The 115,343-nt window shown below is 72.9% G+C and carries 71 protein-coding genes, 99 pseudogenes and 2 riboswitches (1 of these 172 running past the window's edge); of the genes and pseudogenes, 85 read left to right on the top strand and 85 right to left on the bottom strand.

What is annotated here, in order from left to right; all coding sequences use genetic code 11:
• The 24 genes and pseudogenes from UK94_RS16130 to UK94_RS16070 all read right to left on the bottom strand — a co-directional run.
• Positions 1-609: the 5' portion of an SDR family NAD(P)-dependent oxidoreductase gene (locus UK94_RS16130; protein ID WP_041939495.1), read on the bottom strand. It extends 129 nt beyond the left edge of the window; 609 of the gene's 738 nt are visible here — the first part of the coding sequence; it begins with the start codon at positions 607-609; the stop codon falls past the left edge of the window.
• Positions 610-806: 197 nt separating this feature from the next.
• Positions 807-1,180, bottom strand: a pseudogene (locus UK94_RS54275) (ketosynthase chain-length factor); the annotation flags it as partial.
• Between the two features lies 1 nt (position 1,181).
• A partial coding sequence (locus UK94_RS16125; protein WP_235488261.1) for a beta-ketoacyl synthase N-terminal-like domain-containing protein occupies positions 1,182-2,093 on the bottom strand: 912 nt, incomplete at its 3' end.
• A gap of 77 nt (positions 2,094-2,170) precedes the next feature.
• Positions 2,171-2,276, bottom strand: a pseudogene (locus UK94_RS74070) (hypothetical protein); the annotation flags it as partial.
• Between the two features lie 14 nt (positions 2,277-2,290).
• Positions 2,291-2,475: pseudogene (locus UK94_RS54270) on the bottom strand (beta-ACP synthase); the annotation flags it as partial.
• A 1-nt stretch (position 2,476) separates the two neighbouring features.
• Positions 2,477-2,890, bottom strand: a pseudogene (locus tag UK94_RS54265) (beta-ketoacyl synthase N-terminal-like domain-containing protein); the annotation flags it as partial.
• Between the two features lies 1 nt (position 2,891).
• On the bottom strand, positions 2,892-3,397 hold a 506-nt coding region (locus UK94_RS54260; RefSeq protein ID WP_268761397.1), incomplete at its 3' end, for a beta-ketoacyl synthase N-terminal-like domain-containing protein.
• Positions 3,394-3,793: pseudogene (locus UK94_RS16115) on the bottom strand (cupin domain-containing protein); the annotation flags it as partial. The gene UK94_RS54260 and the pseudogene UK94_RS16115, both read right to left, overlap by 4 nt.
• Position 3,794: 1 nt before the next feature.
• Positions 3,795-3,863 (bottom strand): annotated as a pseudogene (locus tag UK94_RS54255) (cupin domain-containing protein); the annotation flags it as partial.
• Between the two features lie 75 nt (positions 3,864-3,938).
• A pseudogene (locus tag UK94_RS54250) lies at positions 3,939-4,141 on the bottom strand (polyketide cyclase); the annotation flags it as partial.
• Position 4,142: 1 nt separating this feature from the next.
• The coding region (locus UK94_RS54245; RefSeq protein ID WP_235488223.1) for an SRPBCC family protein at positions 4,143-4,433 on the bottom strand (291 nt) is incomplete at its 3' end.
• 79 nt (positions 4,434-4,512) lie between these two features.
• Positions 4,513-4,770 carry an acyl carrier protein gene (locus UK94_RS16105; protein ID WP_011605513.1) on the bottom strand — a complete coding sequence of 86 codons (258 nt, stop codon included), beginning with the start codon at positions 4,768-4,770 and terminating at the stop codon, positions 4,513-4,515.
• A gap of 486 nt (positions 4,771-5,256) precedes the next feature.
• The gene (locus UK94_RS16100; RefSeq protein ID WP_041939498.1) at positions 5,257-5,631 is read right to left on the bottom strand and encodes a TcmI family type II polyketide cyclase; all 375 of its coding nucleotides are present in this window, start codon (positions 5,629-5,631) and stop codon (positions 5,257-5,259) included.
• A gap of 577 nt (positions 5,632-6,208) precedes the next feature.
• Positions 6,209-6,420, bottom strand: a pseudogene (locus UK94_RS54240) (LuxR C-terminal-related transcriptional regulator); the annotation flags it as partial.
• Between the two features lie 921 nt (positions 6,421-7,341).
• Positions 7,342-7,644: pseudogene (locus UK94_RS54235) on the bottom strand (ATP/GTP-binding protein); the annotation flags it as partial.
• A gap of 1 nt (position 7,645) precedes the next feature.
• Positions 7,646-8,052 (bottom strand): ATP/GTP-binding protein (locus tag UK94_RS54230; protein ID WP_235488221.1); only part of this gene is annotated, 407 nt, incomplete at its 3' end.
• Positions 8,033-8,186: pseudogene (locus tag UK94_RS54225) on the bottom strand (DUF742 domain-containing protein); the annotation flags it as partial. The gene UK94_RS54230 and the pseudogene UK94_RS54225, both read right to left, overlap by 20 nt.
• A 1-nt stretch (position 8,187) precedes the next feature.
• On the bottom strand, positions 8,188-8,404 hold a 217-nt coding region (locus UK94_RS54220; RefSeq protein ID WP_235488220.1), incomplete at its 3' end, for a DUF742 domain-containing protein.
• A 127-nt stretch (positions 8,405-8,531) separates the two neighbouring features.
• Positions 8,532-8,951, bottom strand: coding sequence for a roadblock/LC7 domain-containing protein (locus tag UK94_RS16080; RefSeq protein ID WP_041939499.1), 420 nt, complete (start codon positions 8,949-8,951; stop codon positions 8,532-8,534).
• A 172-nt stretch (positions 8,952-9,123) separates the two neighbouring features.
• Positions 9,124-10,017: pseudogene (locus UK94_RS54215) on the bottom strand (histidine kinase); the annotation flags it as partial.
• 1 nt (position 10,018) lies between these two features.
• A pseudogene (locus UK94_RS54210) lies at positions 10,019-11,024 on the bottom strand (histidine kinase); the annotation flags it as partial.
• A 28-nt stretch (positions 11,025-11,052) separates the two neighbouring features.
• Positions 11,053-11,239: pseudogene (locus UK94_RS54200) on the bottom strand (nitrate- and nitrite sensing domain-containing protein); the annotation flags it as partial.
• Between the two features lies 1 nt (position 11,240).
• Positions 11,241-11,802 (bottom strand): nitrate- and nitrite sensing domain-containing protein (locus UK94_RS54195; protein WP_235488219.1); only part of this gene is annotated, 562 nt, incomplete at its 3' end.
• A 716-nt stretch (positions 11,803-12,518) separates the two neighbouring features.
• Positions 12,519-13,526: a thioesterase family protein gene (locus UK94_RS16070; protein WP_063822651.1), complete on the bottom strand. Its 1,008-nt coding sequence runs from the start codon at positions 13,524-13,526 to the stop codon at positions 12,519-12,521.
• A 95-nt stretch (positions 13,527-13,621) separates the two neighbouring features.
• Between UK94_RS16070 and UK94_RS76120 the strand changes: the two are divergent.
• The 26 genes and pseudogenes from UK94_RS76120 to UK94_RS54070 all read left to right on the top strand — a co-directional run.
• A pseudogene (locus tag UK94_RS76120) lies at positions 13,622-13,961 on the top strand (enoyl-CoA hydratase-related protein); the annotation flags it as partial.
• A 6-nt stretch (positions 13,962-13,967) separates the two neighbouring features.
• Positions 13,968-14,104 (top strand): annotated as a pseudogene (locus tag UK94_RS54185) (enoyl-CoA hydratase); the annotation flags it as partial.
• Position 14,105: 1 nt separating this feature from the next.
• Positions 14,106-14,168 (top strand): annotated as a pseudogene (locus UK94_RS54180) (hypothetical protein); the annotation flags it as partial.
• Between the two features lies 1 nt (position 14,169).
• A pseudogene (locus UK94_RS54175) lies at positions 14,170-14,227 on the top strand (hypothetical protein); the annotation flags it as partial.
• A 1-nt stretch (position 14,228) separates the two neighbouring features.
• Positions 14,229-14,503 (top strand): annotated as a pseudogene (locus UK94_RS54170) (enoyl-CoA hydratase); the annotation flags it as partial.
• 80 nt (positions 14,504-14,583) lie between these two features.
• Positions 14,584-14,895 carry a DUF6343 family protein gene (locus UK94_RS74065; protein WP_011605523.1) on the top strand — a complete coding sequence of 104 codons (312 nt, stop codon included), beginning with the start codon at positions 14,584-14,586 and terminating at the stop codon, positions 14,893-14,895.
• A gap of 322 nt (positions 14,896-15,217) precedes the next feature.
• Positions 15,218-16,379 (top strand): annotated as a pseudogene (locus UK94_RS16055) (DUF445 domain-containing protein); the annotation flags it as partial.
• Between the two features lies 1 nt (position 16,380).
• Positions 16,381-16,482, top strand: a pseudogene (locus tag UK94_RS54160) (DUF445 family protein); the annotation flags it as partial.
• A gap of 1,635 nt (positions 16,483-18,117) precedes the next feature.
• Positions 18,118-18,740, top strand: a pseudogene (locus UK94_RS54155) (DEAD/DEAH box helicase); the annotation flags it as partial.
• Position 18,741: 1 nt separating this feature from the next.
• Positions 18,742-19,473, top strand: a 732-nt coding sequence (locus tag UK94_RS54150; RefSeq protein ID WP_235488217.1) for a C-terminal helicase domain-containing protein, incomplete at its 5' end; no start/stop codon positions are given.
• Between the two features lie 513 nt (positions 19,474-19,986).
• A complete protein-coding gene (locus UK94_RS34685; RefSeq protein WP_011605528.1) occupies positions 19,987-20,163 on the top strand; it encodes a hypothetical protein in 177 nt (58 codons plus the stop codon).
• 896 nt (positions 20,164-21,059) lie between these two features.
• A pseudogene (locus UK94_RS54145) lies at positions 21,060-21,353 on the top strand (alpha/beta hydrolase); the annotation flags it as partial.
• Positions 21,354-21,373: 20 nt separating this feature from the next.
• Positions 21,374-22,568 (top strand): annotated as a pseudogene (locus tag UK94_RS54140) (pyridoxal-dependent decarboxylase); the annotation flags it as partial.
• Between the two features lies 1 nt (position 22,569).
• Positions 22,570-23,002, top strand: a pseudogene (locus tag UK94_RS54135) (aspartate aminotransferase family protein); the annotation flags it as partial.
• Positions 23,003-23,189: 187 nt separating this feature from the next.
• A pseudogene (locus tag UK94_RS54130) lies at positions 23,190-23,658 on the top strand (PHP domain-containing protein); the annotation flags it as partial.
• 1 nt (position 23,659) lies between these two features.
• Positions 23,660-24,428, top strand: a pseudogene (locus tag UK94_RS54125) (DNA polymerase III subunit alpha); the annotation flags it as partial.
• A gap of 1 nt (position 24,429) precedes the next feature.
• Positions 24,430-24,502: pseudogene (locus UK94_RS54120) on the top strand (hypothetical protein); the annotation flags it as partial.
• A gap of 1 nt (position 24,503) precedes the next feature.
• Positions 24,504-24,763: pseudogene (locus UK94_RS54115) on the top strand (hypothetical protein); the annotation flags it as partial.
• Between the two features lies 1 nt (position 24,764).
• Positions 24,765-25,377, top strand: a pseudogene (locus tag UK94_RS54110) (DNA polymerase III subunit alpha); the annotation flags it as partial.
• 1 nt (position 25,378) lies between these two features.
• Positions 25,379-25,647, top strand: a pseudogene (locus UK94_RS54105) (hypothetical protein); the annotation flags it as partial.
• A gap of 1 nt (position 25,648) precedes the next feature.
• Positions 25,649-25,752: pseudogene (locus UK94_RS54100) on the top strand (hypothetical protein); the annotation flags it as partial.
• Between the two features lies 1 nt (position 25,753).
• Positions 25,754-26,571, top strand: a pseudogene (locus tag UK94_RS54095) (OB-fold nucleic acid binding domain-containing protein); the annotation flags it as partial.
• A gap of 1 nt (position 26,572) precedes the next feature.
• Positions 26,573-26,636 (top strand): annotated as a pseudogene (locus tag UK94_RS54090) (hypothetical protein); the annotation flags it as partial.
• Between the two features lies 1 nt (position 26,637).
• Positions 26,638-26,723, top strand: an 86-nt coding sequence (locus tag UK94_RS54085) for a hypothetical protein (protein WP_235488255.1), incomplete at its 5' end; no start/stop codon positions are given.
• Positions 26,724-27,373: 650 nt separating this feature from the next.
• A pseudogene (locus UK94_RS54075) lies at positions 27,374-28,177 on the top strand (cyclopropane-fatty-acyl-phospholipid synthase family protein); the annotation flags it as partial.
• A 1-nt stretch (position 28,178) separates the two neighbouring features.
• Positions 28,179-28,433 (top strand): class I SAM-dependent methyltransferase (locus UK94_RS54070; RefSeq protein ID WP_235488216.1); only part of this gene is annotated, 255 nt, incomplete at its 5' end.
• Positions 28,434-28,727: 294 nt separating this feature from the next.
• Here the strand turns inward: UK94_RS54070 and UK94_RS16025 are convergent.
• From UK94_RS16025 to lat, 7 genes and pseudogenes are all read right to left on the bottom strand, one after another.
• Positions 28,728-29,618, bottom strand: coding sequence for a pyridoxal-phosphate dependent enzyme (locus tag UK94_RS16025; protein ID WP_235488252.1), 891 nt, complete (start codon positions 29,616-29,618; stop codon positions 28,728-28,730).
• Positions 29,619-29,699: 81 nt separating this feature from the next.
• Positions 29,700-29,833, bottom strand: a pseudogene (locus UK94_RS74060) (polyphosphate kinase 2); the annotation flags it as partial.
• Between the two features lies 1 nt (position 29,834).
• On the bottom strand, positions 29,835-30,915 hold a 1,081-nt coding region (ppk2, locus tag UK94_RS74055; protein ID WP_268761396.1), incomplete at its 3' end, for a polyphosphate kinase 2.
• Positions 30,916-31,058: 143 nt separating this feature from the next.
• Positions 31,059-31,285 (bottom strand): annotated as a pseudogene (locus tag UK94_RS54055) (aldehyde dehydrogenase family protein); the annotation flags it as partial.
• A 1-nt stretch (position 31,286) separates the two neighbouring features.
• A pseudogene (locus tag UK94_RS54050) lies at positions 31,287-31,330 on the bottom strand (hypothetical protein); the annotation flags it as partial.
• Position 31,331: 1 nt separating this feature from the next.
• The coding region (locus tag UK94_RS16015) for an aldehyde dehydrogenase family protein (protein ID WP_235488203.1) at positions 31,332-32,720 on the bottom strand (1,389 nt) is incomplete at its 3' end.
• A complete protein-coding gene (gene lat, locus UK94_RS16010; protein WP_011605537.1) occupies positions 32,717-34,141 on the bottom strand; it encodes an L-lysine 6-transaminase in 1,425 nt (474 codons plus the stop codon). The genes lat and UK94_RS16015, both read right to left, overlap by 4 nt.
• A 457-nt stretch (positions 34,142-34,598) precedes the next feature.
• Between lat and UK94_RS16005 the strand changes: the two genes are divergently transcribed.
• From UK94_RS16005 to UK94_RS16000, 5 genes and pseudogenes are all read left to right on the top strand, one after another.
• Positions 34,599-36,519: LppP/LprE family lipoprotein (locus tag UK94_RS16005; protein WP_235488201.1), on the top strand; the 1,921-nt coding region annotated here is incomplete at its 5' end.
• Between the two features lie 380 nt (positions 36,520-36,899).
• Positions 36,900-37,108, top strand: a pseudogene (locus UK94_RS54045) (serine/threonine protein kinase); the annotation flags it as partial.
• 1 nt (position 37,109) lies between these two features.
• Positions 37,110-37,396: pseudogene (locus UK94_RS54040) on the top strand (protein kinase); the annotation flags it as partial.
• A gap of 1 nt (position 37,397) precedes the next feature.
• Positions 37,398-37,469 (top strand): annotated as a pseudogene (locus UK94_RS54035) (hypothetical protein); the annotation flags it as partial.
• Position 37,470: 1 nt separating this feature from the next.
• A partial coding sequence (locus UK94_RS16000; protein ID WP_235488199.1) for a serine/threonine protein kinase occupies positions 37,471-38,771 on the top strand: 1,301 nt, incomplete at its 5' end.
• Between the two features lie 303 nt (positions 38,772-39,074).
• On the opposite strand, the pseudogene UK94_RS54030 reads toward UK94_RS16000, so the two are convergent.
• The 4 genes and pseudogenes from UK94_RS54030 to UK94_RS15980 all read right to left on the bottom strand — a co-directional run.
• A pseudogene (locus tag UK94_RS54030) lies at positions 39,075-41,184 on the bottom strand (protein kinase); the annotation flags it as partial.
• Position 41,185: 1 nt separating this feature from the next.
• A partial coding sequence (locus tag UK94_RS54025) for a protein kinase (RefSeq protein ID WP_268761395.1) occupies positions 41,186-41,561 on the bottom strand: 376 nt, incomplete at its 3' end.
• A 900-nt stretch (positions 41,562-42,461) separates the two neighbouring features.
• A complete protein-coding gene (locus UK94_RS15985; RefSeq protein ID WP_041940758.1) occupies positions 42,462-43,367 on the bottom strand; it encodes an LLM class F420-dependent oxidoreductase in 906 nt (301 codons plus the stop codon).
• A gap of 264 nt (positions 43,368-43,631) precedes the next feature.
• Complete coding sequence (locus UK94_RS15980; protein WP_041939502.1) at positions 43,632-44,537, bottom strand: TIGR03564 family F420-dependent LLM class oxidoreductase; 906 nt, start codon at positions 44,535-44,537, stop codon at positions 43,632-43,634.
• A gap of 205 nt (positions 44,538-44,742) precedes the next feature.
• Between UK94_RS15980 and UK94_RS15975 the strand changes: the two genes are divergently transcribed.
• Positions 44,743-45,270 (top strand): TetR/AcrR family transcriptional regulator, encoded by a 528-nt coding sequence (locus tag UK94_RS15975; RefSeq protein WP_011605545.1) that lies wholly within the window; start codon positions 44,743-44,745, stop codon positions 45,268-45,270.
• Between the two features lie 28 nt (positions 45,271-45,298).
• Here the strand turns inward: UK94_RS15975 and bluB are convergent, their stop codons facing one another.
• The 4 genes and pseudogenes from bluB to UK94_RS54015 form a co-directional block, all read right to left on the bottom strand.
• Positions 45,299-45,976 carry a 5,6-dimethylbenzimidazole synthase gene (gene bluB / locus UK94_RS15970; protein ID WP_011605546.1) on the bottom strand — a complete coding sequence of 226 codons (678 nt, stop codon included), beginning with the start codon at positions 45,974-45,976 and terminating at the stop codon, positions 45,299-45,301.
• 91 nt (positions 45,977-46,067) lie between these two features.
• Positions 46,068-46,266, bottom strand: a riboswitch (cobalamin riboswitch).
• A 219-nt stretch (positions 46,267-46,485) separates the two neighbouring features.
• Complete coding sequence (locus tag UK94_RS15965; protein WP_055750539.1) at positions 46,486-47,658, bottom strand: MFS transporter; 1,173 nt, start codon at positions 47,656-47,658, stop codon at positions 46,486-46,488.
• Position 47,659: 1 nt separating this feature from the next.
• A pseudogene (locus UK94_RS54020) lies at positions 47,660-48,286 on the bottom strand (LysR family substrate-binding domain-containing protein); the annotation flags it as partial.
• Between the two features lies 1 nt (position 48,287).
• Positions 48,288-48,605, bottom strand: a pseudogene (locus UK94_RS54015) (LysR family transcriptional regulator); the annotation flags it as partial.
• Between the two features lie 167 nt (positions 48,606-48,772).
• Here UK94_RS54015 and UK94_RS54010 point away from each other — a divergent pair.
• From UK94_RS54010 to UK94_RS53990, 5 pseudogenes are all read left to right on the top strand, one after another.
• Positions 48,773-49,044, top strand: a pseudogene (locus UK94_RS54010) (SDR family NAD(P)-dependent oxidoreductase); the annotation flags it as partial.
• A gap of 1 nt (position 49,045) precedes the next feature.
• Positions 49,046-49,102, top strand: a pseudogene (locus tag UK94_RS54005) (hypothetical protein); the annotation flags it as partial.
• 1 nt (position 49,103) lies between these two features.
• Positions 49,104-49,175, top strand: a pseudogene (locus UK94_RS54000) (hypothetical protein); the annotation flags it as partial.
• Position 49,176: 1 nt separating this feature from the next.
• A pseudogene (locus UK94_RS53995) lies at positions 49,177-49,424 on the top strand (short-chain dehydrogenase/reductase); the annotation flags it as partial.
• A gap of 1 nt (position 49,425) precedes the next feature.
• Positions 49,426-49,555, top strand: a pseudogene (locus UK94_RS53990) (short-chain dehydrogenase/reductase); the annotation flags it as partial.
• 152 nt (positions 49,556-49,707) lie between these two features.
• Here the strand turns inward: UK94_RS53990 and UK94_RS15950 are convergent.
• Positions 49,708-51,039, bottom strand: a 1,332-nt coding sequence (locus UK94_RS15950; RefSeq protein ID WP_235488195.1) for an acyltransferase, incomplete at its 3' end; no start/stop codon positions are given.
• Between the two features lie 833 nt (positions 51,040-51,872).
• Here UK94_RS15950 and UK94_RS15945 point away from each other — a divergent pair.
• Positions 51,873-52,379 (top strand): annotated as a pseudogene (locus tag UK94_RS15945) (transposase); the annotation flags it as partial.
• A gap of 476 nt (positions 52,380-52,855) precedes the next feature.
• On the opposite strand, the gene UK94_RS15940 reads toward UK94_RS15945, so the two are convergent.
• The 16 genes and pseudogenes from UK94_RS15940 to UK94_RS53930 form a co-directional block, all read right to left on the bottom strand.
• The gene (locus UK94_RS15940) at positions 52,856-53,209 is read right to left on the bottom strand and encodes a hypothetical protein (RefSeq protein WP_011605552.1); all 354 of its coding nucleotides are present in this window, start codon (positions 53,207-53,209) and stop codon (positions 52,856-52,858) included.
• A gap of 375 nt (positions 53,210-53,584) precedes the next feature.
• Positions 53,585-54,205, bottom strand: a pseudogene (locus UK94_RS15935) (Clp protease N-terminal domain-containing protein); the annotation flags it as partial.
• Between the two features lies 1 nt (position 54,206).
• Positions 54,207-54,277: pseudogene (locus UK94_RS74050) on the bottom strand (Clp protease); the annotation flags it as partial.
• A gap of 239 nt (positions 54,278-54,516) precedes the next feature.
• Positions 54,517-55,590, bottom strand: coding sequence for an LLM class flavin-dependent oxidoreductase (locus UK94_RS15930; RefSeq protein ID WP_011605554.1), 1,074 nt, complete (start codon positions 55,588-55,590; stop codon positions 54,517-54,519).
• A complete protein-coding gene (locus UK94_RS15925) occupies positions 55,587-56,225 on the bottom strand; it encodes an OsmC family protein (RefSeq protein ID WP_235488193.1) in 639 nt (212 codons plus the stop codon). Before UK94_RS15925 ends, UK94_RS15930 begins: the two co-directional genes overlap by 4 nt.
• Before the next feature lie 365 nt (positions 56,226-56,590).
• Positions 56,591-56,850 (bottom strand): annotated as a pseudogene (locus UK94_RS74045) (hypothetical protein); the annotation flags it as partial.
• A 1-nt stretch (position 56,851) separates the two neighbouring features.
• Positions 56,852-56,972: pseudogene (locus UK94_RS53985) on the bottom strand (TMEM175 family protein); the annotation flags it as partial.
• A 14-nt stretch (positions 56,973-56,986) separates the two neighbouring features.
• On the bottom strand, positions 56,987-57,092 hold a 106-nt coding region (locus UK94_RS74040; protein WP_268761398.1), incomplete at its 3' end, for a TMEM175 family protein.
• Between the two features lie 153 nt (positions 57,093-57,245).
• Positions 57,246-57,557 (bottom strand): annotated as a pseudogene (locus UK94_RS53970) (metal-dependent hydrolase); the annotation flags it as partial.
• Positions 57,558-57,595: 38 nt separating this feature from the next.
• A partial coding sequence (locus UK94_RS53965; protein ID WP_235488192.1) for a metal-dependent hydrolase occupies positions 57,596-57,953 on the bottom strand: 358 nt, incomplete at its 3' end.
• A gap of 803 nt (positions 57,954-58,756) precedes the next feature.
• Positions 58,757-58,965, bottom strand: a pseudogene (locus UK94_RS53960) (aldo/keto reductase); the annotation flags it as partial.
• A 1-nt stretch (position 58,966) separates the two neighbouring features.
• A pseudogene (locus tag UK94_RS53955) lies at positions 58,967-59,092 on the bottom strand (aldo/keto reductase); the annotation flags it as partial.
• Position 59,093: 1 nt separating this feature from the next.
• Positions 59,094-59,752: aldo/keto reductase (locus tag UK94_RS53950; protein WP_268761394.1), on the bottom strand; the 659-nt coding region annotated here is incomplete at its 3' end.
• 1,093 nt (positions 59,753-60,845) lie between these two features.
• A pseudogene (locus tag UK94_RS53940) lies at positions 60,846-60,995 on the bottom strand (dehydrogenase); the annotation flags it as partial.
• A gap of 1 nt (position 60,996) precedes the next feature.
• Positions 60,997-61,369: pseudogene (locus UK94_RS53935) on the bottom strand (SDR family NAD(P)-dependent oxidoreductase); the annotation flags it as partial.
• Position 61,370: 1 nt separating this feature from the next.
• Positions 61,371-61,577: SDR family NAD(P)-dependent oxidoreductase (locus UK94_RS53930; RefSeq protein ID WP_235488190.1), on the bottom strand; the 207-nt coding region annotated here is incomplete at its 3' end.
• A gap of 95 nt (positions 61,578-61,672) precedes the next feature.
• Between UK94_RS53930 and UK94_RS74035 the strand changes: the two are divergent.
• The 3 genes and pseudogenes from UK94_RS74035 to UK94_RS15885 form a co-directional block, all read left to right on the top strand.
• Positions 61,673-61,716, top strand: a pseudogene (locus tag UK94_RS74035) (hypothetical protein); the annotation flags it as partial.
• Between the two features lies 1 nt (position 61,717).
• A partial coding sequence (locus UK94_RS15890) for a LysR family transcriptional regulator (protein ID WP_235488187.1) occupies positions 61,718-62,521 on the top strand: 804 nt, incomplete at its 5' end.
• 178 nt (positions 62,522-62,699) lie between these two features.
• A complete protein-coding gene (locus UK94_RS15885; RefSeq protein WP_041939508.1) occupies positions 62,700-63,149 on the top strand; it encodes a peroxiredoxin in 450 nt (149 codons plus the stop codon).
• Between the two features lie 19 nt (positions 63,150-63,168).
• Here the strand turns inward: UK94_RS15885 and UK94_RS15880 are convergent, their stop codons facing one another.
• A complete protein-coding gene (locus UK94_RS15880) occupies positions 63,169-63,933 on the bottom strand; it encodes a class I SAM-dependent methyltransferase (protein ID WP_055750477.1) in 765 nt (254 codons plus the stop codon).
• 1,311 nt (positions 63,934-65,244) lie between these two features.
• Here UK94_RS15880 and UK94_RS53920 point away from each other — a divergent pair.
• The 3 genes and pseudogenes from UK94_RS53920 to UK94_RS53910 form a co-directional block, all read left to right on the top strand.
• On the top strand, positions 65,245-65,682 hold a 438-nt coding region (locus tag UK94_RS53920), incomplete at its 5' end, for a hypothetical protein (protein WP_235488185.1).
• Between the two features lie 432 nt (positions 65,683-66,114).
• A pseudogene (locus UK94_RS53915) lies at positions 66,115-66,172 on the top strand (SRPBCC family protein); the annotation flags it as partial.
• 1 nt (position 66,173) lies between these two features.
• A pseudogene (locus UK94_RS53910) lies at positions 66,174-66,418 on the top strand (SRPBCC family protein); the annotation flags it as partial.
• 833 nt (positions 66,419-67,251) lie between these two features.
• Here the strand turns inward: UK94_RS53910 and UK94_RS15860 are convergent.
• The coding region (locus tag UK94_RS15860; RefSeq protein ID WP_235488243.1) for an NAD(P)H-dependent oxidoreductase at positions 67,252-67,692 on the bottom strand (441 nt) is incomplete at its 3' end.
• Between the two features lie 131 nt (positions 67,693-67,823).
• A riboswitch (SAM riboswitch) is annotated at positions 67,824-67,936 on the top strand.
• Positions 67,937-68,535: 599 nt separating this feature from the next.
• Here UK94_RS15860 and UK94_RS53900 point away from each other — a divergent pair.
• The 17 genes and pseudogenes from UK94_RS53900 to UK94_RS15820 form a co-directional block, all read left to right on the top strand.
• A pseudogene (locus tag UK94_RS53900) lies at positions 68,536-69,155 on the top strand (ABC transporter substrate-binding protein); the annotation flags it as partial.
• Between the two features lies 1 nt (position 69,156).
• Positions 69,157-69,405, top strand: a pseudogene (locus UK94_RS53895) (ABC transporter substrate-binding protein); the annotation flags it as partial.
• A 1-nt stretch (position 69,406) separates the two neighbouring features.
• A partial coding sequence (locus UK94_RS53890) for an ABC transporter substrate-binding protein (RefSeq protein WP_235488183.1) occupies positions 69,407-70,200 on the top strand: 794 nt, incomplete at its 5' end.
• Complete coding sequence (locus tag UK94_RS15850; protein WP_011605568.1) at positions 70,197-71,285, top strand: ABC transporter permease; 1,089 nt, start codon at positions 70,197-70,199, stop codon at positions 71,283-71,285. The genes UK94_RS53890 and UK94_RS15850, both read left to right, overlap by 4 nt.
• Positions 71,286-71,626: 341 nt before the next feature.
• Positions 71,627-72,208: ABC transporter permease (locus UK94_RS15845; protein ID WP_235488181.1), on the top strand; the 582-nt coding region annotated here is incomplete at its 5' end.
• Between the two features lie 161 nt (positions 72,209-72,369).
• Positions 72,370-72,553, top strand: a pseudogene (locus UK94_RS53885) (ABC transporter ATP-binding protein); the annotation flags it as partial.
• 1 nt (position 72,554) lies between these two features.
• A pseudogene (locus UK94_RS53880) lies at positions 72,555-73,308 on the top strand (ABC transporter ATP-binding protein); the annotation flags it as partial.
• A 13-nt stretch (positions 73,309-73,321) separates the two neighbouring features.
• A pseudogene (locus UK94_RS53875) lies at positions 73,322-73,587 on the top strand (ATP-binding cassette domain-containing protein); the annotation flags it as partial.
• Position 73,588: 1 nt separating this feature from the next.
• Positions 73,589-73,826 (top strand): annotated as a pseudogene (locus UK94_RS53870) (ABC transporter ATP-binding protein); the annotation flags it as partial.
• Position 73,827: 1 nt separating this feature from the next.
• Positions 73,828-74,103: pseudogene (locus tag UK94_RS53865) on the top strand (ABC transporter ATP-binding protein); the annotation flags it as partial.
• Between the two features lie 51 nt (positions 74,104-74,154).
• Positions 74,155-75,230, top strand: a 1,076-nt coding sequence (locus UK94_RS15835; RefSeq protein WP_235488179.1) for an FAD-dependent oxidoreductase, incomplete at its 5' end; no start/stop codon positions are given.
• A gap of 23 nt (positions 75,231-75,253) precedes the next feature.
• Entirely contained in the window at positions 75,254-76,486 is a 1,233-nt protein-coding gene (locus tag UK94_RS15830; RefSeq protein ID WP_055750473.1) for an LLM class flavin-dependent oxidoreductase, read from the top strand.
• Positions 76,483-76,843 (top strand): annotated as a pseudogene (locus UK94_RS53860) (LLM class flavin-dependent oxidoreductase); the annotation flags it as partial. The gene UK94_RS15830 and the pseudogene UK94_RS53860, both read left to right, overlap by 4 nt.
• 6 nt (positions 76,844-76,849) lie before the next feature.
• Positions 76,850-77,004: pseudogene (locus tag UK94_RS53855) on the top strand (F420-dependent methylene-tetrahydromethanopterin reductase); the annotation flags it as partial.
• Between the two features lies 1 nt (position 77,005).
• Positions 77,006-77,859, top strand: an 854-nt coding sequence (locus UK94_RS53850; RefSeq protein ID WP_235488177.1) for an LLM class flavin-dependent oxidoreductase, incomplete at its 5' end; no start/stop codon positions are given.
• Positions 77,856-78,015: pseudogene (locus tag UK94_RS53845) on the top strand (GNAT family N-acetyltransferase); the annotation flags it as partial. The gene UK94_RS53850 and the pseudogene UK94_RS53845, both read left to right, overlap by 4 nt.
• A 1-nt stretch (position 78,016) precedes the next feature.
• On the top strand, positions 78,017-78,707 hold a 691-nt coding region (locus UK94_RS15820; protein ID WP_235488175.1), incomplete at its 5' end, for a GNAT family N-acetyltransferase.
• 648 nt (positions 78,708-79,355) lie between these two features.
• Here the strand turns inward: UK94_RS15820 and UK94_RS53840 are convergent.
• Positions 79,356-79,449, bottom strand: a pseudogene (locus UK94_RS53840) (flavodoxin); the annotation flags it as partial.
• Positions 79,450-79,508: 59 nt separating this feature from the next.
• A pseudogene (locus UK94_RS53835) lies at positions 79,509-79,589 on the bottom strand (flavodoxin); the annotation flags it as partial.
• Between the two features lie 206 nt (positions 79,590-79,795).
• Between UK94_RS53835 and UK94_RS53830 the strand changes: the two are divergent.
• Positions 79,796-81,079: pseudogene (locus UK94_RS53830) on the top strand (BTAD domain-containing putative transcriptional regulator); the annotation flags it as partial.
• Positions 81,080-82,876: 1,797 nt separating this feature from the next.
• Here UK94_RS53830 and UK94_RS53825 read toward each other — a convergent pair.
• The 5 genes and pseudogenes from UK94_RS53825 to UK94_RS15800 form a co-directional block, all read right to left on the bottom strand.
• Positions 82,877-83,096, bottom strand: a pseudogene (locus UK94_RS53825) (ABC transporter permease); the annotation flags it as partial.
• Between the two features lies 1 nt (position 83,097).
• Positions 83,098-83,449, bottom strand: a pseudogene (locus UK94_RS53820) (ABC transporter permease); the annotation flags it as partial.
• 1 nt (position 83,450) lies between these two features.
• Positions 83,451-83,734 (bottom strand): annotated as a pseudogene (locus UK94_RS53815) (ABC transporter permease); the annotation flags it as partial.
• Entirely contained in the window at positions 83,731-84,780 is a 1,050-nt protein-coding gene (locus UK94_RS15805) for an ATP-binding cassette domain-containing protein (protein WP_055750468.1), read from the bottom strand. The pseudogene UK94_RS53815 and the gene UK94_RS15805, both read right to left, overlap by 4 nt.
• Positions 84,781-84,966: 186 nt before the next feature.
• Positions 84,967-85,962, bottom strand: a complete 996-nt coding sequence (locus UK94_RS15800; RefSeq protein ID WP_055750467.1) for a helix-turn-helix domain-containing protein — start codon at positions 85,960-85,962, stop codon at positions 84,967-84,969.
• Between the two features lie 204 nt (positions 85,963-86,166).
• On the opposite strand from UK94_RS15800, the pseudogene UK94_RS53810 reads away from it, so the two are divergent.
• The 7 genes and pseudogenes from UK94_RS53810 to UK94_RS53795 all read left to right on the top strand — a co-directional run.
• Positions 86,167-86,426 (top strand): annotated as a pseudogene (locus UK94_RS53810) (isochorismatase family protein); the annotation flags it as partial.
• Between the two features lies 1 nt (position 86,427).
• Positions 86,428-86,479 (top strand): annotated as a pseudogene (locus UK94_RS53805) (hypothetical protein); the annotation flags it as partial.
• A 1-nt stretch (position 86,480) separates the two neighbouring features.
• Positions 86,481-86,718, top strand: a pseudogene (locus UK94_RS53800) (isochorismatase family protein); the annotation flags it as partial.
• A 160-nt stretch (positions 86,719-86,878) separates the two neighbouring features.
• Positions 86,879-87,364, top strand: coding sequence for a hypothetical protein (locus tag UK94_RS15790; protein ID WP_041939512.1), 486 nt, complete (start codon positions 86,879-86,881; stop codon positions 87,362-87,364).
• The gene (locus UK94_RS15785; RefSeq protein WP_231861110.1) at positions 87,361-87,798 is read left to right on the top strand and encodes a nuclear transport factor 2 family protein; all 438 of its coding nucleotides are present in this window, start codon (positions 87,361-87,363) and stop codon (positions 87,796-87,798) included. Before UK94_RS15790 ends, UK94_RS15785 begins: the two co-directional genes overlap by 4 nt.
• Positions 87,795-88,004 carry an ovoperoxidase gene (locus tag UK94_RS15780; protein WP_011605589.1) on the top strand — a complete coding sequence of 70 codons (210 nt, stop codon included), beginning with the start codon at positions 87,795-87,797 and terminating at the stop codon, positions 88,002-88,004. Before UK94_RS15785 ends, UK94_RS15780 begins: the two co-directional genes overlap by 4 nt.
• A 759-nt stretch (positions 88,005-88,763) precedes the next feature.
• A partial coding sequence (locus UK94_RS53795; RefSeq protein ID WP_235488173.1) for a hypothetical protein occupies positions 88,764-89,069 on the top strand: 306 nt, incomplete at its 5' end.
• Positions 89,070-90,166: 1,097 nt separating this feature from the next.
• Here the strand turns inward: UK94_RS53795 and UK94_RS15765 are convergent.
• On the bottom strand, positions 90,167-90,790 hold a 624-nt coding region (locus UK94_RS15765; RefSeq protein WP_235488171.1), incomplete at its 3' end, for a cyclase family protein.
• 72 nt (positions 90,791-90,862) lie between these two features.
• Between UK94_RS15765 and UK94_RS53790 the strand changes: the two genes are divergently transcribed.
• From UK94_RS53790 to UK94_RS53775, 4 genes and pseudogenes are all read left to right on the top strand, one after another.
• On the top strand, positions 90,863-91,597 hold the full coding sequence (locus UK94_RS53790; RefSeq protein ID WP_055750462.1) for a hypothetical protein: 735 nt from the start codon (positions 90,863-90,865) through the stop codon (positions 91,595-91,597).
• Between the two features lie 672 nt (positions 91,598-92,269).
• A pseudogene (locus tag UK94_RS53785) lies at positions 92,270-92,591 on the top strand (hypothetical protein); the annotation flags it as partial.
• 1 nt (position 92,592) lies between these two features.
• Positions 92,593-92,974: pseudogene (locus UK94_RS53780) on the top strand (hypothetical protein); the annotation flags it as partial.
• A gap of 1 nt (position 92,975) precedes the next feature.
• Positions 92,976-93,160 (top strand): annotated as a pseudogene (locus UK94_RS53775) (hypothetical protein); the annotation flags it as partial.
• A gap of 37 nt (positions 93,161-93,197) precedes the next feature.
• Here UK94_RS53775 and UK94_RS15750 read toward each other — a convergent pair.
• From UK94_RS15750 to UK94_RS15740, 7 genes and pseudogenes are all read right to left on the bottom strand, one after another.
• Positions 93,198-94,248: pseudogene (locus tag UK94_RS15750) on the bottom strand (AIM24 family protein); the annotation flags it as partial.
• Between the two features lie 181 nt (positions 94,249-94,429).
• A pseudogene (locus tag UK94_RS53770) lies at positions 94,430-94,818 on the bottom strand (AIM24 family protein); the annotation flags it as partial.
• A gap of 2 nt (positions 94,819-94,820) precedes the next feature.
• The coding region (locus UK94_RS53765) for an AIM24 family protein (protein ID WP_235488169.1) at positions 94,821-95,107 on the bottom strand (287 nt) is incomplete at its 3' end.
• Between the two features lie 61 nt (positions 95,108-95,168).
• Positions 95,169-95,222: pseudogene (locus UK94_RS74030) on the bottom strand (hypothetical protein); the annotation flags it as partial.
• Between the two features lie 17 nt (positions 95,223-95,239).
• Positions 95,240-95,402: pseudogene (locus UK94_RS53760) on the bottom strand (hypothetical protein); the annotation flags it as partial.
• Between the two features lies 1 nt (position 95,403).
• Positions 95,404-95,617, bottom strand: a pseudogene (locus UK94_RS53755) (hypothetical protein); the annotation flags it as partial.
• 1 nt (position 95,618) lies between these two features.
• The coding region (locus tag UK94_RS15740; protein ID WP_235488168.1) for a TerD family protein at positions 95,619-96,560 on the bottom strand (942 nt) is incomplete at its 3' end.
• 250 nt (positions 96,561-96,810) lie between these two features.
• Here UK94_RS15740 and UK94_RS53750 point away from each other — a divergent pair.
• From UK94_RS53750 to UK94_RS53730, 6 genes and pseudogenes are all read left to right on the top strand, one after another.
• A pseudogene (locus UK94_RS53750) lies at positions 96,811-96,982 on the top strand (aldo/keto reductase); the annotation flags it as partial.
• A gap of 1 nt (position 96,983) precedes the next feature.
• A pseudogene (locus UK94_RS53745) lies at positions 96,984-97,349 on the top strand (aldo/keto reductase); the annotation flags it as partial.
• A gap of 1 nt (position 97,350) precedes the next feature.
• Positions 97,351-97,800 (top strand): aldo/keto reductase (locus tag UK94_RS53740; RefSeq protein WP_235488166.1); only part of this gene is annotated, 450 nt, incomplete at its 5' end.
• 575 nt (positions 97,801-98,375) lie between these two features.
• Positions 98,376-98,711 (top strand): hypothetical protein, encoded by a 336-nt coding sequence (locus UK94_RS15730; RefSeq protein WP_235488165.1) that lies wholly within the window; start codon positions 98,376-98,378, stop codon positions 98,709-98,711.
• 272 nt (positions 98,712-98,983) lie between these two features.
• Positions 98,984-99,920 (top strand): annotated as a pseudogene (locus UK94_RS53735) (DUF222 domain-containing protein); the annotation flags it as partial.
• A 1-nt stretch (position 99,921) separates the two neighbouring features.
• The coding region (locus UK94_RS53730) for an HNH endonuclease signature motif containing protein (protein WP_235488163.1) at positions 99,922-100,480 on the top strand (559 nt) is incomplete at its 5' end.
• 29 nt (positions 100,481-100,509) lie between these two features.
• On the opposite strand, the pseudogene UK94_RS53725 reads toward UK94_RS53730, so the two are convergent.
• Positions 100,510-100,814: pseudogene (locus tag UK94_RS53725) on the bottom strand (hypothetical protein); the annotation flags it as partial.
• A gap of 1 nt (position 100,815) precedes the next feature.
• Positions 100,816-101,079: pseudogene (locus UK94_RS53720) on the bottom strand (hypothetical protein); the annotation flags it as partial.
• Positions 101,080-101,286: 207 nt separating this feature from the next.
• On the opposite strand from UK94_RS53720, the gene UK94_RS15715 reads away from it, so the two are divergent.
• On the top strand, positions 101,287-102,063 hold a 777-nt coding region (locus UK94_RS15715), incomplete at its 5' end, for a sporulation protein (protein WP_235488161.1).
• Between the two features lie 1,201 nt (positions 102,064-103,264).
• On the opposite strand, the gene UK94_RS53715 is transcribed toward UK94_RS15715, so the two are convergent.
• From UK94_RS53715 to UK94_RS53710, 3 genes and pseudogenes are all read right to left on the bottom strand, one after another.
• Positions 103,265-103,465, bottom strand: a 201-nt coding sequence (locus UK94_RS53715) for an RHS repeat domain-containing protein (protein WP_235488240.1), incomplete at its 3' end; no start/stop codon positions are given.
• A 188-nt stretch (positions 103,466-103,653) separates the two neighbouring features.
• A pseudogene (locus tag UK94_RS15705) lies at positions 103,654-103,967 on the bottom strand (GNAT family N-acetyltransferase); the annotation flags it as partial.
• A gap of 1 nt (position 103,968) precedes the next feature.
• A pseudogene (locus UK94_RS53710) lies at positions 103,969-104,139 on the bottom strand (GCN5 family acetyltransferase); the annotation flags it as partial.
• Positions 104,140-104,427: 288 nt separating this feature from the next.
• Here UK94_RS53710 and UK94_RS53705 point away from each other — a divergent pair.
• Entirely contained in the window at positions 104,428-105,015 is a 588-nt protein-coding gene (locus tag UK94_RS53705) for a GNAT family N-acetyltransferase (RefSeq protein WP_162137480.1), read from the top strand.
• 99 nt (positions 105,016-105,114) lie between these two features.
• On the opposite strand, the pseudogene UK94_RS53700 reads toward UK94_RS53705, so the two are convergent.
• The 7 genes and pseudogenes from UK94_RS53700 to UK94_RS53685 all read right to left on the bottom strand — a co-directional run.
• Positions 105,115-105,275, bottom strand: a pseudogene (locus UK94_RS53700) (prolyl oligopeptidase family serine peptidase); the annotation flags it as partial.
• 1 nt (position 105,276) lies between these two features.
• The coding region (locus tag UK94_RS15695; RefSeq protein ID WP_313949518.1) for a prolyl oligopeptidase family serine peptidase at positions 105,277-107,046 on the bottom strand (1,770 nt) is incomplete at its 3' end.
• Positions 107,047-107,132: 86 nt separating this feature from the next.
• Positions 107,133-107,450, bottom strand: a pseudogene (locus UK94_RS53695) (asparagine synthase-related protein); the annotation flags it as partial.
• 1 nt (position 107,451) lies between these two features.
• The coding region (locus UK94_RS15690) for an N-acetylglutaminylglutamine amidotransferase (RefSeq protein ID WP_235488157.1) at positions 107,452-108,917 on the bottom strand (1,466 nt) is incomplete at its 3' end.
• A 280-nt stretch (positions 108,918-109,197) separates the two neighbouring features.
• On the bottom strand, positions 109,198-111,774 hold the full coding sequence (locus tag UK94_RS15685; RefSeq protein ID WP_055750449.1) for a carboxylate--amine ligase/circularly permuted type 2 ATP-grasp protein: 2,577 nt from the start codon (positions 111,772-111,774) through the stop codon (positions 109,198-109,200).
• A 358-nt stretch (positions 111,775-112,132) separates the two neighbouring features.
• Positions 112,133-112,707: pseudogene (locus tag UK94_RS53690) on the bottom strand (LysR substrate-binding domain-containing protein); the annotation flags it as partial.
• Between the two features lies 1 nt (position 112,708).
• Positions 112,709-113,098 (bottom strand): LysR family transcriptional regulator (locus UK94_RS53685; RefSeq protein ID WP_235488154.1); only part of this gene is annotated, 390 nt, incomplete at its 3' end.
• Positions 113,099-113,221: 123 nt separating this feature from the next.
• Here UK94_RS53685 and UK94_RS53680 point away from each other — a divergent pair.
• From UK94_RS53680 to UK94_RS15665, 4 genes and pseudogenes are all read left to right on the top strand, one after another.
• A pseudogene (locus UK94_RS53680) lies at positions 113,222-113,481 on the top strand (redoxin domain-containing protein); the annotation flags it as partial.
• Position 113,482: 1 nt separating this feature from the next.
• Positions 113,483-113,785, top strand: a 303-nt coding sequence (locus UK94_RS53675) for a redoxin domain-containing protein (protein ID WP_235488152.1), incomplete at its 5' end; no start/stop codon positions are given.
• Positions 113,785-114,342 carry a carboxymuconolactone decarboxylase family protein gene (locus UK94_RS15670; RefSeq protein WP_011605614.1) on the top strand — a complete coding sequence of 186 codons (558 nt, stop codon included), beginning with the start codon at positions 113,785-113,787 and terminating at the stop codon, positions 114,340-114,342. The genes UK94_RS53675 and UK94_RS15670, both read left to right, overlap by 1 nt.
• Positions 114,343-114,814: 472 nt before the next feature.
• On the top strand, positions 114,815-115,343 hold a 529-nt coding region (locus tag UK94_RS15665; RefSeq protein ID WP_157734295.1), incomplete at its 3' end, for a GntR family transcriptional regulator.

Here is a 115,343-nt window from a genome sequence, read left to right as displayed (position 1 = left end):
GGCCGTTCGGGCGGCCTCGGGCATGCCGGCGGCCTGGTCGGTCTCGATGACGCCCGGCGAGACCAGGTTGACCCGGATGCCGCGGGAGCCGAGCTCCTTGGACAGCGAGCGGGTCAGCCCGATCAGGCCGGTCTTCGCCGCGGTGTAGTGCGCCCGCAGCGGCACGCCGACGACGCCGGCGCCCGACCCGATGTTGACCACCGAACCGGACTCGCCGAGCAGCGGCAGCGCGCCCTGGGTGACCAGGTGGGTGGCGGTGAGGTTGGTGGCGAGCACCTGCGTCCAGGCGTCCAGCGGCAGGTCCGCGTAGGGGATGTGGCTGATCGTCCCGACGCTGTTGACCACGATGTCGAGGCCGCCGAGGTGCGTGCCGGTGGCCTCGATGAGCTCGGTGATCTGGGCCGGGTCGGCCACGTCCGCCTGGACGAGCAGGTGGTCGCCGCCGGTGTCCTTCAGCTCGCGGCGCAGGCTCTCGGCCTCCTCCGTCTGGCGCTGGTGGCCGACGACGACCGTCGCTCCGGCCCGGGCCAGGCCGAGCACGACGGCCCGGCCGATGCCGCGGGTGCCACCGGTGACCAGGGCGCGTCGCCCGGCCAGGTCTGGGAACATCGCTGACTGTCTCCTAGGTCGAGGAATCGAGCAGGTCAAACGGATCGAGNGGCTCCAGTGGGTCGAGCAGCTCAGACGGTTCCCGCAGGCCGGGCCGGGGCCCGGTCAGGCGAGGTGAGGTGAGGGTCCGGTCAGGCGGGGTGGGGGCCCGGCCGGTCGGGGTGGTGCAGGCCCGGTCAGGCAGGGCCGCGATCCGGTCAGGCGGGGTCGACGGCGCGCACGACGAGGCTGCTGTTGAAGCCGCCGTAGCCGCGGGCGTTGACCAGCGCCACCCGGACGGGGACCCGCCGGGGGGCCTGCACCAGATCCAGGCCGTAGCCCGGGTCGGGGGTGTCGAGGTTGCCTACCGCGGGGATGACGCCGTCCCGGATCGACAGCAGCGCCGTCGCCACCGACAGCGCCGAGCCGCCGGCGCACAACCGGCCGACGAGGCCCTGCGGCGCCGTCACCGGCACCGCGCGGTCGCCGAACACGTCCCGGATCGCCGCCGCCTCCTGGGCGTCGAGGTCCGGGGAGCCGGCGCCGTCGGCGAACACCACGTCCACGTCGTCCGGGGTGACGCCCGCGTCGGNCAGGGCGCGGCGCATCGCGGTGGCCAGCCAGCGACCGTCCGCTGCCGGGCGGGCGTGGTCGGCGGCGTCGTGCGTCGCGGCGTATCCCGCGATCTCCCCGTAGACGTGCGGGGCGCCGCGGGACGCCGCCGCCGCCGGATGCTCGACGACCAGGGTCGCGCCGCCCTCCCCCGGCAGGTAGCCGTTCGCCCGGATGTCGAACGGCTTGTAGCCGTCCGCCGCCGCGGCGGCGGTGCTGACCCGGCCGCTGCTGAGATGGCAGGTGAGCCCGTACGGCGTCAGGCCCGATTCGGCGCCCCCCGCCAGCACCGTCGACGTGCCGCGGCGGATGACCCGTCTGGCCTGGGCAAGACTGTCCAGGCCGCCGGCACCGTCGCTGACCACGACTCCGGATGGCCCCTTCAGGCCATGACGGATCGACGTCTGACCGGTCGTCGCCGCGTAGAACCAGGCGATCGACTGGTAGACGCTCACCGCGGTCCGCCCGCGGGTCCACAGCCGCTGCAGCTCCCGCTGACCGAAGTCGTTGCCGCCGGAGCCGCTGCCGAACACGACCGCGGTGGCGTACGGGTCGTGGTCGGCCGGGTCGTAGGCGGCGTCGGCCAGAGCCAGCCGGGAGGCGGCCATCCCGAACCAGGTCCACCGGTCGGTCTGGACGATGTACCGCTTGTCGACGTGCTCCTCCGGCTCGAACCCGCCGACCTCGCCGGCGAGCCGGGCGGAGTAGCGAGCCGGGTCGAAGCGGCTGATCGGGGCGACGCGCAGCTCCCCGCGCAGGGTCGACGCCCAGTACTGCTCGACTCCCAGGCCGCTGGGGGCGATGACCCCCAGGCCGGTGACGACCGGCCGGACCGCGGTAGCGGCGGCGGTGGGGGTGGTGGCGGTGAGGGTGGCGGCGGCGGCGGTGTCCACTGGGGCGCTCACCGGTTCGGCGTCGACAGGACGATCGCGGACTGGAACCCGCCGAAACCGCTGCCCACCGACAGGGNCACGTCCACGGTGTGATCACGGGCGATGTTCGGCACGTAGTCGAGGTCGCACGCCGGATCGCGGGTGGCCCAGTTGGCGGTGGGCGGGACCACGTCGTTCTCGATGNCCAGGGCGCAGGNGGCGATCTCCAGGGAGCCGATCGCGCCGAGGGAGTGGCCCACCATCGACTTGATCGAGCTGACCGGGACCTCGTACGCGCGCTGGCCGAGCGAGCGCTTGAAGGCCGCCGTCTCGTGCCGGTCGTTCTGCTTGGTGCCCGAGCCGTGCGCGTTGATGTAGTCGATGTCGTCCGCGCCGACCCGCGNCGCGTCCATCGCGACCCGGATCGCCTCGGCCATCTCGACGCCGTCGGGACGCAGGCCGGTCATGTGGAAGGCGTTGGACCGCGAGGCGTAGCCGCCGACCTCGCAGTAGATGTGCGCCCCCCGGGCCCGCGCGGACGACAGCTCCTCGAGGATGAGCACGGCCGAGCCCTCCCCCATCACGAAGCCGTCGCGGCTGGCGTCGAAGGGGCGGGAGGCGTGTTCCGGGTCGTCGTTGCGCGCCGAGGTCGCCCGGATCGCGTCGAAGCAGGCCACCGAGATCGGCGACAGTGGCGCGTCGGAGGCGCCGGCGATCACGATGTCCGCCTCACCGTCGGCGATGAGCTGCGCGCCGTAGCCGACCGCGTCGATGCCGGAGGTGCAGCCGGTGGACACCACCGACGCCGGGCCGTGCGTNCCGAAGCGGCAGGCGAGCTCCGTGGCCAGGCAGCTCGGGACGAGTGCGTGGTACAGGAAGGAGCTGGCGTAGTGCGGGTCGACCTCCCAGTGGCGGCCCGAGTCGGAGACGACGACGTACTCGTTCTCCAGCCGGGTCGTCGCGCCGACCGCACTGCCCATGCTGACGCCGATGATCGGGCCGTCCCCGCCCTCGTCGCCGAGGCCGCCGGCGCCGGCCGGGCGCAGGTCCAGGCCGCTGTCCTCGACCGCCTCCAGCGCCGCGGCGAGCGCGAACTGCACGAAGCGGTCGTTGCGGGCGATCTGCCGGGCGGTCAGCCCGGCCGCCGCCGGATCGAAGTCGCATTCGGCGGCGACCTGGGAGCGGAACTGCGACGGGTCGAAGAACGACAGCCGCCGGGTCGCCGTGCGTCCGTCGGTCAGCAGCGTCCAGAACTCCTTGCGGTTCACCCCGCCCGGGGCGACCACCCCGATGCCGGTGACCGCGGTCCTCCTCGGTGCGCTCACCGTCTGGCCCCGGCGGACAGGGCGTCGGCGATGTGGGCGGTGTCGGCGGTGTCGGCGGTGTCGGCGGTGACGGTGACGGTGTGGGCGTGGGGGCCCGACTGGATGATCGGGGCGTGCGGCGCGTCCGGGTTCAGCACCGCCTCGGTGTCGACGTGGCCGAGGTCGGGACGGGGCGCCAGTGGGCTGAGGTGGAAGACCAGGAACGCGGTCTCGTCGCCCGTGTTGACGATGCGATGGCGCATGCCGATCGGGATGCACACGCCGTGGTCGGCGCCCAGGACCTGGTGCTCACCGTCCAGCCGGGCGGTGACGAGGCCGCGCACGCAGTAGAGGAACTCCTCCGAGTAGGGGTGCCAGTGCTCGGTGACGACCTCGCCGGGCTCGAGGGTGAGCGTGNCGAGGAAGCCGGTGGTCGAGCCGACGGTCGCCGGGGAGAGCAGGGCACGGATGTCCCCGCCGCGGCGCCNGTTGGGCGCGATGTCGTGGATGCAGAGAACCTTCGGGGTCGTCGTCACTGGAGCTGCCATCGGTCGCGTCCTCCTCAGACCTGTTCCGGCACGGCCACGGCGAGCGGGGCGGGCCGCGCGGCCGCGGCGGCCCGCTCGACCTTGTCCCGGATCACGGCCATCTCCCGGGCGGTGTTGGTGTTGATCCGGGCGGTCATCTGCTCGTCGTTGAGCGGCGCCGCCGGGCGCATGTGGAAGTCCTGCACCCAGCGCATCCGGGTACCGGTGCCCTCCGGGGNGTAGGTCCAGTGGATGTGCATGTACTCGAACGGCCCGGTCTCGACGCGGTAGGCGCGGACCTGCCGGTTCACCGGGTCGAGCGTCCGTTCCGACACCCAGCTCCACGCCGTTCCGTTCTCGTCCGGGTGCATGGTGAGCCGGAACTTGAAGGTATTCCCGTTGCTCTCGATGATGTCCACCGACGCGTACTCCGTGAACAGGTCGGGCCACGTGGGCAGATCGTTGGTGATGGTCCAGACCGTGTCGATGTCGGCGTCGATCAGAATCGAGTTGTCGGTATGCCCACTCACGGCTACTCCCCGGTTTTGTGAAGGAAATCCGGATGCGGATCGAGAATCGGCGGCCGGCGGGTCCGCGCGCCCGGCGAAATCAGACCGTTTCGCGCTCGCCCAGCGCGGCGTTCACGGTGTCGAGAATCTCGGCGAGGGTGTAGTCGTCGGGCATCTCGGCCGGCAGGTCCACCCCGAAGGCGCCGACCACCTCCGCCGAAAGCTGGAGGTAGGCCAGCGAGTCCAGGCCGATGTCCAGGAACGTCACGGCCAGGTCGGTGGGGCGGTCCTCCGGGGGCAGCCCGGCCTGCTCGACGAGAAAGTCGAGCAGGGCGTCGGCCGTCCACTGCTGGGGCATGTCACGATCTCCTCGGGTTGGTGCAGATGGGATCGATGGGAAGGTCGTCGTCATGTTTGTGCCGGGATCCGCCGCGGGCAGCGAGCCGGCGGGCGACGGTAGGCGACGGCGGGTAGCGACGAGTAACAGAAAGTGACGGCAGGCGACAGCGACCGGCAGCGTTGGCGGTCCCGGGCGCCAGGCAGCAACCCCGGCGGAGCAGGCGGTTACGCGCATTCGGGTGGCCGGCGCGGCGCGCCCGCCGCGCCGGCGTTACCGGGGCAGGTCGAGGCGGCCCTGGGCACCGCGGCGATCGCGGGCCCGGAGGGACGTCATGGCGGCACGGGTCGGGTCGGGTCGAGACGGGTCGGCGAGACCGGCCGGTGCGGATCCGCCAGCGCCAGCCGGGCCGGCGTGCGGATCAGGTCTCGGCGGCGCACGCCCCTCGCGGGGGGCAGGCCGGGGCCGCGGGTGACCGATGCCCGCGGCGCTGTGGACCCGGGCCGGTCAGCCGGCCGACCAGTGGTAGAAGCTGCGCGCCATCGCGTCCCGCGGTCCCCGCCAGGTCGCCGGTTCGTAGGCGGTGATGAACTTCTCCAGCTTCGTGTTCACATCGACGAACAGCGGATGCCCGCGCACGTCGGAGACGGTCGGCGCGATATCGGCCGGCGCGTCGATGAGATGGAAGTAGAGCCCGTGGAACTCGAACAGCTCGCGGCGGGTGACGCCGACGATGCCGGGGAGTTCTCCCGCATCGGACTCGGCGAAGGTCTCCGCGACGGCGTCGGCGTCGGCGGGGTTCATTCTCGCCACGATCAGCGTGCGGTGCGTCGGCTTTTCCGACGGTGTGGCGGCGGGCTGCGATCCGGCAACTGCGGGCACGGAAGGACTCCTCGGGCGGTTTCCAGGAGAGACGAGCGGCGCGCATGGCGACCTGCGGGCCGGCAGGTCGACGGCACGGTGGATGGCGGACAGACGGACCCGCCGCGGGCCACGCGTGCGCCCGCGCGGCCTGCGGGGCCCGTCGACGACGGGCGGGCAGGCGGGCACCGACCGACTCGCGACCGCCGGCCGTACCCGCCGACCCCCTGACATTGTCAGTATTCGGCTCATCGAGAGCATGCGGCCGGGCGCGGCCGGTGTCCTGAGATTGGCCTGGCATCAAGCTGCCCTGGCAACGATGTGCCAACTGACACGCNCCCACGCCACAACACCGCTACAACGATCCGACCGTAGGGCCTTGACCAGCAGGGATATCCCCCAATGCCGGCCCGTCCACGCCCATCCGGAGCGCCCTCGACCGCAGGCCCGGCGAGAACGCGGCCGCCCCCGTGAGCACTGTCACGTGGGGTCGGCAGCGCCGCCGGGACCGTCGTCACCCGCGAGATCTCGTTGTTCCCCGCCCGAGCCGCACCATTCCACTACTTTCCGTAACATCGGCGGGCCGCCGACGACGGGATCAGAGCCAGCCGCGGCGGGAGGCGAGAGTGCCGGCCTGGAAACGGCTGCGGGCGTCGAGGCGGGACATCAGGTCCGCGATCATGCGGCGCACGGTGCGCACGGAGACACCGAGATGGCGGGCGGCGGCCTCGTCCTTGACGCCGAGGCTGAGCAGGCGCAGCAACAGCCGCTCGGTGTCGGAGGGGTCGTCCGCGGACTCCTCGCCGCCGGNCTGCGTCGACCCGCCGCCGAGCGGCTCGGCGATCTCCCAGACCTGCTCGAACAGGGTGAGCAGGACGGCGGTGAGCTCGGGCGTCCGCACGAGCAGCGTGTGGCCGCCCGTGCCGATGCCGCCGCGGGCCAGCCGGACGAGCCCGACGCGGNCGTCGATGGTGGTGGCGTCCAGCCGCGGGTCGTCGGTGACGCGCGCGTCGAGGCCGTGCGCGGCCACGGTGCGCACGTAGCCGGCGCCCCGTTCGTCGAGGCGCAGCGAGCGCGGCAGCACGCTGCGCATCACGACCCCGCGCCGCAGCGCCCGCAGCTCGACCGGCATGACGTCGGCGGACAGCGCCGCCGACCAGCCGCGGCGGGTGCGCAGGGTGAGCACCTCTCGCTCGGCCCGGCCGACGAGGGTGAGCAGCTCGGCGCGGGCCTGGTCGACGCCGTCGATGCGCTGCACCTCGACGGTGTCCGGTCCGGGGCGGCCCTCCAGGTAGTCCGAGACGAAGACGCTCACCTGTGCCCGGGCCCGCACGAGCCGCTCGTGGCGGCGGATGAGCTGCTCGTGCTGGGCCTGGAGCAGATGGTCCAGGCCGGCCTCGGGATGGACGGCGACGAAGCGTCCGGGCCGGTCCCGGGAGGCCAGCAGCAGGCCGAGCTCGACCAGCCGGTCGCGGATCCGGCCGACGCCGCCCGCCGGTTCCCCGAGCATCTGCGCCGCCTCGGAGACGCTCAGCGAACCGTGGCGCAGCCAGAGCCGATAGGCGGACAGCGCGTCGTCGTCCAGACCGAGGATGTCGAGCGCTCGGCCCTTCCCGGGAACCGGCTCGGGAGCCGGATCGTGACCTCCCTGGCGGGCCGGGGGCGGGGCGGTCGGGCCCACCGCGGGCGGGGCGCTCGTGCTGGTCAGGTCCGAACAGTCGTCCGTGGCGTTCACCCGGACCGCTGCGGCAGGCTCGGCCGGCCGGCCGACTCGGCGGAGACCACGTCAAGCGCATGGCGGACCAGCGAGACCAGCGACTGGCGGACCGACTCGCGCTGGCGGGCGTCGCAGAACACCACCGGCCGGCGCGGGTCGAGGTCGAGCGCCGCGCGGACGTCCTCGACGCGGTACTCGCGGGCGCCGTCGAAACGGTTCAGTGCGATGAGGAACGGGATGTCGCGCTCCTCGAAGTAGTCGATGGCGGGGAAGGAGTCCGCCAGCCGCCGGGTGTCGACGAGCACCACCGCGCCGATNGCGCCGAGGACCAGCTCGTCCCACATGAACCAGAACCGGTCCTGCCCGGGCGTGCCGAACAGGTAGAGGATGACGCTGTCGATGAGCGTGATCCGCCCGAAGTCCATCGCGACGGTCGTCGTCGTCTTCGCGCTGACCGAGCTGGTGTCGTCGATGCCGATGCTGGCGGCCGTCATCGCGGCCTCCGTGGTCAACGGTGGGATCTCGCTGACCGCGCCGACGAACGTCGTCTTCCCGACGCCGAACCCGCCGGCAATGATGATCTTTACCGGATGGGGCGCCGCCGTCTCGGGCGAGCGCGCCCGGTCGGACCAGGAGCCCTTGTTGTCGGGCCACGAGCCCTTGTTGTCGGGCCACGAATCCTTGTTGTCGGGCCACGAATCCTTGTTAGAGGGCCTGTAGTCCATCGAGCACCTTTTCGATGAGGGCGGCGGAAGGACGGTCGGACGAGCGGACGGGTCGGTTCACCGTGACCAGCCCGGCGTCGAGCATGTCGCCGACGAGAACCCGCACGACGCCGAGCGGCAGATCCAGCCGCGCCNAGATCTCGACGATCGACTGCACGCGCTGGCAGAGCAGCGCGATCGAGCGCTGCTCCATCTCCAGCGTCGCGCCCATCAGCCGTCCGTTGGGAGTGGTGGTCACCAGCGCCACCAGCTCCAGCGCCCGGTTGGTGGGCCGGGTCCGACCGCCGGTGACGGCGTAGGGCCGGACGACCGGACCCGCATCATCGTCGAACCATTCCTCGTCCTGCGACATACCGGTCCTCCTGCCTGAGAGAGCTCCGCCGCCATGACGGTGAGCGTTGCGGTCCGGTCGGTGCGGGCAGGGGTCGACCGGTGGGCCAGATTCGCGGTCGTACCCCCGTCGACCGCCACGGCGCCGCCTACAGCGGCAGCGCGGACTGCATCTGGGCGCGCAGCTCCGGGGTGAGGAACTCCCCGACCCTGGTCACCAGCAGGGCCATCTCGTAGGCGATGAGGCCGATGTCGGCCCCGGTGCTGGACAGGATCGCCAGGCACGAGCCGTCGCCGACCGCCGTGACGAACAGGAAGCCCTGGTCCATCTCGACGATGGTCTGGCGGACACTGCCACCGCCGAAGAACCGGCCCGCGCCGCGGGCGAGGCTGTTGAACCCGGAGGCGACCGCCGCGAGCTGGTCGGCGGTCGCCCGGTCCATCCCGTAGGACGTCGCGAGCAGCAGACCGTCCGAGGACAGGGCGATCACGTAGGTGACTTCCGGAACCTTCTTGACGAGGTTGTTGAGCAACCAGCTCATGTTCTCGGACGGCCCCAGCGGACGCATCTCAGGTCACCTCTCCCACATCGTCGCCGTCGTTGGACACCTGACCGTCCGCCAGCCCGCGACCGAAGTTGCTCTGGAAGGACGACATCATGCTGCGGATCTCTTCCGGGCTGCGCTGCGCGGCGAGCTTGCCCGGCTGGTCGTCCGGGCCGTCTCGGCGCAGCTGGGGTGNGAGGCTGGCCCGCCGGGTGCGCCGCGGCAGACCGACCTCGGTGTGCTCCTCCGGCGCCGGGCCGCCACGCTCCGCCCCGTCCGCCCCACCGAAACCACCGGGACCACCGGGACCACCGATGTGGCCGAAGTCGCCGGCTCGGGTGGGGGGCGCCGGGCGATGAAGCGGGACTATCGACTGGCCCGCGCCGGGGGTGTCGCCGCGACGGGGCCCGGTCGGGCGGCTCAACGGCGAGGTGAACGGGTCGTTGCGGGCCAGGGGGCCGCCGGACAGGTCGCGCGCCGCGGGGGGCTGCGCGAACAGGGACGGGGGGCGGCGCCCGGCGTCGTCCGCCGGCGGCTCCGGCGGCCCGAACCGGTCGGTCTCGGCCGGCGGGTACGGCTCCGGGGCGCCCCGGCTGCCGCGGGAGCGGCGGGTCGGCAGGTCGGGCAGGTCGCCGTCGCCCTGACCGGGCTCGCCGCCCGGGGTGGGCTTGGGACGCGGGCCGGTCGGCCGCGGCGGGCCGTCCGGACGGCGGCCGTTCGAACGGTGCCGGGGACGGTCCGCGACGAACCAGCTCGACCGGACCGTCGCGAAGACCGGCAGGTCGTCGATCAACGTCTCGTCCGGGCCCCCCGGCGCCTCGTCCGGCCGCTGCGCAGCGGGGGCGGCGGTCAGATTGCCGTCCGCGTCGACGAACGGTCCCCCGAACCCGTCCTCGTCGACCGTCGGGCCGTCGAGCGCGGGCACGGCGGCGACGGGCAGCGCCCGCACGGTCGCGGTGCCCTCCGACCGCGTGTCGCCGTCGCCCTCGGGCTGGCGCAGCAGGGTGGCCGGCACCAGGACGATGGCCATCGTTCCGCCGTAGGGCGAGGGACGGAGCTCCACCGAGATGGCGTGCCGCTCGGCGAGCCGNCCGACGACGAACAGGCCGAGCCGCTCGCTGGTCGACAGGTCGAAGGGCGGCGGGTTGGCCAGCCGGTCGTTGAGGGAGTGGAACTCCTCCGGGCTCATCCCCAGGCCGCGGTCCTCGACCTCGATGACGAAGCCGTTGGACACCTCGTGCCCGTTGACCTGGACCGGGGTGTGCGGCGGGGAGAAGGAGGTGGCGTTCTCGATGAGCTCGGCGAGCATGTGGATGACGTCACCGACGGCGTGCCCGCTGATGGCCCCGCCGTCGATGGGCATCACCTTCACCCGGGTGTAGTCCTCGACCTCGGCGACGGCGCCGCGCACCACGTCCTTGACGGCGACCGGTCGGCGCCAGCCTCGCGCGGGCTTGGAGCCCGACAGCACGATGAGGTCCTCGGCGTGGCGCCGCATGCGGGTGGCCAGGTGGTCGAGACGGAACAGCTCCTCGAGCTCGTCCGGGTCGGTCTCCTTGCGCTCCAGCGCGTCGATCACCTTGAGCTGGCGGTGGATGAGGGCCTGGCTGCGGCGGGCCAGGTTGAGGAAGGTGTCGCCGATGCTCTTGCGCATCGCGGCCTGCTCGACCGCGGTGCGCACCGCGACGGAGTGCACGGTGGAGAATGCCTCGGCGAGCTGACCGATCTCGTCCGTACTCTGCACTTCGACCGGGAATAGCTCGGCGGACATGTCGACCTGTTCGCCGCGGTGCAGCCTCTCGACGACCCCTGGCAGCCGCTCGTTGGCGACTTCGAGGGCACCGCGTCGCAACGTCCGCAGATGCCGGATCATCGGGCTTGCGACCAGCAGCGAAATCACGACCGACACGACCAGGACCAACGCGACCCCGAAACTGCTGAACAGGGCGTCACGAGTGGCTGAACTGGCGATGTCCTGGCTGGTGGAGCCCAGGTCGGTCGCGATCCTCCGCTCGACCTGCCGCATCGCCGCGATCTTCTGGTCGACGGTGTCCAGCCAGTTCTGCTGCGTAATCGTCAGCGGCTGACCATTCTGAANGGCGTTGACCGTGTCGTCGCGCATTGNGGTGGCGGCGGAGATGGTCCGGCCGACCGTGACGTTGTAAAACGCCTGCTCATCCGCGGTGGCGGTGGCCCGGAACTGCTGCAGCCAGGCGTCCTCGGCGCCGGCCGAGCTCTCGATCTGGCGCAGGGTCGCGGAATCCGTCTGGCCGAGAATGATCACACGGGCGATCGAGCCGCGCTGCTGGGCCNCCTCCTCCTTCGCCCGGGAGATACCGACGAGCGTGGTGGCGCCGTTGACCAGCGACGCGTTATCGCTGCCCGCGGTGACGCTGGCGTTGAGCGAAAGGAGGTCGCGCACCAGGTCGTTGTAGAAAGTGTTGTTCTGGTCGACCTGGGCCTGCCGGGCGTCGATCGCCTTGCGCTGCGCGGGCAGCCGGTCCAGGCGCGTGGAGATCGACGCCAGCGTGGCCGCCAGGGTGTCCCGGGCGCCCGAGGGCAGCCCGGCCTCCCCGGCGTTGTAGGTCCCGAGCGCCTGGTCCACCGGACCCCGGGCGGCGACGGCGGCCTGTCCCGGGCCGGCGGCCATGTAGTTGGAACCCACATAGGCGTTCGTCGCGTACCGCTCGGCCTGCAGCGCGGCGACCAGGTCGTTGCCCTTGATCGAGAAGGCGGCCAGCGCCTTGATGCGGTTCGCGGCCCGTACGTTGTCGACGTTCCCCCGCACCTGTATCGCGCTCAGTACCGCCAACGCGGCCAGGGGGACGACGAGAATCACCACGAGCTTCGAGCGGATGGGCCAATTCTGGAGCATCCGGTCCTCTCGTCCGGCACCCGGGAGTTGGGCGCCTCATGTGCGGGGTGAGTGTTCGAGTTCAACGGGTCTTGTCCCCGAAGGACCACGCGCGACAACACCCGGACCGGGGTATTGGAGGCGTGGCCCGAACATCGGGGGAATGTTCCTGGGGCGCCGACGACTCTAGCGGGTGAATGAAGGGGCTGCGTTAGGGGCGGGCGTCTATAACGGAAGAGCATGGCGGCGTTGCACCGCGTGACGGGCATTCGTTCTGACCCGCTATGAGCGATAGGACAGCTACGCATAATGAAAGTCGACGTAGCCCGGACCAAGCGACGTCCATGCACCGGAACTAGCACTGATCGGCAGTATCTGGCAGGAGCCGGCACTAGGAGTCCGCCCGGTGGTGTNGAGCCGATGACCGAACTCCCGACGGCGGCAACACAATCACAGAAGTGTTGCCGGAAACACATCCGCACATCCCGGGACGCCCTGCCGGGACCGGGTCGTCGGAGTGGTCGTCGGCCGGGTCGCAATACGCGCTCTCACCGGCTTGGGTTGGAGCCCGCCCCCGGGACTCCCCCGCGCCCNCCATCNCCCGGCGATGTCCAGCTGCACAGCACCCGCCGCACGCCTCGACCTACCCCGGCTACCGAGGTTTCAATCCAGCGTTTGCCGCCGATCCCCAGGCGGTCATCTGTTCGGCCCACCAGCCCGCCCAGCAGGGCTGTCGGTCAGCGGGCGGTCGAGGCGGGCGACAGGTGATCGCCCCGGCTGACCGGGGACGGCGGACGCACCCGGTGGACCAGCGTCGTCTGACTCACGGTGGCGACCAGCGCCCCCGCGCGGTCGTACATCCGCCCGCGCACCTGCGCGACGTTGCGGACGATGGCCTCGACCCGCACGTCCAGCAGCACCCACTCGCCGACCGGCGGCGAGACGATCCGCAGGCTGTTGTCGAGGCTCGTGCCGGCGGCCATGTCCCCCGTGGCCTCGATGAGTCCGACCGGGGCGAAGTCGCCGAGCAGGGCGAGCACCGCCGCATCCAGGGGCAACCGAGGTCGCAGGCGCAGCCACAGCGCGCTGCTGCCGCCGCCCGGCCGGCCGTCGAGGTCGGTCCGGGCCGGGCGCGCCCACCGCTGCTCGACCAGGGAGATCACGCCGTCGCGGGGGAACTCCAGCCAGGTCGGGTACTCCCGCGGGGGGCAGCCGTCGGGGTCCGGCGCCCAGTCACCGGCCGGGCCGAACCTGCTGACGACGCCGCTCACCCGGCTGAACGTGCCCCCCGCGAGGAACACCAGGCGTCCGGCCGCCGTGGCACGCACGACGGCCTGCGACAGACCGCCGGTGCCCGGGTCGACGCTCAGCTCCACCTCTTCCCCTGCGCGCACCGGAGAGAGGAACTGGGTGTGCGCCCACACGCAGTCCCGGCCGCCGCAGGCCTGGACGAAGGCGATCGCGGCGGCGAGGCCGCAGCCACCCCACAGGGTGCCCCGCGTGTTGAGAAGGTGCGTGTCGGCCACGAAGCTGCCGCGGAGCTCTCCCGGGTCGACCGTCAGCCCGAGCAACTCGGCGAGGGAGGTGGCCTCGCGGCGGAGCTCACCCTGGGACCGTTCGGCCCGCCGCGGACCACCGCCCTGACCGCCCTGCCCGAGCTGGCCGCCCTGACCACCCTGGCCGAGCTGGGTCGGCAGGTCGGCCGCAGGTCTAGGCGGGATGCCGGGTTCGCACGGATCTGTCACATTCTCATCCTGGCAGGCCCGGTCGGGCCACGCGTCAGGGTCGCCCGACGGGACCGCCGGGGTCCGCTTTCGCGCGGACCCCGCACGGTGACACAGTGCGAGTCAGCCGGCGGCACCGCCCGTTCGCAACACCGCCCGTTCGCAACACCGCCCGTTCGCAACACCGCCCGTTCGCGGCACCACCCCGTCGGCATCAGGAGGCCAGAGTGAGCAGCCAGATCGAGACCGAGGTCGCCGACGGCGTGCTCACGGTGCGCATCGCCCGCCCGGACAAGCGCAACGCCCTCACCCAGGCCATGTACGCGGCGCTCGCCGAGGCGTTTGCGGCGGCCGAGGCCGACACCGGGGTGCGGATCGTCCGGATCCGTGGCAGCGGCGGCTCCTTCACCGCCGGCAACGACCTCGCCGACTTCCTGGCCACGGCCGACCTGGCCCNGGACNGTCCGACGATGACCTTCATCCGGACGGTCGCCCGCGGGACGAAGCTGCTCGTCGCCGAGGTCGACGGGCCGGCGGTGGGCATCGGCACGACCCTGTTGCTGCACTGCGATCTGGTGTACGCCACCGAACGCAGCACCNTCGGCATTCCGTTCGTCAACCTCGGTGTTGTGCCCGAGTTCGGTTCGTCGCTGCTGCTGCCCCNCCGGGTCGGGCCCGCGGCGGCGGCGAAGCTTGCGTACTTCGGCGAGCCGTTCGGTGCCNCGCAGGCCGCGGAGCTGGGGATCGTCACCGAGGTGCTGCCCGATGCCGACGCGCTGCGCGTCCGGGTGGACGACCGGGTCGCGGCGCTGCTCGCCCAGCCACCGCAGGCTCTAGCCGCCACCCGTGCCCTGCTCCACGACGGCGGGACGCCGGCGGTGCTCGAACGCATCGACGTCGAGGGCGTGCTCTTCGCGGAGCGGCTGGCCTCGGCGGAGGCGAAGGCGGCGATGACCGCGCGGCTACCCGGCCGCGCGGCGCCCCCACGGTCGGACTGAGTCCCCCGCNCGGACACCCACCGGCCCGGAGCGGTCACGATCCCCGGTTCACCCGGGCGTGGCCGGGCATACCGGGGATCGTGACCAGTTCCCTGCCGCGCCAGCGCGACCAAGGGGACGTCCTGCCACGTCGGCGCTGGTGGCATCGGCTCTCCCCCGGTCCGGGGGGTGCACCGCCGGCCCGCAGCGCACTCGGGCTGCGGCTGGCGCTCGCCGTGTTCGGTCTGGTCTTCTGCGGCGTCACCGCGGGTCTGTTCGCCTCGCGCGACCAGCCCGCCGCCGCGGGGGTGCTCGCGTTGCTGGCGCTGGTGGCCGTCGTCGACCTGGCCGTCATCCGGCGCCGGTGGCGCCAGCGTTCCCATCCCCGCCGACCGCCGCCTCCGCGGCCGTGACCGCCGAGCGCGCGACATCCTGGCTCCGGCCGATGTCCCAGGGCCACGCGTGCCCCGAGACCGCCCGGCATCCCGAGACCGCCCGGTGTGCCGAGGCCGCCCGGTGTGCCGAGGCCGCCCGGTGTGCCGAGGCCGCCCGGTGTGCCGAGGCCGCCCCGTGTGCCGAGGCCGCCCGGTGTCCCAAGGCCGTCTGGTGTCCCACTCCGGCCGCATAAGGTGTCCGAGGATCGACTGATCGGATCCGGTGGGCCCGGGTGGGCGTCGAGGTGGCACGGGAGAGGGACGGCGGCCCATGAGCGAGCCGGCGGGCGGCGGACGGCCGATGCCGCCCGGGCTGCCCCGGGGCACGGCGGACGAACCGGGGCTGCGCCAGGCGCTGCGCCGCATGCGAGTGATCGCCACCGGGCTGCTCGCCGCCGTCGTCACCATCTACCTGCTCGCGCAGGGCTGGCACAGCCACGGCGGCCCCGGCTGGGTGGCGTACGTGGCCGCCGCCGCGGAGGCCGGCGTCGTCGGCGCGCTGGCCGACTGGTTCGCGGTGACGGCCCTGTTCCGCCACCCCCTCGGCCTGCCGATCCCCCACACGGCGATCATCCCGGAGCGCAAGGACGCCCTCGGCCGTGGCCTGGAGAACTTCGTCAGCACGCACTTCCTCGCCGAGGAGGTGATCCGGGAGAAGGTCGACGGCATCGGCGTCTCGGTGCGCGTCGGGTCGTGGCTGCGCCAACCGCACCACGCCGAGCGGGTGACGACCGAGATCGCCGGGCGGCTCACCTCGGCCATCTCCGGGATGAGCGACGACCTGGTCCGCGAGGTCGTGGAGAAGGCCGTGCTGCCCCGGGTGGTCGAGCGGCCCTGGGCGGGGGTGCTGGGCGCGGCGTTGCAGCGGGTGCTCGACGACCGGCTGCATGTCCGGCTCGTCGACGTGATCGTCACCGAGGTCCAGGAGTGGCTGACCCGCAACCCGGAGGTCTTCACCCGGCTCGTGGTCGACCAGGCGCCGAGCTGGACGCCGCAGTGGCTGGACGAGGCCGTCGCGATCAAGGCCTACGACAAGGCCCTGGAGGCGATCGCCGAGCTGCGCGCCGACCCGGAGCATCGGGTGCGCCAGGCGCTGGACCGGTTCCTCGGCGACTTCGCCGGCCGCCTGCGCGCGGATCCGAGCCTCGGCGAGCAGGTCGAGCAGATCAAGCACCGGCTGCTGGGGCACGCGGAGGTCGGCCGGGCCGTCGCCGCGATCTGGGCGACGACGCGGACGATCCTGCTCGATCTCACCACCGATCCGACCAGCACCGCCCGGGTACGGGGCACCGACGAGCTGGCCGCGTTCGGGGCGCGGCTGGCCACCGACCCGGAGCTCGGCCGCACCGTCGACCGGGCCGCGTCCGACCTGGCCGCCCGGGCGGTCCAGCGCTACCAGGGGGACATCGCCGCGATCATCGGGGACACGGTCGCGAGCTGGGAGCCCGAGGAGACCTCGCGGCNCATCGAGCTGCACGTCGGCCGGGACCTGCAGTTCATCCGCATCAACGGCACGGTCGTCGGCGCCCTCGTCGGGTTGGTCATCCACGCTCTCACCGAGCTGGTNTTCTGACCACGGACCGCCCGCTCTCGATCACCCGGCGCGCAGCAGCTGCAGGAGGCCCACCGCGGCTCGCCCGCCCGCAACCGTCGGGCGTGCAGAGGGGCGCGCCGCCGAACGAACGCACCCACACGAACGCAGCCGCACGAACCGCAACGAACGCAGCCGCACCCGCAGCCGCACCCGCACCCGCGGCCGCGGCCGAACGAGCCGCAGCGGACCGCCGTCCGCACCTCACCCCTGCACGTGCACCCGGACCGCCCTCGGGACCGGGCGGNGCGGGGGACCACCGGATCGGGCGACGCGGGCTGGCCGACCCTGCCCACCCGGGCCGTCCGGCCCGTCACACCACCCTGCCCGACCGGGTCATCGCGCCCTGGCGTCGATCAGGCGGGCAGACCCCAGGCCGACAGGAGCAGCCCGTCCGGAGCAGCCGACCGGAGGGACTGCGCCGACCGGGCCACCCGAAATGGCGGCCTTCCCGGTGATCCGGAGGACAGACGACGTGGTCCCACCGCTTCATCCGCTCCTTCAGACGGCGCCACGCCCGCCGATCCCTGCCGGACCGAGCGGCGCGGCGGACCCGAACGGCGCGCAGGACAGGGCCCGCCCGTTCGGACCCCCATGGCGCCGCCGGCGGCATCCTCACCCGAAGGTCCCGTCCACCCCGTGCCGGTCGCCACGTCCGCGATGGTCCTCTGGCACCTCCGACCGCCGCGGCGCCGCGGCGGGTTCGCATCGGCCGTGACCGCGGTCATCCCGGCGTCACCGACGGTTTCGGCCTGCTCGGCGCGCCTGCGGCCGGGCCCTTCGCCGGTCGGCGCAGGCCGACGGTCCCGATGGTGACCCTCGTCGCGTCCCCGGCCACCACGCCCCCTCACCTCCGGTGACAGCCCGGCGATTGTTGCTGCGACGCAGGCGCCGGACGCACGCGTCATCGGCCGATGCCGCCCACGCCGTGGCGTTCTCCCTGGTCACCGGCGCAGCCCGGAGCAACCCGGCACGCTGCGCAACCGCCGCCGCCGGGGGGCGGCGCCGACCCGCCGGCCCGACCGGGACGAGGCGGACGACCGTGCGGACGCGCACCGGCTCNCCGTCGTTGCGTGACCGCCCGAACCGGCACAGAGGGGTATGCAACGGCTCGTTGCGTGCCGCGGCCCTATCCCGAAGCACGGATCGTCGATGTACCGTGAAGGAGACGACGGCCCGAGCGGCTGTCCGCGCCCGGCTGAATGGTCGGGTGTGCGAGGTCGGTGCGAGCGCCATAGCGGGAATCACCCGCCGTTGGGTCTGGTCGCGGAGCCGGCCGTACCCCGGCCGCCGGACGATGCAACGGGCTGGTGTGGACCTCCTCACCCGTCCAATTGATCTCATGGTGGCCCTGACCTGATCGGCGGATCCCTCTGTCTCAGCACGGAAACTCCCAGTCCCCTGCTGCCCATCGCCAGCCCCGCCCGGCCCGTGGCCGCGGCGTTGCAGGCGGTGCTGGACGCGGCGGCGCCCGTACCGCGGGCCGCGGTCCTCGGCCCGGCGGCTCCCGCTTCGGCGGCCCGGCGCGCCCGGCCGCTCCCCTCATCACGACCCGTGAACCCCGACCCCCGGCCGAGTCGTTCGAGGCAGCCGGCCTGCCCAAGCGCCTGATCAAGGCGCTCGCCGACCGCAACATCGCCGCGCCGTTCCCGGTGCAGGCCTCGACCCTGCCCGACGTACTCGCCGGGGAGAACGTCCTCGGCAGGGCGAAGACCGGATCGGGCAAGACGCTTGCCTTCGGGCTGCCCATCCTGGCCCGGCTCGCCAGCGGCGGTCCGGCGGCGCCGCGCCGTCCCCGCGCCCTGGTCCTCGTCCCGACCCGGGAGCTGGCCCAGCAGGTCAGCGACGCGCTCGAGCCGCTGACCCGGGCACTCAACCTGCGCCTGGCGCCGGTGTACGGCGGGACGTCGATCAGCCGACAGATCTCAGCGCTGCGCCGCGGCGTGCACCTCGTCGTGGCCACCCCGGGCCGGTTGACCGACCTCGTCGAGCGCAGCGCCTGCGAGCTCGGCGAGATCGAGATGACGGTGCTGGACGAGGCCGACTTCATGTGCGACCTCGGTTTCCTGCCGGCCGTGCGGGCCCTGCTCGACGCCACCCCGTCCACCGGGCAGCGGCTGCTGTTCAGCGCGACGCTCGACCGCGAGGTCGAGGTCCTCGTACGCGACTACCTGCCCGACCCGGTCCTCGTCGCGATCGACTCGGAGACCTCCCAGGTCACCACGCTGGTCCGNCACGCCCTGGAGGCGCCCGACCGCGCCGCCCAGGTCGCGCTGGTCACCGCGCTGGCCGGCGGCTCGGGCCGCACCCTGGTCTTCGTCCGCACCCAGCGGGACGCCGACCGGGTGGCCGAGTCGCTCAGCCGCGCGGGCGTGCCGGCCGAGCCGCTGCACGGCGGGATGCCGCAGGGCGCCAGGACCCGGGCGCTGGCCGGTTTCACCGACGGCTTCTACCGGGTGCTCGTCGCCACCGACGTCGCCGCCCGCGGCATCCACGTCGACGGCATCCGGCTGGTCATCCACCTCGGCCCGCCGGAGGATGCCAAGACCTACCAGCACCGCGGCGGGCGGACCGCGCGCGCCGGCGCCGACGGCGCCGACGTGCTGGTCACCCTGCCCGCCGAGCGGGGCAAGGTCCGCGGGCTGCTGCGCGCGGTCGGCATCGAGGCCCGTCCCGAGCCGACCACGCCGGACGACCCGATCGTCCTGGAGCTCGCCGGCCCGCCAGCCCCCCGGGTCAGCAAGGACGAGATCCCGCAGGCCCGCGTGGCCGGCGCGACCGGTGGGCGCGGGCCGCGCGTCGGCGCCCCCCGGACCGGCAGCGGCCGTGACGGTGAGCACCGGCACGCCCGCCGCGACGGCGGCCACCGCTTCGCCCGGTCCGGGACCGCGCACGGCCGGCCGCAGCGTCGCCCCGGCGCCCCGGCGGCGGCCCCGGCCCCCGCCGCCCCGGCCTCGACGGCCTGACCCACCGACGGCCTGACCCACCGACGGTCCGACCCACCGACGGTCCGACTGGCCGACGGTCTGATGGCCCGGCGGCCTGAACCACCGTCGGCCTGACCGACCGACGGCCTGCATCACCACACGTCACCCGCTCCCGACGTCGGCGCCGCCCCCCTGATCCGTCAGGGGAGCGGCGCCGACCGGTATCCGGCGCCGGCCGGAGGGTGTCCCGACGCAGCCGCTCCTCCGCCCCTTCCGCTCCTCCGCCCCTTCCGCTCCTCAGCCCCTTACCTGTCTTCGGTGACCGGCGGGGAGGAGTCCACTGAGGCACGGCACCGGACCGTCACCGTGGGGCCGCCGCGTCCAGAGCGGCCGACTCCCTGCGACAGGTCCGTCACCAGCGGCGGGAGACCGACACGTGCGGAGACAGTCCGGATCTGTGGTGTGAGCAGGGCCACCCGAGGTCTTTGTGCGCCCCGTCCGCTCGATACCGTTTTAGGGACAGGTGTCGACATCGATGGAAGGAGCGTGCACATGGAGCAGGACCAGTCGACCCATCTGACCTCGGGTCTGTCCGGGCCGGGTCCGCGGGACATCGTCCCCGGCGCCGCCGACGCGGTGGAGGTCGTGGAGATCACGACAGAGAAGATCGCGTTTGGTTCCGTCGCGAACCCGAAGCGGCTGCGGCTCGGAGTCGCCCGCGCACTGTGACCCCCTACGGGTCTGCATTTCTCCAGGTCGGCCGCCGTCGGGCGGCCGACCTTGCGTTTCCTCTCATCGATCCCGGCTTCCGGTCGGGGTCGGGATGGTCCTACCGTCGAGGGATGAGCAGCCCCGAGACGACCCCGCGTGCCGCCGGATCGACCGCAGCCACCGGCTCCACCGGTCCGGAGCCGGCCGCCGTCGCGGGGCACGCCCGCGTCACGTCACCGGCCGGCGGCGACGGTTTCCGGTCGTCCTGGGCCCAGCTCGACGGGCCGGTGCACGTCGTCGACTTCGGCGGCCCNTCGGACGGCCCGCTGCTGCTGTGCGTGCACGGCCTTGGCGGTTCCTATCTGAACTGGCTGCCCCTCGCCCCGCTGCTCACCACCACCCACCGGGTGATGGCCGTCGACCTGGCCGGTCACGGCCGCACCCCGGCCGCCGGCAGGCGCACCGACGTCGTGGCCAACCAGGGCCTGCTCGACCGGTTCCTCGCCGAGGTCCTCGACACCCCGCCCGTCCTCGTCGGCAACTCGATGGGCGGCATGATCAGCGTGATGCAGGCCGCCCGGCGCCCCGACTCGGTCGCCGGCCTGATCCTCGTCGACCCGGCGCTGCCCCGCCCGCGCGGCGTGCGTCCCGATCCGGAGATCGCCCGCATCTTCGCCGGCCTGTTCGTCCCCCGCCTCGGCGCCGCGGTCCTCGCCCGCCGGCGGACCCGTTTCACCCCCCGTGAACTCGTCGACCAGAGCCTGCTGCGGCTCACCGCCGACCCGAGCGCCATCCCCGAGGCGGCGCTGGCGTCGATGGAACGCGCCCAGCGGGAACGCGGCGGGCTGCCCGACGCCGACCAGGCGTTCGTGGGCGCGGCCCGCTCGGTGGTCTGGTCGCTGCTGCGCCCGGCNCCGCTGGCGCACATGGTCCGCACCGTCCCCCAGCCGACGCTGTTGCTGCACGGCTCCGCCGACCGGCTGATCCCGGTGGCGGTGGCCCGCAACGTCGCCGCGCAGCGGCCCGACTGGCGGGTGGAGATCCTCGACGGCCTCGGCCACGTGCCGATGCTCGAGGCCGCGGAGCTGACCGCCGAGCTCATGACGGACTGGCTGGGTCACGAGGGCCGCGCGGCGGCCGAACGCGCCCGCCGTCCCGCCAGCCCGGCGGCCCCGGCCCTGGCTCCGCTGCCGGCGGTGGGGAGCTGACCGGGACGGCCGACCCCGGCGTGGCGCTCGACCCCGGCGAGGCGATCGACCCCGGCGAGGCGATCGACCCCGGCGAGGCGATCGACCCCGGCGAGGCGATCGACCCCGGCGAGGCGTTGCGGGCCGCGCTGCGCGCCGCCGCCGGCCACGCCGACGCCTGGCTCGCCGGCCTCGCCGGGCGCCCGGTGCGCCCGGCGCACAGCGCCGCCGAGGTCCTGGCCCGGCTCGACGGCCGGCTGCCGGCGGGCCCCAGCGACCCGGTGGCCGTCGTCGACGCGCTCGTCGAGGCGGTGGGGGGCGGGCTGACCGCCACCGGCTCACCCCGGTTCTTCGGCTACGTCGTCGGCGGCACCCTGCCGGCCGCGCTCGCTGCGGACCTGCTCGCCGTCGTCTGGGACCAGAACGCGGCGCTGGCGTCGCTGTCGCCCGCGGCCAGCGCCGCCGAGACCGTCGCCGGCCGATGGGTCGCCGAGCTGCTGGGCCTGCCCGCGGGCGTGTCCGTCGGCTTCACCACCGGCACCCAGATGGCCCACGTGACCGCGCTCGCCGCCGCCCGCCAGCGGGTGCTCGCCGACGCCGGCTGGGACGTCGCCGCCGACGGTCTGACCGGGGCGCCGCCGGTGCGCGTGCTCGCCGGCGCGGACCGGCACGCCACCGTCGACGCCGCGCTGCGCCTGCTCGGCTTCGGCACCCGCGCGATCGTCGAGGTGGCATCCGACCGGCTCGGCCGGATGCGCCCCGATGCCCTGCGCGCCGCCCTCGCCACCCCCGACGACCGCGGGGACCTCGCGGGTCCCGCGCAGGCGCGCTCTCCCGGCCGGCGGCCGACGATCGTCATCGCCCAGGCGGGGGAGATCAACACCGGCGCGTTCGACCCGCTCGCCGAGATCTGCGCGCTCGCCCACGCCCACGGCGCCTGGGTGCACGTCGACGGCGCGTTCGGCCTGTGGGCGGCGGTGTCGGCGTCGCCGGCGCGCCGGGCCCTCGTCGCGGGCGCCGAGCTCGCCGACTCCTGGGCGACCGACGGCCACAAGTGGCTCAACGTCCCCTACGACTGCGGGATCGCCCTCGTCGCCGACCGGGCAGCCCACCGACGGGCGATGTCGGCGTCGGCGGACTACTTCGTCCTCGACGCCGCGGGGCAGCTCGACCCGGTGGACTGGACCCCGGAGTTCAGCCGGCGGGCCCGCGCCCTCGCCGTCTACGCGGCGCTGCNCTCCCTGGGCCGCGCGGGCCTGCGCGACCTCGTCGACCGGTGCTGCGACCTCGCCGACCACGCCGCCACCCGGCTCGCCGCCCTACCGGGCGTGACGGTGCTCAACGCGACCGGTGACCCCGCCCACCCGGGCCCCCTCGTCGCCCTCAACCAGGTCCTCCTCCGGATGGACGACACCGACGCCGCGGGCAGCCGGGGGGCGGCCGCCCGCGGCGACCAGCTGACCCGCCAGGTCACCGCGGCGGTGACGGCGGGCGGCGAGGCCTACGTGACCGGCACGGTGTGGCGGGGCCGCGCGGCGATGCGCCTGTCGGTGGTCAACTGGGCGACGACCCGGCGGGAGATCGACCGGGCGATCGCGGCGATCACCGCCGCGATCGCGGCCGCGCGGCCCCGCGGTGCCGATCCGCACCCCAGCGGTGTCCCTTCGTGATGGTCACGCCGACACGGTGATGGAGGCGCCGGCGGGCTCGGGCGGGCCGCTAGGCTGCCGGGTAAAGCCCCGTCCATCCGGCCGATCCCCGTGGCGAGCGCACCCGGCGCGTCGGCGTGCCGTCCGCCCGTGACGGGGTGATCGGCCCCGCTTCGACCGGCGTGCCCAGCGCGCGGGAGGGTCCGACGTGTCAAACTCCTTCGTCCATCTGCACGTCCACACCGAGTACTCGATGTTGGACGGGGCGGCTCGGCTGAAGGACATGTTCAGCGAGGTCTCACGCCAGCAGATGCCGGCGGTCGCGATCACCGACCACGGCTACATGTACGGGGCGTACGACTTCCACAAGCAGGCCACCGCCGCGGGCGTGAAGCCGATCATCGGCTGCGAGGCGTACGTCGCCCCCGAGTCGCGCCTGCTCAAGCAGCGGGTGCGCTGGGGCGAGCCGCACCAGAAGAGCGACGACGTCTCCGGTGGCGGCTCCTACACCCACATGACGATGTGGGCGCGCAACGCCGACGGGCTGAAGAACCTGTTCCGGCTGAACTCGCGGGCGTCGATCGAGGGCCACTACATCAAGTGGCCGCGGATGGACCAGGAGATCATCGCCGAGCACGCCGACGGGCTGATGGCGACGACCGGCTGCCCGTCCGGCANCGTGCAGACGCGGCTGCGCCTGGGCCAGTACGACGCCGCCCTGCAGGCCGCCGCCACCTACCAGGAGATCTTCGGCAAGGAGAACTTCTTCTGCGAGATCATGGACCACGGGCTCGACATCGAGCGCCGGGTCCGCGACGGCCTGGTCGACATCGCCCGCGCGCTGGACATGCGCTTCGTCGTCACCAACGACTCGCACTACACCTACGAGCACGAGCGCGACGCCCACGCCGCGCTGCTGTGCGTGCAGACGGCCTCGACGGTGGCCAACCCGTCGTTCCAGTTCGAGGGCTCGGGCTACTTCCTCAAAAGCGCCGAGGAGATGTACGGGATCGACTCCTCGGACATCTGGCAGGAGGGTTGCGAGACCACGCTGCTGATCGCCGAGCGGGTCGACCCGACCGGCATGTTCGCCAAGCACAACCTGATGCCCCGCTTCCCGGTGCCCGACGGCGAGACCGAGGAGAGCTGGTTTCGCGCCGAGACCTGGGCGGGCATGGACCGGCGCTTCCCCCAGGGGTTCGACGACGAGCACCGCGAGCGGGTCGAGTACGAGATCAGGGTCATCCTGCAGATGGGGTTCCCGTCGTACTTCCTCGTCGTCGCGGACTTCATCATGTGGGCGAAGGCCCAGGGCATCCCGGTCGGGCCGGGCCGCGGCAGCGCCGCCGGGTCGATGGTCGCCTTCGCGCTCGGCATCACCGACCTCGACCCGATCCCCCACTCGCTGCTGTTCGAGCGCTTCCTCAACCCCGAGCGCGTGTCCATGNCCGACATCGACATCGACTTCGACGAACGTCGTCGCGGCGACGTGATCCGTTACGTGACCGAGCGCTGGGGCGANGACCGCATCGCCCAGATCGTCACCTTCGGCACGATCAAGGCCAAGGCCGCGATCAAGGACTCGTCGCGGGTGCTCGGCTACCCGTACGCCGTCGGCGACCGGATCACCAAGGCGATGCCGCCGGCCGTGATGGGCAAGGACATCCCGCTGGGCGGGATCTTCGACCCGAAGCACCCCCGTTTCAGCGAGGCCGGGGAGATCCGCGGCCTGTACGAGTCCGACGCGGACGTCAAGAAGGTCATCGAGACGGCGAAGGGCCTNGAAGGGCTGATCCGCCAGGCCGGGGTGCACGCGGCCGGCGTCATCATGTCCGCCGAGCCGATCATCGACCACATCCCGGTGTGGCGCCGCGACGCCGACGGCGCGATCATCACCCAGTTCGACTACCCGACGTGCGAGACGCTCGGCCTGCTCAAGATGGACTTCCTGGGCCTGCGCAACCTCACCGTCATGGACGACGCGGTGCGCAACGTCGAGGCCAACCGGGGCATCACGATCGACCTGCTGGGGCTCACCCTCGACGATCCCGCCGCCTACGAGCTGCTCGGCCGCGGCGACACCCTGGGAGTGTTCCAGCTCGACGGCGGGCCGATGCGCTCGCTGCTGCGGATGATGCGCCCGGACAACTTCGAGGACATCTCCGCCGTGCTCGCCCTGTACCGACCGGGGCCGATGGGCGCGAACTCGCACATCAACTACGCGCTGCGCAAGAACGGCCAGCAGGAGATCACCCCGATCCACCCGGAGCTGTCCGAGGCGCTCGCCGACATCCTCGACACGACCTACGGCCTGATCGTCTATCAGGAGCAGGTCATGGCGATCGCGCAGAAGGTCGCCGGCTACTCCCTCGGCGGCGCGGACCTGCTGCGCCGGGNGATGGGCAAGAAGAAGAAGGAGATCCTCGACAAGGAGTTCGTCCCCTTCTCCGAGGGGATGAAGAACAGCGGGTACTCCGAGGCGGCGATCAAAACGCTGTGGGACATCCTCGTCCCGTTCTCCGACTACGCGTTCAACAAGGCGCACACCGCCGGCTACGGGCTGGTCTCCTACTGGACGGCCTACCTCAAGGCGAACTATCCGGCCGAGTACATGGCCGCGCTGCTGACGTCCGTGCGTGACGACAAGGACAAGAGCGCGATCTACCNCAACGAGTGCCGCCGGATGGGCATCCGGGTGCTCCCACCGGACGTCAACAGCTCCAACGCCGACTACACCGCGCACGGCGCGGCCGAGATCCGGGTGGGCCTGGNCGCGATCCGCAACGTCGGGACGAACGTCGTCGAGTCGATCGTCCGCACGCGGAAGTCGAAGAGCCGCTTCGTCTCCTTCCCGGACTTCCTCGACAAGGTCGACGCGGTGGTCTGCAACAAGCGCACCATCGAGTCGCTGATCAAGGCTGGCGCGTTCGACGCGCTTGGGCACACCCGCCGAGGCCTGGTCGAACGGCACGAGCAGGCCGTCGACGCGGTGATGGGGGTGAAGAAGAAGAACGCCGAGGGCCAGTTCGACCTGTTCGCCCTCGATGCCGACGACGACCCGGGCGCAGCGCCCGTCTTCGGCGTCCAGGAGTTCTCCGACCAGGAGTGGGACAAGGCGGTCAAGCTGTCCCACGAGCGGGAGATGCTCGGGCTCTACGTCTCCGACCATCCCCTGCGCGAGGTCGAGCACATCCTGACCGCGAGGGCGGACTGCAGCATCGCCGCCCTGACCGGCGGGGAGTACGCGGACGGGTCCACCGTGACCATCGCCGGGATCATCTCCAGCCTGCAGCGCAAGGTGACCAAGCAGGGCAAGCTGTGGGCGCTGACCACCGTCGAGGACCTCGCGGGCGGGCTGGAGGTGATGTTCTTCCCGCAGACCTACGAGGTGTGCTCCACCCAGCTCGCCGAGGACGCCGTCGTCATCGTCCGGGGGCGCCTGGACAAGCGGGAGGACACCCCGCGCCTGATCGCCTCCGAGCTGACCGTGCCGGACCTCAGCGAGGCGGCGCTCAGCCCCCCGGTAGTGATCACCATGTCCGCCGCCCGGGTGAACCCGCCGACGGTGGAACGGCTGCGCGAGGTCCTCGNCACCCACCCCGGGACGACCGAGGTCCACCTGCGGCTGCAGACCCCCGGCCAGACCACCGTGCTGNGCCTCGACGACGCCTACAAGGTCCAGCGCACCCCCGCGCTGATGGGTGATCTCAAGGCCCTGCTCGGCGCCGCCGCGGTCGCCTGAACCCGCCGCTTCCCGGGCCCCATCCCACCCACGGCCACCTGCGGTTTTCCCTACGTCAACCGGCCGAAATATTCCCCCGACGGGGATACCGCCATGCGACACCGGACACCGTTCNCACACGGCGTTTCTGGGGGACGATGGGAGCCAGGTAACCAGGTGCGACCGCGCCCCGCGGGGCTGGGNCGACCATGGGCCTTCCGCCGATCGACCGGGCCGCCGGCGTGGGCGAGGGTCCTGGTCGGGCGGGTGCCGACCGGGCAGTCTCCGGCGACGTCCCAGCCGAAGGGACCGCGCACACGACCCGGAGGATGCGCCTTGACGATCAGTCGAGAACTGGAGGAGCACGAGCCCGCCGCCCCCACCACCCACGCTCCGGACCCACGGTGGTCGCCGGAGCTGGCACGGGCGACCCGCACCCTGCTCGAGACCTTCATCGGGACCGCGCCACCGGTGCGGGTCGTCCTGTGGGACGGCTCCGCGCTCGGCCCGGACACCCCCACGCAGGTCGTGGTGCGCTCGCCGCNGGCGATGCACCGCGCCCTGTTCCGCCCCGGCGAGCTGGGTTTCGCCCGCGCCTTCGTCGCCGGCGATCTCGACGTCGAGGGCGACATCTTCGCCGCCCTGGAACTGCGCAACCNCCTGTCCGCCCNCCCCCGCCGCCCCACCCCCGCCACGGCATCCGCCCTGCTGACCCTGCTGCGCGAGCTCGGCGCCCGACCGCCCGCCCCACCGCCGGAGGAGGCCCGGCTGCACGGGCGCCGCCACAGCCGCCACCGCGACGCCGCGGCGATCTCCCACCACTACGACGTGTCCAACGCGTTCTACCGGGTGTTCCTCGGCCCGACGATGACCTACTCGTGCGGGGTGTGGGAGTCACCGGCCGGCGGGCTCGACGCCGCCCAGACGGCCAAGCACGAACTGGTCTGCCGCAAGCTCGGCCTGCGCCCCGGCGAGCGGCTGCTCGACGTCGGCTGCGGGTGGGGCAGCATGCTCATCCACGCCGCCCGTCACCACGGCGTCCGCGGCGTCGGGGTCACCATCTCGGTGGAGCAGGCCGCGGAGGCCCGCCGGCGGATCGCCGAGGCCGGGCTCACCGACGCCGTCGAGATCCGTCTGCAGGACTACCGGGAGATCCCCGACGGCCCGTTCGACGCGATCAGTTCGGTCGGCATGGTCGAGCATGTCGGGCGGGCGATGCTGCCGACGTACTTCGCCAGCCTCTACGGGCTGCTGCGCCCCGGCGGCCGGCTGCTCAACCACGGCATCTCCTCCCCCGGCGACCCGGCCGGGGCGTACCGGTACCAGCCTCACCTCGGGCCCATCCCGCTGCCGAAGGGCCGCGACTTCCTGCGCCGCTACGTCTTCCCGGACGGGGAGCTGCACGAGATCGGTCTGATGACGTCGCTGACGCAGGCCGCCGGCTTCGAGGTCCGGCACGTCGAGAACCTGCGCGANCACTACGGCCTGACTCTGCGGGCCTGGGTGCGGGCGCTGGAGGAGAACTGGGACGCCGCCGTCGCCCAGGTCGGCGCCGGGCGGGCGCGGGTGTGGCGGCTGTACATGGCCGGCTCCGCGCTCAGCTTCGAGGCCGGCCAGACCCAGATCCACCAGACCCTCGCCGTGCGCCCCGACGCCGGCCGCTCCGGCCAGCCCCTGCGCCCCCGCTACGACTCCCCCGCCCCCCTGCCCACCCAGCCCACCACCGGCTGACCGCCGACGACCCCGGACGCCGGCCCGGCATCCGCCCGGCCGGGCTGGCGTGCTGGGGCGGCCTCCGCGCAAGCTCACCCCATTCATGGAGACGTTCGCGTCNCCCGCCTCGGCAAGGAAGTCCGATGCGTTCGCGGTGCTGGACCAGCCCATCGGGTCATGGTCGCAGCCCGGCCAGGGGCGGTCAGAACGCGAGCACCTGACGTAGTCCTCGGTCCAGGTCTCGCAGGAGGCCCCCCGGTATGGCGCCTACAGCGTGCCCGAGTTCGTCCTTGTCGAGAGTGACGATGGCCGTCACGTTGGCGACGGAGTCGCGCGGAAGGCCCTGTCCGCGAGGGCGTTGAGGACCGCGACGACCGTCGTGCCGGGCGGGAAGGCGTCGGCGGCGAGGGCGAACAGGGCGTAGAGCAGCTTCGCCTCGTAGACCGGTTCCAGGGCGAGGCCGTGGCGGTCGTGGAAGTCGGCGATGAAACGGGCCAGCTCCGGCGTCGACTTCGCGTAGCCGCCGAAGTGGAAGTCGTAGGCCATGGTCCAGTTGCCGGAGTTCACGCCGAACGCCGCGCGCTGGAGGGCGTCGACCTCGTCGGCGAGGAACCGTGCGCCCCGCAGCACCGGGACGCCGAGGGCGCGCTGGCCGGGCGCGAGGCCCGCGGCGATGCCGGCGAGGGTGCCGCCGGTGCCGCAGGAACAGCAGATCACGTCAAACGGGCGGTCGATCTCGGCGGGCAGCTCCGCACAGCCGCGCACCCCGAGCGCATTGCTGCCGCCCTCGGGCAGCAGGCAGAACGCGCCAAACTCGGCGCGCAGCCGATCGACGACCCCGGGCGACGACTTCGTCCGGTACGAGGTCCGGTCGAGGTAGGTCAACCGCATGCCGGCGTCGACGGCGAAACGCAACGTCGGGTTGAGCGGCAGGTGCTCCTCGCCGCGGATCACTCCGACCGTCCGGAAGCCGAACAGCCGGCCGGCCGCCGCCACCGCCCGGACGTGGTTCGAGTATGCGCCGCCGAAGGTCAGCAGCGTGTCGTGCCCGAGCCGGCGTGCCTCGTCGAGGTTGCCTCGCAGCTTGCGCCACTTGTTGCCGGGAATGTCCGGGTGGATCAGATCATCCCGCTTCAGCAGCAGCCGGACGCCTCTCCCGCCCAGCCGCGCGTCCGCGATCTCCTCGAGCGGCGACGGCAACACCGGCAGCCNCAAGCCCCCCACATCGGCAAGATAGCCGTGCTCGCGGCGCCGCGAGGGATCAGTGCAGGGTGGGGAAGGTGNGGTCGGCCTTCTCGCCGGTCTCCAGCAGGTTCATCGCGGGGCCGACGATGAGCGGGTCGGGGGTACCGACGACGCCGGCATCCTTACCCGTGTAAGGAAGCGTGTGCAGGACGTGACGCATGGTCTCCAGCCGGNCCCGCTTCTTGTCGTTGCTCTTCACCACCGTCCACGGCGCCTCGACCGTGTCGGTGTAGAAGAACATCGCCTCCTTGGCGTCGGTGTAGTCGTCCCAGCGGTCCAGCGCGGCGAGGTCGATCGGGCTGAGCTTCCACTGCCGGACCGGATCGATCTGGCGGACGATGAACCGGGTCTGCTGCTCGCGGCGCGACACCGAGAACCACAGCTTGATCACTCTGATCCCGCTGCGGGTCCACATCCGCTCCAGTTCCGGGGCCTGACGCAGGAACTCGCGGTACTGGTCCGGTGAGCAGAAGCCCATGACCCGCTCGACGCCGGCCCGGTTGTACCAGGACCGGTCGAACATGACGATCTCGCCGGCGGCGGGCAGGTGCTCGATGTAGCGCTGGAAATACCAGGACTGCTGCTCGCGCGGCGAGGGCTTCTCCAGCGCGACGACCCGGGCACCGCGCGGGTTGAGGTGCTCGGTGAACCGCTTGATCGTCCCGCCCTTGCCGGCGGCGTCGCGGCCCTCGAAGACGAGCACGATGCGCTGCCCGGTCTCCTTGACCCAGTACTGCATCTTCAGCAGCTCGATCTGCAGCAGCCGCTTGTCGCGCTCGTAGTCGGCGCGGGCCAGGCGGGTGTCGTAGGGGTAGTTCTCCCGCCAGGTGTCGACGGGGGTGCCGTCGGGCCGCAGCAGCGTCGCCTCGTCGTCGTCCTCGTCGAGGACCCGCAGGCCGGCCAGGCTCTCCGCCTGGACACCGACCCGCTCGGCGAGGCCGGCCGCGCCGAGCCACCCGCCGATGCCGTCGGCGATGCCGCGCACCAGCGGCTCCGCCCGGCCGTCGGCCCCCTTGGGGATCACCCGTTCGACATGGGTCACGCTGATTCCCTCCCGTACGGACAACGAGGCTGCACCGGGTGGCTGTTCCCACCCGGCGGCACCGTCGACCAGGGCGGATCCGCAGGGCCGGGGGCAGCCGGCCGGCCAACGGTACGGAGGCCGGCCGGCCCCTGGTCGACGGGCGTTCGAACACCAGGTGACAGGACGGTCCACATCCGACACAACCGACACATCGGACGCCCATCGCGCCATCGTGAAACGAGCGGAGGCGGGGAGTGCGCCTTTCGCGGGCGGTTGGAGAGGCGAACGGGCCGAGGGCCGGCGGCCGGCGGACGGCGGCCGGCGGACGGGCCGACGGGCGACGGGCGACGGGCGACGGGCCGACAGGCCGACGGTCAGCGGGGCAGGCGGAAGGACAGGTCGGCGGCGGGGACCACGGTGTCGAGCTGGGCGCGCTGCAGCCGGCCGGAGTAGTCCCAGCTCAGCGACTGCCAGCGGGTGACCTGGTCGAGCATCCAGACACCGGACTGGCGACTGCCGTTGCCGGACCGGCCGTTGCCGCCGAAGGGCAGGTGCGCCTCGGCGCCGGTCGTCGACCCGTTGACGCTGACCATCCCGGCCCNCACCCCGCGGCGGAACCGCAACGCGCTCGCCGCGTCCGCGGTGTNGATCGACGACGACAGGCCGTAGCCGGGCAGGTTCGCCAGCTCGATCGCCTCGTCGAGGTCACGATAGGTGGTGACGCCGACGATCGGGCCGAAGGTCTCCTCGCGAAACAACTCGTCGTCGGGGCGCACCCCGTCGACGATCAGCGGATGGTAGTAGAGCCCGCGGTCCGGGTCGCCGACGAAGCCGCGGCGCGGCCCGTTGCGCGGCAGGCCGCCGGGTCCGGGCGGCTGCGCGGAACCGGCGGTTGCGCCGGTGATGCGGCCGAGCGCGGTGGAGCCCGACAGGCGGTGGTGGTCGCGCAGGAGGGTGAGGTGTCGCTCGAAACCGGCGGCGAAGCGGGCGTCGAGCAGCGGCCCGTAGAGCACGTCGCCGGTGGGGTCGCCGATGACCGCGGCGGACACGGCGGCGTCGAGGCGGCGGACGAACGCGGCGTGCACCGACTCGTGCACGATCGCCGTGCCGAGCGAGGTGCAGCGCTGCCCGGCGGTGCCGAACCCGCCGAACACGGCGGCGGAGACGGCGGCGTCGAGGTCGGCGTCGGGCGCGACCACCATGGGGTTCTTGCCACCGAGCTCCAGGCACGGTGACTGCAGGTGCCGCCCGCACAGGGCGCCGATGACCCGTCCGACCTCGGTGGACCCGGTGAAGCCCACCTTGTCCACGGCCCCCGCGGCCAGCGCCCGTTCGAGCCCCAGCGACGTCGCCCGGCCGTCGGCGGGGACGAGGTTCACCGCACCCGCGGGCACCCCGGCGGCGGTGAGCAGGTCCAGCATCGCCTGCGCGCAGGCGGCGGCGTACTCGGCCGGCTTCCAGACCACCGTGTTCCCGGCGAGCAGGGCCGGCACGAGGTACCAGGACGGGACCGCCACCGGGAAGTTGCCGGCGGTGATCACCATCATCACCCCGAGGGGTTCCCGGAACGTGAACAGCTCGCGGTCCGGCATCTCCGACGGCACGGTCTGCCCGTAGAGCCGCCGGCCCTCCCCGCGGAAGAACTCGCAGGTGTCGATGATCTCCTGGACCTCGCCGCGGGCCTCCGCGGCGGGTTTGCCGACCTCGCGGGTCACCAGCCGGGCGAGGGCGTCGGCGTTGTCCGCGACGAGCCGACCGAAGCTGCCGATCACCGACCCCCGCACGGGGGCCGGCACCGCGGCCCACTCGCGCGCGGCGGACCGGGCGGCGACGGCCGCGGCGAGGATGGTCTCGGGGCCGCCGAGCTCGACCTCCGCGACGACCTCGTCGAGGCGGGCCGGGTCGGTGGAGGCGACGACGCGGACCGCCGCCGGCTCGACCTCGGCGCCGCCGGCCGGTCCCCCGACGGTCGCGCACAGGTCGTGGGCGCGTCCGGCGATACGCGCGCCGACGCGCCGCGGGCGGACCATGGTCATGCCAGGTTCCCCTCTTCCAGGTCGGCGAGGACTCGGGCGAGTGCGGTGACGCCGGTGCTGAGCTGGTCGGCGCTGACGGTCAACGCCGGCCGGAACCGCAGGGTGCGGACGCCCGCGGGCAGCGCGAGAACATGTTCGCGCACCCGCAGCCGGCGCAGCACCTCGTCGCGGGTGGTCCGATCGGGCAGGTCCACCGCGCAGAGCAGGCCCCGCCCGCGCGCGTTGGCCAGCAGCCCGGGATGGGCCGCCGCGAGCGCGGTGAGCTCCGTGAGCAGGCCGGCTCCGAGCTCACCGGCCCGCGCGATGAGCCCCCGGGCCTCGATGACCTCCAGGATCCGGGTCGCGCGGACCATGTCGACCAGGCCCCCGCCCCAGGTGGAGCTGATCCGTCCGGGGACGGCGAGGACGTTGGCGGCGACCTCGTCCACCCGCCGCCCGGCCATGATCCCGCCGAGCTGGACCTTCTTGCCGAACGCGACGATGTCGGGACGCAGGCCGAGCTGCTGGTAGGCCCAGGCGGATCCGGTCGCCCCGACCCCCGTCTGGACCTCGTCGAGGACGAACAGCGCGTCGTGACGCCGGCACAGCGCGGCCATGGCGGTGAGGAACTCGGCGCGCAGGTGGTTGTCGCCGCCCTCACTCTGGATCGGTTCGGCGAGGAAGCAGGCGATGTCGTGCGGGTGGGCGGCGAAGGCCGCCTCGGCCTGCGCCAGGGCGGCGCGCTCGGCGGCGACGACGGCGTCGAGGGCGGCGCCGGTGCAGGGGAAGGTCATCGCCGGACAGTCGATGCGCGGCCAGTCGAACACGGGAAACCGGTCGGTCTTGACCGGGTCGGTGTTGGTGACCGACAGCGTGTAGCCGCTGCGCCCGTGGAAGGCGTGGCGCAGGTGCAGCACACGGCGGCCGAGTCGGGCCGGGCGGCCGTGCGCGGCGTTGTGCCGGCTCTTCCAGTCGAAGGCGCACTTGAGCGCGTTCTCCACCGCCAGCGCGCCGCCCTCGACGAAGAACAGGTGGGGCAGTTCCGGGTCGCCGAGGACCCGGGCGAAGGTGCGCACGAACTCGGCGTAGGCGGCGGTGGCGACATCCGGGTTCGCCGGCTTGTTCACCGCGATGCGGCCCAGCCGGTCGACGAAGCCCGGGTCGGCGGCCAGCTCGGGCGGATTCACCCCCAGCGGCGCCGAGGCGAAGAAGCTGTAGAGATCGAGGTAGCGCCGGCCGTCGCGGGCGTCGACCAGGACGCTGCCGGTGCTCTCGGCCAGGTCGCAGACCAGGTCCAGACCGTCGACGAGCACGTGGCGGCGCAGAACGGCCAACACGTCGCGCGCCGCGACGCCCGGCCCGGCCGGCACCCCCTCCACCGCCTGCACCGGCCGCAGCGCCTCCACCGGCTGCTCCGGCGCCTGTGGAACGCGGACGACCATCCAGGCTCCCTCCGTCGCCGGCAGCGGCGCACGCACTCTGCTCGCGGGACCTTCACCTCTCACGAATATCTTCCCTCGAAAGCCGCTTTGAATCTTCAATATTCTCGTATTGCGCAAGAGAATCCTTCGATCATCCTCCAGAAGACGGAACAGGCCGACGATGCGTCGGATCGCCGAGAACTCGCCCGAGCGGAACACATTGTGATCCGACTGCGACGGAAAGTGATGNCCTCGCCAGCGGATGAGGACGACCGCCGCACCGAGGGACAATCGGCTCCTTCCCCGCGTTGCCCCGGGGGGCGCTGCACCAAGGCGTGATCGGATAGCCTCCCCCGACCCTGTCGATCCCCGCACCACCCGCCCGCCGGCGGAGAGCTCGGAGAATAGGAAGCGGTGTGCTGACGCCCCTGACCTCGGACGACCCACGCCGCATCGGACCCTTCCGGCTGGCGAACCNCATCGGCGCCGGCGGCATGGGCGTCGTCTACCTCGGCTTCGGCGACGACGGCAAGCCGGTCGCCGTCAAGGTCCCCTCCGCCGGCCTCGCCGACAACCCCGAGTTCCGCTCCCGGTTCCGCCACGAGGTCGATGCCGCGCGACGGGTGCGTGGCAGCTCCGTGGCGACGGTGCTCGACGCCGACCTGACCGGCGAACGCCCCTGGATGGCCACCGAGTACGTCGAGGGCCGCAGCCTCGCCGACGCCGTCGCCACCCGCGGTGAGCTCGACGACCGTCTGGTGCACGGGCTGGCGATCGGGCTCGCCGACGCCCTCGTCGCCATCCACGCGGCGGGGGTGGTGCACCGCGATCTCAAGCCGGCGAACATCCTGCTGGCCTGGGACGGCCCGAAGGTCATCGACTTCGGCATCGCCCGCGCGGGGGACAGCACCAGCCATACCCGCACCGGGATGCTCATCGGCACGCTGGTCTGGATGGCCCCCGAGCAGTTGCGCGGCGAGCGGGCCGGGCCGCCCGCGGACATCTTCGCCTGGGGCGCCTGCGTGGCGTTCGCCGCCGCCGGGCGCCCCCCGTTCCGGGGGGAGCGCGCCGAGGCGGTCGGCATGCAGATCCTCACCGCCGAGCCCGACCTCGACGGCCTTCCGCCCGACCTGGTCGGCGTCGTGCGGGCCGCGCTGGAGAAGGAGCCTGCCCGCCGGCCCACGGCATCCGAGCTGCTCCGCCGGCTGGTCGGCCGCGACGTGCGCTCCCCCGCCGACTCGGACGAGGCCAGCGAGACCGCCCTGGCCCAGGTGTGGTCGCTGCCGCCCACCCCGCCGCAGGGTGCCGGCCCGCTCGGCGGAGCGCGCGACGCCGGGTATGGCCCGCCCGGGGGGCAACCCCAACGTGCCACCGGCGGCTACCCGGATCCGACGTTGCGCGACCCCCGGTCGGCCTACGACGCCCCACCCGCCTACGGCAACCGCGCCGGGTACGACAACCAGGCCGGGTACGGCAGTCAGGCCGGGTACGGCAACCAAGCTGGGTACGACAACCGCCCCGGGTATGACAGCCGGGCCGGGTACGACCAGGCCGGGTACGACCAGGCCGGCTACGGCGCGGCGCCCCCGCGGGCCGGTGGTCCGGGCTACGACGACCGTGTCTCCGGGCCGGGTGGCCGTCGGGGCACCGCCCCCTACGCGGACCAGTACGCCGCGGGCCACGGCGGCGCCGGGCGGCGGGCCGACGGCGGCTGGGACGGTGCGCCCGGGGGTGGGCGCGGTTCGGGAGACGGGCGGCGCGGCGCGGTCATCGCGGTCGCCGTCCTGATCGCGCTGCTGCTCGGCGGCGGGATCGCGGCGGCCGTCGCCCTCAGCAGCGGCGGTGGCGGCGGGGACGACAACGTCGCCACCCCGCCCGTCGGGACCACGCAGGACGCCGGTGGCACGGCGGGCGCGACGGCGACGGGCGGCCCGGCGCCGACCACGGGCGCCGCCTCCCCGCCGAGCTCCTCGCCGACGCCCAGCCCGACGCCCTCGGCGTCACCGAGTCCCGCGACGCTGTCCACCGACGACGCGGCCGCCCTCGTGCGGAGCAAGGGCTACGAGCCGGACATGAGCACCTATCAGGAGGACCGCCAGCTCAGCGTCGTCATCGGCACCGCCCCGGCGAGCGGGGACACCCCGCGCCAGCTCGCCTACGTCTTCGCCGACGGCCAGTTCCGCGGCACCGACACCTCGGCGCCGAGCGCGCATGTCACCGTCAAGAGCCAGCGCAATGACCACGAGGTGGTACTGCGCTACGACACCTACAACCCGCAGGACCCGATCGGCTCCCCGTCCGGCCACGCCGACGTACGCTTCCGCTGGAACGGGTCGGCCTTCTCCACCCTCGACCCGATCCCGTCGAACGATCCGAACGCCACCGGTAGCCGCCGGTGACCGGACCGGGGCCGGCCGCCGAGGATGACGCGCCCACCCCCGCAACCGGCCGCATACGGACGGCTGGAAGCATTACGGTTCAGGCAGCGCGATTCCGCGGCGGATGAGGCGACCTCGACGGGCGCCCCGCGGCCGACGGGGACGGCGGGCCGGCCGGGGCCCACGATGATCGAAGGAGTGACCATTTCGGCGCAGGTCGGGCGGTCCGGGTGGCGTCACCGGACTCGGCGGCGGACAGGATGCCGGCCGGCGCGGCCAGTCGGGCTGACGTCGACTGGNGTGGTGCCGAACGGGGTGGCCTTGAGCGGGCAGGCGTCGAGCGGGCAGACGTCGAGCGGGCAGNCATCGAGCGGNCAGGCATCGACAGCGGTGGCATTGCGATGTTGACACCGCTCGTCGAGGACGACCCGCGCCGGGTCGGCCCCTTCGCCATCCACAACCGGATCGGCGCGGGCGGCATGGGCACCGTCTACCTGGGATTCAACGCCGACGGACGGGCCGCGGCGGTGAAGGTCCCCGATGCCAGGTTCGCCGACGACCCCGAGTTCCGGGAGCGCTTCCGCCGCGAGGTCGCCGCCGCCCGGCGGGTNCACGGTCGTGCGGTCGCCGCCGTGCTCGACGCCGATCCGGAGGCCGTCGCCCCCTGGCTCGCGACCGAGTACGTGGAGGGAACGAGCCTCGCGGACGCGGTGCTGCGCCACGGGCGGATGGAGGAGCGGCTGCTGCACGGCTTCAGCGTCGGGCTGGCGGACGCCCTGATCGCCATCCACGCCGCCGGGGTCGTCCACCGCGACCTCAAGCCGTCGAACATCCTGCTGGCGTGGGACGGCCCGAAGGTCATCGACTTCGGCATCGCCCGGGCCTCCGGGGTGCCCAGNCACACCCGCACCGGGATCCTCATCGGAACGCTGGCCTGGATGGCCCCCGAGCAGCTACGCGGCGAACGGGCCNGGCCGCCCGCGGACATCTTCGCCTGGGGCGCCTGCGTGACCTACGCGGCCACCGGCCATCCGCCCTTCGCCTCGGAGCAGGCCGACGTGCTCACCCGGATGCGCGAGGACCGCCCGCCGGACATCGCCGGGGTGCCCGACGGGCTCGCCCCCCTGGTGCGGGCCGCGCTCGCCCGCCGTCCGGAGGATCGACCGAGCGCGGCCGAGCTCGTCCGCCTGTTGGTCGCCGACCCGCGGGTCGCCACGCCCGCGGACGCCGACCGGGCGGCGGCGCTCGCCCTCACCCCCTGGCAGGCCCGTCCGCCGCTCGCCGCCCCCGACGACGCCCCCGCTCCCCGCGCCGGCGCCGTCGGGTCCGCCCGGGCCGTCGGGGTGGTCGGTGCCGCCGCAGCGCCCGCGGCGCTCGATCCCGACCAGCCCGATCAGCCCACCCACCCGCTGGCGCTGCGTCCCACCCCGCCGCCGGGCGGCGACCGCTCCCTCGGCACCTACCCCGTGCCACGCTGGTCCGACGCCACCGCGGTCGGCGACGCGCCGCCGGTCGCTCCCGGCCCACCGCCGGCCGGGCGCGCGCTCGTCGACGTCTCGCCCCCCACCGACCCCCGCCCGTTCACCGGGCGCCCCACGCCCGCCGCCGCCGGTGGTCCGGGCGCCCCACGCTCCCCCGTACCGGGGCCGGGCGTGTTGCGGACCGGTGCAGCGGGGTCGGGGGCGGGAGGGCCGAGTGCGTTGCGTGTCGGCTCCGGGGCCACGGCCGGCACCGACGCGGCGCCCGGGGTGATCCGCCGCGGCAGTCCGCTGGACGCCGCCTTCGGCTGGTTGCCGCCGCCGTGGCGGCGGACGGGCCCGCTGGCCGGCGGTGCGCTGCTGGTCGCTCTGCTGGTCGGCATCCTCGCTGTCCTCGTCGCGGCCGGCGGTTCGGACTCGCAGGTGGAGCCGCCGGGGATGTCTCCGCTGGACCGCACGGCCCCGGGGGCGCGCTCCGATCCGGCGGTCCCCGGCGGCCCGCGGTGGACGTCCGGCGGCGGTGCCCGCGGCCAGTTGCCCCCGCCGCGGACTGCCGCGCCCCCGTCCGCCGGCGCGCAGCCCGACCCGTCGTCCGACCCGCAGTCCTCGGCGACGGCGACCGTCTCGCCGAGCGCCCAGCCGAGTGCGCCGTCGACCGAGCGTCCGACGCCGACGTCGGGTGCCTCCCCGAGCGGCGAGCCGTCACCGTCGGCGACCGCGTCGTCCCCGCCATCGCCCACGAGCTGCCCGACGGGATCGGGCGGCACGGCCACGTCCTCGCCGCCCGCCTGCTAGCCGAGGGCGACCGAGATCCAGGTCGGCGGTCGGCGGTCGGCGGTCGGCGGCCGGCGGTCGGCGGCCGGCGGTCGGCGGTCGGCGGTCGGCGGTCGGCGGTCGGCTCAGGGTTATCGGCCACCGCGCGAGAACGGCCGCCGCTGCGTGCCTGTCTGCGTACCGAGAGGTGCTGGAGGCTGATGGCCGTTCCGAGGCCCGGGGACCGTCATCCGCCTCCAGCACGTCGGCCCCGCCCGGGCCGGATGACCTCCGGGCCGCCGGGGGCTCGGGGGATGCGCGCGGGCCGCTACCCGACGTGGTGGGTCACGGCGCGGCGCTGGTGTAGAGGCGCAGGCCGCTCGGCGACGGCTGCTCGGTCGGAGAGCTGCCGCAGGTGCGCTTGGTGCTCCCGCGCCCGCCGGAGGTCTGGCAGGTCTTGGTCGGCTTGGGCGTGGGCTTGGGCGTGGGCTTGGGCTTGGGCGTGGGCTTGGGCGTCGGTTTGGGCGTCGGCGCGCTCGACGATGGCTCCGCGGTCGGCGCCGGGGGCGTGGCGGTCGGCGGGCGGGTCGCGGGAGGAGCCGGCGGCGGCGTCGTGACGGTGCCGCCACCGGGCGACGCCCCACCCGGGGATGGCGGCAGTGGACCGGCGGCGCCCGAGGTCGGGGCCGGCCCGCCAGCTCCGCCCGGAACCGGCGCGCCGGGAACATGCACGCCCGGGGCGGCCGGATTACCCGCGACGCCCGTGCCCGGCGCCCCCGCCGAGCCGAACCAGACGCCTGGGCCGCCGCCGGCTCCGCCCTGCCCTGGCGTGGGCAGGACGGCCCCCGGGGATGCGCCGGCGCTGACGCTCACCCGGGACGACGGTGCGGGGGCCGGGTCCGAGCCGTCGGAGGGGATCGCCGCGGCGGCGACCGCCGCGGTGGCGAGGCCGAGCAGCAGGGCGACGCCGCCGGCCAGGATGCGGGACCGTCGTCGGCGGGCCGCTTCGGCGCTCCCGTCGCCCGGCTCGCCGGATCGCTGCCCGGTCGACCCGGCCGCCCCCGTCCGATCGGACCGCCTCGACGATGCCGGGCCGCTCCCCCCAGGCAGGTCCGCACCCGCCGACAGGACTGTGTCTGCCGACGTAGGCGAACCTGCCGACGTGGGCGCACCCGCCGGCGGAGCAGCACCCACCGATCTGGACGGTGGTGGCCCCTCCGTTCCGGCCAGGCCCGCACCCCCCTGGGCCGGCGGCGCAACGGGCGCGTGCGCCGACACTCCGTGCTCCGCGGCGGCCGGCCGGGCCTTGATCTGCGTCAGCGCCAGGTCCGTCGCCGTCCCCGGATCGCCCGCGCTCCTCACGCCGGCCGCCGCTCCCAAGCCGGCCGCCGCTCCCAAGCCGGCCGCTGCCCCCGAACCGCCCGACGTCCCCGGATCGCCCGACGTCCTCGAACCGGCCGCCGTCCCCCGATCGACCGTCGGCCTTGGCTCGACTGCCGTTCTCAGACCGGCCGCCGTCCTCGGACCGCCCGCCATCCCGGGATCGACCGTCGTTCCCGGCTTGACCGTCCTTCTCGGGTCGGCCGTCTTCCCCGGACGGGAGTCGCGTTGTGCCGGCAGACCATACGGGGCCACTGCGGCGGCATCCGGCGACACCGCCCCGCCGGGCAGGTACACGGGGGACGGTGTCGTCACCGGATCGTCGAACTCCTCGTCCGTCAGTCCGGACGGGCACGTCCCCGGCGCCACCCCCTGACCGGGCAGGTACACCGGGACCGGCGTGGTCACCGGATCATCGAACTCCTCGCCACCCGGCTCGATCGGCGCCGCGCGGACGGCGGGCTCGCCCGGCGAGGGTGGCCCGGACGGGGTGAACCATCCCACCGGTCCGGGGGACCCCGCCGAGGCGGCGGCTCCCGCCCCGGATGCTCCAACCGGGGCACTCGGACGCCCCAGGGACACCGTCGGCATCGCCGCCGGAACCACCGAGGACGGCGGGGTGCGCAGCGGCGGCAGTGCGGGCAGTCCCGTCAGACCGGGCAGCAGCTCCTGCAGCCGATCCACGCCGGGCCGGTCGTTCGGGTCCTTGGCGAGCATCGCGGCGACGACGGCCCACAACTCGTCGGGGACGCCTTCGGGCCGGCCCGGGGCCGCGTCGGCGTGGGCCCGCAGGATGGACAGCATCTCCCGGCCGGCGAACGGTGCGACGCCGCAGAGCATCTCGTACAGCATGGTGCCGGCGGCGTAGACGTCGGCGGCCGGTCCGACCGCGCCGCCGTCGACGCTTTCGGGTGCCATGTACAGAGGGGTGCCGAGCATGCCGCCGGGAATGGTCAGCCTCGTCGCCGCGGACGCCATCAGGCCGGCGACGCCGAAGTCCGAGATCTTCGGCCGGAACCGTTCCCCGCCGCGATCGAGCAGCACGTTCTCCGGTTTGAGATCGCGGTGGACGATGNCGAGCCGATGGGCCGTCCCGAGCCCGGCAAGGATGTCGACCACCAGAGCAACCGCCTCCGCGGGCGGCATCGTGCGGCGCCGATGCAGCTCCCGACGCAGATCCGAACCCTCGACGAGTTCCATCACGATGGCCAGGTCACCGCGTTCGGCCACCAGGTCGTGAATCGCCACCACGAAAGGCGACTGGACTCGGATGAGAATGGCCCGCTCGCGCATGAACCGGGCTACCACTCCCGGATCCGACGTGAAGTGGGGCAACAGCAGTTTGAAGGCGAGAACATTGCCCGCCTCGTCATGGCCGCGCCACACCTCGCCCATGCCACCCCGGCCGATGCGCTCTTCCAGGGTGTAGGAACTTCCCAGCTTTCTAACCACTCCGCGCCATCACCACTTCACTGTGGGTTCCAGGTGGACCCGCCGATCCGCGCATTCCTCGGATCCCGGGACTGCCACGGNCGACGGACGGGCGACGAAACGCAGCGCGTCCATCATCACGTCGCGGCATTCATGCCGCGGTCCACTGCCCGACGGTGTTACCCCGCGTTCCGCGCACACGTCGTCCTCTCCGCGTCGGCGTCGGCGGGCCGCCCTCATNCCCCGGAAAGGCGTGCCCGCGAGCCGAAGCTGGTACCCGCGGTTCCAAGGTGCGATGTCCCTGGTCAGGATGCAGGACGCCGGAGAGCACGAGGAACCTGGCAGATATGGCTATCATCACCGGGGGAAAACCAGGGACTCGGGTTTGCGACGGCGCGCGGCTCATCCGCCGGGGCACGACGGTCCGACCGGTTCGCGCGGTTCCCGGCGGGGCGCCGGGGCCACCCGACGGCGCAGCGGCGAGCTGACCGGCTCCGGCCCCGGTGCGCCGCGGCGCCGGGAGCGATGGCCGCCGGCGATCCACGGGGCCGGCGCGGGCAGGCGCCGGGGTCACGGCAGACCGTGTCCAGACCGACATTGACGAGCGCGGTGTCCAGACAGGTGAGGACGGCGCCGAGCACGACGCCGCCGATCACCTGCCAGACCTCGGCGGGGATCCCGAGCAACCCGGCGGTCGCGACCGCCGCGGGCTCCGCCCAGGCGACGGTGGCCGCTGCGCGGCGCGGCCGCGGCAGCCGAAAGGGCCCGATCGGAGGGCCCACCATCGGGCTTGGCGCGCGCCCACCGGTGGCCCGTTCGGGCCCCGCGGGCAGGTCGGCAGCCAGCCGGTCCGCCGGTCGGTCGGCCCGTTCCGCCGGTCGGCCCGTTCGGCCGGTCAGCCCGGTCAGCCGGTCAGCCCGGTCAGCCGGCCGAGCGCAACGAGGCGGCGACGTCGAGGGTTCGCGCCCGTTCCTGCGGGTCACCGACCGGGATCACGAGCAGCTCGGTCGCGCCGGCGTCGGCGTAGCGCCGCATGGCCCGCTCAACGACCTCCGCCGAGCCGGCCACCACCGTCTCGTGCACCCCTCCGAGGCCCTCGCGGTCGAGGATCGCCCGGTAGGAGGGGAGGTCCGAGGCGAAGCCGACCTGCGCTGCCACCGCGGTGCGGACCTGGTCCGGATCGGCGGTGACGCAGGCTATGACGGAGCACACGACCCGCGGCGCGGGCCGGCCCGCGTCCGCGGCCGCCTTGGCGATCGTCGGCGCGATGTGATCACCGATGGTCCTCGGGCCGGTCCACACCGTCACGGTCCCGTCGGCCAGCTCGCCGGCGACCCGGAGCATGACCGGTCCCAGCGCGGAGAGGAGCACCGACGGCGCGACGGCGACCGGCGCGTCGACGCGACCGACCGCCGTCACGGTCTCCCCGTGGACGTCGACCGCCTCCCCGCGCAACAGGGGCCGCAGTGCGGTCAGGTACTCGCGGATGTGGCGGGCCGGCCGGTCGTACCGGTAGCCGAACTGCCCCTCGATGATCTGCTGGTGGCTCGGGCCGATTCCCAGGGTGAGTCCCGCGGGGGCGACCGCCTGGACGGTGAGCGCCTGCCCGGCCAGCGCGAGCGGATGGCGCGGATAGGTCGGCACCACCGCGGTGCCCAGCTCGATGCCGGGCACCGCCGCGCCGGCCAGCGCCGCCAGGGTGAGCGCGTCCCAGGACACGAGCTGGCCGAGAAACGCGCTGTCCAGGCCGGCCCGTGCTGCCGTACGGACCTGGTCGAGGACCGCCGCGGGACTCGGACCGCCATTGACGTACATTCCGATCTTCATGATCTCCAACCTGAACCGGATCTTCATCTTCCGCGCCCCGCGCCACCCTAGGCCGAAAGTGCGATGGGGGCGGGCAGGCGCCCCGCCGGCCTGGCCCGGTTGGGCGAGAAGACCACAGGTCCAGTCATCGGGATCGGCTCCGGGATCGGGCCGAGATCGGGATCGGGATCGAGAGNGGGACCGAGAGCGGGATCGAGAGCGGGATCGAGAGCGAGAGCGGGATCGAGAGCGGGGCCGGCCTCGGGACCGGGGCGCGGGGCGGGCTCAGGCGGCCGAGCGCAGGGCCGTGAGGAGGTCGAGGGTGCGTGCCTGCTCCCCCGCGTCGCCGATCGGGCCGACGACCAGTTCGGTGGCGCCGGCGTCGGCGTAGCGGCGCACGGCCCGCTCGACGACCTCCGCCGAGCCGGCGACGACCGTCTCGTGCACCCCGGAGAGGCCCTGCCGATCCAGGATGGCCCGATAGGCGGGGAGCCCGGAGGCGAAGCCGAGCTGTGCCGCCACCCCGGCACGGACCTGGTCCGGATCGGTGGTGACGCTCACCATCACGGTGGAGACGATCCGTGGCGCCGGCCGGCCGGCGGCCGCCGCGGCCCGGGTGATCGTCGGCACGATGTGATCGCCGACGGTGCGTGCTCCCGTCCACACCGTCACCGTGCCGTCGGTCAACTCGCCGGCTACCCGCAGCATCACCGGACCGAGGGCGGACAGGAGCACGGACGGTGCGGTGGCCACCGGGGCGTCGAGCCGACCCACCGCGGTGACGGTCTCCCCGCGGACGTCGGCCGCCTCGCCGTGCAGCAGCGGGCGCAGCGCGGCCAGGTACTCGCGGATGTGGCGGGCCGGGCGGTCGTAGTGGTAGCCGAACTGGTCCTCGACGACCTGCGGATGGCTCGGCCCGATGCCCAGCGTGAAGCCCGAGGCCGCGACGGCCTGGACCGTGAGCGCCTGCCCGGCCAGGGCCAGCGGGTGTCGGGGGTGGGTCTGGACGACAGCGGTCCCCAGCTCGATCCCGGGCACCGCCGCCGCGGCGAGCGCGGCGACGGTGAGGGCGTCCCACGACAGCGGCTGGCTGATGAACGCACTGTCGAGGCCCGCCCGGGCCGCGCTCCGGACCTGATCGACCAGGGCCTGCGGACCCGGACCGCCGCCGACGTACAACCCGATCTTCATGATCGCTCCAACCTGAACCGGACCTTCCGGTTCAGCTCAGCACGCTACATTAAGCTGAATGCGATACTCCGGTTGACCGAAGGCCGGCTTCGTCCGGCTCGCCCGCAGTCGGCGGGTGGACGTGTGGAAGCCCAGGCCGGGGCCGGGGGGCGCGGCCCGGTGGTGGCCTGGACGGGTGGGGCACAGGAGGCGGAGGGAGCGGGCCGTGCGAGCCGACGCGCAGCGCAACCGCGAGCTCATCGCGACCACCGCCCTCGATCTGCTGGCCCGTCGCGGCCCGAGCGTGTCGATGGAGGAGATCGCCCGGGCCGCGGGCCTCGGCGTCGGCACCCTCTACCGGCACTTTCCCGACCGTCAGTCGCTGCTGGATTCGGTCGCGGCCACGACGCTGCGCACGCTGCTCGCCGCGGGCCGGGCCGAGCAGTCCTCCACCAGGCCCCGCTGGCAGGTCCTGGTCCGGATCGTGGCGAGGTGCACCGGCCTGCCCCTCGCCCTGATCTCGTCACTGCCCGACGCCACCCGGGTCGACCCGACCGTCGCCGAGCTGGTGGCGGAGCTCGACGCGCTGTTCCAGGGCCTGGTCGAGGACGCCCAGCGCGAGGGATCGCTGCGGGCCGACCTCACCGGCGCGCAGGTGGTCGGCCTGCTCAACGTGGCGGTCTGCCGCCCCGGCGCGCGCGCCGACGACCCGCTGACGACGGTCCTGCTCGACGGCCTGCGGGCCCGCCCCTGACCCACGCGCCCGCCCGGCCTGGGCGGATCTAGGCGGAGCGCCGCTCGGGCCGTCCACGCCAGCGTTCGGCGTGGACGGCGTCGGCCAGGGGACGCCGCCGCGCCCAGCCGTGACGCTCCAGGTCGGGGGTGGCTTCGAGATGGGTCACGGGACCGACGCACAGCCACGCGACCGGCCGGATCCCGACGGGGATGCCGAGCAGCTCCCGGACGAACGGCTCCCGGTAGAACGACACCCAGCCGACCCCGAGGCCCTCGGCGGTCGCGGCGAGCCACAGGTTCTCGATGGCCAGGCACACCGAGTACAGGCCCGCGTCGGCGATGGCGTGCCGCCCGAGGACCGCCGGTTCCCCGCGGCCCGCGTCGTAGGTGACGACCAGCGACATCGACGCGGCCAGGATGCCGTCGATCCGGATCCCGGCGAAACGCTCGGCCCGGTCTCCGGCCAGGGTCGCGGCGAACACCGCCCGTTCGTGCTGGACGTGCGCGTGGAAGGCCCGCCGCGTCCCGTCGTCGGTGACGCGGATGAAGTCCCAGGGCTGGCTGAGCCCGACACTCGGCGCTGCATGGGCGGCGGCGAGGACGCGCCCGAGGGCGTCGGCGGGGATCGGCGCCCCGGTGAACTGGCCGCGCACGTCGCGCCGCCGGTGGATCGCGTCGTACAGGGCGTCGGCACCCGAGCCGGTCGCGAGGCCTGATCGGGCCATCGGGTCGGGCGAGGTCGTGGAGTCCGGCCGGGGGGCGGTTCCGGTGTCACGTTGGTGTGGCAAGGCAGGCTCCCGCTGTCGGCCGCCCGGGTGGGCGGCGTGGCGGCGGGGCCGGTCTTCGGACTCCCGGATCGACGCCGGACCGTCCGCCTTCCCAGGCCGGTGGCCCAGTGGCTGCGTGGCACGCGTGGACGGCGACTTCCCGGTTACCGCGGCGGGCCCGTGCCGGACTCACACCGGCTTCCCGATTCTCCCCGGTCGCCCGGGGCACCCCGCAATTGTTGCCATCGCGGACGCTACCAGCCCCGCGCGGACAACCCCCACCGTCGGCGAGCGTGGACGCCCACCGGGGCCGGCCCCGTGCTCCTGCTCAGTCCAGCACGGCGAGGGCGGCGAGGGCGGCGAGGGAGAAGCTCAGCTCGGTACGGTGGGCGGCCAAGATCCCCGTCTCGACGATGNGGNGAACAAGATCGTTACTGATGGGCGATCGGTGCTGGCGGTCCGGCATGTCAGCTCCTGGTCTGGGTGGGTGATGCGGACGTGGTCCGGTCCGACGTGGTCCAGTCCGACGTGGTCCGGTCCGACGTGGTCCAGTCCGACGTGGTCCGGTCCGACGTGGTCCGGTCCGGCGTGGTCGGGGCGACCGCGGCGGGCGGGGGTGCAGCGGGAATGTCGGCACCCTGTCGCCACCGAGCCGGAACTGCTGCCGCCGCGAGCAGCGGGACGGCGATGATCGCGGCGAAGGCCGCCGGGTAGCCATGCGCGTCGATGAGGACCGCGAGGACGGGTGGGGTGGCCGCACCGACGGCGTTCTGCCCGGTGTTCTGGATGCCGAGCGCGCGGCCCGCCCAGTGCGGCCCGGCGTTCTCGGCGACGGCCGTGAAGGCCAGGCCGTTGGTGCTCACCGAGAGCACCGCCGCCAGCAGCAGCGCGCCGATCGCCAGCGGTGTGCTCGTGGCGGTGCCCAGCACCAGCACGGCCAGGATGACCGCGGTGGCGCAGGCCAGGATGCGCATGGGGATCAGGCGGCTGCCCACCCGATCGGACCAGATCCCGCCGGCCAGGCGGGCTGCGGCGCCGCCGACCTGGGCGATCGCCAGCAACCGGCCGGCGCCCGCGGCGGACCAGCCGTGGGTGTCGACGAGGTAGACGACGGCAAAGGTCGCGACGGTGAACTGGGGGACAACAAGCAGGGCACTGGCGAGGTGGATCCGCCATAGCAACGGGGTCCGGTACGGGGAGGCCACCGGCGCGTCCGGCCGCCGCGCTGGGCGCGCCGGATCGCGCGTCGCCACCACGGCCACGATCGCAGCGAGCACGCACAGCCCGGCGAGGAACGCCAGCGCTACCCCGCGCCCGCTGCCGGCCAGCGGCGGCAGGGCGACGGCCGCCACCGCGACGCCAAGCGGCTGGGCCGTCTGGCGGGCGCCCATCGCGAGTCCCCGCTCGTGCACGGCGAACCAGCCGAGGATCAGCCGCCCGCTGGAGGCGTGCACGGAGCCACCGGCGGCACCGGCGAGGACCAGACTCGCGCCGAGCGCGAGCGGGTCGGACACCGTCGACGCGACGCCGAGCACCAAGCCGGCGAGGCCCAGGCCCAACGCCAGCACCAGCCGCTCCCCCCGCCGGTCGGCGGCGGCTGGCTTCTTCGCCGGGTCGCGGTCGCGTACACGTCGCGTCACATCAGCGACCGAACCCCGCCCCGTCGCCGGCCCCGGCCCCGTCACCGGTAGCGGCCCCGTCACCGGTACCGGCCGGGCCGCCGTGCCCGACGGCCAGGCGGACGGCACGGGCGTAGGCCTGGACGAGCGGACGGCGGTCATCGGCCTGCCAGGCCACCGCCAATCGGCTGGGCGAGACGCCGGCAACCGGACGGGTCACGACGCCCCCGCGGGTGACCAGTGGGGCGTTCCCCACCGCCAGCAGGCAGACGCCGTAGCCGCCGACCAGGGCCTCGTACGTCTCGTCCGCACCGGCGATCTCGGCGCCGATCACCGGGGGGCGTCCGCCGCGGGCGTCGAGCGCGAGCCAGTAGTCCCGCAGCCGTCCCGCGCTGGGTGGCAGGGCCAGGAACGGCTCGTCGAGCAGGTCAGCGAACTCGACGGTCTCGTTGGCCGCCAACCGGTGTGTCCGGGGCAGCGCGACGTGGCGCGGTTCCGTGGCGACGACGATCCACGTGTAGCGCTCGGCGTCACCCAGCGGCAGCCAGACGAAGGCCACGTCGCTGGACCCGCCGGCCAGCCCGGCGGTCGGGTCGTCCCAACTGACCTGGCGCAGCAGGAGCCGGACGTCGGGCACCTCGGCGGTGAGNCGGGAGGTGATCGCCGGCAGCAGGCCGCCGCGACCCGGGCTGGTGTTCATCCCGACCACCAGGGTCGCGCGCTGCTCCGCCTTGGCTCGCTCGGTCGCCTCCCGGGCGGCGTCCCACTCGGCCAGCACGCGTCGGGCATGGGGCAGCAGCGCCCTGCCCACCGGCGTCAACCGGACCTCCCGGCGACCGCGCTCGAAAAGGGACGCGCCGAGATGCCGCTCCAACATGCGGATCTGTTTGCTCAGGGCGGGCTGGGAGACGAACAATCGCTCCGCGGCCTTCGTGAAGTGCAGTTCCTCGGCGACCGCCACGAAATAGNGGAGATCCCGGCCCAGCGCGTCCATAACAAATGGCTATCACAGCGGGACTTGGACCCGCGGCGGCGACGACGGCAGTCTGGAGAGGACGGTTCGACGACGGCTACGACGGGAGCGAACACGATGAGNCGAGTGTGGCTGGTGACCGGCGCGAACAGCGGTTTCGGNCGGGCGGTGACCGAGGCGGCGGTGGCCGCCGGGGACGTCGTGGTCGCGACGGCGCGGCGCGCCGCGACCTTGGACGACGTCGTCGCGAGACATCCTGCGCAGGTCGAGGCGGTGACGCTGGACGTCACCGACACGGTCACGATCGACGCGGTCGTCCGGGATGTGGTGAGCCGGCACGGCCGGATAGACGTGCTGGTCAACAACGCCGGCCGCGGCCACGTCGGCGCGGTCGAGGAGACCACCGACGCCGAGCTGCGGTCCCTTTTCGACGTNCACGTGTTCGGGCCGGCGGCGCTGGTCCGAGCCGTCCTGCCGCACATGCGCGCCGCGNGATCCGGCGCGATCGTGCAGATGAGCAGCATGGGCGGTCAGCTGTCGTTCGCCGGGTTCTCCGCCTACAGCGNCACCAAGTTCGCGCTCGAGGGCCTGTCCGAGGCGCTCGCGGCCGAGGTCGCCCCGCTGGGAATCACGGTTCTCGTGGTCGAACCGGGATCCTTCCGGACCGGACTGTTCGGGGGTACGTCCGCGAGCACCGCGATGTCCGTCTACGCCGACACCGTCGGCCCGACCCGCCGGATGATCGAGACCGACAACGGCAGCCAGCCCGGTGATCCGGCGAAGGCCGCGGCGGCGATCATCACCGCGCTGGAGGNGCCCCGGGTTCCCCTGCGCCTTCCGCTCGGATCCGACGCGGTCGACGCGATCATCAGCCACCTCGACGGCCTCCGCGCGGACATCGCCGCCTGGGAGAAGGTCGCCCGCGACACCGCCATCGACGCCTGACCCCGCGATCTTCGTTACCGGCTCCGGTGGCTGTCCGCCAACGCCGGCCGGCGGCGCGACGGGCTCGCGCGGGTCGGCCGGGGCCGCGGCCGCTCGACGGCGCGGCGCCGCTGGACGGGCCGTTCGAGCAGGTAGTAGGACGCGGCCGCCANGGCCACCGAGATGAGGCCGACCACCACGATCGCCGGCCACCGGCCGAGCGCACCGGTCAGGTCGTGGCCCCAGTGCGCGACCACGGGAAAGTGCCAGAGGTAGAAGCCGTAGGAGATCCGGCCGAGCCACTCCAGCGGGCGGGCGGCGAGGGCACGGAACAACCAGCTCGTCGTCGCGCCCTGCTCCAGACTGAGGATGAGGGCGCCGGCGAGCAGCGCGACCACCGTGTAGCCGCCGCGGGACAGCAGCGCCGACCCCTCGCCCCAGCCGCTCGGTGCGGTCACCATCGCCACCGCCAGCAGCGCGAGCGCCGCCGGACCCGCCACCGGCAGGACGGCCCTGACCCGGTCCAGACGGCGCCGCCAGCACACCGCCGCCCCCGTCACACCGGCCGCCTCCGTCGCCTCGGCCACGCCCGTCGCCCCGGCCACGCCCGTCGCCCCGGCCACGCCGCCCTCGCCGGCCGCCCCCTGCCGCGCCGCCCGCAGCCAGGCGGCGAGCGCGCAGCCCACCAGCAGCGCGTCGGCGCGGGTGTCCAGGGCGAAGTACGTCCGCGTCCCCGAAGCCCCGGACGTGACCAGCGCGTTGCGCCACAGCACGACGCCGGCCACCCCGCCCAGCAGGACCGCGGGCAGCCGGCGGGCCACCCACGGCCAGCGGCACAGGGCGATCAGCACCAGCGGCCACAGCAGGTAGAACTGCTCCTCCAGCGACAGCGACCAGGTGTGGCCCAGCCAGCCGGCCCCCGTGCTCTGCCGCACCACCTGGAAGTAGTTGTTCACATACAGCGTCGAGGCGGCCAGGCTGTCGAGGAACTCGGACCGCTCACCGGCCGTGCCGATCCCCAGCAGGACGACCGCCGTGAGGCCGACGAGGGCCAGCGCCCAGAACGCGGGCAGCAGCCGGTAGGCCCGCCGCAGGTAGAACCGTGCGAGGGACACCCCACCGGTCCGGTCCCGTTCCGCCAGCAGCTGTCCGGTGATCAGGAAGCCGCTGAGGACGAAGAACACGTCGACACCCAGGTAGCCGCCGGGCAGCGAGTCCATGTGGAACACGAGCACGCAGAGCACCGCGAGCGCCCGCACGCCGTCCAGCGCGGGGTTGCGGCCGCCGCGCCCGACGCCGCCCCGCCCCGGCGCCCCGGTGGCCCGAGCAGCCCGTTCCCGGGAGGCGTCCGGCCCGGTCGACCTGTTCGGACCGGACGGCCGGACGCCCCGCTCCGGCCGGCCAGGCGTTCCCAGCCGGCCAGAGGTTCCCAGCCGGCCGGACGTCCGCGGCTGGCCAGCCGTCCGCGGCTGGCCGGGCAGCCGTGACGGCGGTTCGGCCAGCAAGGTGCTCGTCCGGCGGTCCGCCGATGCCGGGCGCCTGGGTGACACCGCTGCGGTGGGACGCGCTCCGTGCTCCGGGTCGTGTCCGTGCTCAGCCATCCACGCTCCCCTCAGAACTGCCGGTCTGCCCGTCTCCTGTCCCTTCGCCCCCTTCGTATCCCGCCAACCTGGGCATTTCCTGTCAGGCGGACCTGGCGACCGCGACAACGAAGCCGACTTTCGGCATCCGAGCGACTACGCAGCGAAGTCATTCCCCGCCGGTGCGGGTTGAGCCGTCACCGTCCGGCCAAGTCCGCCGGCAGCCGAGGGCACAGTGGTCGACAGAGGGGCAGACAGGTCGTTTCCGCGCAGGACCAGGGCACGACCTCCACGGACGTCCGGGCGGCCGTCCTGTCCGCCGCCGTCATCGGGGGCGTGGCCGCAGCGGCCTTCGGCGCTCACCGAGGGCGACGCGGGGTCGGCCTGGGCGGCCTCACGGGGCGGTCACGCTGGCCGCCTCCGAGGTGGTCCCCCGTGCCCGGCCGCGGCCGGGCGAACTATCCGCGCTGTGGCAGCGGATCGCGACCAGCGCTGCGCTCGTCGCCCTCGCCGGGTGGGCGGCTGGGCGGCTGGGTGGCTGGGTGGCTGGGTGGCGCCGGCCCGTCACAGTGGGCGCGGCGACCGGAGGTGTCGGCGGCCTGTAGGGGCTTCGGCCGCAGAAGGTGCTGCTCGGGCCGCTGTTCGGAGCGGCAGTGGGCAGGGCGCTCGCGGCGCGCACGCACCCGGTGCCGTCGGCCGCGCTGGGGGCGGCACCAGCTGTCGGTCTAGCGCCAGGTAGAGCCGGACAGCGCTGTATTCCCCGGTGGAAAAAGCGCGGGAAGGCTCGCGACGGCTTCCGCTACACCACCGGCGCCTACGGCCCAGCCGGCGAGGCGTATGTGAAGCTGCCCCGGATCGGCCGGGTCAAGGTCGGCGAACCGATGGGCGCGCTCACCGCCCGCCTCGCTGACGGCCGCGCCCGGCTGCTCGGCGCGACCGTGTCCCGGACCGCCGATCGCTGGTTCGTCTCGTTCACCATCGAGGTCGAGCGCGACGTTCCCGCCCGGCCGTCGCGTCGGCAGCGCACAGGCGGCCCGGTCGGCGTCGACCTGGGAGTGAAGCATCTCGCTGTCCTGTCGACCGGACAGAGCGTGGCCAACCCGAAGCACTGCCAGCGGGCCGAACGGAAACTGCGCCGGGCGTCGCGGGCCCACGCCCGGTCGAAGCCCGGCTCCGCCGGCCGCCGGCAGCGGGCCGCCACCCTCGCCCAGGTCCAGAACCGGATCGCCGACCAGCGCCGCGATGGCCTGCACAAGATCACGACCGCCTACCGGAGCGTCTCGCCGCTGGCCTTTCGCGATCCGCAGGTGAGCCTGCTTGCCGAACCGGTCCCGCGCAGCGGCTGCCCTTCGTCGTGCCGCGGCAGGCGCGTACGCGCCGGGTCGGCGCGCCGGCGTTCCGTTGCCCCGGGCGAGTTCACCGCGACGCTCCTGCCCCGCGACCGGGCCGACGGCGGGCTGACCCTGGAACACTCGTTCTTTCTCTTCGAATCCCCGTCCTCGTCCTTCATCACCACATCACCCGCAAACACGCGAATCCGATGNGGGACCCGCAGCACCAGGCGCGGTCCAAGGGGACGACGCACAGCCGACCGGCAGTCTTCTGGACGTCGGCGGTGNCCTGCGCCGCCTCCAGGACGAGCTCGAATGCCGCGTCCTCGACGAGGTCGGTGGTGCAGCCGTTGATATCCGATACCAGCCTGGGCTCGGGCCACGGGGCCCGAGCCCAGGTGCCGCTCGGGTTACCCGGCCGCGATCTGCGTGACGGTCTTCAGGTCCGCGCTGACGAGGTACTTCACCGTGACGCCGGCCTTGGTTCCGACCACCAGGTAGGACCCGTCGGAGTTCTTCACCACGCTGGTGACCGCGACCGACGAGTCCTTGGCCTTGAGCGCCGCGGTCACCTTCGCCAGCTCACCCGCCGACAACGACGTGTTGACCGCCGTGGCCAGGCCGGGCGCGGAGTTCCCGCCCGTTCCCGCCTGGACGCCGGCGGACAGTCCCGTGGTTGCGCTCGCCATCGTCGCACCACCGAAAACAAGCCCCGCGGTGGCGGCGATGGTCGTGAAGGCGAGGCCGATCTTCTTAGCGGACATGTTCCTGGCTCTCCTTCGCGCGAGGCGGGCCGACAGCCGGCCCGCCCAGTTCTCCACACATTCCTTCGACGACCCGCCCGTTTACCTCTGGTCGACCCCGCGCATGGTTTCGGGAATTCCAGCCCCACTTTCACNAGCTTTTCCGACTTCCGGCGAGACGTTGCGAGTGCGTCGAGATGAACGCTACCCACGGGCCGGCCGGTCCCAGCTCCGGAAGGCCTGTCGTCAGGCCGATAGTTTGTGGATTACCCGGCATCCGGCCAGGTAGAGGAGGGTGCGTTGCCAGGCTCACACCCCGGCGGGTATCGCGACATTCAGGCATTCCCGGGCGGCGACGGCGAAAAGGTGTCGTGCGTCCCACGCGGCGTGCCGCGGCTACTCCGGTGAGGGGGCCGGCGGTGGGGTCTGGCCGCCGGGCCGCAGCTCGGTGATCAACCGGTCGCGTTCCGCGATCAGGGCCCGCTCGCGTGCACGCATCGCGGTCGCGGCGGCGAAGTCACCCGCGTCGAGGGCGGCGTCCTTCGCCGCCTGGGCCTGGCCGAGCTGCTCGGCGAGCTCACGGGCCCGCGCGTTGGCGCCGGTGACAGCGTCCCGGCGCGGCGAGTACATCACCTCGGACAGCGGGACTTCCCCCCTGGCGGCGATGGCGGCGAGCACTCGGTGGCCGGCTTCCTCGGGGTCGACGCCGTGACGAGCGAGGATGTCGGCGGCGACGCCCTGGTCCTCGCCCAGCAGCCCGAGCAGAAGATGACCAGGGCCGATGAACGTGTGCTGGAGCCGCTGAGCCGCCTGCAGCGACTTCTCCAGGACCAGCTTCGCGCGCGGGGTGAACGGGATCTGCCGTGCTGACGTGTGCTCGCTCGCACCCACGGCCGCCGCGACCGCCGACCGGCCCGCCGCCAGCGTGAGTCCGAACGCACCCAGGACGGCGTCCGCCGGCGCGCTGTCCTCGTGGAGCAGGCCGAGCAGGACATGCTCCACGCCGATCCGGTCGTGNCCGAGCGACCTGGACTCCTCCTGCGCGTGGACGACGGCCCGCCGGGCACCGTCGCTGAATCTCTCGAACATCGGACCCTCCTCGGGTTCCCGTCCGCTCGACACCGNCGCGGCCGACCCCATCATCGATCACCTCGGGNAGCAGCCGCAGGCGATTCAGCCGGCACGCCGTTCCGATCACCCAGGCAGGTAGGGCCGAGAGAGGGTGAGAGGTAGGTCGCGTCGACGAGTGTCTCGTCGAGCCAGTGCCGATGTTGGGCGTGGTGCGGGTCGGCGCCCGTCAGCCGGTCGTCGGCGACGCCGCAGCCGGATCAGTCGGGCGACCTGAGCAGGGGCAACAGGTGGTCGCCCTGGCGCTCGATCTCCCGCAGGTAGGGCGTGTCCGACAGGACGAAGTGGCTGATCCCCAGGTCGGCGTACCGGCTCAGGGACTTCGCGACGTCCGCCGCCGAGCCGACCAGCCAGGTCGTGCCGGCGCCCTCGCCGCCGATCCGGCCCGGCGCGGTGTAGAGGTTGTCGTCCAGGACCTCACCGCGCGTCTGCAGGTCGAGCAGGCGCCGCTGGCCGACGGCGTCGAAGCGGCCGCGGCCTTCGGGGAGGTCATCCTGGCGGGCAGCCAGGTCGGCGACCTTGGCCTCGGCATCGGCCCAGGCCTGCGCGGTGGTGTCGCGGACGACCGTGGTGACGCGCAGCCCGAACTCCAGCGGCGGGTGCTCGCGGCCCAGCTTCTCGCTCAGCTCCCGCAGGCGTGCGACGCGTTCGGCGATGCCGTCGAGCGGCTCACCCCAGAAGAGCTGCACGTCCGCCTCCGCGGCCGCGACCCGCTCCGCCGCGTCGGAGGCCCCGCCGAAGTAGAGCTTCGGGTGCGGCCGGCCCGGGCGCGCCCGAACCCGGGGACCGAGGGTCGAGCCGGTCACCTGGAAGTACTCGCCGCGGTGGGTGACGTCCTGTTCGGTCCACAGCCGGCGGACCAGTCGCATGAACTCGCTCGTACGGGCGTAACGCTGCGCCTGGCCCGCGTCGCTGTCGCCGTACGCGGCGAGCTCGTCCCGGCCCGAGACGATGTTGACCCGCACCCGTCCGTCCGACAGATGGTCGAGGGTGGCCGCCGCGGCGGCGAAGTGCGCCGGCCCCCAGTAGCCGGGACGCACGGCGATGAGCGGCTCGAAGCTGGTCGTACGCGCCACCAGGGCCGTGGCGACGGTGAAGGTGTCCGGCCGGTTCCATCCGGCGCCGAGCAGCGCTCCCCGCCAGCCATGCCGCTCGATCGCGACGGCCTGCCGGGTCAGCGTGTCCAGGCTGTTGTGGCCCGCCGCCGCGTCGTCGCCGCGGTGCCCGGGCCGGACCTCGTTGGGGATGTACCAGAGGAACTCCGCCGCGGTCATCCGCGGTCCCCCGCCCTCGCCTCGGCCGACGGTTCGGGTGCCGGTCCCCCGCTCGGGGTGTGCACCAGCGAACCGGCAATCGTCTGGGGGTTCGTGAACAGGGCGAGGAGCGGGCACTCCGCCTCGACGGTCTGGTACAGGGTCTCGATCTCCTCGGCCGTGGCCGGGGAGGTGACGGAGGCCTGGTAGGTGATGTTGTGCGGTTCCCGGGGCACGCCCTCGAAGCCCGGCCGGCCGGCCCGGGGTTCCATCTGGCCCTCGACCTCCACCCTGATCTCGTCGAGCGGGATGTCCAGGCGGGCAGCGACGATCTCGAAGACGTGGGTCAGGCAGCTGGCGAACACGCCGAGGACGAGCTCGGGTGAGCTGGGCCCGAGATCGTCACCGGCGTAGTCGGGGGGCGAGTCGCTGAGGATCTGATGGTCACGGATCCGAATCCGGCGGACGCCGCTGCGCCCGTCGGCGACGGACTGCGCCCGCAGCACCGCCGGACCCGAGAGGGTGCCCGCGGCGATCGCGTCCTCCCGTGCCAGCACGGCCTCGCGCTTGTGGACGAGAAACTCCCGCAGGCCAGGGCGCGCAGCGGTATCGGTCGTCGGCATGACGTTTCCCTCCAGGAACAGCGGTGCCCTCATGCCACACCACGCGGCCGGGCCAATGCAACACCACGCCATGCATCCGTAACACATGAACAACAATCGGGGCGCCTTCTCGGCTGCGGGTTCCGGAAATCGGATGCGCCAGGCTGCTGTACGACGTGTCGGCGGGGGATTCGTACCAGGTCCGCGCATCCCACGTCATGGATGGGCGGGTCGCCCGCGGGCAGGAGTCTCGCAGCAACGCGCCCACCCCGCCCCACAGGACGGCCTTGAGCGCCACGTTCCGGATCAGTCCAGCGAGCCGACATCGCGGACGGCGCGGCCGATGCGGCGGTCAGGGATGATCCAGATCAGCGCGACGATGGTGTAGCAGGCGGTCGCGATGATGACGCCGATCCTGNCGTGGGTGTCGACGAACAGCACGGACAGGATTCCGGCGAGATAGAACAGCGGCGAGATCCTGCCCTTGAGATCCCAGCCGACGGCCTGCCTGAGCCGGGAGTCGGGCCCGTGCGCCCGGATGACCACCTGTTGGAGCACGACGTAGGCACAGGCCGCAGCCAGCAGGTTCACACCGAAGAGGACGACCGGGAAGCGCGCATAGCCCGTCTCGTCCATCCAGGCGGTCGTGAACGGAAACAGCGACAGAAAGAAGAGCAGGNCGAGGTTCGCCCAGAGCACCCCGCCGGTCACCTGGCGGGCCAGCTGGAACATGTGATGGTGGTTGTTCCAGTAGATCCCGACGTAGACGAAGCTGAGGAGGTAACTGAGCAGGCCCTTCCCNGTGGTGTGCCACNGGTCCGCGAACGTGTGCCCCTCGGGGAGCCTCAGCTCGAGAACCATGATCGTGATGATGATGGCCATCACACCGTCGCTGAAGGCCTCCAGGCGACTGGTCCTCATCGGACTGCCCCCTCGGCGCCACGACCGACCATCGTCGTGCGGGCAGCCGCACTCGTTACCCCTGTCCACATACCGCCATGAGAGCATCCCCCCCGGTCAGGGCGCGTGGCCGGGAGTGGTGGCGACTCTCCGGCCGGCCGTGACGGGCCCGCGTCAGCGCAACCAGTGCGACGGCAGGGCGCCGCCCAGGACGTGCACCGTCATGACGACGATGGCGCACGCCAACAGGGGTACCACCACCATGCGTTCGGCCCTGCCGTCGGTGCGGGGTACCAGGACGACCTCCATCCGCCAGTGCACCGGCCAGAGCAGCAGGCAGCCTCGGGGGGTCAGGCAGTCACCGATCAGGTGTGCGAGGCACCCCAGGACGACCGGGTAGGCGACGAAGCCCATGTCCAGGCCGTGCATCAGGTAGACGGCGATCCCGGCCGTCACGCAGTCCTTCAGACCGGACCAGAACTCGTGNCCCTCGAAGTCCAGGCCGAGGCCGCGCAGCCCGAAGNCGACGAGGACGAACAGTGCCGCCCACCAGCCATACCGTGAGTGGTCCGCCAACAGGCTCATCGCCACGCCCATGGCGAGCGCGAAGACCAGGGAGTGGGTGGCGTGCCGATGGCCGCCGCTGGCCCGGCTCACCCACCGGCAGATCGTCCGAGAGACCGGGCCGAGGGTGTTCGCGATCCGGCCGTTGGGATGGTCGATGTCGGGCAGCAGGCCCGCACCCGCGGCCACCACCCCGCCGGCGATCACCTGATGGGACGACAACGACAGTGCGTAGGTCCCCAGCCAGTCCTCCCGGCCCAGGAAGGGCACGACGGCCAGCCAGAGCGCCGCACCGCTCAGCGCGTGCGTCCGCCCCATCACCGCGGACAAACCTCATTGATCGGCATTCGGCGGACTCTAGCCTGACGTTTCCACCGGCCACACCGGGCATTCAGTCAGCAGGGGTGNCCAGCCACGCGCCCAGGTGGTCACCGAGGTCGAGGCGGCGCGGTACCCGCACGAGCTCGGCCGGCGTGGCGACCACCCCGAATGCGCGTAGCCGTTGCGCATGNAGAACCCAGTCCTGTGCCCCGCCGCTGCCCTCGACCGCGGCGAGGTCCGGCGGCAGCGGGTGGTCGACGTCGGCCCAGTCCGGCAGCAGGACCATGTAGACCATGCGCGCGATCTCCTCGATCGTCAGCTCGGACAGGAGCGCGCCGGGGGTCCTGCCACCGCCCGACATGCCCCAGCCCCGGTCATCCAGGAGGGTGATCTCCCGGCCGTCCGACAGCTCCGCGAACTCGTGCACCGTGAAGGAGAGCCCGCTGGCGGTGTCGATGTAGCCCGNCGGTACTGGGGCCGGCGTCGGAACCAGCCCCGGAACCGCGGTCGGATCCGGCACCATCCCCGGAGCCGGGACGAGCACCGGGCAGAGCGGGNCACCGGTCACGGACCGACCGCCCCCGGTACCACTCTCGCCACCGGCTGCGTCGGTGGCGCCAGGCGGGCATCGACGGAGAGAAGCCGTTGGGCCGGCCGAAGCGAGCTCGCACCACATGCGGATTCCCACGACGACAGCACTCACAGGACCATCATGGAGTCCCCGCAGCGCCTCGGTGAGATCATCACGCCCGCCCTGCGCAGGGACGCGGCGCACTGGCTGACGCAGAGGGCGGTCCCTGCTACCAGGCGAAATGCTCGGGGGCCGTGCGGTAGCCCGGGAAGATCTCGTCCAGCCGGGCGAGCGCCTTGTCGTCCAGGTGGACGTCGAGCGCCCGCACGGCGTCGTCAAGGTGCTGCTGGACACGCGGTCCCACGATCGGCGCGGTGACGGCCGGCTGGTGCAGCAGCCAGGCGAGCGCGACGTCACCAGGCTCGTGGCCAAGCTCGGNGGNGAAGTCCTCGTAGGCCTCGATCTGGGGGCGCCTGGCCTCCAGGGACTGCGCGGCACGGCCCTCCAGACGCCGCCTGCCCTCGCGCTCCTTGCGCAGCACGCCACCGAGCAGCCCGCTCTGCAGNGGCGACCACGGCAGCAGGCCCACGCCGTAGTGCTGCGCGGCGGGCAGCACCTCCAGCTCGATCTCCCGGGTGAGGAGGTTGTAGATCGGCTGCTCGCTGACCAGGCCGAACGTCCCGCGCTGGGCCGCGGCGGCCTGCGCCTGGGCGATGTGCCAACCCGCGAAGTTACTGCTGCCGACGTAGAGGATCTTGCCGGCCGTGACGGCGACGTCGACGGCCTGCCAGATCTCATCCCACGGGGTATCACGGTCGACGTGGTGGAACTGGTAAAGATCGATGTAGTCGGTCTGCAGGCGGCTCAGGCTCGCGTCCAGGGCACGGCGGATGTTGAGCGCCGACAGCTTGCCCTCGTTGGGCCACTCCCCCATCGCGCCGTAGACCTTGGTCGCCAGCACGGTGCGCTCCCGGCGCCCGCCGCCCTGCGCGAACCAGCGGCCGATGATCGACTCGGTATGGCCCCTGCCCTCGCCGAGGCCCGACACGCCGGCCGAACGCAGGCCGTAGGCGTTGGCCGTGTCGAAGAAGTTGATCCCGTACCCGTGCGCCGACTCCATGATCTTGTGGGAGTCGTCCTCGCTGGTCAGAGGGCCGAAGTTCATCGTGCCGAGGCACAGGCGCGAGACGGACAGACCGGATCGACCGAGGTGGGTGAACTGCATCGCGGGCGGAGTCCTCTCGGTGGGGGATCAGCCGGCACCCACGCTCGGGCAGGCGGTATGCCGGCTCCTTCGAGTCTGCACCTTCGAGCGTGCTCCAGGTCAAGCCGGCCGAGCACTACCCGTGCCACCGCCACCTGTGCCACAGCCGGCCGCGCCACCGTGGTCTGCTCATGCGCCCAGCAGACTCACGTCCGTTGGGGAGTCCGCCGCGGCAGGGCCACCGCCGGTCCGTTGTGTGCTCCAGGCTGCGCTTCACCGGATCGTGGCTACGGCGGGGACTTGCCAGGGAGCGGGCGGTACCGGCCGACGCGACTGCTGTCAGCGCGTGATGGCGATGTTGAACCGCATCGTCTGCAGGGCCAGGTAGGTCGCAAAGAACAACGGCGCGGCGTGTTCGGTGGCTGTCGCACTGGCCACGCCCCCGAGGTCGAGGATGCTCTCCGTGGTCCAGNCCAGGTCGGCCAGCAACCCCTTGACGNCCGCCTTGGCGTCCTGGTTCTCACCGCTGACGAACACCGTTGCCTGCGAGAGCGAGGCCAGCGGGTCCACCATGATCGAGACGTTCATGGTGTTCAGAGACTTGACGACCCGGGCCCGGGGGAAGCGCGTCTGCACCCGCCGGGCGACGCTGTCGTTGGGGTAGGCCAGCGCCATGTCCGGCGTGAAGGCGGCCGACACGTCCAGCACGATCCGATCGGCGAGGACATCCTCCCCGATCCCCTCCAGCGTGGAAAGGACAGCAGTGCCAGGGATGGCGATGATGACCAGCTCGGCGCCCTGGACGGCATCCGTCTGACTGACCGACCCGGTGCGGTCCTCGGGGGTACGTGAACCGTAGGCCACCTCGTGGCCGGCGGACGCGAGCCGTGCTCCCAGCNCAGAGCCCACTTTCCCCTTACCGATGATCNCGATACGCACAACAGTCTCCTGACAGTTCGGACCCAAACAACAAGAGCGACAGATGGGATTACCCACCNGCATTTCGGGATCTCCAGCTACCTGGGCCAGGTCCTGGCAGGACTGTTCATGAGCATGCTCGCTGGAGGACTCGTTTTGAGCCGCGGCGTCTTTACCTGCCGTGTCCAGCAGCTCATCACCAGGGCACCACGCCAGCGTCCTCGAAGAACGTGCCGGTCGGGCCGTCGTCGGGCAGGGTCGCGAGTCTGATGGCGATCGCCGCGCCCTGTTCGGGGGTGCGCACGCCGCGGAAGCCGTTGAGGTCGGTCGCGACGAAGCCGGGGCANCCGGCGTTGACCAGGATGTTCGTACCGCTCAGCTCCCGGGCGTACTGGAGGGTGACGGCGTTCAGGAACGTCTTCGACGGCGCGTACGCCACGGCCACCGGACCCGTCGTCTGCTCACCAGCGGTTCCTGACTGCCGGGTAAGGGAGCCGACACTGCTGGACATGTTCACGATCCGCGGCGAGGCAGAGCGGCGCAGCAGCGGCATCATCGCGTTGGTGACGCGAATGACGCCGATCACGTTGGTCTCCACGACCGTCCGGATGGTGGCCGGATCGACCCGGGTGGGCTCCTGCGGCATACCACCAGTGATGCCGGCGTTGTTCACGAGCACGTCGAGGCGCCCGGCCTGCTCCTCGATCAGCCGTGCGGCGGNGGTCGCGCTCGCGTCGTCGGTCACGTCCAGCGGTACACCGAACGCGTCAACGCCGGCCGCGCGCAGCTTTTCCACCGCGGCCTCCCGGCGCTGATCGTCGCGGGCGCCGACGCCGACGCTCCAGCCGAGGGCGCCCAGGCCCGCGGCGATTTCGTACCCGATTCCCTTGTTCGCGCCGGTGACCAGCGCAGTCGTCGGTTCGCTCATAGGGTCAATGCTGACCCGGACCCTGGCGAGGGGTCCAACACCGATCAGGTGACCAACGATACCGCCCAGGTATCGATCCGGGATAGCGTGGCGGCGTGGAGACCCGGGAACTGCGATACTTCGTCGCTGTCGCTGAAGANCTGCATTTCGGGCGCGCCGCGCAGCGGCTCGGGATCGCACAGCCGCCCTTGTCACGGGCGATCCAGCAGCTCGAACGCCGGCTCGGGGCCGCACTTCTGGACCGGACCAGCCGCACCGTCACGCTGACCGAGGCCGGCTCGGTGCTGTTGGCCGAGGGCCGGGCGGCCCTCGACGCGGTCGACGCCGCCGACCGCCGGACCCGCCGCGCCGCCCTCGCCGCGACCGGTCGTCCCGGCCTGGTCCTGGCCGCGAAAGCCGGCGCGTCCAGCGAACTGCTGGCGAAACTGCTCGACACCTACGCCGCCGAACCCGGCGCGGTCCCCGTCGACGTCACCCTGTGCGGCCCGGCCGAGCAGGAACGACTCCTGCGCGAGGGCCGGGCCGACGTGGCGCTCCTGCACCGGCCGTTCGACTCGACGGCCGGGTTCCACACCGCGGAGCTCAGCACGGAGAGCCAGGTCGTGATCCTGCCGGCCGGGCATCCGCTCACCGTCCGGGCCCACGTGCACATGGCCGACATCACCGCACTGCCAGGCCTGCCCCTGCCACGCTGGCCCGACCCCGACGGCGCCTACCCGCCCGGCCCCGGCCCGCAGGTCCGCGACCACGCGCAGTTGCTGCAGCTGATCGCGCTCGGCCGCGCCTGCACGATCTCACCGGAGTCGTGCCGAGCCCAACTGCACGGGGACCTCGCCGCCGTGCCCGTGCTGGACGCGCCGCCAGTCACCACCGTGATCGCCTGGCCACCGCACAGCCGGTCCAGAGCCGTCGCCGACCTCATCCGGACTGCGACCCGTCTCTAGCACCACCGCCCGACCACCACCTCGTCGGACACGCCCCAGCACCCGCCGCCCTTTCCCAAGCATCGCTCCTGGGCAGAGCGTCACCGGGTCGGGATAGCGTACGAAATCGGCCGTCGCTGCGACGGCCCTGGACGCCGGGCCGATGCCCGTCGCCCAGCCCGAGGTGAGGAGCGCACAGATGCTGCGTGTCGGCGACACCGCGCCGGACTTCGAGCTGCCGGACGAGGACAACACCCCTCGCAGGCTTTCCACTCTCCTGACGGACGGTCCGGTCGTCCTGTTCTTCTACCCGGCGGCGTTGACCAGGGGCTGCACCGCGGAGAGCTGTCATTTCCGGGACCTCGCGGCCGAGTTCGCCGCGGTCGGCGCCCAACGGGTCGGCATCAGCACCGACACCGTGGCCAAGCAGAAGAAGTTCTCCGACAAGCACTCCTTCGACTATCCGCTGCTCTCGGACGCCGACGGCAGCGTGTCGCGCGCCTTCGGCGTGAAGCGGCCGATCGACCTGCTGCGGGTCAGGCGGGCCACGTTCGTGATCGGTACGGACCAGGTCATCATCGAGGCCATCAGCAGTGAGCTGAACATGAACACCCACGCCGACCGGGCGCTGGCCGCGTTGGGCGGATAGGACGCGAGGCTGACCGGCGTCAGCGGGCAGTGGCCTCGATGGTCCACTGCCGGGCGTCGGCGCTCGCCGGGCGTCCAGCCTCGTAGTCGGCATGCACGGCGGTCACGGTGAACCCGGCTTCGCGCAGCAGGCCGGCCAGCTCGTCGAGCTGGTAGATCTGGAGGTCGAACTTCTGCAGCTCGGCGTCGACCAGGCGGCCGTCGCGCCACAGCTCGTAACGCAGCCACGTGGAACGGACGTTCTTCTCGGCGAGCGCCGCCGGGAGGGACGTGAGCGTCAGCAGGTCGTCGCCGTGCCACCAGTGCCGGAGTGGATCTACGGTGATGGCGGGTCCGAGCGGTTCAAGCGGCTCGGCATCCAGGATGAGGCGCCCGCCCGGCCGCAGGCACGTGTGGAAGTTGCGGAGCGTGCGCAGGGCACGGTCGCGCCCGGTTACCAGAGCGAACGACCCGGCCGGAATGATCACAGCGTCGAACGCGCTCGGATCGTTGAAGGTCGTCATGTCCGCCTCGAACAGCTCGGGGGCAAGCCCGCGGACGGCGCAGTTCTCCCGGCACACCGCCAGCATCGGTGCCGAGGTGTCGAATCCCCGTACCCGCAGACCCGCCTCGCACAGCGGGATGAGCACCCGCCCCGTCCCCACCGCCGGTTCCAGAATCTCCCCGGTGACGCCCGCCAGGAGATCACGATAGAGCTCGACGTCGCCGAACGACGTGCCGATCGGCTTGTCCACCTGGTAGACCAGCGACGACAACCGCCCGTATTCGGGCGCTCTCCCCGTCATGCGGCTCCTCCCCGGTTCCTCCCGAAGGACTTCCCTTCGAGGGCGTCCTGCGCGTCGCGTTTCCGCGTCCAGGCGTAGTCCCCTGCACCTGGCTCCTTTCGGTGACCAGAGAGGACCTGGTCGAACGGGTCAGCANCCTGCCGCCAGCGAAGCTCGCCGAAATCGAGAACCTGGTCCGCCTCGGTAATCCAGCGTAGGCGGCGTCAACGGCTTCACAGGTTTCTCCGGCGACGGTACGCACAGCGGCGGCGCCCAGCGCCCGGTCGATCAGACCGGCATCAGGCTTGCGGCGGTAGTGGCGCCGAGCTCCCTGTCAGGGGCTTGGAAACACCTTTTACCAGATTTACTACCCAGTCCTCGAGTTCACCGTCGGCCGGCCATACACCCTCTATGTCCACGGCAACGGTGACACGACCGGCGCGGTCCGCGGCGTTGAGACGATCATGACCGGCCTGAGGTGGAGGCGCCTGCGCGACCCGCTCACCGTCCTCGGCGAAATATCCGCCGCCGACCGCGAAGCCTGCTGCATCGCAGGCCACTCCATTGGCCGGACCCAGCCCCGATGCGCAACAAGGCGTCCCAGTCCCGATCAAGCTTCCTGACCGCGTAGTCGGTTGCCGTGCGGCGCTCCGGGACCGCGGTTCCTGGATGCCGGTAGCGCCCGTTGTACGGTGATCGCGTGGCTTTGAGTCCGGAGACCGCCGCCCTCCGTCGGCAGCTGGCGTTCCAGCCAGGGCTGACCTCACCAAGCGGAACACAATGCTGACCATGACGCACCCGCGCCGCGTCCGCCGGCAGGCCATGCTCGCGCTCCTGGTCGCATCGGTGGTCTGGCTGCTGCCCTGGACGATCTACCTCGGCCGGAGCCTGCCCGACCAGCACGACACCCACCAGTGGCGCCTGGCCTGGACCGGATTCGACGCCGTGTTGCTGGGTTCCTTTGCGGGCTCGGCCTGGTTGANCTGGCGGCGGAGTCGTTTCGGCCTTCCCGCCCTGACCGCAACGGCGACGCTCATGCTCTGTGACGCCTGGTTCGACGTGACCTTGGACTGGAGCACACCGGACCGCTGGAACAGCCTTCTCACGGCCGTTCTCNCCGAGGTTCCTCTCGCCATCCTGCTGCTCCTGCAGGCCCGGATGCTGCTCGCCGGAGGAACGGGCCGACGCCAGATCAGCGCGGGCGACATCACAGGCGTGCTGGCCGACCCGTGGATCCATCGGGTGGCACAGCAACTCGACCGGTCGGCACCGGCGGATATCCGGACACTCGCGCAGGAACTGGACGTCGAGCCGGTGGCGGTCGGCGGCGCNCTGACGTCGCTTGCCGAGTTCGGCTGGGCCCGCAAGGTAGGCCGGGATCGGTGGGAGCCCGCGCCGCTAGACCTCCGCATCCCCGATCTACCGGACATTCCGGAGGCCGACCGGCCCACGATCGGCCGCTGGCTCGACGCGAAGCTTGACAGCGAGCTACGCCTGTTCGCCCAGGCCTTCCGCCATCCCCAGCGGATGGGTCCGTGGGCGAAGGGTGCCCGGGGGACAGCCAACCTCACCCAGGCCGAACTCACCCGGTTCACCGAGGAGTACCTGGAGCTCGCGGCCCGGTACGGCCTGCTCCACCCCCGGCCGCATGGTGCGACGCGCAAGGTCGCTCTACGCTTCTATGCATTTCCGACGTCTTTTGTTAAGGACGTCGCGGACAGTCACTCGGCCCGACCGGAGTCAGGCGCCACGCACGCAGCGGACACATAACAGCGTGATCATCCGCCTGGTGCCCGCAGCGGTGGCGCCAAGCTCCCAGCAGGTCTCGCGGGCGTGAACCTGTTGCCGTCACGGCGGATGCGCATGGCTCGCTCCCCGCCGAAGTGGGCGGGGATGACCAGGCATTCACGTCGGCGTCGCCTCGTCGACGAGAGCGCGCACTGGATGCTCATCCCGAAGCCGGCCATCAGAGCGACCAGAATAGCGACCGGTCCCTATAGTGACCTACATGGAGACCATACCGCTCACCGAGGCGAGGGCCCGGGGTACCTCGGTCAATCACGCTAGGTCAGTCAGCGACACCTTCACGCTCGGTGGCCTATACAGTTCTGAGGATTCTCTCTAAACGATACCGCCCCCGACCAGGAGATTAACATCGCTTCCATTCGACACGAAGTCGTTGTCGCCCTGCCTCCGGAGCAGGTGTGGGACGTCCTGCGCGACGTGGGAGCGGTGCATCGGCGGCTCCTACCGGGGCGGGNACTGGATGTCAGCCTCGACGGGCACGTCAGAACACTGACCATGCCGGATGGGCACCTGGTGCGGGAGCTCATCATCGCCGTCGATGACGAGGTACGCCGGCTCGTCTACGCGGTCATCGAGGGAGCCCGACCGCCCCTACGCCACCACCATGCGTCCTTCCAGGTCCTGCCCGACGGCGACGGCCACAGCCGACTTCTCTGGATCACGGATCTCCTCCCCGACAGCCTGGCGGACCTGATCGAGGNCCGCACCGCACACGNCATCAAGGAGATGAAAGAGGTCCTGGAACAGTCCGCCACGACCGAGACCGCCGACCGCCCCGCGCGCGGCTAGGACATCAGGCTCGCGGCAATGGCAGCGCCCAGCTCCCAGCAGGCTTCGCGAGCGGCCGGGTCGACGTCGCCGACCACGGTGACCGGGTCTCGCATGCGCTTCCAGCGCAGACCGGTCGCGATCGACTCGACCGAACGCACCGCGCCCGTCGTGTNGCTGCCACCGTGAACGTACAGCGCGTACGGCCGCCCGACCGCCGCTTCCAAGATCGGGTAAAACACGGTGTCGCAGAACTTGCGGAAAGTCAGGTGCGTCGCGCGGCTACGTAGCGTGTCAGCGCCCTTGATCTCCTCACCCGTCCCTGGCGCGATCTCCGCCATCGCTCACCTGGCGAGCGATCGCCATAAACNCTCACCGGGTCGGGAAACCGTTGGACGAGCCCTTCGACGGTGTCAATGTAAAGCAAGAGCAGATCGACCAGACCCTCCGCACCTACAATTCACACCTTAGCAGAATTCAGGTTGTGACCTATGCCGAACTTCTGGACGCCGCCGAACGGGCACTGAAGTTTGAAGCGGAAGCGCCCAAGTAGGCCACGAAGCGTCGAGATAGATATAAGAATTCATTCGTCCTGATCACTACCGATCGTAGAAGCCCGCGCCGTCCCCTGGTGTGGAGGATTCGAGTTCGCTGGACGGCGCGCAGGTGGCGATGCCCGGCCGGCTCACCGGGTTGATCTACGAGTGCACGGCCAGATGTTAGGCGAGCCCCGCGCGGACGTCACCCGTCCATAAGGCCGGCGGNCGCCATTGCTCCGAGCTCCCAGCAGGCCTCGCGTGCTGTGGCGTCCACCTCGCCGACGATCGACAGCGGCTCGCGCAGGCGCTTCCACTTCAGCCCGGTCGCGATGGTCTCGACCCCGCGGATCGCCCCGGTCGTGTCGCTGTTGCCGTGGACGTACAGCGCATACGGCCGGCCGGCGGTCGCGTCGAGACACGGATAGTAGATCTGGTCAAAGAAGTGTTTCAGCGCCCCTGACATGTAGCCGATGTTGACCGGCGTCCCGAGCAGGTAACCGTCCGCGGCCAGCACGTCCACCGCGGAGGCGGCCAAGGCCGGCCGGACGACGACCTCCACGCCCTCTATCGCCTCATCCCTCGCGCCGGCGAGCATCGCCTCCAACATCGCTTGCATAGACGGCGACGGCGTGTGGTGGACGATCAAGAGGGTCGGCATCGCGGCCATGCTACGACCCGCGGCGGCCACCAGGTCCTGACGGACCGTCGGCGCCAGCGAATACTCAACCTTTTGCCTGGACAAAGTCGACATGAGGGGCTACGTTCGTCCAGGTCAGCTGGCTGACTGAAGATCACAACTGTCACGAGTGCCAACGTCCAGCCCCGGNTTGTTGGCCGGCAACCCTCCACCGCGAAGGGGTGCCCCGGGTGAGGACACGGCCGCATCCAGTGGAGGCGGCAAAGCGCGGGCCCGGTCTCCTGGGCCTCGGCCGAGGGAGCAAAGACATGCTGGGAGCGACTCGCCACGCGGGTGGCCGCTCCACGACCGCCGGTCGCGGGCCGGGCACGATCACCGTGCCCGGCCCGCGGGCTCACCGGTCACCGCAGGTGCGGCTCACCCGCCGCCTACCGATCGACCTGCGTCGTTCATCCAGCTGTCTCTGTTCGCCGGCCTGACACCCGCTGNCGGCCGGCCTCCGGCGGTCCCGCCGCGCCCCACCCACCCGAGTTGAGCCGACCGTCGCCGTCCGTCGGCTGAGTATCCGGACCTGGCCGCCCGGGTTCGGGCGTGCGGCGGCCTCGCTCAGGTCGTGCCCGGACCGGCCGCTCCGGCCGCGTGCGGCGGGCCCACCGCACGCGGCCGGTCGGCTCATCCGGCGGGCCGGCCGGAATCCCGACACCGATCGCGGCAGCAGGCGCCGCCGGGCCGTCGGGCCGGTTCCGATCGCGATGACCAAGCGGCTACGTCCACCGACGCGGCCCCGTCCACCCGACGCGGCCCCGTCCTCTGGCGCGCCGCCAAGACCAACCCCAACCCCGTCGACCACTCGATCAGGAGAACGGAAACCCGATGTCCAGCAACGTCTTCGGCGTCAGCAAGCGAGTCTCGCTGACGCTCGCCGCCGGGTCCGCAGCGCTCGCGCTCGCGGCCTGCGGCTCCAGTGGCGGCTCCACGGGCGGCTCTGCCGGCGCGGCCGGCGCCCCGGTTCGTGGCGGTACGTTGACGTTCGCGATCAACTCCGACGGCACCTGCCTCGACCCGCACCAGAGCCCGGCCGACGTCGACGGGTTCTTCGCCCGGTCGATCGTCGACTCGCTCGTGGCCCTGAGCGACGACGGCACGATCTCCCCCTGGCTCGCCACGAGCTGGACCGTCTCGCCGGACCAGAAGACGTACTCGTTCGTTCTGCGCGACGACGTCACCTTCAGCAACGGCGAGAAGTTCGACGGCGCGGCCGTCAAGGCCAACCTCGACCACATCGTCGCCCCGGCGACCAAGTCGCAGCTGGCGGCCGGCACCATCGCGACCTACACCGGCACCACCGTGCAGGACCCGACCCACGTCGAGGTCCACTTCAGCACGCCGAACTCGGCGTTCCTGCCTTCGCTGGCCACGGCGTACCTGGGCATCGAGGCGCCGAGCACGTTGACGAAGCCGCCGTCCGAGCTCTGCACGAAGATCGTCGGGAGNGGTCCGTTCATCAGCGCGGGCGGCTACGTCAAGGGCAAGGGCATCGACTACGTCCGGAACGCGAAGTACAACTGGGCGGCGAAGAACGCCAAGCACACCGGCCCGGCCTACCTCGACGCGTTGTCGATCCGCAGCATCCCCGAGGACTCCTCCCGCTACGGGGCGCTGACCAGCGGGCAGATCGACGCGATCGCGAGCGTCCCGCCGGTGAACGTGGCGCAGCTCAAGTCGACGCCGGGATTCCGGATTNAGACCGCGGCCGCGCCGGGCGGCAACTACAACTACTACCCGAACACCGTCAAGGGGCCCTTCGCGGACGTCAAGGTCCGGGAGGCGTTCCGGGCGGGCATCGACTGGGCGACGATCGTCGACAAGCTGTACTTCGGCGTCTTCCCGCCCGGCAAGGGCCCGCTGTCCCCGGCGACCGTCGGCTACGACACGTCGATCGAGTCCGCCTACCGCTACGACGCCGCCAAGGCCAACCAGCTGCTCGACCAGGCCGGCTGGACGGGTCGGGACGCGCAGGGCTACCGCACCAAGGACGGCAAGCGGCTCACCGTCGTCCATCCCTTCCTCAAGCAGTTCGCCCGGGAACAGCGCGACGTCGTCGCCGACCAGGTCCAGGCCGCGGCGAAGCAGATCGGCATCGAGGTCAAGACCACGAACCCCGAGTACACCTCGTACATCAAGGACGTCGCGGCCGGCAACTACGACCTCATCGACTTCAGCTGGCAGCGGGCCTCGCCCGACGCGCTGCGCACCCTGTTCGGCAGCGCGGCCATCCCGAAGGACGGCTTCGGCACCAACGGCTCGCGGCTGTCCGACCCGGCCCTCGACAAGGACTTCACCGACGCCCTGGGCACCACCGACCTGACGAAGCAGGGCGCGCTCTACGGCGACGCGCAGCAGCGGATCACCTCGGCCGCCGCGGTGTTCCCGATCTACGTGTTCAACTACGTCCTCGGGTCGAGCACGAAGGTGCAGGGGCTGCGGTTCGAGCCGCAGGCGTTCCCGCTCTTCTACGACGCCTGGACGAGCAAGTGACCATCGCCCTCGCGGCGGACGAGCGGCGCGGAGGGGGCCGTGCGGCCTCCTCCGCCCGCTCGATCGGGCTCGCCGTCCTGCGGCGGGTCGGGTACGCGGTGGGTGTGCTCTGGGGTGCGGTCACCGTCACCTTCGCGGCCCTGCACCTGAAGTCCGGCGGCATCATCGACGCGATCATCGGGCAGGCAACCGTCTCCCCCGAGGTCAGGGCGCAGATCATCTCCGACTACGCCCTGGACAGGCCCTGGCTGGTCCAGTACTTCGACTACCTCGGGCACCTGCTGCGCGGTGATCTCGGCCATTCCTACAACCAGGGGATGGACGTCACGACCGCCATCGGCGACCAGCTTGCGCCCTCGTTCGAGCTGATGGCCGCCGGCGTCGTGCTCGCGCTGGTCGGGGCGATCGTGGTGGCGTTGCTGACCGCCAACCGGCCCCGCTGGATCCGCGGCCCGTTCGCCTTCCTGGAGATCGTCGGTGTCTCCGTGCCGGCGTTCTGGTTCGCGATCCTGCTGCTCACCGTCTTCTCCTTCCAGCTCCACTGGTTCCCGGCCATCGGAGCGAACAGCGTCCGGGGACTGGTGCTGCCGGCGATCGCCCTGGCCGTGGCCCCGGGCGGAACCCTCGCTCAGGTGCTGCGAGACGGGCTGGAGCGCGCGCTCGACGAGCCGTTCGTGACGACCGCCCGCAGCCGCGGCATCCGGGAGACAGCCGTGCTGGTCCGCCACGCCCTGCGACACGCCCTGATGCCGGCCATCACCATCGCCGGGTGGCTCGCGGGCGCGTTCCTGGGCGGCGCGATCGTGATCGAGAACGTGTTCTCCCGGCAGGGCCTCGGGACGCTGACGGTCGGCGGACTCGGCCGCCGGGACTTCCCGCTGGTCTCCGGGGTCGTGCTCATCGCGGCGGCGTTCTACGTCGTCATCAACCTGATCATCGACGCCGTCTACCCACTGCTGGACCCCCGGCTGCGTCCCGTCGCCCCGACCGCCTCCGGGCCCGCGAACGCGGCCGCCGCCGACATCACCTCGACAACGAACCCGTCCGTCTCGGCGACCGGGGCTGACCAGAAGGGCGACCGATGACCCTCACGCCGGTCGATCCGACCGGGCTCCCGCCCGGCGGCGCTTCACCGGGCCCGCCGGGCGGGACCGCGACCTCGACCGCGACCTCGACCCGCGGACGCTGGTCCGGGCCGCGCGTGTCGCGGCCAGGGGTGGTCCTGAGCTTCGCCTTCCTCCTGGTGTTGCTCCTGGCCTCGTTCTGGCCGCAGCTGTTCACCGGCACCGATCCGAACGCCGCCGACATCTCGCAGACGTTGCAGGGCCCTGGCTCCGGTCACCTGCTGGGCACGGATCAGAACGGCCGGGACATCTTCGCCCGGATCGTCCACGGCACCCGGCTCTCCCTCTGGATCGGTCTGAGNGCGTCGGCGCTCGCGCTCGTGGTGGGAGCGGCCGTCGGCGTCGCGGCGGCGCAGGGCGGCCGCGTGCTCGCAGCAGTGACGGACTGGCTGCTGAACGTGTTTCTGAGCATACCGGGGTTGCTGCTCGCGCTCCTGGTCATCGCCATGCTCGGCCCCGGCACCCGCAACTCGATCCTCGGTCTGAGCCTCATCTTCATCCCGGGCTTCGCCCGGGTGGTCCGCGGCGAGGTGATGCGCATCCGTGCCTCGGTGTACCTGGAGGCCGCGCGGGCGCTCGGCTGGCCGAAGCGACAGGTGATCATCAGACACCTGGTGCCGAACGCGTTGGGTCCGGTCCTGATCCTGGCCACGATCAACGTGGGCGGGGCCATCAGCCTCGGCTCCACCCTGAGCTTCCTCGGACTCGGCCCGCAGCCGCCCACCGCCGAGTGGGGCGCGATGCTGTCCAGCAGTCGCACCTACTTCTCGGTCGCCTGGTGGCCCGCGATCTTCCCCGGGATCGCGATCACGCTGGCCGTCCTGGCCATCACGGTCGCCGGACAGTTCCTACAGGCACGACTCGAAGGCCGAAACGCGCGATGACGTCCGACAGCGACACGACGACCGACAGCGACACGACGACCGACAGCGACACGACGACCGACAGCGACACGACGACCGACAGCGACACGACGACCGACAGCGACACGACGACCGACAGCGACACGACGACCGACAGCGACACGACGACCGACAGCGACACGGTGTTGGAGCCGGCGGTGCGGCCCGGCGAACCCCGAACCCTCGTCGACGTGGCGAACCTGCACGTGCGGTTTCGGCTGGGCCGGCGCGCGGTCGACGCCGTGCGCGGGGTGTCGTTCCGCATCGACGCCGGTCAGAGCATCGCCGTCGTCGGGGAGTCGGGCTCGGGCAAGAGCGTCACCGCCCNCAGCCTCGTCGGCCTGGCGGGACGCGGGGCCGAGGTGCGGGCCGACCGCCTGGTCATCGACGGCACGGACGCCCGGGCGCTGCCCGAACGCCGGTGGCGAACCCTGCGCGGCCGGCACATCGGCTTCGTCCTGCAGGACGCGCTCGTCTCACTCGATCCGGCCCGCCGGGTCGGCGCCGAGATCGCCGAGACGCTGCGGGCCCATCGGGTGGTCCCGCGGGCGGAGGTCGACGCGCGGGTGGTCGAGCTGTTGCGGGAGGTCGGCGTGCCGGAGCCGGCGGCCCGCGCGGGCCAGTACCCGCATCAGCTCTCCGGCGGGCTGCGGCAGCGGGCCCTGATCGCCTCGGCGATCGCGGCCGACCCGGCGCTGCTCATCGCCGACGAGCCGACCACCGCGCTGGACGTCACGGTGCAGGCCCAGATCCTCGAGATGCTCGCCGCGCGCCGGCGGGCCGGGACGGCGCTGCTGCTCATCAGCCACGACCTGGCCGTCGTGTCCCAGGTCGCCGACCACGTCTTCGTCATGAAGGACGGAGTCTTCGTCGAGCACGGCCCGACCCGGCAGGTGCTCGACGACCCGCAGCACCCCTACACCCGCCAGCTCCTCGCCGCCGTGCCGGTCGCGCACGCCCGCGGCACCCGACTGTCACCGCAGCCCGGTGGCCCGGTGGCGCAGCCTCGGGCGGTCGTCGGCGACGGGGTCGTGCTGGCGGCCAGGAACCTGGTCAGGACGTTCGCCCTGGACGGGCGCCGCNCCCTGACCGCCNTGGACGACGTGTCGTTGGAACTGCGGGCCGGGGAGACGCTCGGCATCGTCGGCGAGTCCGGCTCCGGCAAGACCACGACCGCCCGGCTGCTGCTGGACCTGGAGCGGGCAAACTCCGGCACGGTCGAGGTCGACGGCACGGCCTGGGGCGAGATCGACGTCCGGACCAGTGCGCGGCTGCGCCAGCACATCCAGGTGATCTATCAGGACCCGCTCAGCTCGTTCGATCCGCGCTACCCGGTCCGGAAGATCGTCGCCGAGCCGCTGNCCGTGGCCCGGGTCCCTCGCGCCGAGCGCCGGAGCCGGGTGCTGGAGCTGCTCGACCAGGTCGGGCTGGGGCGCGACGTGCTGGACAGGCGACCGCGCCAGCTCTCCGGCGGGCAGCGCCAGCGGGTGGCGATCGCCCGGGCACTGGCTCCCCGGCCGCGCGTCATCGTCTGCGACGAGCCGGTCTCGGCCCTCGACGTCTCCATCCAGGCCCAGATCCTCGACCTGCTCGCCGATCTNCAGGCCCGGCTCGGCATCGCCTACGTGTTCATCTCCCACCACCTCGGCGTGATCTACCACGTCAGCGACCGTGTGCTGGTCATGAAGGACGGCCGGATCGTCGAGTCCGGCGATGTCGAGCGGGTCTTCCGGGAGCCGCGGCACGAGTACACCCGTGGCCTGCTCGCCGCGGTGCCGACGCTGGACGGCGCCGCGCTGCGCCCCCCCGTGGAACCACGGGCGACGGTGGAACCACGGGCGACGAGCGTGGTGGACAGTGAAGGAGCGGTGGCGTGACCGTCCACAAGGTCGACGTCGTCGTGCTCGGCGGNGGGGCGATGGGGTCGNCGGCGGCCTGGCAGCTGGCCCGCCGCGGCGTCGACGTCGTGCTGCTCGAACGGTTCGCGGCCGGACACGTCCGGGGGGCCTCCCACGGCGCGTCCCGGATCTTCCGGCTCGCCTACCCGGACCTCGGCTACATCCGCCTCGCCCAGCAGGCCCGGGTGCTGTGGCGGGAGCTGGAGGATCTCACCGGCACCGAGCTTCTCACCGTCACCGGCGGGGTGGAGCACGGCGGCGACCCCGCGTTGGACCAGGTGGCCGACGCCACCGCCGCGGCCGGCGTGGCGTCGCAGTGGTTGACGCCGCGCCAGGCCGCGCGGCGCTGGCCCGGCCTGCGTTTCGACACCCGGGTGCTGGTCCACCCGGACTCCGGGCGGCTGCACGCCGACAACGCCGTCACCGCGTTGCAGGACAGCGCCGTCAAGCACGGCGGTGTGGTCCGCCACGAGGTGCCGGTGCGAACGCTGGCGGTGCGGGGGGACGACGCCGTCGAAATCCACACCGAGGACGACCGTTACCTCGCCCGCCGCGTCGTCGTCGCCGCCGGGGCCTGGACGGAGAAGCTGCTCGGCGGCCTCGTGCCGCTGCCGGCCCTGCGGGTCACCCAGGAGCAGCCCGCGCACTTCGCCCCGGTCGGCCCGCCCACGGCGGCCGATCAGGACCGCTGGCCCAGCTTCGGGCACCTGCTGACGGCCGGGACCCGGGAGGCCATCGCCTTCCACGGCGGTGTCTACGGGCTGGAGACCCCGGGCGAGGGCGTCAAGGTCGGCTTTCACGGGGTCGGGCCGGTGGTCGACCCGGACCGGCGGGACTTCGCGGCGGTGCCGGCCCAGCTCGCGGCGCTGCGGGAGTACGTGCGGCGCTGGATCCCCGGGGTGGACCCGGACCGTTTCGCCCCGATCAGCTGCACCTACACCACGACCCCGGACTCACACTTCGTCCTGGACCGGCACGGCCCGGTGGTCGTGGCGGCGGGATTCTCCGGCCACGGTTTCAAGTTCGTGCCCGCCATCGGCCGCATCCTCGCGGACCTGGCCGTCGACGGCACCCGTCCCGATCCCCGTTTCGCCTCCACCCGTTGACCCGCCAGAAAGCGAGGATCACCATGCCCGAACCCGATCCGCTGCACCTCGCCGTCGCCCTGGACGGTGCGGGGTGGCACCCGGCGGCCTGGCGGGAGCCGTCCGCTCGCCCGCGCGAGCTGTTCTCCCCGGGCTACTGGGTGGACCTGGTCACCGAGGCCGAACGCGGACTGCTCGACTTCGTGACCTTCGAGGACTCCCTGGCGTTGCAGTCCTCGCTGCTGGGCGGCGCGGACGACCGCACCGACGAGGTGCGGGGCCGGTTGGACGCGGTGCTGGTCGCCGCCCGGGTCGCCCCGCTGACCTCGCACATCGGCCTGGTGCCGGCCACCTCGGTCCTCCACACCGAGCCGTTCCACCTCTCGAAGGCCATCGCGACCCTGGACTACACCAGCGGCGGCCGGGCCGGCTGGCGGGTCCAGGCCGGCCGGCCCGCCGAAAGCCCGCACTTCGGCCGGCGCGAAGCCCCCGAGATCAGCTTCGACAACCTCGACACACCCGAGATCCAGGCCTTCGTCACCGCATCGTTCGACGAGGCCGCCGACTACGTCGAGGTCGTCCGCCGGCTGTGGGACAGCTGGGAGGACGACGCCGAGATCCGCGACGTCGCCACCGGCCGGTTCGTCGACCGCGACAAGCTGCACCACATCGACTTCGAGGGACGCTGGTTCAGCGTCCGCGGACCCTCCATCACCCCCCGCCCCCCGCAGGGCCAGCCGCCGGTCACCGCGCTGGCGCACGCCACCGTCACGTACCGGCTGGCGGCCCGTGCCGCCGACGTCGTCTACGTCACCCCCCACGACACCGACCAGGTGCGCGCCATCGTCGCCGAGGTCCGCGACGAGCAGGACCGCGCGGGGCGCGCCGGCGAGACCCTGCACGTCTTCGCCGACCTCGTGGTCGTCCTCGACGACACCGCCGAGGCGGCCGCGGACCGGCTCGGTCGACTCGACGGGCGCCTCGACGCGCCGGCCGGGTCCGACACGAGGACCTTCGCCGGTACGCCCGCCGGCCTCGCCGACCTCCTGCTCGACTGGCAGGCCGCGGGCCTCACCGGCTACCGGCTGCGACCCGCCGTCCTGCCCGACGACCTGACCGCCATCACCCGCCGGCTCGCCCCCGAGCTCGCCCGCCGCGGCCGGTTCCGCACCGGATACCAGACCACCACCCTGCGCGGACACCTCGGCCTGTCCCGACCGGCCAGCCGTTACGCCGTCGCCAGCGCCGAGCAGCGAATCGAGGTCGCCTCCGCATGACCAGCCCGCGCAAGCAGATCATCCTCGGTCACTACATCGGCGGGGTCAATCACCACACGGTGTGGTCGGATCCGGCCGCCGGCAGCCAGATCGCGTTCTCGTCGTTCCGGCACGCGGCCCAGGCGGCGGAGCGCGGGAAGTTCGACTTCTTCTTCCTCGCCGAGGGGCTGATCCTGCGCGAGCGGCTCGGCCAGATCTTCGACCAGGACATCGTCGGGCGCCCGGACACCCTGCCGGTGCTCGCCTCGCTGGCCGCCGTCACCGAGCATCTCGGGCTCGTCGGCACCCTGAACGCCACCTTCAACGAGCCGTACGAGCTGGCCCGCCAGCTTGCCTCGCTGGACCATCTCTCCGGCGNCCGGNCCGGCTGGAACGTGGTGACCTCGTTCGACGCCTTCACCGGGCAGAACTTCCGCCGGGGCGGTTTCCTGCACCGCGACGACCGGTACGTGCGGGCCGAGGAGTTCGTCGCCCTCGCCCGCCAGCTGTGGGACTCCTGGGCCGCCGACGCGATCGCCNCCGACGCCGAGACCGGCCGGTTCCTGCGCGACGCCGCGGCCGGGACGTTCCGCCACTCCGGTCGCCAGTTCGACGTCGCCGGCCGGTTCACCGTGCCGCGCAGCCCGCAGGGACGGCCGGTGGTCCTGCAGGCCGGGGTCTCGCCGCAGGGCCGTGACTTCGCCGCCGCCACCGCCGACGCGATCTTCTCGCCGTACCACGAGCTCGGGCCGGCCCAGGAGTACTACCGCGACATCCAGGCCCGCCTCGCGCGGGCGGGCCGGCCGCCGGGCTCGGTGAAGCTGCTGCCCGGCGGGGCGTTCATCCTCGGCGACACCGAGGCCGACGCCGTCGAGCGGCAGCGGGAGGTCGCGCGCGCCCAGGTCAGCGGGCGGACCGCGCAGATCCTGCTGGAGACCGTCTGGAACCGGGACCTGTCCGGCTACGATCCGGACGGCCCGCTGCCCGACGTCGACCCGGACCCGGCCGGCCCGCCGGTGATCCAGGGCCGCGCCCGGCTCGCCGAGGACCCGTTCGAGACCGTGCGGACGTGGCGCGCGCTGGCCGAGGCCAACCGTTATTCGCTGCGGGACCTCGCGATCCGCGTGTTCAGCCACACCGAGTTCGTGGGCACGCCGACCCAGATCGCCGACCGGCTCGACCACTTCGTCCAGAACGACGGCTCGGACGGCTTCATCCTGGGCTCGCACGTGACCCCCGGGGGCATCGACGAGTTCGTCGACAAGGTCGTCCCGTTGCTGCAGGAACGCGGCTCGCTGCGCGCCGAGTACAGCGGGACGACGCTGCGGGAGAACCTCGGCCTCCCGCCGGTTCCGGTCGCTGCGGACCGGACGCCGCAGGGCGCGCCGGCGTGACCGCACGGCATCCGCTGGACAACCCGGCCTTCGCCTCCCTGCTGGGGCCGCACGCGCACCTCGCCGTCCGGCAGGGCGACGTGCTGCGCTACCCCGAGGACGTCGCACCGTTCATCGCCCTGCCGGACGATCCCGACGCCGACACCTGGCGCGACGNCGCGACGCTGCTCGGACCCGGGGCGGTCCTGCCGCTCGCCGGCTTCGACGGCGAGCCGCCGACCGGATGGGAGGTCATCGGACACGGTGCCGGTGTGCAGCTGGTGGACGACGGTGTCGCCGCGGCGCCCGACGACGAGGCCGTCCGACTCGGGCCGGACGACGTCGGGGACATCCTCGCGCTGATCGACCGCACCCGGCCCGGGCCGTTCCGGTCCCGGACCATCGAGCTCGGCACCTACCTCGGCATCCGGCGCGGCGGCGTGCTCGTCGCGATGGCCGGGGAGCGGCTGCACCCGCCGGGCTGGACGGAGATCAGCGCGGTGTGCACCGACGAGGCCCACCGCGGGCAGGGACTGGCCACCCGGCTCGTGCACGCCGTCGCCGCGATCATCCGGGCCCGGGGGGAGACGCCGTTCCTGCACGCCTCGGCGGACAACACCGGCGCGATCAGGCTCTACGAACAGCTCGGTTTCCGCCTGCGCCGGCGGGTGACGTTCACCGCCGTCCGGGTGCCCGGTGAGCCGGCGGGCGGTGTACCGGCCCCGAACCCGTTCGCCGCCGTGCGCGACGCGGGCGCCCCGACCACCGGCATCCCGACCACCGGCGGCGCGACCACCGGCGGCGCCGCCGCCCCCGCGCCGCGCAGCGCGTCGGGGGCCGACGTGACGAGCGGAGATCCGGCCGGGTGACCGGAGTACGCCGGCTCGACTACGGGGCTCGCCGCCACGTGGCGCCGAGCGGGCCCAGCTCCTGCCCCGTGCCGTGGAGACTGGCGCGTCGACCGTGCCGACCGGGAGGTTCTGATGGCGGCTGACGAGATCCGCGATGCGCAGCCAGTCAGCCGTGTGAGTAGCGTTGGTCCGCGAGCCCATGCTTGCCCGGGGACACGCACGGCTGGGCCCGGTTGCGCCCACGTCGGCGGCTGCTTCCGTGATGGNGGCGCCCACCGACCTCGCCGAGCTCTCCGCACGAGCTCACCACCGGATCGAGGCCCTCGGCATGAAGCGCCTTGGCAAGAAGTCGGTTGAACTCGACCCCTCTCGCCTGCTTGCTCATTCCTCCCTCGAGGTTCACCAGCGCGCGATAGTCCCGTTCCAGTTCAAGGCGGACAGCCTCGACTGGGGGAAGCGGGTCTTCTTGTCCCATCNGCTGATCACCTGATCCCGTAGGCGGACAACCGAGAGCCCTGAACCGTGGAGGTCCGGCTCCTGCGCGGGGCAGTCAGCCGGATGAGTCAGCCAGAACCGTCTCCATCGTCTCGCAGCGTGCCTATAGCTCCGACCCGGCCCCCCTTGTGCGATCAGCTGAGTTGTAGGGCTTTGGCTCGGCGGTGGCAGTGGCTCACGCAGGCGCTTCCACTTCAGCCCGGTGGTGATGGTCTCGACTCCCCGGACCGCGCCGGTGGTGTCGCTGTTGCCATGGACGTACAGGNCATACGGCCGGCCGACGGTGGCTTCCAGGCACGGATAGTAGATCTGGTCGAAGAAGTNCTTGAGCGCACCGCTCAGGTAGCCGATGTTGGCGGGCGTCCCCAGCAGGTAGCCGTCGGCGGCGAGCACGTCGAGCGCGGTCGGCCGACCCTAGACTGATCGGCGTGGTCGTGAGTCTCACCCTCCTGGACGGGGTGCGCTGGGAGGGCGCCCCGGTGGCGGGCGACCGGCCGCAGGCGCTGCTGGCGGCGCTGGCGTCCGAGTACGGGCGGCCGGTGCGGGCGGAGCGGCTGGTCGAGATGATCTGGTGCGGGGAGCCGTTGGNCAATCCGACCAAGGGGCTGCAGGTGGTCGTCTCCCGGACCAGGGCGGCCTGCGGTGCCGGCGCGGTGGTGCGCGACGGCGACGGCTACCGGCTCGGCCTCCCGCCGGCGCAGGTCGACAGCTGCCTGCTCGGCCAGCTGGTGGCCGAGGCCGCCGGACTCGTCGCGGCCGATCCGCGGGCCGCCGCCGCGCGGGCCCGCGCGGCGCTCGAACTCGGCGCGTCACTGCCGACGGTGCCCGCGGACGACCGGGGGACGCTCGCCGACGTCCGCCGGGCGGCCGGGCGCGACCTGGCGGCGGCCCGGCTGCTGCTGGCCCGGGTCGCGAGCCGGACTGGCCGGCACGCCGAGGCACTCCCGCTGTTGGAGACGGCCCACGCAGGGCGGCCCGACGACGAGGGCCTGCTGGCCGACCTGCTGCGCAGCGAGGCCGCGGTGCGCGGGCCCGGGGCGGCCCTGCACCGCTTCGAGGGCTACCGCCGGGACCTGCGGGAGCGGCTGGGCACCGGCCCCGGTGAGGCGCTCATCCGGATGCAACGCGAACTGCTCGCCCTCGACCGGCCGCCCGTCCGCGACGGGATCCAGTACGACGCCACCGCCCTGCTGGGCCGCCAGCACGACGTCGACCGGCTGCGGGCGCTGCTGGACCGGTCCCGGGTGGTGTCGATCGTCGGGCCGGGGGGTCTGGGCAAGACCCGCCTGGCGTACCTGCTCGCCCGGGACAGCGCGCTGCCGGCGGTGCATGTCGTCCCCCTCGCCGGGGTGACGGCGCCCGAGGACCTGCTCGGCGAGATCGGCGCCGCGCTCGGGGTCCGCGACTCCATCGGCGAGCGCCGGGTGCTGACCCCGGCGCGACGCGCCGACCTGCGCACCCGCATCGCCGCGCGGCTCGCCCGGGGGCCGACCCTGCTGCTGCTGGACAACTGCGAGCACCTCGTCGTCGCGGTCGCCGAGCTCGTCGCCTTCCTGGTCACGGCCACCGCCGACCTGCGGGTGCTCACGACGAGCCGCGCCCCGCTGGCGATCAGCGCCGAACGGGTCTACCTGCTCGGGGAACTGGCCCGCGCCGACGCGATCGAGCTGTTCTGCCAGCGCGCCGCCGCCGCCCGACCCACCGTCCGGCTCGACCATGCGGTGATCGGCCGGATCGTCGACCGGCTCGACGGGCTGCCGCTGGCGATCGAGCTGGCGGCGGCGCGGGTCCGGGCGATGTCGGTGGAGGACGTCGACCGGCGGCTGACGGACCGGTTCACCCTGTTGCGCGGCGGCGACCGGGCCGCCCCGGATCGCCACCGCACGCTGCTCGCGGTGATCGACTGGTCGTGGAACCTGCTGGCGGAGCCGGAGCGGCGCTCGCTGCGCCGGCTGGCGGTCTTCCCGGACGGTTTCACCCTCGCCGCGGCGGAGGAGGTCCTCGCCGCCTCCGCTGACGGCTCCGACCCCGGAGGCGGCTCCGATCCCGTGGACGGCTCCGATCCCATGGAGACGGTGCAGAACCTCGTCGACCAGTCGTTGCTGAGCGTGCGCGAGTCAGCCGGCGGGGTGCGCTACCGGATGTTGGAGACGGTCCGGGAGTTCGGCCGGCTGCGGCTGGCCGAGTGCGGCGAGCAGGCGTCGGCCCGGCGGGCCCGGCGGGACTGGGCGGTCGGCCACGCGGCCCGACACGGCGCGCAGCTGTCGACCGAGCGGCAGTTCACGGCGATCGACGCGATCGCGGCCGAGGAGACGAACCTCGCCGACGAACTGCGGACCGCGCTGGCCGGCGACGACGCCGAGACGGTCGCGCGCCTGGTGACGGTGCTCGAACTGTTCTGGACGATCCGCGGCGAACACGTCCGGATGATGACGTTGATCGACGCGGTCACCACGGTGCTGTCCGGCTGGGCGCCGCCGCCCGGACTGGTGCCGGTGGCGTTGGCCGCCGGGACCGCCGTGGCGAGAACCGCGGTTTTCATGGGCGACGGGGCCCTCCCGCCGCAGCTGCGTGACCTGCTGGCACGGCTGGCCCCCCACGCGGGAGACGATCCGTCGCTGGTCGGCGGGGCCCGAGTGCTCCTCGCGCTCGCCCCGGCAGAGTCCGTCGAGTCCGTCGAGACGGCCGAGACGGCCGAGACGCGGCTCGCGCGGCTGGCGGACGCCTCCGACCGGCACACCCGCCTGCACGCCCTGGTGTGGCTGACCCATCTGCGGGAGAACGTCGGCGACGTGCGGGCCTCGGCCGCGACCGCCACCCGCGCGCTGGCACTCGCCGCGCCGCAGGACGGGCCGTGGCTGGCGGCCATGGTGCACACCCGGCTCACCGAACTGACGATGCAGCTCGGCGATCTGCCGGCCGCGCGTGCCCACGCCTCGGCGGCCCTGCCGGTCCTGGAGCGTCTCGGTGCCCACGACGATGTCGCGCAGCTGCGGGTGCTGCTGGCGCTCGACGCCGTCAACGACGGCCGGCTCGACGCGGCCGAGCGCCATCTCGCCCGGATCGGCTCGCCCAGCGACACGCTGCACAGCGGCCCGATGATGGCGGCGATCGGCCGGGCGGAGGTCGCGCTCGCCCGCGGCGACACCGCCGGCGGTCTGCGCCGCTACCTGGACGCGGCGCGGGCGCTGCGGGCGATGCGCTGGCCCGGCATCGAAGCGACCGGCGTCGAGCCCTGGGCGCTCGTCGCGGACGCGGTGACGCTGGCCGCGTTCACCTGGCACGCGACCGCCGACGACGACCTCGCCACCGGCCACGAGCTGTTCCGCTCCGGTCTGCTGCGGTGCGTCGGCGCGCTGCGGCGCGGCCACACCGCGATCGACTATCCGGCCTGCGGGACGCTGCTGTTCGCACTTGGAGCCTGGGGCCTTCGCGCCGCCCGGCCGACCGGGACGACGGCGCGGGAGGCGGTGGAGCTGCTCGCGCTGGCGCAGCGGTTCTCCTACGTGGCGACGATCCCGTCGCTGGCCTGGGCACGGGTCGAGGCGCTCGCGGAGCGCCGGGCGCCCGGCGCGCTCCCGGCGGCCCGGGCGGGCGACGACGATCGGCGCCCGGCGCAGCTGCTCGACGAGGCGCGTGTCCTCGTCGAGCAGCTGGCCGGACGGCTCGACGACGTGTCGCCGGGCCACGGGTCACAGGTGGCGCTTGTAGCTGGCGACCGACAGCGGCATGAAGATCACGACCACGGCGAACCCGGTGAGCAGCGTCCAGCCCACCTGCCCGGTGATCACGCCGTTGTTGGCCAGGTCCCGGGTGGCGGAGACGAGATGTGACACCGGGTTGACCTTGGTGAAGGTCTCCAACCAGCCCGGCATCGTCTTCGACGGCACGAACGCGTTGGACAGGAAGGTCNGCGGGAAGAGGATCATCATCGAGATGCCCTGCACGCCGCGGGCGCTGCGGGCGACCGTGCCGATCCAGGTGAACGCCCACGCGATCGCCCAGCCGGTGAGGACCGCCAGCACGATCGCGCCGAGCACACCGAGCACCCCGCCGCCGGGTCGGTAGCCGAGGATCAGGCCCATGATGTAGGTCAGGCTCGCCGCGATCAGGTACCGGACCAGGTCGGCGACCATCGGCCCGGCCAGTGGGGCGATCCGGGACATCGGCAGCGACCGGAACCGGTCGAAGACCCCCTTGTCCATGTCCTCCCGCAGCTGCGTCCCGGTGGCCATGCAGGTGGTAAGCACGGTCTGGGCGACGATNCCGGGAATCAGCAGCGGCAGGTAGCTGTGGACGTCGCCGGAGATCGCGCCGCCGAACACGTAGGCGAACATCGCGGTGAACAGCAGCGGTTGCAGCGCGACGTCGAAGAACTGCTCCGGGTTGCGGCGCATCTTCTTCAACGCCCGCCACGCCATCGCGAGGGTCTGGGTGAGGGTGTCCCCCACCCCGGCGCGGGCCCGCGTGCGGGCGACGGCGGCGGCCGGGTCGGCGGCCGGGGCCGGTCGCGGGCGCGCGGCGGTCGGATCGTCGAGGACGGTGGTCATCGGGCCATCTCCCTGGGGGTGTCGTCGAGGCTGGGCGTGTCCTGGCCGGGAACGGTTCCGACCGGGCCGCCGGCGTCGGTCGGGCCGCCGGCACCGGGGTCCGGCGCGGTGCCGTGGCCGGTGAGGGCGAAGAAGACCTCGTCGAGGGTCGGCTTGGCGACGCTGACCGAGGCGATTCCGACGCCGGCCTCGCGCAGCGCGATCAGCACGTCGGCGGCCCGGTCGGCGACGTCGAGCGGAACGTTGAGCCGGCCGGACTCCGGGGTGGTGACCGGCTCCTCGCCGAGCACGCGGTGCACCACCGCGCGGGCAAGCGCCTGGTCGGCCCCGGGAGCGAGCTGGAGTTGCAGGGTCGAGTCGCCGACCTGGGTCTTCAGTTCGTCCGGCGTGCCCTCGGCGACCTTGCGGCCGTGGTCGATCACGCAGACCCGGTCGGCGAGCTGGTCGGCCTCGTCCAGGTACTGGGTGGTGAGCAGGACGGTGCAGCCGTCGTCGACGAGCTCCCGGATGGTGTCCCACATCTGGCCGCGGGTGCGCGGGTCGAGGCCGGTCGTCGGCTCGTCCAGGAAGATCAGCGGCGGCCGGGTGATGAGGGAGGCGGCGAGGTCGAGGCGGCGGCGCATCCCCCCGGAGAACGCCGAGATCCGCCGCTCGGCGGCCTCGCCCAGGCCGAACTGCTCCAGCAGCCGGCGCGCGGTGGCACGCGCGTCCGCCGAGCGCAGGCCCTGCAGACGGCCGAACAGCCACAGGTTCTCGGCGGCGGTGAGGTCCTCGTCCACGGAGGCGTACTGTCCGGTCACGCCGATGAGCTGGCGGACCCGGTGGGGCTCGGCGGCGACGTCGACACCGAAGATCTCGGCCCGGCCGCCGTCGATCGGCAGCAGCGTGGCCAACATCTTCAGCATCGTCGTCTTGCCGGCGCCGTTGGGCCCGAGGACCCCGAAGATCTCGCCGTGGCGCACCTCGAGATCGATCTCGTCGACGGCGCGGACATCGCCGAACTTTTTGACCAGGCCTCCGGCCTGGACAGCGGGCGTTGGTATCACACGACTTCCTTCCACGGGATGCGGGCCTGCCACCACGGGACGCAGGCAGGGCACGACAGGGCGAGCGCGCTGAACAGGACGCTAGACAACGGCGGTATCACCGCCCCTACACGCCGGTTTCACCCGCCTTCGGCTGTGCCTCTGGCTCGGCCGACAGGCGTCTGGCTCGGCCGACAGGCGTCTGGCTCAGCCGACAGGCGTCCGGCCTGCGCCGTCCGGCGAGCGGGTGTCGGCGAACGTGGCCCGGTAGGCGGCCGGAGCGACGCCGAGGATGCGACGGAAGTGCGGGCGCAGGGCGACGGCGTCGGCGAAGCCGACTCGGCGGGCGAGGGCGTCCACGGACAGGCCGGGTGACTCCAGCAGTCGCTGCGCCCACAGGACCCGCTGGGTGAGCAGCCACTGCAGCGGCGAGCTGCCGGTGTGCGCGCGGAAGCGCCGGTCGAAGGTGCGCCGGCTCAGGTGAACGTGACGGGCCATCGCGTCGACATTAAGGTCGGCGTCGCCCAGCCGGTCCAGCGCGAAGACGATCGCGGCCGCGACCGGATTCCCCTGGGTGACGGGCGGCACCGGTCGTTCGATGTACTGGGCCTGACCGCCTGTCCGGTGCGGCGCGACGACGAGGGAACGCGCGACCGCGTTCGCGGCGGCGGACCCGCGGGCCCGGCGCAGCAGATGCAGGCACGCGTCGATCCCCGCGGCGCTGCCCGCGCTGGTCACGATGTCACCCTCGTCGACGTAGAGCACGTCCGCGTCGACCGTCGCCCGCGGATGATCGGCGGCGAGCCGGGCAGCGAACCGCCAGTGTGTGGTGACCCGCCGTCCGTCGAGCAGGCCGGCGGCGCCCAGGACGAACGCGCCGAGGCACAGGCCGGCGACGACGGCACCACCGTCGCGCGCCGCCACGAGGGCCGCGAGCAGCGCCTCCGGCGCAGGCGCGCCGCCCGGCACCCGCCAGCCCGGCACGATCACCGTGCCGGCCGCGTCGAGCGCGTCGAGACCGTGCGGCGGATCGACGAAGATCCCGGCCGAGGTGGTGAGCGGGCCCGGTTCGGCGGCGACCGCCAGCACCGTGTGGGCCGGCACCTCGGGGTGGACCGGGCCGAACACCCGGGTCGGGATCGACGCCTCGAAGATCGGCATGTCCTGTCCGAACACGACGGCGACGGTGTCAGCGTCTCGCACCAGAGCCTCGCTCCCCTCGCGCGCCGGCGCCCGATGGCTTGAATCTATCGAACGATGGCCTTCAGGTCACTCTCGCCGCGGCGGCGCAGCACGGACGCTGGTCTGCGTCGGNCGGACCGACTCCCAACGCGGGCAAAGCGGGTGGGCGCCGGGCCGGGAGCCGCCGGGCCTGCCGCCGCCTGGACCAGCAGGGAGGAACCACCGATGGTCAACCGCGCACTTGTCGTCATCGACGTCCAGCGGGAGTACGAGGAGGGAGCACTACCGATCGCCTACCCGCCGCTCACGGAATCGCTGGCCTCGATCGGCCGCGCGATGGACGCCGCCCGCCACCGCGGCGTGCCGATCGCCGTGATCCAGCAGGACGCCCCGGCCACATCCCCGATCTTCGCCGTCGGGACCACCGGCTGGCAGCTTCATCCCGTGGTCGCCGACCGCCCCAGCGACACGCTGTTCACCAAGCGNCTACCCGGGGCGTTCACCGGCACCGGGCTGGAGAGGTGGTTGCGCGAGCGAGNGGTCGACACCGTCACGCTGGTCGGTTACATGACGCAACACTGCGTGGACACCACCGCACGGCAGGCCTCGCATGCCGGGTTCGCCGTCGAGGTCCTCGAGGACGCGACCGGCACGCTGGACTACCGCAACGAGGTGGGCGCGGTGGACGCGCGCACCCTGCACACCACCGTCCTCACGGTCCTGCACACCGGGTTCGCCGCCGTCGCCACCACGGACGCCTGGCTCGCCGCACTGGCCNCCGACCGCCGCCNCCCCGCCGGCTCGGTGCCCTCGTCCACCGGCGTCCCGGACTCACCCCGATCCTCCTCCCCCCGATCCTCGTAGACGGGACGGCACGCCCCTGCCGTTCCCGGTTACGGGGTACACCGTGTCGGCAGGTGAACTAACGTCCCAGGCCATGACGACGGACCACATCGCCGGGCACCTGCGGGTCGGCGGCCACCCGCCCGGGGGCGTGCGGGACAGCGCCGACGTGCGGGTGGAGCAGCACCGCCTGCCGCAGACGTACGCCGCGTTCGCCGCGCTGCGCGACGCGACCGGCGAGCAGACCGCGGCGGTGCTTCAGGTCCTCGCGCTCTACGGCCACGCGGTCGACAACGGCGACGCGGAACTGCTGGCGCAGGTGTTCGTCGACCCGCCGGCCCTCGACGGCGCGACGTCCCCCGCGCACCACACCGTCAACACGGAGGTGAAGCAGGTCCCCGGCGGCCTGGCCGCCTGGAGTCGGCTGATCACGATCGCCGGCGACGGCAGCGTCGCGAGCGCCGACGTCGTCGACGTGCTCACCGAGACACCCGCCGGCTGGCGGGTGGCCAGACGGGCCGTCCACCCGCGCCACGGCGGCCCGGCCGCCGTCGCCGACGGGCAGGCACCGTGGGCGTGAGGATCGTGCCGGTCGACGCGGCCACCTACGCCGAGGTGTCCAGTCTGCTCGCCAAGCATCCGTACCTGTTCGACAACATCGCGCTGGACGCGGCGCCGACGGCGTACACCGACGACGCGGTCATGGGCGGGGCGCCGCTGGCCCAGGTCACGAGCGGTCTTCCGTTCGGGCGGGTGATGTTCCCGCACCACACCACCGACATCGCCGTGCACCGGGTCGACGACGACACGCTGCGAGTCTGGGCGAAGTACTTCGTCATCCGCGGCGACGGCACCGCAGGATCGGGTGACTACCAGGACACCGTGGTCCGCACGCCGCAGGGCTGGCGAATCGCCGAACGGTCCGTCACCCGCGGCAACCGACCCGCCGACGACCCGGACGGCCCCTCCACACGGACCCTGTCCGTCACCACCTGGCTGCAGAACGAGAGTTGACCGGCCAGAAGGTCGGGGAAACACCGCTGACCGACCAGCAACTCGACTCCACCGGACCCGCCTATCTCTGGTACTACCTCCTCAAGGAGGCCGAGCTGCTGGGCGAGTCACGGCATCTCGGACCGGTCGGCACCCGGATCGTGGCCGAGACGCTGGTCGAATTGACAAAACACCGATCCGCTCTCCTACCGATCGGTCTACCCTAGATGACAGCCGACGCTCGGCGGGCGTCGCTCCGAGCCAGGACACGGCGACGGCTCGCCCAGAACACACAANGGGACGTTTCCGTGTCACCTAGAAGGACGATTCGCGAGACCGTCAAGAACGGGATCAACAGTATCCCCGAACTGCAGGCCTCCCTGCTCACCGCCATCCAGCTGGAGTTCTCGACCATTCCGCCGTATCTGTGCGCCCAGTGGTCCGTCAACGACAGCGGCGCCCCGGGCAGCGTGAGCTACAGCATCGGGAACGTGGCGATCCAGGAAATGGGACATTTCGGCCAGGTCTGCAACCTGTACACCGCCACCGGCGCCTCGCTCAAGGGCGAGATNGCCACGCCGGATCTCGTTCCCGTCTATCCGACCGTAGGACTGCCCGGCGGCGTCCATCCCGGCCTGGTCGTCGCGCTGGCACCGCTGGGAGACCAGGCGCTGCGGACGTTTATGGCCATCGAGTATCCGGAGAAGGGCCCCGTTGTGCCGCCGCCCCCGGACGCGCCGCCGCCGCCCCCNCCGCCGGCAGAGCCGACGATCGGCCAGTTCTACGACGCGATCAGCACTGGCTTCGAGACCGTATTCCCCACGGGTTCACTGCCCCAGTACCCGGCGCCGAACCAGGTGAGTTATGNCGACCTGCTGTCCGCCGTCAACACGGTCGCGGATGCCGTGAATGCCATCAGCGAGATCACCGCGCAGGGCGAGGGCACCAGCGCATCGCCCGACGAGGGCACATTTGATCCAGACACNCTCGCACATTACTACACGTTCGCGGAGATCTACTACGGTAGGACGATAGTCGAGGTGGGATCTGGCTTCGAGTACTCGGGCGCCATCATACAAAGGCCGGCGGTCTATGATTTTTCGCCCCACCAGCCCGGCGCACCCGGTCAGGACGAGTTCATCGACACGTTCACGCAACTCCTGAGGAACCTGGAAGCCTGCTGGACCGACGGCTCCGACATCGGCGAACAACTCGCCGCGATGAATTCCCTGCAGTCCGCGGGCACCGTTCTGATCAAGAACGGGTTCGCCCCTCAGTTTACGTTCGCGTAGATTAGTTCGTTCAGCCGCCGGCAAGGATGGCGATGCCCTTGCAGAGCCGAACGCCGCGGGCAACTCGGCCGCACCCGGGCGTCTTGCAAAGCGGGGAGTTCCCCAGTTACCTTGTCGACCACGAGTTGACCGAGGACCCTCCGTGGCACCCAGGCGGGCTCCGGGCGTCGTTACGAGGTGACCGGCTTGGACATGGTCAGGGTGCGCGACGGCCATGGTCAGGAAACCGTCCAGTAGAGAGCGAATGAGCGGCGGGTGCGACGCCCCGGTTTACTTTCGCGTAGATCTCCGCCGACCTGGCGCGCGACGTTCCCGACGTCCATGGCGGCGTCGTTGACGGTGGCGGGCGGATGGCAGCGCACAGACGCGATGGTCTCGACACGGGGCGGACGGACGTCTGTGTCAGGCTCCGCGACTCCTCTGGCTATTTACAGTTCCACGGTTCGGACTACACTCCGGCCCCCCGGAGATCTTTGGTTTTCGGGAAGAACCATGATGATCCATAGGGGGGTCCGATGACCGAGGCAAACTATCCGACGGGCAGCGAACAGAGGGCTGCGCCGCGCGCCGACCTGTGGCCGNCTCAGACACCGAATGNGCCGCTGTCACCCCAGCCCGGCTGGGCGGCCGCCTCGGCTCAGCCGCCGTTCGGCGCGATTCCCCCCGTTCCGCGCAAGCAGGGCGCGTGGGGCCTGTGGTGGCTCTGCGTGATCACGTTCTCGATCTACTACTTCATCTGGTACGACAGGATCAACAGCGAGCTGTCCACGATCCTCGGCCAGCCGCGCACGGCGAACAGCCAGTGGTGGAACCAGATCATCCCGATCTGGGGCCTCGTCGGCCTCGGCGCCACAGCCAAGCGACTCAACGCCGCGCATGCGCTCGTCGGCTCACCGACCCGGGTCGGCGTCTTCACGTCCTGGTTCTGGGCGCCGGGCTGGTTCGGCTCNCAGACCCGCTATCTGCAGCGACGCGTCAACATTCTGCATGACGTGCTGGCCTCNCGGACCGCCCACCGGGGGTATTGATCCCCTGTTACCGGGCGGCGGTCAGGCCANGACGGCGACGGCGCGCACGGGGAAGGTGCCCATGCCGCNCACGGGCGCGGGCAGCACGGTCAGGCGGACCGGCTCGCCGTCAGGCAGCTCGTCCAGGGCGGTGAGGTGCTCGACGATCGGGATGCCGGCGCCGAGCAGACCCTGATGGGCGGGACGGGCCAGGTCGTCGACGTCGTCGATGTTCAGCGAGTCGATGCCGACCAGCAGCGCCCCGGCGGCGACGAGGACGTCGACGGCCGCCCGGGTCAGGTGCGGCGCCGGGCCGAAGTACGCCTCGGTTCCCCAGTGCCGGGCATGGCCCGTGTGGACGAGCACGGCCCGCCCGGCGAGCTCGGCGGCGGCCGGCAGCCGCTCGGCGCCCACGGCCCGTGCCCCGCCCGCTCGGACCACCACGGCCGGCACGTCGACCAGCCGGGCCAGATCGAGCGCCGCGACGTCCGGGCCGTCGGCGTGGAAGTGGAACGGGGCGTCGAGGTAGGTCCCGGTGTTCGCGACGAGGTCGACGGCGGCGATGTGGAACGACACCCCGGGGGCGAGCCGCTCCCCCGAAGCGGCCCGGCTGGTCCACGTGGAGATCCGCGGACCGGGCAGGCCCGGGTAGGTCACCATGCCGTCGACGATGGGATGGGACAGGTCGACGATGCGGCGGTCCCCGACGGGCATGGCGCGCTCCTTGCGTCCACGGCACGGTTGCGGTGCCGCCACGCTACCGGTGCGGCCACAGCTACCGGGACCGTGCGCGCCGCGGCCGGCGAACCGTCCCTGCCCGGCGCGGGCGGCGGTGGGGTCGCGGGGGCGACCCGCTCCGCCCGCCCGCGCCGGGGGGTGCCCAGCGGTCAGCCGTCGGTGCCGGTCACCGGCGCGGGCGGCGGGCCGGCGGGCGACGAGCGCCCGCGCGGGACGAGCGTCGGCCGGGGGCATGGCGGCCGACGCGCGAGGGGTGGCCGCTGGGCCGGAACCCGCCTCGGGGCGGCGCCCGGCGGCGTGGACTCCGCCGGAAGCCGCGGAGGCGGAGCGGACGGCGACGGATGCCGCGGCCATCCCGCGGGGGCCGACGGATGGCGCGGCGCCGGCGCGGCCGGCGGGGTCCGTGGCTGCGGGAGCTGCGGGGGCGCCGCCGGCCGAGAGGACGGGGGCACGGTCCTCGGCGCGGGGGTTCTTTCGGGTTCGGCGGCGGGGCTCTCCCGCCCGGCGTCATCGGGGGCGTCGTCGCCCGTCGGGGCGGGCGCGCCCTCGTCCGGAGCGGGGGTGCTCGGCTCGCTCGTTCCCGCGTCGTCTCCGGACGCGGCGAGAGCCGGCGCCGCGGAGGCGGCCCTGGTTCCGGCGCTCGCGCTGTCTCCCGCGGCGACCGCAGCCGGCGCCGGCCCCGCCGAGATGCCGGCGGATGGGACGGCGACGGACGGGACCCCGGCGGGCGGTGACACGGCCGGGCGGGGTCGCGGGATGAGCGGGAACGTGGGCGTGGCTTGAGTGGCTTGAGTCGCAGGAGTGGCAGTAGGCGCGGAGGCGGGCTCGTCGGCGTCGGGAAGGCCGGCACCGGCGTCCCTGCGGGTCCGCTCGGGCAGCGGTCCCCAGGCGTCGGCGTCGACGGTCGACGTCGCCCACTGCTCGTATGGATCTTGGTCGGGTGAGAACGTCTCGGGGTCGGGCGTGTGGCGGGTCAGTCCCACCGCCGCCGCGAGCACGAGTACTAGTCCCCCCAGAATCAGCACCGGCGTCAGCATCGCCGTCCTTCCCCCCCGAACAGGTCACCGCGGGCCCGCCCCCCTGCCTGGAAATCAAGGGCGGGAAGACCCGATCGGTCCCGCATTCCTGTCATGCGCGGGCAACTGACAACGTACGGGTGACCAGCCCGGACGGGGCCCATATCGATGACACGCTGCGAGGTAGCCGGTTCGGGTGGTAAGGCCGCTCGACCGGTGCCCCAGCCGCCGGTCCGGACCAGGCCGGACCGGTACATTACGGGCCATCGACTCCAACGTGCCCGGCCCGGATGATCATCCTCAGCCGGTCGATCCCGGGTGCAGCCACGGCCTGGGCGCAGGCGCCCACGACCGCAGCGGGGCCGCGACGCGACCGCTGTACCGTCCCGCGCCGGCTGCCGCCGGCCGGGGTCGCACCCACTGATCGCCTCCACCGCCCGTGCCGCTGTTCATTCCGCTCGCGTTGCTCGCCGCGTTCCTGTTGGCGTCGTCGGCCGCTCTCCAGCAGCGCGCCGCGGGCCGCAGCCGGTTCGTGGCCCGCGACGACCACGACCGGGCCGTGCCCGGCTTCGGGCACCTGCTCGACCTCGTCCGCGAGCCGTTGTGGCTGGTGGGCTGGCTGACGAACCTGGCCGGCTTCCTCACCCAGGCCCTCGCGCTGCACCTGGGATCGCTCGCCGAGGTGCAGCCGCTCATGGTCACCCAGCTGCTGTTCGCGCTCCCCCTCGGCCTGGTGGGCACCCGTCTGCGGATGGCCCGCANGGCCTGGTGGGCCATCGCGGCGATCTGCGCCGGGCTCGCGCTGCTGCTCGGCGTGCAGGATCGGCTACCCACCCGTCCGCCGCTCGACCAGGTACGCCTGATGTGGGCGATCATCGCCATCGTCGCGTTCGCCGCGATGTTGGTCGCCGCGTCGCGCGGGCGGCGGCCGGCGGCACGGGCGGCGCTGTTCGGCGTCGCCGCCGGTCTGTTCTTCGCGCTGAGCGCGCTGCTGCTCAAACAGGCGACCGACGAAACCCTCGACAACGGGTTCGACGCGACAGTGACGCACTGGTTCGCCTATGCCCTCTGCGGGGTGACACTGACGAGCCTGTGTCTAGGCCAGATGGCCTACGCGGTCGGTCCGCTGACCGCGGCGGTCACCNCCATGAACATCACCAACCCGACCGCCGCGTACGCACTCGGCGTCCTGGTGTTCGGGGTCCCCGCTCCGAGGGGGTCCGGGGTCATCGCCGGCGTCGCGGTCTCCGCCGTCCTCGTCGTGGGCGGGGTGTTCCTGCTCTCGCGGGCGAGCGCCCTGCCCCGCCCGCGTCGACCACCGCAGCCGTAGCTGCCTCCGCCACCGGCCGGGCGGCCGACCGACGGCGTCAGCGGTTGCCGAACAGGCCGCCCATGCCGCCGCCGCCGAAACCGCCGAAGCCGCCGAGCCCACCGCCACCGAAGCCGCCGCCCGGCCCACCCTGGCCGCCCTGGCCGTGGTGGCCGCCGAGCTGGTTGCCGGCGAAGCCGCCCTGGCCGAGGCCGAAGTGGCCGGCCGCGCCGGCGCCGGCCAGCGCGTTGTACGGGGGCAGCAGCTCGCAGGGCTGCACGATGACGAAGCCCTCGCCGCTGAACTGCATCTGCCAGCTTTCCCCGGTGTTGCCGCGCGGCCGCCACACCGCCGAGGACGTCACCGCCGCCTGCATCGACACCTGCAGGTTGGTCGACCAGCCGACGACGGCGTCCGCGTCGGCGAAGTAGTAGTTCTGGTGGGTGACGTGCATGACCAGCGGCGCGCCCGACGTGCAGACCGCGACCTTGCCGTTGCCGCGCAGCTCCACCTGGTAGGAGCCGACGCCGGCGATGCCGACCTGGCTGTCGACCCGGACCAGGTCCCAGTTCAGGTCGGAGTTGAAGGCCAGTACGTTCTTGCCGTCGACGGTCAGCCCGTCGCCGGCCAGGTCGAGGATGTGGATGTCCTGCGCCTGGTTGGCGAGGAAGACCGAGCCGGAGCCGGAGACCTGCATGAGGTTCAGGCCCTCGCCGCCGCTGAAGAAGCTGCGGAACTGCCCTCCCCAGCCTTCCCAGTGGGCGTCGAAGTTCGCGGCGCCCTGGTAGGCGACCATCGCGCCCTTGCGGGCGTAGAACTCGCGCATCCCCCGGGCGCCGAGCGTCGCCCGCAGCATCTTGCTGTTCTGCAGGGAGAACGGCTCGTCGGAGGGCCGTTCGGGATTGTCGAGCAGGCTGCTGCGGATCCCGCCGGCCGGCCCACCAGGACCACCCGGACCACCCGGGTAGCCGCCGGGGCCGGGCTGACCGGGTGCCGGCGGGTAACCCTGGCCGGGATACCCGGGACCGGGCTGACCGGGCGCGGGCGGATATCCCTGACCCGGATAGCCCTGACCCGGATAGCCCGGACCCGGATAGCCCGGACCGGGANGCGGGTAGCCGGGGCCGCCCGGACCACCGGGATAGCCGCCGCCGGGACCGCCCGGATGACCGCCGTACGCCCCGCCCTGCGTCATGCCGCAGTCCTCTCCGCCGNCCGCCGCGCCCGGCTCGCGCCGCCGCCGCCCATCCCGTCAACGAACCGCCCGCCGTCTTTGGATCCCATGGCGCGTCAGCCCCGCAGCGACATGGTCGGCCGCTCGTCCTCGCTCGGCTGGACGACGACGAAGCCCTGCCCGGAGAACCCGAGCTGGAAGGCCTCACCGGAGCCGCGGCCGATCAGGCCGCCGAGGCGCGCCGTGCGCCGAGGTTCGACGCGCAGGCCGTCGGTGTAGGCGACGAGGGCGTCGGTGTCGACGAACGTCGGCGCCTCCCGGGTGTCGAGCACGATCGGGTTGCCCTTCGCGGTCAGGGCGACCCAGCCGTGGCCCCGCAGCACCACGTTGAACATCCCCATCCCGGACAGCATCGTGACGCCGCGGACGCGTTCGATCTTCCACTCCAGCGCCGCGTCGAAGGCCAGGATGTTCTTGCCGTTGACCGACAGGCCCTCGCCGGCGANNTGCGCGACGATGACCTCCTTGCCGTAGTCGGCGAGGTAGAGCAGGCCCTGGCCGGTCGCCGTCATCAGGGGCACGCCCTCGCCGGTCGCCCAGGACGACGCGATCCGGCCGAGCTGCGGCGGCTGCGGGTTGAAGTCGATCAGCCCCTCATAGGCGATCATGGACCCGACCCGGGCGAACAGGTCCTGGCCGGGGTTCAGGACCACCTTGACGATCTTGGAGCCGTGCTTGCTCATCCGTTCGAAGACGGGCGTCGGCCCGTAGTGCTCGATCAGGCTGCCCTGCACGGCCCNCTCCCTCCCGCCGGCGGGCGACCCGCCGGGCCCGCTCCCACGATCGTCGNCACGCTCAGACCTCGTACGGCTGGACGACGACGAAATGACCGGCGAATCCCATGAACTGNAGGGCCAGGGCCTCCNCGCTGCTGCCCGCGTAGATCTGCCGGGAGATCCGCACCTGCGTCGAGACGCTGACCCGCATCCCGGTCGTCCACGCGACCAGCGCGTTCATGTCCGCGAACGTCGGGCCCTGCACGGGCAGGGTCATCGGCGACCCCTTGGTCATGACGACCACCGAGCCCGGNCCGGAGACCTCGAAGTGGAACAGGCCGCCGCCGGGAATGCCGGCGCTCTCGATCCGGCGCACCTCGGTCCGGACGGTGGCGTCCATCGCCAGCAGGTTCTTCGCGTTGATGCACAGCGACGAGCTGCCGAGCTCGACGATGTGCAGGTCCGCGGCGTCCTGGGCGAGGAAGACCTCGCCGGATCCCTTGCAGGTCATGAGCTTGAGGCTCTGGCNGGTCAGCTTGCCCTCGATGAGGCCGCGCAGCCCGCCGCCCTTGTAGTCGAACTCGACGTTGCCCTGGTAGGCGACCATCGACCCGCGCAGCGCCAGCGCGTCCGGACCGAGGGTGACCTTGACCAGCTTGCCGTTCTGCTGGGTCCAGCGCCCGGCCGTCGGCACCTCCCGGTACGGGGCGAGGCTGTTCATCGCCCCCGGCGGGGTCGGCTGGACCTGCGACGGCAGCGGCTCGGGACCCCCGAAGGCCCCCACCGGCGGCTGGGCGCCGGGCATGCCGGCGGGCACCGGCGCGCCGCCGTAGGCCGGCGCGGGTTGGCCACCGCCGTAGGCCGGCGCGGGTTGGCCCGGCGCAGCGGGCGGCGGGGTGGGCGCCTTGCGCTGATCATGGCGGGGCGGCGCGGGCGGCGGCTCCTCCTCGGCGACCTCGCCGCCGTAGGAGCGGATGAGCTCGGCGAGGCCGCCCTGGAAGCCCTGGCCGATCGCGGCGACGCGCCACACGCCCTTGCGGTAGACGTCCCCGATCATCACCGCCCGTTCGGTGGTGAAGTCGGCGCCGGTGAAGGAGTAACGCAGCACCTCGGCGCCGCCGACGACGATGCGCAGGTAGCCCGACGTGATCGCGGCGGCGCTGCCCGCGCCGTCGAGCGCCGCGCAGAACGACAGCCGGCCGATCGAGGCGGGCACCCGGTCGAGGCTGACCCGGAACGCCTGGGTGTCCCCGGACTGCGGGCCGAGGAGCTCGACGGACTTCTCCGGCGAGGCGGGCTGGTTGAAGAAGACGAAGTACCGGTCGTCGGAGAGGCGGTCGTCGCCGTCCAGGCCGAAGCAGGACACATCCCACTCCCCCGGCGCGTTGATCTGGATCCCGACGTACAGGTCGGTGCTCTGGGTGACCGCCGAGAGCTGCGCCTTCTGCCCGCGGCTGAACTGGGTGACCAACGCGCTCCCTCCACTCGCCTGCCGCCGCCCCGGCGCCTGCCACGACGGCCGGCGGCCCGGCCCACCACCTGCGCCCGCATCCGCACGAATCGGACTGCGGGCAAGGTAGCAGCTACCCACCTGCCCAGCCGAACACGCCGGGCACGCGGACGCTGTCGCCCACGGGACACCACGCGCGCGTCACCGTGGCAGGTCACCAGCGTGACACCTCCTGTCGCCTCCCGCGGGGAGGTTGGCGTTCACTGGGCGGATGCGCTACGTGGAGGGCTCCGTCACCACCAGCCCGAAGAGGATCTCCAAGATCGGCCTGGGCACCTGGCAGTTCGGCTCCGGGCAGTGGGGGTACGGCAGCCGCTACGCCGACACCGACGCCGCGCTCATCGTCCGCCGGGCGCTCGAGCTCGGGATCACCCTGTTCGACTNGGCCGAGGTCTACGGCCTGGGACGCAGCGAACGCATCCTCGGCGCAGCGCTGGCCGCGGTCCCCGGCGCGCTCGACCGGGCATACGTGGCGACCAAGCTCCTGCCGGTCGTGCCGGTGGGCCCGGTCGTCGAGCAGCGCGCGGTCGCCAGCGCGCACCGCCTCGGCGTGCGCCATCTCGACCTTTACCAGGTTCACCAGCCCAACCCGGCGATCCGGGACCGCTGGACGATGCGGGGCATGACCGCGCTGCGGTCCGTGGGCCTCGTCGGGGACGTCGGGGTCAGCAACTACTCGCTGGCCCGCTGGCAGGAGGCCGACGCGGCCCTCGGCGCGCCGGTGCTGTCCAACCAGGTGGAGTACAGCCTNGCCCGGCCGCGCCATGGCGCCGCGCTGCTCGACTTCGCCGCCCGCGAGTCCCGGATCGTCATCGCCTGGAGCCCGCTCGCCCAGGGCCTGCTGGCGGGTCGCTACGACGTGACCACCCGGCCGAGCGGCCGGGTCCGGGCCGCCAACACGCTGTTCGGGACCGAGAACCTCGCCCGGGCGACGCCTCTGCTCGACGTGCTGCGCGAGGTCGCGGCCGCGCACGGGGCGAGCCCCGCCCAGATCGCGCTGGCGTGGACGATCCGCCATCCGCGGGTCGTGGCGATCCCGGGGGCGTCCGGCGTCGACCAGGTGGAGAGCAACGCGGCGGCGGCCGACATCGACCTCGCCGCCGACGAGTACGCCGCGCTCAGCGCCGCCGCCGACCGCTTCACCCCGGTCGCCGGCCCCCGCGCACTCGCCGCACTGGCCGTGGAGCGCCTGCGTCGCTGACCCACTCACGCCCCCATGCCACCCCCGCCGCAGGGCCACCCGCCGCAGGGCCACCCGCCGCAGGCCCACCGTGCCGCCGACCAGCCGCACCCTCGATCGCACCTAGGTCGCGTCTGTGATTGTGATCAGGCGGCGTGTCGGCGCCACCCGACCCCGGACCGTCGAGGCATCGCCGTGGGAACGTCTGGTCATGGGCGCCGGGGTCGTCGGTGACGTCGGGCTCACCTCCGACGGCGCCGGCCCGGTTCCGCGGAACCGCCAGGACCATGCCAGCGTCGTCGCGGTGGCAGGTCGCGCCGCAGGGCACGGTCCCGCGGAAGTAACTACACGCCCTAGTGATCACGCAGCGTGACAGCGGATCGATACGGACATCGTCAGCCACGAGTGGCCGGCCCNCCCGGACCGATCGCCACGGCAGCCGACAGCCACGACAGCGCCAACAGCCACGACAGCGCCAACAGCGCTGGTTCCAACCGTTGCGCGTCCGCCCTCTGGGGCCGGTCCTCGGCGCCGAGATCGACGGACTCGATCTCGCGGCCCCGGTCCTGCTGTTCCACAGTCAGTCGATCGACGCCGTGCCGCAGCTCGCCCTGGGTCGCAGTCTCGGCTCGATCCTCGACTTGGCCGCCTCCAGCGACCCCGACCATCCCGGGGTCCGCCTCGCGAACACTCTGCGCCAGCCGGTCCGACGCGGCGACGACTGCCCGCTGCTGGCCCGCCCGGTGGTCCGGACCCATCCGGACCGTGTCCACGTCGGGGCAGGGTTCCACCGCGGCGCAGGCGCAGCGCACGGTGGTCGACGTGACCGGCCGGTCGGTCCGGATACCGGGCCAGATCACCCGGGTCGCGACTACTCCTACCAGCTCTCCGACGCCCAGATCCGCTCGATCCTGAACCCCGCCGCCACCTAGCGGAACAGCTCACAGCCGTAGATCGACTCCGTTTGGCTCGGGTTCCGCGGAACTCTACGATCGCCTGTTGCTCTCGATCCCCACATGGCCGCCGGGGCAGGGGCTCGGGTCCGCACGGTGGTGTGTGGCGGTGTTCCGCGGAACATCAGGGGCCTTCCCGGACCGCCGGGATCCGACCCGCCCCGGTTGATNCTGTGGTGGGTTCTTGTCGGTGNCGGGTGCGACGATGCCGGCGTCCGTTGACCGATGACATCTCTGGCCCGGTGATCCTGATGAGCACAGCGTCCACGTCCCCTCCTCCCCTGCCGTCCCTCCCGTCGTCGGAGGTGTCCGCGCTGATCGGCGTGGATGTCGAGGCGGTGCCGTTGGAGGAGGTGGAGGAGGTGATCTGCCGGTGGGCGGGGCGGATCTCGGCGGCGACGTGTGGGTGGCTGCTGGCGGTGGCGGCGTTCGATCGGCGTGGGGGCTGGTCGGGGGTCGGGATGGGTTCGTGTGCGCACTGGCTGGCGTGGCGGTGCGGCCTCGGCCTGCGCACCGCCCGCGAACAGGTCGCCACCGCCCGGGCGTTGGAGGGCCTTCCGCTGATCCGGGCGGCGTTCGCGGCGGGCATGCTGTCGTATGCGAAGGTCCGCGCGGTGACCCGGGTCGCCGATTCCGCGACCGAAGGCATGTGGCTGACCCGGGCTCGACGCTGCTCGGCGGGGCAGATGGAACGTCTCGTCCGTTCCTACCGGCAGGCCAACGGGGACCCGAAGACCCGTCAGGCGGCACGGCGGGTGACGTGGACGTTTGACGGCGACGGGACGCTGCGTCTGCGTGCGGTGTTGTCCGCGGACGAGGGTGCCCGGCTGATCGCGGCGTTGAACGCCGCCCGGACCAGCCTGGAGGACACCGCCCCCCTCGCCCCCGACCACCCCCCAGCCGACGGCGAAGCATCAGACGGCGAAGCCGCGGGCGGCACCGGCACCGGCACCGGCGATGCGGGTGCGGGTGATGCGGTGGGCGATGGGATGCCGGCGGACGGGGAGAGGGTCGGGGCGGGGCGGGATCGCCAGCGTGACGCCGACGCGCTGGTCGCGTTGGCTGACGGGTTCCTCGACCGGCCCGCTCCGGGCCTGATGAGCCCCGGGCACACCCTGACCGTGCACCTCACCACCCAGACCGCCGGCGACACCCCGACAGACGACGCCACCATGGCCGCCGATGATGNAGGAGAGGGGCTGTGGGGGGTGGCGCGGATCGGGACCGGGGCGTGGGCGCAGGTCGACGGGGGCGTCGGGCTGTCGCGGCACGTTCTGGAGCGTCTGGGTTGCGACGGGCTGATCCGCGCCCTGGTCACCGACCCTGACGGCAACCCGCTGCACCTTGGCCGGCGGCACCGTTTCCCCGGACAGCGCCTTCGTGACGCCGTCTACCTGCGCGACCAGGGCCACTGCCAGTACCCGGGCTGCGGGCACACCCGCTGGCTGCACCTGCACCACCTCACCTGGTGGGGCCGCGGAGGCGACACGGACATCGATCGGCTGCTGCTGCTCTGCTCGACCCATCATCGGGCGGTGCACGACGAGAACATCAGCCTCGGCCGGGACGCGGGTGGCACCGTCACCGCACGCACTGTCGACGGCCGGGTTCTCGTCGGAGCACCACCCATCGTTCCCGGGCCGCAGCCGGCGGGGATCCTCGCCCGCGCCACCCGCCACGTCGAGTCCATCCACGCACTCCGCCAACGCCGGAGGCGGCCCGCCAAGCCGGGGACAACGCCAGCATGACCGCGCACCGCTGATCCCACCGACGGTGGTCAGCCGGCGTTGACGGAGCCGTCGGGGGCGTAGACGTCGTCGGAGGAGACGATGTGGAACGGCGGGCAGACGCCCGTCGAATGGTGGGCGGCGGCCTCCAGCGCGAGCTGCACGCGCTGCTCCGCGTCGAGGCCGCGGGTGCTGTGCAGGGAGCCGCAGGCGTACTCGTCGCCGCTGCCGACGGCGTAGTAGTCGTCGACGCTGCGGCCGATCTGGTAGTCCGAGTCGATGCGGTAGAGGTGCCCGCGGATCCCGACGAGGAACAGCCCGCCGCTCTCGTTGCCGGAGTCGTTGCGCGCGAACCNGCCGTCACGCAGACAGTCACGCACGACCGCGATGAAGTCGGTCGCCATGAACCGGTCGAGGTCCCAGTCCTGGGGCACGGGCGGGACGAGGCTGTAGCGGAGCAGCTGGCCCATCCGGAACGAGTCGGTGAAACCCATGATGAACTCACCGTTACGGAACACCTTGGTGTCCGCGCGCACGGTGATGGACCAGCCGGCCACACCGGCGCTGTCCCCACCGATCACGACCCGGCCGTCCTGCTGAACCCCGACGATGCAGGTCACGAAGCGGAATGGTACCGGTTCGCCCCGCAGGCGGATGCCCCACCCCGTCGGCGTCCTCCACCTTCGTCACGGACTGTCCCGAGCGTCCCGACCGATGTCACCTTGCCGACCTGCGGCTGTTTCCCTTGGTCGGGCTGTCGTAGAGATGTGAGAGCGTGTCCGGCGACGGCGCCGGGATCAGTCGACGAAGGGGACGGACGCACGATNGGGATGAAGCGGTTCATGTCGCGGCTCGGCGTGGGGGCTGCCGAGGTCGAGACCGTGCTGGACCGTCCGGAGACGCTGCCGGGTCAGGTCGTGACCGGCACGACGACGATCTCCGGCGGCAAGGTCGACCAGGAGGTCGAGAAGGTCCTCGTCGCCCTGGAGGCGACCGTCGAGGTCGAGCGGGACGACTCGACCTGGTACGAGCAGGTCACCTTCGGCACCCAGCAGGTCGGCGGGGGCTTCACCATCCATCCGGGCCAGCAGATCAGCGGCCGGTTCGAGCTGCCCGTGCCGTGGCAGACGCCGATCACCGACGTCGGCGGCTGGCACCTGCACGGCATGAAGATCGGCGTGCGGACGAAGCTGTCGATCTCCGGCGCGGTCGACCCGGGCGACCTGGACCCGGTCGGCGTGCATCCCCTGCCGGTGCAGGAGGCGGTGCTGGCGGCGCTCGGCGACCTCGGTTTCCACTTCAGGTCCGCGGACGTCGAGAAGGGCCGGCTGCACGGCTCCGACCTGCCCTTCTACCAGGAGATCGAGCTCAAGCCGGCCGGCGAGTACGCCCGGCGGATCTCCGAGCTGGAGGTGACCTTCCTCGTCGACGGCGCCGGGATGGACGTCGTGCTCGAGGCCGACCGCCGCGGCGGGCTGCTGTCCTCCGGCCGCGACGAGCTCAGCCGCTTCCGCCTCGCCCACCACGACACCGACCGGCACGCCCTCGCCGGCCTGCTCCACCAGCAGCTCGAGCACCTCGGCCGCCGCCGCGGCTGGTTCTGATCCGGCCAACGGCCGGGGATCACGCCGACGGCCTGCTGCGCACCCTTCCACCAGCCGTGGTCGTCGACGATGAGCACGCCCTCGAATAGCCGGACATCGTCCCGTCTCGGGTGGTACCAATAGTGGCCGGCCCGACACGGTTACGACAACGCCGACGCGAGAGCGGGGGATGCGGGTGAACCTGGCGGGGTTTGTCCGGCGCGGCAAGGCGGCCGCCCGGGCGACGGTGCGGGGGGCGAACCGGCAGAGGCACCCGGTGCGGTGGGGGAATCTGCGCCGGACCAGCCCGTTCTCCGCCTGGTACGGCAGCGAGCGGGGGCGGCCGGTCGACCGGCACTACATCGACGGCTTCATGGCCGCCCACCGCGCCGACTACACCGGCAACCGGGTGATGGAGGTGAAGAACCCCCATTACAGCACCCTCTACGGGGCGCCGGCCGAGCTGACGATCGTCGACATCGACGCGGACAATCCGGATCTCACCCTGCACGCGGATCTGAACAAGGTGGGGAGCCTTCCCCCGCAGGCCTACGACTGCGCGATCGTCACCCAGGTCCTCCAGTACGTGGATCCTCAGGNGGCGTTGGCGAACCTCTGGCAGTCCCTTGCCCCCGGCGGCGTCCTGCTCCTCACCGTCCCCGCCCTCGCCCGGCTCGATCCCCACGACCGGGACTCGGATCTGCGCCGGTGGACCCCCGCGGGGCTGCACGCCGAACTCACCGCGGCCGGCCTGCCCGGTGATGACGTGCGCGGCCATGGCAACGTCCTGGCCGCCGTCTGCGCGCTCCAGGGCCTGACTGTCGAGGACGTGACGGTGGCGGAGTTGGACGTGGTGAACCTTGACTTCCCCCTCACCGTGTCCGCACGAGCGGTAAAGCCGTCCTGATCGACATCGCCTCAAGGGCAGGTTCCACGCAAGCCGCCGTTGACGTAAGACAACGCGATCGGCTCGCCGTGTCGGTGCCGCCCGCCCACCGTAACCGCCCCTGCTCCGTGAGCATCTCAGTCTTTGGTGTCGTTCGTCCTCTTGCCCGACACATAGTTGATCCATCGACCGGCTTAATCAAGTTGTCGTCATACCGCGTCGCCGCGACCAGGCCATTCTGATACGTCTGCGACGTCAGCTTGCCATCGGCGTTGTAACCCGCCGTGAACGTCGACGACGCGCTACCAGCACCGACACCGAGNCCCGTCAGCAGGNCACGATGCTCCCCCGAACCACCGTCGTCAATGTAGGTGTAGGTGTACGTGCCCTTGCGTCGTTCACCGTCGCGATGCGGCCGTCGATGTCGTACGTGGTCGCCGCGGTGTTGCCGTCGGCGTCGGCCTGCGAGGTCACCTGGCCCCACGAGTCGTAGCCCGTGGTGAGCGTGACGCTGTCCGCGGTGGTCGTCGCCGGCAGACCCGTCGACGCGTCGAAGGCGTAGGTGGCCGTCGGGATCGTGCTGCCACGCCGAACGCTCCCTGCCTCGACGCGGATCCGTGCCGACGGCCCCGACCGGGACAGCGCACCCCCTCGACGGTGCGCAGGCGATCCGGTCAGGACGCGTCCCGGTAGGTCACGGCGCCGTTTCGGACCTGCTCGGACGACTACACGCGGCGGGTGAGGTGGAAGGCGGAGATGGAGTAGCCGGCGCGCAGGGCGAGGCGGTGCGCCTCGTGGCGGTGGGTGTCGGCGTCGAGGTGGATGTGTTCGCAGCCGAGGCGGCGCGCCTCCCGCTCCGCCCAGGCGAGCAGTCGGGTGGCGTGGCCCCGGCCGCGCGCGGCGAGCAGGGTCGTGAGGTCGTCGACGGCCAGGTACCGCCCGGCGGCCAGCGAGTTCACCTGGCGGAAACCGAGCGCGGCGGCGACCCGGCCGAGCTCGCCGTCCCAGGACGCGACGAGTCGGTACCCCTCGGGCCGCTNCACCTCGTTGACGAGCCGGACGAACCCCGTCGACGTCAGATGCGGACGCAACTGGCGCATGGGGTCGAATGCCAACCAGGTCCGCTCCGCCTCCAACTCCTCGATTTTCACGGGCCGTATTGTGTCAGTGCCATCAGGTGATGTGTGTGCGGAGGTCCAGCCGGAACCGATGGAGTCGGTCACCGCGGCCCCGCCGCCGGTCCCGGCGGGCGCGTCACGCCCGGCCACCAGGGCCTGCGGATCCGTCCGATGCGGTCCTTCGCCGCCGCGGCGACGTCCGGAAAACGATTCGCCGCCGGGCGCCGCGGCGGGCTACTCTGCTGCGGCCATCGGTCCGCCGGTCGACGGTGAACGGTCGGCGGTTGCGGCCCGCGGCGCGCGAGTGACGCCCTGGTGACGCCGGCACGAGGTGGAGTCCGGGGCGGGGTCCTGGGCGGGGTCCGGGGCGGGGTGAGTGGCATGGAGGACAGCGGGATGGACGTCCGCGGTCGGTCGCCGGCCGGGATCGTCGCCGAGCCGGTGCTGCGCGGCCCGCGGCTGGTCCTGCGGCCGCTGACCGTGGCCGGCATCGGCGCGCTGCGCGACGGGCGGTGCGGCGAGCTGGAGTCGCTCACCGGCACCCGGATCACCGCCGGCATCCAGCCGCCGCCCCTGCTCGACGCCGCCCTCGGCCCGGTCCGCGGCCGGTCGCTGACCGAGTCGGCGGCCGCCGGTTGGTGGACGTGGCTGGCCGTCGAACGGTCCACGGGCACGGCCGTCGCCTCACCCGGCCTCGGTGGCCCACCCGACGCCGACGGCTGCGTCACCTTCGGCCAGGCGACGTTCGCCGGACACACCGGACGCGGCTACGCGGTCGAGAGCGGCTGCCTGCTGCTGGACTGGGCCTTCCGCGAACCTCGGGTGCGCCGGGCGCTGATGACCCTGCCACCCCACGCCGCAGTGGCGCTGGCGGTCGCCGCCCGCCTGGGCTTCGCCGCCATCGGCCGGGCCGACGACGACGAGGTGGGCGAGCTCGTCCTGCTCGAACGAACCTGCCGGACCACCTGAACCGTGCCCGGCGGGCGGGGCGGGCGGGGCGGGCGGGGTGGACGAGGCGGGCGGGGCGCTGCGCGGCTGCGGCAGCCGCGGGGCGAGCAGGTGCGCGGCCAGCCAGTCGACGGCGGTCCGGACGAACCGGACCCGGTTGGCAAGCTCGACCACCTCGTGCCCCTCGCCGGGGAACAGCAGGTAGCGGCAGTCGACGCCACGGGCGGTGGCCGCGGCCACCGTCTGCTCGGCCTCGATCAGCGGGACGTTGGTGTCGTTCTNACCGTGGACGACGAGCAGCGGCGCCGCCAGCGCGCTCATCCGATGCAGCGGCGACAGCGCGCGCAGCAGCGCGGGCTGCGTGGCCGGATCGCCGTACTTGGTCACCGCGGAGGCCGCGATCCACGGCTCGGTGTGCTGGTAGAACGTCTCCAGGTCGACCATGCCGCAGACGTCCACGCCCACGCGGAACAACTGCGGGAAGTGCACCAGGGCGGCCAGCGTCAGGTACCCGCCGTAGGAGCGCCCCGCGATCCCGACCCGCTCCGGGTCGGCCAGGCCGGTGTCGACGAGATCCCGCACGCAGCTCGCCACGTCCTCGATGCCGTCGAACCGGCGGTGGGCGTGATCGGCCTCCTCGAAGGCCCGCCCGTACCCGGTGGAGCCGCGCACGTTCGGCGCGAACACCGCGATCCCGCGGGCGAGCAGCGCGTGGAACAGCGGGTTGAACGTCGGGCGTTCCTGGGCCTCGGGTCCACCGTGCAGGTACACCAGGGTCGGCAGCGGGCCCGGGGGCACCGGCGGGCGGTACCACCAGCCGGCCAGCTCCCGACCGTCATGCGCGGTGAGGGTGTGCGGCACGGGGCGCACCAGTTCCGCCGGCCGGGTGGGAGCGTGCGAGACCAGACATCGGTAGCGGGCGAACTCGGGCGCGGGCTGGCCGGCGGCGGCCCGGGCGGTCAGATCGCAGGTCCACAGCTCCCCGGGGGTCGCGGCGCCGTCGAGGGCGAGGACCAGCTCCCGGCCGCCGGGACGGGCCAGCAGGGCGGTGACGACGTCGCGGGGCGGTGCCGGCAGCGGCCGGCTCCGGCCGCTCGGCAGGTCGACGAGCGTGAGCTCGCTGCGTCCCGCCACGTTCCAGACGACGACCGCCCGCTCGCCCCCGCCGAGCAGGGCGAACCGTTCCACGTCGGCGTCGGGACGCTCGGCGATCACCACCGTGGAGCCGGGGGCGTCCACGGGGACGTCGAGCAGGGCGGCCCGCTCCCGGCCGAGGTCGGTCACCAGCAGCACCCGGCGCCCGTCCGCGGTGAAGCGGCCGGTGAGGACGGTCGCGGTGCCGCCGGGCAGCTCCCACGACGAGTGGGCCGCACCGCCGCCCGCCGGCGGGGTGAGCCGGACGTCGACGACGATCGCGCGGCGAACGCCGCGCGGCCCCTCCCGCAGCAGCAGCCGGTAGGCGCCGACCAGCGGGTCGCCCCCGTGATCGAGGGCGACGAGGTCGACGAGGTCGCAGACCTGCAATGCGACGCCCTCGGCGAGCCGGGCCCGCCGGCCGTCGAGACCGACCAGCACGGCGGCGGTACGCCCGGTCCGGTCGGCGCGGTCGGACTCGGTGACGACGAGGGCGAGCCCGTCGGCGGTCCAGCGGGCCGGCACGGCGGCACGGCCGTCCCCGCCGGCCAGGCGGCGTGGGCCGCCGCCGTCGGCCAGGCTGCGCGGTCCGCCGCCGTCGGCAGCGACGACACGGACCTCGGTGAGCTCCCCGCCGCCGGGCGCCACGTGCACGGCGATCAGGTCCCCCGCGGGCGACCAGAGCGCGGCGCGGACATGCCCCGGGCCGGTGTCCACGCGACGTCGCCGACCGTCGGCGTCCTGGATCCACAGCGCGGGCCCGGCCGGGCCGTCCGCGACGTAGGCGAGCCGGCCGCCGGGGGCGAGGGCGGGCGCCCGCACCCCCTCGGCCGCCACCCAGGCCCGCACCAGATCCGACGCGCCGGCCCGACCGGCACGCCCGGGCCTGGGGATGCGGATCACGTTCCCCAAGGTCACATCGCCCCCTGACGTCACACCATCGCCCAACGTCACGTCACTGCCTAGCGTCACGTCACTGCCTAGCGTCACGTCACTGCCTAGCGTCATGTCACTCCCTGGGTCTGGAGCCACATCTCGAGCAGCGCGGCCTGCCAGAGGGCGTTCGCGCCGAGGGTCGTGCGGTTGTCGTTCGGGGCCGCCAGCATCGCCTGGATCCACGCCGGGCGGAACAGGCCGCGGGACTTCGCCGCCGGGTCGGTGAGCGCATCGCGGACCCGGTCGAGGAACGGGCCGTCCAGGTGGCGGATCGCCGGCACCGGGAAGTACCCCTTGGGCCGGTCGATGACGTCGACGGGCATGAGCGGACGGCCGATGTCCTTGAGCACGCCCTTGCCCCCGGAGGCGAGCTTGAGCTCGGGCGGNCAGGCCGCGGCGAGCTCGACCAGCTCGTGGTCGAGGAAGGGAGTGCGCGCCTCCAGGCCCGCGGCCATCGTCATGTTGTCGACCCGCTTCACCGGGTCGTCGACGAGCATGACCGTCGAGTCGAGGCGAAGGGCGGCGTCGACGGAGGTCTCGGCGCCCGGTCGGGCCATGTGGGAGGCGACGAAGTGCCGGCTGGCGTCGGCCTCGATGAGGTGGTGCGGCTCGACCATCGCGGGCATGTCGCGGTGCGGCCGGTCGGCGAAGACCCGCAGGTAGGCGTCGACGGTCTGGTCGCGTGGGACGCCGGCCAGCGGCGGATACCAGGAGTAGCCGGCGAAGACCTCGTCGGCGCCCTGCCCGGACTGCACGACCTTGACGTGCCGGGAGACCTCCTGCGAGAGCAGGTAGAACGCGACGCAGTCGTGGCTCACCATCGGCTCGCTCATCGCGGCGACGGCGGCGTCGACGGCGGGCAGCAGCCGGTTGCCGGGCACCCGGATCTGGTGGTGGTCGGTCTCGAAGTGCCGGGCGATGATGTCCGAGTAGGCGAACTCGTCGCCGGACTCGCCGCCGGCGGCCTCGAAGCCGACGCTGAACGTCGCCAGGCCGTGCTGGCCGGCCTCGGCGAGCAGCGCGACGATCAGGCTGGAGTCCAGCCCGCCGGACAGCAGCACCCCGACGGGCACGTCGGCGACCATCCGCCGGCGCACCGCCAGGCGCAGCCTCTCGGCGATGGCGTCCTGCCAGTCGCGGGCGGTCCAGTCGGCGCGCGCCGGGTCGCGGGTGAAGTCCGGGCTCCAGTACACCTCGTCGGTCCAGGTCCCGTCGGGCTCGACGACCCGCACGGTGGCGGCGGGCAGCTTGCGCACCCCGGCGAGGATGGTGTGCGGCGCCGGCACCACCGAGTGGAACGACAGGTAGTGGTGGAAGGCGACGAGGTCGATGTCCGAGGAGACGCCGCCCCCGGCGAGCAGCGCGGGCAGGGTGGAGGCGAAGCGCAGCCGTTCGGCGTCGGCGGCGAGGTACAGCGGCTTGATGCCGAGCCGGTCGCGGGCGAGGACGAGCCGGCCGGTGTCGCGCTCGGCGACCGCGAAGGCGAACATGCCGGCGAAGTGATCCACGCACCGGGTGCCCCAGTGGTGGTAGGCCTTGGCGATCACCTCGGTGTCCGAGGTGGAGAAGAAGCGGTAGCCGGCGGCGGCCAGCTCGTCGCGCAGCTCCCGGTAGTTGTAGATGCACCCGTTGAACACGAGGGTCAGGCCCAGCTCGCTGTCGACCATCGGCTGGGCGCCACACTCGGACAGATCGATGATCTTCAGGCGACGGTGGCCGAACGCGACCGGCCCCGACGACCACACCCCGGCGCCGTCCGGGCCCCGCGGCACCATGGTGGCCGTCATCCGTACCACCGCGTCGACGTCCGCTCCCCGGCCGTCGAACCTCAGCTCACCACTCAGCCCGCACATGTGCACTCCCGTCGATCTGTCAGAACAGGCGAGATCCATTCCCCGAGCAGTCCTGCCCGGCATGAGGGTGCACGATCGTCCGTCCACCTTCGACGCCGGAGATTTCAGCCTCGTGTCCCCGCGGTTGCGACCGAGGACCGCTTCGCCCGCCCGGAACTCCCGCCCGCCGGCACTGGCCCGCCGGCACGCCGTCATGCCCCGCCGAGAACCTCGGCGGGGTACGACGGCGGTCGTGGGTCAGCTCAGCGGTCGTGGGTCAGCTCAGCGGCCGTGGATCAGCTCAGCGGCGCGGGATCCAGGTGTCCTTGGAGCCACCGCCCTGGGACGAGTTGACGATGAGGCTGCCGGGCGGGGCCACCCGACTCAGCGCCGCGGGCACGACGACCGGCTCGACGCCGGCGTAGACGAACACCCGCAGGTCCACCGCGCAGGGCTCCAGGTGGCTGTCGTGCCAGGTCGGATGGGTGGACAGGGCGACCACCTCCTGGCCGATCCAGCGCCGCGGGTCGGCCAGGATCTGCTCCCGGACGGCGGTGAGCTGGTACGGCTCGGCGTGCGGGCCGATCACGACGCCGGAGCCGCCGAAACCGTCGACCGGCTTGACGACGAGCTGGTCGAGGTTGGCCAGCACGTGCTCGCACTGCTCCGGATCGCCGCAGACGTAGGTCGGCACGTCGTCGAGGACGGGCTGCTCCCCGAGGTAGTAGGTGACCATCCGGGGCACGTAGGCATAGACGACCTTGTCGTCGCCGATGCCGTTGCCCGGTGCGTTCGCGACGCTCACCTGTCCGGCGCGGACCGCACGCAGCAGCGCCGGGCCGAGCGGGGCGCCGTCCGCGCCCGGCGCGGCGAACAGCTCGTCCTCGTCGATGCGCCGGTAGAGGACGTCGACGCGGCGGCGGCGGCCGTCGTCGACCCGGTAGGCGACGTCGTCGTCGACGAGCAGCGCCCCCGGTTCGACCAGCGGTACCCCCATCTCCTCGGCGAGCATGGCGTGCTCGAAGTAGGCGGAGTCGGCCGGCCCGCTGGTCAGCACGGCGACGGCGGGCTCGCCGGTGACGGCGGGCGGCGCCGCGGCGACGAGCGCGTCGTGCAGCAGCGCGGGCACGGTGCCCAGCCGCAGGATGCCCGGCGGCGGCCCGAGCTCGGGCAGCACCGACTCGGCGAGCCGGCGGCCCTCGACGGCGTAGGCGATCCCCGACGGCACCCGCAGGTTGTCCTCGAGCACCAGCCAGCCGCCGTCCCCGCCGCGGACGAGGTCGATGCCGGCGGTGGTGATCCGGATCGCGTCGCGGCCGGGGGCTCGGCCGCCGTGGCGCAGCCCCGGGGCGTCGTTGACCACCCAGGGCGGGACGATGCCGTCCGCGACGGCGGCCCGTTCGCCGTAGACGTCGTGCAGGAACGCCTCCAGCGCCCGGACCCGCTGGCCGAGCCCCCGGCCGAGCACGGCCCAGTCGTCGGCGGCGACGATGCGCGGCACGATGTCGAAGGGGAACGGCCGGCTCGCCGAGTCCCCGTTGACCCGGAACGTGATGCCCCGGTCGGTCTGCTCGGCCTCGCGGGCGCCGACGCGTTCGTCGAGGGTGTCCGGGCCGAGCCGCTCCAGGGTGCGCATCACCGCCCGGTACTGGGGGCGCACGGCGCCGTGCTCGTCGACGACCTCGTCGTAGCCGGTCGGCTGGTAGCGCTCCAGCAGGATCGGCGCGATCTGGTCGGGCGCCGACACCGCGGGCGCGACCCCGAGCGACGCGCCGGCCGGCGGCACGTCGCGGGTCTCGGCGAGGATCAGGTCGGCGACGTCGGTGAGCAGGCCGCGGCGGGCGAACGCCCGGCGCTGGCGCAGCGCCGAGCTGCCCCGACCGGCCGCCTGCTCGGCGAGGTTGTCGATGAGCTCCCAGTCGTCGTAGCGCTCGAGCTGGGGGCGCACCTCCTCCAGCATCCGGCGCAGCATGGCCCGCGCGGGCACGGGGCCCGCGCCGAAGATGTCGACGAGGTCGCCCTCCAGCCCGGAGCGGGCCGCCCGCCAGGTCGCCGCCCGCAGCAGCTCGGCGCGCGGGGGCGGGGCCTGGCCGCCGGCCTCGATCTCCTCGATCGCCCGGCCCACCAGGGCCCGGAACAGCCCGGCGATGAGGATGACGTTGTCCACGTCCGGGCAGGCGTCGCAGATACGCAGCTCGACGGTGGGCAGGTGGGCCGAGGGGCGGACGTCGAAGTACACCATGCCCGGGTCGCTGATCACCCCGGACTTGATCAGATCCGCGATGAGCTGGTCGTACTCGGCGGCGGTCTGGAACGACCCGGCGACGCCCGCGGTGGGCCAGCGCTGCCAGACCAGCGTGCGCATGCTCGCGTAGCCGCTGTCGGCGCCGAGCCAGTACGGCGAGCTGGCCGACAGCGCCAGCAGCATCGGCAGCCAGGGGGCGGTCCAGGCGACGACGGCCATGGCCAGGTCGCGGTCGGCGACGTCGACGTGCACCTGGGCGCCGCAGATGAGCTGCTCCCGGGCGACGATCTGGTAGTCCTCGGTCATCTGCTCGTAGCGGGCGTCGCGGGAGACGTCGAGCAGGTCCATGTCGAGGATCGGCACGGTGCCCGACGCCGCCGGCCCGAGACCCAGCTCGCCCGCCGCCTCGGCCAGGCGGCGGCGCAGGTCCAGCAGGTTGGATCGCAGGGCCAGCAGATCGACCGTCGGCTGACTGTTCGTCTCGACGACGGATTTCAACAGTTCCGGTGAGAAGGAGTCCTTGTCCAGCCGCTGCAGTATTTCCTCGGCCCGGGGAACAAGTTGGCGGGTGGTGAGATCGAGGATGTGAAACTCCTCCTCGACGCCGACGGCCACGTTCCGTGCGTCGCTCATGGCGGCCTACGCTACGGCCGGCCGGTTACGCATGCATGACACGGACGTATCTNNCATACCGGCGATCGGGGCATACCTCGGCACGGGCACGTGCACCACCTTTGTCTGGTCGGCGTCCCGACCCCAGCCAGCCGTGGCGCCGCGACCCACCTGTGTGATCGCCCCGGTCCGACCCGTCGGCCGGACGCCGGNGGCAGCCGGTCGCGGACGTTGTCTTGTTGTCCCGTCGGCCGTCAATAAAACGTGACGAAGCCCGCAGCATTGCTCCGGGGAGGAGCGGGGACGAAGAGAAGCCGAGCGCTCAACGAAAGNGCTCGGAGACGCAGCGGATCGGGCCGGAGTGTTCACCCGGCGAGGGTTACCCAGGATTTCCCGCCGGAGCTGGAACCGACACCGTAACCGGGCTGAGGTCCAGGTCCGTCCCGGGCAGCGCGGCGCGGACCTCCGTGGCCAACAGCCCCCAGTCCGTGACGCGCGCCGAGGTCGACCGGTGGGCCAGGCCGATGCGCCGGTGCGGCGCCGGGCGGCGGAAGGTGGCGACCGCGAGGCCGCGTCCCTCCCCCACCTCGACGGCGACGGCGGCGGCGGGCAGCAACGTCAGCCCCAGCCCGCCGGCGACCATCTGGACGATCGTCGACAGGCTGGCCGCCCGCAGCGTGGCCCGCTCCCGCGCCCCGGCCTCCCGGCAGACGTCCAGCGCCTGCGCCCGGAAGCAGTGCCCGTCCTCCAGCAGGAGCACGTCCTGGCCGGCGAGCCCGGCGACGGGTACGGCGCTGCCGCCGGCCAGCGGATGCTCGGCGGGCGTCACGAGGACGAAGTCCTCGTCGTAGAGCGGGATCTCGGCGATGCCCGGCTCGTCGTTGGGCAGCGCGAGCAGTGCCAGGTCGAGCGCGCCGCCGCGCAGCTCCGCCAGCAGGGCCGCGGTCTGCGCCTNGCGCAGCCGCAGGCGCGCCTGCGGCCAGCGCGCGCGCAGCGTGGGCAGCAGCCGCGGCAGCAGGTAGGGCGCGACCGTGGGGATGACGCCGAGCCGGATGTCGCCGGTCAGCGGGGCGCGGGCCCGCACCGCGACCTCCGCGATGTCGTCGACCGCGCCGAGCACCCCCCGGGCCCGCGCGACGATCTGCTCGCCCACCGCGGTGAGCAGGACGCTGCGCGTGGTGCGCTCGACGAGCTGGACGCCGAGGGTGCGCTCCAGCGCCGCGACCGCGCTGGACAGCGTCGGCTGGCTCACGTGCAGCGCCGCCGCCGCCCGGCCGAAGTGCCGATGGTCGGCGACGCCGACGAGCGCACGCAACTGGGTGAGCGTCGGCTGCGGAGTAGCCATAGACCGAGGCTATCAAACTTGCCGAATCTTTCGATTTCCCTTCTGAGTCGACGGTCGCAAGAGTGGGCTCTGCCCGGCCACCACCGCAGACCCGAACGTCACCGCAGAGAGGACCACCTCGACATGCTCACCGTCGGCGACACCTTCCCCGCCTACGATCTGACCGGCGTCGTCTCCAACGACCCCGACACCGCCTTCGTCCGGGAGACCGCCACCAGCCGCCCCGGCACGTGGCGCGTCGTGTTCTTCTGGCCGAAGGACTTCACGTTCGTGTGTCCCACCGAGATCGCCGCGTTCGGCCGGCTCAACGACGAGTTCGCCGACCGGGACGCGCAGGTCCTCGGCGTGTCCACGGACAGCGAGTACGTCCACCTGGCGTGGCGNCAGAACCACCCGGACCTGACCGACCTGCCCTTCCCGATGCTCGCCGACATCCGCAAGGACCTGACCGCCGCCGCCGGGGTGCTCGGCGACGACGGGGTGGCGCAGCGGGCGACCTTCATCGTCGACCCGGACAACGTCATCCAGTTCGTCATGGTCACCGCGGGCAGCGTCGGGCGGAACCCGGCCGAGGTCCTGCGGGTGCTCGACGCGCTGCAGACCGACGAGCTGTGCCCCTGCAACTGGCAGAAGGGCCAGGCGACGCTGGGCGCCGCCGCGCCCACCCCGGTCGAGGTGGCCGCCTGATGACCGTCGCCCGCCTGCGGGAGCTGCTGCCCGACTACGCCCGCGACCTGCGCCTCAACCTCGGCTCGGTGACCAGCCAGTCGAACCTGTCCGCCCAGCAGTTGTGGGGCACGGTGCTCGCGGCGGCCATCGCCAGCCGCGGGCGCACCGTGCTGGTCGAGCTCGAGCCCGAGGCGCTCGACCACCTGAGCGCCGAGGCGGCCACCGCGGCGCGCACGGCGGCGGCGCTGATGGCGATGAACAACGTCTACTACCGCAGCCTGCACCTGCTGGAGGACGAGGAGTACTCCCGGCTGCGGGCCGGGCTGCGGATGAACGCCCTCGCCAACCCCGGTGTCGACAAGGTCGATGTCGAGCTCTGGTCGCTGGCGGTCTCCGCGGTCAACGGCTGCGGCCGCTGCCTGACCGCCCACGAGCACGAGCTGCGCGGCCGCGGGGTCGCCCGCGAGGTGATCCAGGACGCGATCCGGGTCGCCTCGGTCGTGCATGCGGTCGCGGTGACCGTCGAGGCGCTGGAGACCTCCAGCGGCACCAACCGGGTCGCCGCCGCGGACTGAGGCCGCGATCCGCCGGCGCCGCGTGATCGGCGTCCGCCCGCGTGCGTCGGACCGCGACTGGCTGTAGTCGATGCCGAGATCGGTACCGTCGGGTCCTTGCCGGGCATACTGGCGCGCCTTCTCGTCGCGCGTACCACGCCGCCGTGACGGGCGGGACGACATCCCTGGTCAACGAGGTCGCGGCCGTCGCATCTCAGGATCCGGCCGCGCCGACCCACACCGAAGTGATCAGCTCGGTACGCGGATGGCACGCCGACAATCTTATGCACTCTGAGTAACAGAGTACGGATCACACCGTGGTACTCCCCCGGCCCCGCCCACCCCAGGTTCCGGCACGCTGCCACAATGCGACTTTGTAAGCACGGTTCGTAGCCAACTCATCGCAGTGACCACTATCCGTACATCATCAGTCGCAGCCCGAAACGGGAGGTCCACCCGGCCGGGCAGCCGCCACCAGGGGGAGCACAAGATCATGTCGTTAACGCAGCCGACCGACACCTCGACGCCCCGCATCGCGCCGCACCCGGTGCGCCTCGCGCGCACGGCCGGGGCCGACGGCGCGGCGGCCACGGCCGGGTCTCCCGGGACGCCGGCCCGCGCACTGTCCGGCCCGCTGCTCGCGACGAGCCGCGTCGGACAGCATGTCCGCGTTCCGAAGACCGCCGAACTCGTCGCCGCCCACCTACGCCGCCAGATCGTCCGCGGCGAACTCCACGAAGGCGACGCCCTGCCCCCCGAAGCCGTCCTCATGGAACAGTTCGGCGTCTCCCGCCCCACCCTGCGCGAAGCCTTCCGCGTCCTCGAATCCGAAGCCCTCATCAGCGTCCGCCGCGGCGCCCACGGCGGCGCCCGCGTCCACACCCCCAACGGCCACGTCGCCGCCCGCTACACCGCCCTCGTCCTCGAACACCAACACACCACCCTCGCCGACATCCACACCGCCCACACCCACCTCGAACCCGCCGCCATCCGCCTACTCGCCACCACCGCCACCGACACCC

The organism is Frankia sp. AvcI1, assembly GCF_001420875.1.
Classification (GTDB): Bacteria; Actinomycetota; Actinomycetes; order Frankiales; family Frankiaceae; genus Frankia; species Frankia alni.
The sequence above is the reverse complement of the archived record's forward strand: the minus strand, read 5'-3'. Positions and strand labels throughout refer to the sequence as shown.

Bases quoted from the DNA above. Each gene is read 5' to 3' on its own strand.
- UK94_RS16105 (WP_011605513.1), bottom strand. From the start codon at position 4,770: ATGCCCCAGCAGTGGACGGCCGACGCCCTGCTCGACTTTCTCGTCGAG.
- UK94_RS16080 (WP_041939499.1), bottom strand. From the start codon at position 8,951: ATGCGTCCGCTGGGGCCGTCCGAGAACATGAGCTGGTTGCTCAACAAC.
- UK94_RS34685 (WP_011605528.1), top strand. From the start codon at position 19,987: ATGGAGCAGGACCAGTCGACCCATCTGACCTCGGGTCTGTCCGGGCCG.
- lat (WP_011605537.1), bottom strand. From the start codon at position 34,141: ATGGTCGTCCGCGTTCCACAGGCGCCGGAGCAGCCGGTGGAGGCGCTG.
- UK94_RS15985 (WP_041940758.1), bottom strand. From the start codon at position 43,367: ATGAAGATCGGAATGTACGTCAATGGCGGTCCGAGTCCCGCGGCGGTC.
- UK94_RS15980 (WP_041939502.1), bottom strand. From the start codon at position 44,537: ATGAAGATCGGGTTGTACGTCGGCGGCGGTCCGGGTCCGCAGGCCCTG.
- bluB (WP_011605546.1), bottom strand. From the start codon at position 45,976: ATGGCCCGATCAGGCCTCGCGACCGGCTCGGGTGCCGACGCCCTGTAC.
- UK94_RS15940 (WP_011605552.1), bottom strand. From the start codon at position 53,209: ATGTCCGCTAAGAAGATCGGCCTCGCCTTCACGACCATCGCCGCCACC.
- UK94_RS15930 (WP_011605554.1), bottom strand. From the start codon at position 55,590: ATGACCGCGGCGGAGTTCCTCTGGTACATCCCCAACGAGGTCCGGCCC.
- UK94_RS15925 (WP_235488193.1), bottom strand. From the start codon at position 56,225: ATGAGGGCACCGCTGTTCCTGGAGGGAAACGTCATGCCGACGACCGAT.
- UK94_RS15885 (WP_041939508.1), top strand. From the start codon at position 62,700: ATGCTGCGTGTCGGCGACACCGCGCCGGACTTCGAGCTGCCGGACGAG.
- UK94_RS15880 (WP_055750477.1), bottom strand. From the start codon at position 63,933: ATGACGGGGAGAGCGCCCGAATACGGGCGGTTGTCGTCGCTGGTCTAC.
- UK94_RS15830 (WP_055750473.1), top strand. From the start codon at position 75,254: ATGCCCGAACCCGATCCGCTGCACCTCGCCGTCGCCCTGGACGGTGCG.
- UK94_RS15790 (WP_041939512.1), top strand. From the start codon at position 86,879: ATGACGACGGACCACATCGCCGGGCACCTGCGGGTCGGCGGCCACCCG.
- UK94_RS53705 (WP_162137480.1), top strand. From the start codon at position 104,428: ATGGAGGACAGCGGGATGGACGTCCGCGGTCGGTCGCCGGCCGGGATC.
- UK94_RS15685 (WP_055750449.1), bottom strand. From the start codon at position 111,774: ATGAGCGACGCACGGAACGTGGCCGTCGGCGTCGAGGAGGAGTTTCAC.
- UK94_RS15670 (WP_011605614.1), top strand. From the start codon at position 113,785: ATGACCGTCGCCCGCCTGCGGGAGCTGCTGCCCGACTACGCCCGCGAC.